General features: G+C 62.3%; 94 protein-coding genes, 1 tRNA gene, 2 rRNA genes and 1 pseudogene (2 of these 98 cut by a window edge). 64 read left to right on the forward strand and 34 right to left on the reverse strand.

Going from position 1 to position 115,343, the window contains the following annotated elements; all coding sequences use genetic code 11:
• The 5 genes from DZG07_RS06370 to DZG07_RS06390 form a co-directional block, all read left to right on the forward strand.
• Positions 1 to 2,735: ribosomal RNA gene (locus DZG07_RS06370) — 23S ribosomal RNA — on the forward strand; it begins 78 nt to the left of the window's first position.
• Positions 2,736 to 2,959: 224 nt separating this feature from the next.
• Positions 2,960 to 3,074, forward strand: a 5S ribosomal RNA gene (rrf, locus tag DZG07_RS06375).
• 253 nt (positions 3,075 to 3,327) lie between these two features.
• Positions 3,328 to 3,404 (forward strand) — tRNA-Met (locus tag DZG07_RS06380).
• Positions 3,405 to 4,300: 896 nt separating this feature from the next.
• A complete protein-coding gene (locus DZG07_RS06385) occupies positions 4,301 to 5,638 on the forward strand; it encodes an efflux RND transporter periplasmic adaptor subunit (RefSeq protein WP_119815242.1) in 1,338 nt (445 codons plus the stop codon).
• Between the two features lie 10 nt (positions 5,639 to 5,648).
• Positions 5,649 to 8,810, forward strand: a complete 3,162-nt coding sequence (locus DZG07_RS06390; RefSeq protein WP_119815245.1) for an efflux RND transporter permease subunit — start codon at positions 5,649 to 5,651, stop codon at positions 8,808 to 8,810.
• Between the two features lie 3 nt (positions 8,811 to 8,813).
• Here DZG07_RS06390 and DZG07_RS06395 read toward each other — a convergent pair whose 3' ends face one another.
• Entirely contained in the window at positions 8,814 to 9,560 is a 747-nt protein-coding gene (locus DZG07_RS06395; RefSeq protein ID WP_119815248.1) for a GntR family transcriptional regulator, read from the reverse strand.
• Between the two features lie 154 nt (positions 9,561 to 9,714).
• Between DZG07_RS06395 and kynU the strand changes: the two genes are divergently transcribed.
• Positions 9,715 to 10,962, forward strand: a complete 1,248-nt coding sequence (gene kynU / locus DZG07_RS06400; RefSeq protein WP_119821454.1) for a kynureninase — start codon at positions 9,715 to 9,717, stop codon at positions 10,960 to 10,962.
• A 2-nt stretch (positions 10,963 to 10,964) separates the two neighbouring features.
• On the opposite strand, the gene DZG07_RS06405 is transcribed toward kynU, so the two are convergent.
• Positions 10,965 to 11,147: a hypothetical protein gene (locus DZG07_RS06405; RefSeq protein ID WP_119815251.1), complete on the reverse strand. Its 183-nt coding sequence runs from the start codon at positions 11,145 to 11,147 to the stop codon at positions 10,965 to 10,967.
• A gap of 158 nt (positions 11,148 to 11,305) precedes the next feature.
• On the opposite strand from DZG07_RS06405, the gene DZG07_RS06410 reads away from it, so the two are divergent.
• The 3 genes from DZG07_RS06410 to DZG07_RS06420 are packed head-to-tail and all read left to right on the forward strand — an operon-like array spanning position 11,306 to position 14,653.
• The gene (locus DZG07_RS06410) at positions 11,306 to 13,795 is read left to right on the forward strand and encodes a heavy metal translocating P-type ATPase (protein ID WP_162931562.1); all 2,490 of its coding nucleotides are present in this window, start codon (positions 11,306 to 11,308) and stop codon (positions 13,793 to 13,795) included.
• A gap of 19 nt (positions 13,796 to 13,814) precedes the next feature.
• The gene (gene cueR / locus DZG07_RS06415) at positions 13,815 to 14,243 is read left to right on the forward strand and encodes a Cu(I)-responsive transcriptional regulator (protein ID WP_119815257.1); all 429 of its coding nucleotides are present in this window, start codon (positions 13,815 to 13,817) and stop codon (positions 14,241 to 14,243) included.
• Positions 14,244 to 14,257: 14 nt separating this feature from the next.
• Positions 14,258 to 14,653, forward strand: a complete 396-nt coding sequence (locus DZG07_RS06420) for a DUF305 domain-containing protein (protein WP_119815260.1) — start codon at positions 14,258 to 14,260, stop codon at positions 14,651 to 14,653.
• Positions 14,654 to 14,827: 174 nt separating this feature from the next.
• Here the strand turns inward: DZG07_RS06420 and DZG07_RS06425 are convergent, their stop codons facing one another.
• The gene (locus DZG07_RS06425) at positions 14,828 to 15,994 is read right to left on the reverse strand and encodes a diphosphate--fructose-6-phosphate 1-phosphotransferase (protein ID WP_119815262.1); all 1,167 of its coding nucleotides are present in this window, start codon (positions 15,992 to 15,994) and stop codon (positions 14,828 to 14,830) included.
• Positions 15,995 to 16,202: 208 nt separating this feature from the next.
• Between DZG07_RS06425 and gabT the strand changes: the two genes are divergently transcribed.
• Positions 16,203 to 17,489, forward strand: a complete 1,287-nt coding sequence (gabT, locus tag DZG07_RS06430; protein WP_091915505.1) for a 4-aminobutyrate--2-oxoglutarate transaminase — start codon at positions 16,203 to 16,205, stop codon at positions 17,487 to 17,489.
• Between the two features lie 74 nt (positions 17,490 to 17,563).
• On the opposite strand, the gene DZG07_RS06435 is transcribed toward gabT, so the two are convergent.
• On the reverse strand, positions 17,564 to 18,307 hold the full coding sequence (locus DZG07_RS06435; RefSeq protein WP_091915503.1) for a L,D-transpeptidase: 744 nt from the start codon (positions 18,305 to 18,307) through the stop codon (positions 17,564 to 17,566).
• 261 nt (positions 18,308 to 18,568) lie between these two features.
• Between DZG07_RS06435 and DZG07_RS24335 the strand changes: the two genes are divergently transcribed.
• Positions 18,569 to 18,694, forward strand: coding sequence for a hypothetical protein (locus DZG07_RS24335; protein WP_280141841.1), 126 nt, complete (start codon positions 18,569 to 18,571; stop codon positions 18,692 to 18,694).
• 100 nt (positions 18,695 to 18,794) lie between these two features.
• On the forward strand, positions 18,795 to 19,418 hold the full coding sequence (locus tag DZG07_RS06440; RefSeq protein ID WP_119815265.1) for a LysE family translocator: 624 nt from the start codon (positions 18,795 to 18,797) through the stop codon (positions 19,416 to 19,418).
• A gap of 66 nt (positions 19,419 to 19,484) precedes the next feature.
• On the opposite strand, the gene DZG07_RS06445 is transcribed toward DZG07_RS06440, so the two are convergent.
• Positions 19,485 to 22,199: an autotransporter outer membrane beta-barrel domain-containing protein gene (locus DZG07_RS06445; protein WP_245429595.1), complete on the reverse strand. Its 2,715-nt coding sequence runs from the start codon at positions 22,197 to 22,199 to the stop codon at positions 19,485 to 19,487.
• A gap of 429 nt (positions 22,200 to 22,628) precedes the next feature.
• On the opposite strand from DZG07_RS06445, the gene DZG07_RS06450 reads away from it, so the two are divergent.
• The 5 genes from DZG07_RS06450 to DZG07_RS06470 all read left to right on the forward strand — a co-directional run bounded on the left by DZG07_RS06450 (position 22,629) and on the right by DZG07_RS06470 (position 27,855).
• Positions 22,629 to 23,960: a tetratricopeptide repeat protein gene (locus DZG07_RS06450; RefSeq protein ID WP_119815268.1), complete on the forward strand. Its 1,332-nt coding sequence runs from the start codon at positions 22,629 to 22,631 to the stop codon at positions 23,958 to 23,960.
• Positions 23,961 to 24,136: 176 nt separating this feature from the next.
• Positions 24,137 to 25,591 (forward strand): xylulokinase, encoded by a 1,455-nt coding sequence (xylB, locus tag DZG07_RS06455; protein ID WP_119815271.1) that lies wholly within the window; start codon positions 24,137 to 24,139, stop codon positions 25,589 to 25,591.
• Positions 25,588 to 26,898 (forward strand): xylose isomerase, encoded by a 1,311-nt coding sequence (gene xylA, locus DZG07_RS06460; RefSeq protein WP_119815274.1) that lies wholly within the window; start codon positions 25,588 to 25,590, stop codon positions 26,896 to 26,898. Before xylB ends, xylA begins: the two co-directional genes overlap by 4 nt.
• A 116-nt stretch (positions 26,899 to 27,014) precedes the next feature.
• Positions 27,015 to 27,494 (forward strand): GNAT family N-acetyltransferase, encoded by a 480-nt coding sequence (locus DZG07_RS06465; protein WP_119815277.1) that lies wholly within the window; start codon positions 27,015 to 27,017, stop codon positions 27,492 to 27,494.
• Positions 27,495 to 27,645: 151 nt separating this feature from the next.
• Positions 27,646 to 27,855, forward strand: coding sequence for a hypothetical protein (locus DZG07_RS06470; protein ID WP_119815280.1), 210 nt, complete (start codon positions 27,646 to 27,648; stop codon positions 27,853 to 27,855).
• An 11-nt stretch (positions 27,856 to 27,866) separates the two neighbouring features.
• Here DZG07_RS06470 and DZG07_RS06475 read toward each other — a convergent pair whose 3' ends face one another.
• Positions 27,867 to 28,847: a GlxA family transcriptional regulator gene (locus DZG07_RS06475; protein WP_119815282.1), complete on the reverse strand. Its 981-nt coding sequence runs from the start codon at positions 28,845 to 28,847 to the stop codon at positions 27,867 to 27,869.
• A gap of 76 nt (positions 28,848 to 28,923) precedes the next feature.
• Here DZG07_RS06475 and DZG07_RS06480 point away from each other — a divergent pair, with 76 nt between their 5' ends.
• From DZG07_RS06480 to DZG07_RS06515, 8 genes and pseudogenes are all read left to right on the forward strand, one after another.
• Complete coding sequence (locus DZG07_RS06480; protein WP_119815285.1) at positions 28,924 to 29,847, forward strand: 3-keto-5-aminohexanoate cleavage protein; 924 nt, start codon at positions 28,924 to 28,926, stop codon at positions 29,845 to 29,847.
• Between the two features lie 31 nt (positions 29,848 to 29,878).
• Positions 29,879 to 30,508: an HD domain-containing protein gene (locus DZG07_RS06485; protein WP_119815288.1), complete on the forward strand. Its 630-nt coding sequence runs from the start codon at positions 29,879 to 29,881 to the stop codon at positions 30,506 to 30,508.
• A complete protein-coding gene (locus DZG07_RS06490) occupies positions 30,505 to 31,602 on the forward strand; it encodes a 3-hydroxyacyl-CoA dehydrogenase NAD-binding domain-containing protein (RefSeq protein ID WP_119815291.1) in 1,098 nt (365 codons plus the stop codon). The genes DZG07_RS06485 and DZG07_RS06490 overlap by 4 nt, the downstream gene beginning before the upstream one ends.
• Before the next feature lie 3 nt (positions 31,603 to 31,605).
• On the forward strand, positions 31,606 to 32,769 hold the full coding sequence (locus DZG07_RS06495) for an acyl-CoA dehydrogenase family protein (protein ID WP_119815294.1): 1,164 nt from the start codon (positions 31,606 to 31,608) through the stop codon (positions 32,767 to 32,769).
• 163 nt (positions 32,770 to 32,932) lie between these two features.
• Positions 32,933 to 35,224: an acetate--CoA ligase family protein gene (locus DZG07_RS06500; RefSeq protein ID WP_119815297.1), complete on the forward strand. Its 2,292-nt coding sequence runs from the start codon at positions 32,933 to 32,935 to the stop codon at positions 35,222 to 35,224.
• Between the two features lie 2 nt (positions 35,225 to 35,226).
• Positions 35,227 to 36,008: pseudogene (locus tag DZG07_RS06505) on the forward strand (carnitinyl-CoA dehydratase).
• Between the two features lie 3 nt (positions 36,009 to 36,011).
• Positions 36,012 to 36,950: an alpha/beta hydrolase gene (locus DZG07_RS06510; RefSeq protein WP_119815300.1), complete on the forward strand. Its 939-nt coding sequence runs from the start codon at positions 36,012 to 36,014 to the stop codon at positions 36,948 to 36,950.
• Positions 36,951 to 38,242: 1,292 nt separating this feature from the next.
• A complete protein-coding gene (locus DZG07_RS06515) occupies positions 38,243 to 39,670 on the forward strand; it encodes a family 16 glycosylhydrolase (protein ID WP_119815303.1) in 1,428 nt (475 codons plus the stop codon).
• A 205-nt stretch (positions 39,671 to 39,875) separates the two neighbouring features.
• On the opposite strand, the gene DZG07_RS06520 is transcribed toward DZG07_RS06515, so the two are convergent.
• From DZG07_RS06520 to DZG07_RS06545, 6 genes are all read right to left on the reverse strand, one after another.
• Positions 39,876 to 41,531 (reverse strand): ABC transporter ATP-binding protein, encoded by a 1,656-nt coding sequence (locus DZG07_RS06520; protein ID WP_119815306.1) that lies wholly within the window; start codon positions 41,529 to 41,531, stop codon positions 39,876 to 39,878.
• A complete protein-coding gene (locus tag DZG07_RS06525; protein ID WP_091915470.1) occupies positions 41,524 to 42,354 on the reverse strand; it encodes an ABC transporter permease in 831 nt (276 codons plus the stop codon). The genes DZG07_RS06520 and DZG07_RS06525 overlap by 8 nt, the downstream gene beginning before the upstream one ends.
• Before the next feature lie 10 nt (positions 42,355 to 42,364).
• On the reverse strand, positions 42,365 to 43,321 hold the full coding sequence (locus tag DZG07_RS06530) for an ABC transporter permease (protein WP_091915468.1): 957 nt from the start codon (positions 43,319 to 43,321) through the stop codon (positions 42,365 to 42,367).
• Positions 43,322 to 43,337: 16 nt separating this feature from the next.
• The gene (locus DZG07_RS06535) at positions 43,338 to 44,921 is read right to left on the reverse strand and encodes an ABC transporter substrate-binding protein (protein ID WP_119821458.1); all 1,584 of its coding nucleotides are present in this window, start codon (positions 44,919 to 44,921) and stop codon (positions 43,338 to 43,340) included.
• A 257-nt stretch (positions 44,922 to 45,178) separates the two neighbouring features.
• Entirely contained in the window at positions 45,179 to 46,768 is a 1,590-nt protein-coding gene (locus DZG07_RS06540; RefSeq protein ID WP_119815309.1) for an ABC transporter substrate-binding protein, read from the reverse strand.
• 151 nt (positions 46,769 to 46,919) lie between these two features.
• Positions 46,920 to 48,926, reverse strand: a complete 2,007-nt coding sequence (locus tag DZG07_RS06545; RefSeq protein ID WP_119815312.1) for a CocE/NonD family hydrolase — start codon at positions 48,924 to 48,926, stop codon at positions 46,920 to 46,922.
• A gap of 184 nt (positions 48,927 to 49,110) precedes the next feature.
• On the opposite strand from DZG07_RS06545, the gene DZG07_RS06550 reads away from it, so the two are divergent.
• Positions 49,111 to 49,359 (forward strand): type II toxin-antitoxin system Phd/YefM family antitoxin, encoded by a 249-nt coding sequence (locus DZG07_RS06550; RefSeq protein ID WP_119821460.1) that lies wholly within the window; start codon positions 49,111 to 49,113, stop codon positions 49,357 to 49,359.
• On the forward strand, positions 49,349 to 49,630 hold the full coding sequence (locus DZG07_RS06555; RefSeq protein WP_119815315.1) for a type II toxin-antitoxin system RelE/ParE family toxin: 282 nt from the start codon (positions 49,349 to 49,351) through the stop codon (positions 49,628 to 49,630). The genes DZG07_RS06550 and DZG07_RS06555 overlap by 11 nt, the downstream gene beginning before the upstream one ends.
• A 10-nt stretch (positions 49,631 to 49,640) precedes the next feature.
• Here the strand turns inward: DZG07_RS06555 and DZG07_RS06560 are convergent, their stop codons facing one another.
• Genes DZG07_RS06560 through puuE form a run of 4 tightly spaced genes read right to left on the reverse strand, consistent with a single transcriptional unit; the run spans position 49,641 to position 53,070 of the window.
• A complete protein-coding gene (locus DZG07_RS06560) occupies positions 49,641 to 50,234 on the reverse strand; it encodes a nucleoside deaminase (RefSeq protein ID WP_119815317.1) in 594 nt (197 codons plus the stop codon).
• Positions 50,231 to 50,734, reverse strand: a complete 504-nt coding sequence (locus DZG07_RS06565) for an ureidoglycolate lyase (protein ID WP_091915457.1) — start codon at positions 50,732 to 50,734, stop codon at positions 50,231 to 50,233. Before DZG07_RS06565 ends, DZG07_RS06560 begins: the two co-directional genes overlap by 4 nt.
• A gap of 17 nt (positions 50,735 to 50,751) precedes the next feature.
• Positions 50,752 to 51,594 (reverse strand): bifunctional allantoicase/(S)-ureidoglycine aminohydrolase, encoded by an 843-nt coding sequence (locus DZG07_RS06570; protein WP_119815320.1) that lies wholly within the window; start codon positions 51,592 to 51,594, stop codon positions 50,752 to 50,754.
• A gap of 57 nt (positions 51,595 to 51,651) precedes the next feature.
• The gene (gene puuE / locus DZG07_RS06575) at positions 51,652 to 53,070 is read right to left on the reverse strand and encodes an allantoinase PuuE (protein WP_119815323.1); all 1,419 of its coding nucleotides are present in this window, start codon (positions 53,068 to 53,070) and stop codon (positions 51,652 to 51,654) included.
• A gap of 182 nt (positions 53,071 to 53,252) precedes the next feature.
• Here puuE and uraH point away from each other — a divergent pair, with 182 nt between their 5' ends.
• The 4 genes from uraH to xdhC all read left to right on the forward strand — a co-directional run bounded on the left by uraH (position 53,253) and on the right by xdhC (position 58,573).
• Complete coding sequence (gene uraH / locus DZG07_RS06580; protein WP_091915451.1) at positions 53,253 to 53,618, forward strand: hydroxyisourate hydrolase; 366 nt, start codon at positions 53,253 to 53,255, stop codon at positions 53,616 to 53,618.
• A 160-nt stretch (positions 53,619 to 53,778) separates the two neighbouring features.
• The gene (gene xdhA, locus DZG07_RS06585; RefSeq protein ID WP_119815326.1) at positions 53,779 to 55,254 is read left to right on the forward strand and encodes a xanthine dehydrogenase small subunit; all 1,476 of its coding nucleotides are present in this window, start codon (positions 53,779 to 53,781) and stop codon (positions 55,252 to 55,254) included.
• A gap of 10 nt (positions 55,255 to 55,264) precedes the next feature.
• Entirely contained in the window at positions 55,265 to 57,625 is a 2,361-nt protein-coding gene (xdhB, locus tag DZG07_RS06590) for a xanthine dehydrogenase molybdopterin binding subunit (protein WP_119815329.1), read from the forward strand.
• Between the two features lie 63 nt (positions 57,626 to 57,688).
• Positions 57,689 to 58,573 carry a xanthine dehydrogenase accessory protein XdhC gene (gene xdhC / locus DZG07_RS06595; RefSeq protein ID WP_119821462.1) on the forward strand — a complete coding sequence of 295 codons (885 nt, stop codon included), beginning with the start codon at positions 57,689 to 57,691 and terminating at the stop codon, positions 58,571 to 58,573.
• A gap of 6 nt (positions 58,574 to 58,579) precedes the next feature.
• On the opposite strand, the gene DZG07_RS06600 is transcribed toward xdhC, so the two are convergent.
• Positions 58,580 to 59,500 carry a LysR family transcriptional regulator gene (locus tag DZG07_RS06600; RefSeq protein WP_091915445.1) on the reverse strand — a complete coding sequence of 307 codons (921 nt, stop codon included), beginning with the start codon at positions 59,498 to 59,500 and terminating at the stop codon, positions 58,580 to 58,582.
• A gap of 134 nt (positions 59,501 to 59,634) precedes the next feature.
• Here DZG07_RS06600 and DZG07_RS06605 point away from each other — a divergent pair, with 134 nt between their 5' ends.
• The 4 genes from DZG07_RS06605 (at position 59,635) to DZG07_RS06620 (ending at position 64,212) form a co-directional block, all read left to right on the forward strand.
• Complete coding sequence (locus DZG07_RS06605) at positions 59,635 to 60,858, forward strand: urate hydroxylase PuuD (RefSeq protein WP_091915443.1); 1,224 nt, start codon at positions 59,635 to 59,637, stop codon at positions 60,856 to 60,858.
• Between the two features lies 1 nt (position 60,859).
• Complete coding sequence (gene guaD, locus DZG07_RS06610; RefSeq protein WP_119815332.1) at positions 60,860 to 62,182, forward strand: guanine deaminase; 1,323 nt, start codon at positions 60,860 to 60,862, stop codon at positions 62,180 to 62,182.
• Between the two features lie 76 nt (positions 62,183 to 62,258).
• The gene (locus tag DZG07_RS06615; protein ID WP_119815335.1) at positions 62,259 to 62,765 is read left to right on the forward strand and encodes a heme-degrading domain-containing protein; all 507 of its coding nucleotides are present in this window, start codon (positions 62,259 to 62,261) and stop codon (positions 62,763 to 62,765) included.
• Positions 62,766 to 62,946: 181 nt separating this feature from the next.
• On the forward strand, positions 62,947 to 64,212 hold the full coding sequence (locus DZG07_RS06620; RefSeq protein WP_119821464.1) for a glycerate kinase: 1,266 nt from the start codon (positions 62,947 to 62,949) through the stop codon (positions 64,210 to 64,212).
• 249 nt (positions 64,213 to 64,461) lie between these two features.
• Here DZG07_RS06620 and DZG07_RS06625 read toward each other — a convergent pair whose 3' ends face one another.
• The 4 genes from DZG07_RS06625 to DZG07_RS06640 form a co-directional block, all read right to left on the reverse strand.
• Positions 64,462 to 65,847 carry a glutamine synthetase family protein gene (locus DZG07_RS06625; RefSeq protein WP_119815338.1) on the reverse strand — a complete coding sequence of 462 codons (1,386 nt, stop codon included), beginning with the start codon at positions 65,845 to 65,847 and terminating at the stop codon, positions 64,462 to 64,464.
• A 31-nt stretch (positions 65,848 to 65,878) separates the two neighbouring features.
• Positions 65,879 to 67,261 carry an aspartate aminotransferase family protein gene (locus DZG07_RS06630; protein WP_162931564.1) on the reverse strand — a complete coding sequence of 461 codons (1,383 nt, stop codon included), beginning with the start codon at positions 67,259 to 67,261 and terminating at the stop codon, positions 65,879 to 65,881.
• Between the two features lie 225 nt (positions 67,262 to 67,486).
• Positions 67,487 to 68,461: a WD40 repeat domain-containing protein gene (locus tag DZG07_RS06635; protein ID WP_119815341.1), complete on the reverse strand. Its 975-nt coding sequence runs from the start codon at positions 68,459 to 68,461 to the stop codon at positions 67,487 to 67,489.
• Positions 68,462 to 68,672: 211 nt separating this feature from the next.
• Positions 68,673 to 69,740 (reverse strand): GTP-binding protein, encoded by a 1,068-nt coding sequence (locus DZG07_RS06640; protein WP_119821468.1) that lies wholly within the window; start codon positions 69,738 to 69,740, stop codon positions 68,673 to 68,675.
• Positions 69,741 to 69,912: 172 nt separating this feature from the next.
• Between DZG07_RS06640 and DZG07_RS06645 the strand changes: the two genes are divergently transcribed.
• Both DZG07_RS06645 and DZG07_RS06650 read left to right on the forward strand, forming a co-directional pair.
• Positions 69,913 to 70,647 carry an intradiol ring-cleavage dioxygenase gene (locus DZG07_RS06645; protein WP_119815343.1) on the forward strand — a complete coding sequence of 245 codons (735 nt, stop codon included), beginning with the start codon at positions 69,913 to 69,915 and terminating at the stop codon, positions 70,645 to 70,647.
• Positions 70,648 to 70,859: 212 nt separating this feature from the next.
• Positions 70,860 to 71,333 carry a MarR family transcriptional regulator gene (locus tag DZG07_RS06650; protein ID WP_091915431.1) on the forward strand — a complete coding sequence of 158 codons (474 nt, stop codon included), beginning with the start codon at positions 70,860 to 70,862 and terminating at the stop codon, positions 71,331 to 71,333.
• Positions 71,334 to 71,362: 29 nt separating this feature from the next.
• Here the strand turns inward: DZG07_RS06650 and DZG07_RS06655 are convergent, their stop codons facing one another.
• Entirely contained in the window at positions 71,363 to 72,262 is a 900-nt protein-coding gene (locus DZG07_RS06655; protein ID WP_119815346.1) for an AraC family transcriptional regulator, read from the reverse strand.
• A 30-nt stretch (positions 72,263 to 72,292) separates the two neighbouring features.
• On the opposite strand from DZG07_RS06655, the gene DZG07_RS06660 reads away from it, so the two are divergent.
• The 4 genes from DZG07_RS06660 to DZG07_RS06675 all read left to right on the forward strand — a co-directional run bounded on the left by DZG07_RS06660 (position 72,293) and on the right by DZG07_RS06675 (position 75,866).
• Positions 72,293 to 72,700: a DUF2000 family protein gene (locus DZG07_RS06660; RefSeq protein ID WP_091915427.1), complete on the forward strand. Its 408-nt coding sequence runs from the start codon at positions 72,293 to 72,295 to the stop codon at positions 72,698 to 72,700.
• 117 nt (positions 72,701 to 72,817) lie between these two features.
• Positions 72,818 to 73,759 carry a DMT family transporter gene (locus tag DZG07_RS06665; protein ID WP_119815349.1) on the forward strand — a complete coding sequence of 314 codons (942 nt, stop codon included), beginning with the start codon at positions 72,818 to 72,820 and terminating at the stop codon, positions 73,757 to 73,759.
• A 65-nt stretch (positions 73,760 to 73,824) separates the two neighbouring features.
• Positions 73,825 to 74,847, forward strand: coding sequence for a LacI family DNA-binding transcriptional regulator (locus DZG07_RS06670; protein ID WP_091915423.1), 1,023 nt, complete (start codon positions 73,825 to 73,827; stop codon positions 74,845 to 74,847).
• Positions 74,848 to 74,876: 29 nt separating this feature from the next.
• Entirely contained in the window at positions 74,877 to 75,866 is a 990-nt protein-coding gene (locus DZG07_RS06675; protein ID WP_119815352.1) for a 2-hydroxyacid dehydrogenase, read from the forward strand.
• A 79-nt stretch (positions 75,867 to 75,945) separates the two neighbouring features.
• Here DZG07_RS06675 and DZG07_RS06680 read toward each other — a convergent pair whose 3' ends face one another.
• Positions 75,946 to 76,719 carry a gamma-glutamyl-gamma-aminobutyrate hydrolase family protein gene (locus DZG07_RS06680; RefSeq protein ID WP_119815355.1) on the reverse strand — a complete coding sequence of 258 codons (774 nt, stop codon included), beginning with the start codon at positions 76,717 to 76,719 and terminating at the stop codon, positions 75,946 to 75,948.
• A 285-nt stretch (positions 76,720 to 77,004) separates the two neighbouring features.
• Here DZG07_RS06680 and DZG07_RS06685 point away from each other — a divergent pair, with 285 nt between their 5' ends.
• Positions 77,005 to 78,111, forward strand: coding sequence for a TRAP transporter substrate-binding protein (locus tag DZG07_RS06685; RefSeq protein WP_091915416.1), 1,107 nt, complete (start codon positions 77,005 to 77,007; stop codon positions 78,109 to 78,111).
• A 126-nt stretch (positions 78,112 to 78,237) separates the two neighbouring features.
• Here DZG07_RS06685 and DZG07_RS06690 read toward each other — a convergent pair whose 3' ends face one another.
• The 3 genes from DZG07_RS06690 to DZG07_RS06700 form a co-directional block, all read right to left on the reverse strand.
• Positions 78,238 to 79,974, reverse strand: a complete 1,737-nt coding sequence (locus tag DZG07_RS06690) for a TRAP transporter large permease subunit (RefSeq protein WP_119815358.1) — start codon at positions 79,972 to 79,974, stop codon at positions 78,238 to 78,240.
• Positions 79,971 to 80,555 carry a TRAP transporter small permease subunit gene (locus DZG07_RS06695; protein ID WP_119815361.1) on the reverse strand — a complete coding sequence of 195 codons (585 nt, stop codon included), beginning with the start codon at positions 80,553 to 80,555 and terminating at the stop codon, positions 79,971 to 79,973. The genes DZG07_RS06690 and DZG07_RS06695 overlap by 4 nt, the downstream gene beginning before the upstream one ends.
• Before the next feature lie 201 nt (positions 80,556 to 80,756).
• Positions 80,757 to 81,668 (reverse strand): branched-chain amino acid ABC transporter permease, encoded by a 912-nt coding sequence (locus DZG07_RS06700; RefSeq protein ID WP_119815363.1) that lies wholly within the window; start codon positions 81,666 to 81,668, stop codon positions 80,757 to 80,759.
• Between the two features lie 93 nt (positions 81,669 to 81,761).
• On the opposite strand from DZG07_RS06700, the gene DZG07_RS06705 reads away from it, so the two are divergent.
• The 13 genes from DZG07_RS06705 to DZG07_RS06765 all read left to right on the forward strand — a co-directional run bounded on the left by DZG07_RS06705 (position 81,762) and on the right by DZG07_RS06765 (position 98,567).
• Entirely contained in the window at positions 81,762 to 82,373 is a 612-nt protein-coding gene (locus tag DZG07_RS06705; protein WP_119815366.1) for a CGNR zinc finger domain-containing protein, read from the forward strand.
• The gene (locus DZG07_RS06710) at positions 82,366 to 82,887 is read left to right on the forward strand and encodes a hypothetical protein (RefSeq protein ID WP_119815369.1); all 522 of its coding nucleotides are present in this window, start codon (positions 82,366 to 82,368) and stop codon (positions 82,885 to 82,887) included. Before DZG07_RS06705 ends, DZG07_RS06710 begins: the two co-directional genes overlap by 8 nt.
• 210 nt (positions 82,888 to 83,097) lie before the next feature.
• Complete coding sequence (locus tag DZG07_RS06715; RefSeq protein ID WP_119815372.1) at positions 83,098 to 86,574, forward strand: indolepyruvate ferredoxin oxidoreductase family protein; 3,477 nt, start codon at positions 83,098 to 83,100, stop codon at positions 86,572 to 86,574.
• A gap of 142 nt (positions 86,575 to 86,716) precedes the next feature.
• Positions 86,717 to 89,029, forward strand: a complete 2,313-nt coding sequence (locus tag DZG07_RS06720; RefSeq protein WP_119815375.1) for an EAL domain-containing protein — start codon at positions 86,717 to 86,719, stop codon at positions 89,027 to 89,029.
• 142 nt (positions 89,030 to 89,171) lie between these two features.
• Entirely contained in the window at positions 89,172 to 89,948 is a 777-nt protein-coding gene (locus DZG07_RS06725) for a hypothetical protein (protein ID WP_119815378.1), read from the forward strand.
• Between the two features lie 87 nt (positions 89,949 to 90,035).
• On the forward strand, positions 90,036 to 90,710 hold the full coding sequence (locus DZG07_RS06730; RefSeq protein WP_091915400.1) for a Crp/Fnr family transcriptional regulator: 675 nt from the start codon (positions 90,036 to 90,038) through the stop codon (positions 90,708 to 90,710).
• Positions 90,711 to 91,082: 372 nt separating this feature from the next.
• Positions 91,083 to 93,068 (forward strand): AMP-binding protein, encoded by a 1,986-nt coding sequence (locus DZG07_RS06735; RefSeq protein WP_119815381.1) that lies wholly within the window; start codon positions 91,083 to 91,085, stop codon positions 93,066 to 93,068.
• Positions 93,065 to 93,889: an ABC transporter ATP-binding protein gene (locus DZG07_RS06740; RefSeq protein ID WP_091915396.1), complete on the forward strand. Its 825-nt coding sequence runs from the start codon at positions 93,065 to 93,067 to the stop codon at positions 93,887 to 93,889. Before DZG07_RS06735 ends, DZG07_RS06740 begins: the two co-directional genes overlap by 4 nt.
• 12 nt (positions 93,890 to 93,901) lie before the next feature.
• Positions 93,902 to 94,051, forward strand: coding sequence for a DUF3096 domain-containing protein (locus DZG07_RS06745; RefSeq protein ID WP_091915394.1), 150 nt, complete (start codon positions 93,902 to 93,904; stop codon positions 94,049 to 94,051).
• Between the two features lie 48 nt (positions 94,052 to 94,099).
• The gene (locus tag DZG07_RS06750) at positions 94,100 to 95,059 is read left to right on the forward strand and encodes a branched-chain amino acid ABC transporter permease (protein ID WP_091915392.1); all 960 of its coding nucleotides are present in this window, start codon (positions 94,100 to 94,102) and stop codon (positions 95,057 to 95,059) included.
• A 3-nt stretch (positions 95,060 to 95,062) separates the two neighbouring features.
• Positions 95,063 to 96,139 carry a branched-chain amino acid ABC transporter permease gene (locus tag DZG07_RS06755; RefSeq protein ID WP_119815384.1) on the forward strand — a complete coding sequence of 359 codons (1,077 nt, stop codon included), beginning with the start codon at positions 95,063 to 95,065 and terminating at the stop codon, positions 96,137 to 96,139.
• A 105-nt stretch (positions 96,140 to 96,244) separates the two neighbouring features.
• The gene (locus DZG07_RS06760) at positions 96,245 to 97,561 is read left to right on the forward strand and encodes an ABC transporter substrate-binding protein (RefSeq protein WP_091915386.1); all 1,317 of its coding nucleotides are present in this window, start codon (positions 96,245 to 96,247) and stop codon (positions 97,559 to 97,561) included.
• Positions 97,562 to 97,733: 172 nt separating this feature from the next.
• On the forward strand, positions 97,734 to 98,567 hold the full coding sequence (locus DZG07_RS06765; protein WP_091915384.1) for an ABC transporter ATP-binding protein: 834 nt from the start codon (positions 97,734 to 97,736) through the stop codon (positions 98,565 to 98,567).
• A 203-nt stretch (positions 98,568 to 98,770) separates the two neighbouring features.
• On the opposite strand, the gene DZG07_RS06775 is transcribed toward DZG07_RS06765, so the two are convergent.
• Entirely contained in the window at positions 98,771 to 99,424 is a 654-nt protein-coding gene (locus DZG07_RS06775) for a hypothetical protein (RefSeq protein ID WP_119815390.1), read from the reverse strand.
• Positions 99,425 to 99,591: 167 nt separating this feature from the next.
• Positions 99,592 to 100,407 (reverse strand): alpha/beta hydrolase, encoded by an 816-nt coding sequence (locus DZG07_RS06780; RefSeq protein WP_119815393.1) that lies wholly within the window; start codon positions 100,405 to 100,407, stop codon positions 99,592 to 99,594.
• Between the two features lie 178 nt (positions 100,408 to 100,585).
• Between DZG07_RS06780 and DZG07_RS06785 the strand changes: the two genes are divergently transcribed.
• The 4 genes from DZG07_RS06785 (at position 100,586) to DZG07_RS06800 (ending at position 104,017) form a co-directional block, all read left to right on the forward strand.
• On the forward strand, positions 100,586 to 100,813 hold the full coding sequence (locus DZG07_RS06785) for an aa3-type cytochrome c oxidase subunit IV (RefSeq protein WP_091915378.1): 228 nt from the start codon (positions 100,586 to 100,588) through the stop codon (positions 100,811 to 100,813).
• A gap of 84 nt (positions 100,814 to 100,897) precedes the next feature.
• Positions 100,898 to 102,187: a Re/Si-specific NAD(P)(+) transhydrogenase subunit alpha gene (locus DZG07_RS06790; RefSeq protein ID WP_119815395.1), complete on the forward strand. Its 1,290-nt coding sequence runs from the start codon at positions 100,898 to 100,900 to the stop codon at positions 102,185 to 102,187.
• Positions 102,187 to 102,615, forward strand: a complete 429-nt coding sequence (locus tag DZG07_RS06795; protein WP_091915374.1) for an NAD(P) transhydrogenase subunit alpha — start codon at positions 102,187 to 102,189, stop codon at positions 102,613 to 102,615. The genes DZG07_RS06790 and DZG07_RS06795 overlap by 1 nt, the downstream gene beginning before the upstream one ends.
• Before the next feature lies 1 nt (position 102,616).
• Positions 102,617 to 104,017 (forward strand): NAD(P)(+) transhydrogenase (Re/Si-specific) subunit beta, encoded by a 1,401-nt coding sequence (locus DZG07_RS06800; RefSeq protein ID WP_119815398.1) that lies wholly within the window; start codon positions 102,617 to 102,619, stop codon positions 104,015 to 104,017.
• 56 nt (positions 104,018 to 104,073) lie between these two features.
• Here the strand turns inward: DZG07_RS06800 and DZG07_RS06805 are convergent, their stop codons facing one another.
• From DZG07_RS06805 to rpsU, 5 genes are all read right to left on the reverse strand, one after another.
• Positions 104,074 to 105,507, reverse strand: a complete 1,434-nt coding sequence (locus DZG07_RS06805) for an MFS transporter (RefSeq protein WP_119815400.1) — start codon at positions 105,505 to 105,507, stop codon at positions 104,074 to 104,076.
• On the reverse strand, positions 105,504 to 106,151 hold the full coding sequence (locus DZG07_RS06810; RefSeq protein WP_245429596.1) for a metalloregulator ArsR/SmtB family transcription factor: 648 nt from the start codon (positions 106,149 to 106,151) through the stop codon (positions 105,504 to 105,506). Before DZG07_RS06810 ends, DZG07_RS06805 begins: the two co-directional genes overlap by 4 nt.
• 173 nt (positions 106,152 to 106,324) lie before the next feature.
• On the reverse strand, positions 106,325 to 106,801 hold the full coding sequence (locus DZG07_RS06815) for a DUF992 domain-containing protein (RefSeq protein ID WP_244537904.1): 477 nt from the start codon (positions 106,799 to 106,801) through the stop codon (positions 106,325 to 106,327).
• Positions 106,802 to 107,032: 231 nt separating this feature from the next.
• Entirely contained in the window at positions 107,033 to 107,878 is an 846-nt protein-coding gene (locus tag DZG07_RS06820; protein WP_091915363.1) for a tetratricopeptide repeat protein, read from the reverse strand.
• A gap of 149 nt (positions 107,879 to 108,027) precedes the next feature.
• Positions 108,028 to 108,285, reverse strand: a complete 258-nt coding sequence (gene rpsU, locus DZG07_RS06825) for a 30S ribosomal protein S21 (protein ID WP_091915561.1) — start codon at positions 108,283 to 108,285, stop codon at positions 108,028 to 108,030.
• 264 nt (positions 108,286 to 108,549) lie between these two features.
• Between rpsU and DZG07_RS06830 the strand changes: the two genes are divergently transcribed.
• Positions 108,550 to 109,737 (forward strand): cellulase family glycosylhydrolase, encoded by a 1,188-nt coding sequence (locus tag DZG07_RS06830; protein WP_197716838.1) that lies wholly within the window; start codon positions 108,550 to 108,552, stop codon positions 109,735 to 109,737.
• Positions 109,738 to 109,785: 48 nt separating this feature from the next.
• On the opposite strand, the gene DZG07_RS06835 is transcribed toward DZG07_RS06830, so the two are convergent.
• The gene (locus tag DZG07_RS06835) at positions 109,786 to 110,544 is read right to left on the reverse strand and encodes an SDR family oxidoreductase (RefSeq protein WP_119815406.1); all 759 of its coding nucleotides are present in this window, start codon (positions 110,542 to 110,544) and stop codon (positions 109,786 to 109,788) included.
• A 255-nt stretch (positions 110,545 to 110,799) separates the two neighbouring features.
• On the opposite strand from DZG07_RS06835, the gene DZG07_RS06840 reads away from it, so the two are divergent.
• The 4 genes in view from DZG07_RS06840 to DZG07_RS06855 are tightly spaced (at most 9 nt apart) and all read left to right on the forward strand, a layout consistent with a single transcriptional unit that may run on beyond the window.
• On the forward strand, positions 110,800 to 112,053 hold the full coding sequence (locus DZG07_RS06840; protein WP_091915357.1) for a sarcosine oxidase subunit beta: 1,254 nt from the start codon (positions 110,800 to 110,802) through the stop codon (positions 112,051 to 112,053).
• Entirely contained in the window at positions 112,053 to 112,478 is a 426-nt protein-coding gene (locus DZG07_RS06845) for a hypothetical protein (protein WP_119815408.1), read from the forward strand. The genes DZG07_RS06840 and DZG07_RS06845 overlap by 1 nt, the downstream gene beginning before the upstream one ends.
• Positions 112,479 to 112,487: 9 nt before the next feature.
• Positions 112,488 to 112,877: a sarcosine oxidase subunit delta gene (locus DZG07_RS06850; protein WP_119815411.1), complete on the forward strand. Its 390-nt coding sequence runs from the start codon at positions 112,488 to 112,490 to the stop codon at positions 112,875 to 112,877.
• Positions 112,877 to 115,343, forward strand: partial view of a sarcosine oxidase subunit alpha gene (locus DZG07_RS06855; RefSeq protein ID WP_119815414.1) — the 5' portion only. The gene runs 527 nt beyond the window's last position; the window shows 2,467 of its 2,994 coding nt (coding positions 1–2,467); the start codon lies at positions 112,877 to 112,879; the stop codon falls past the right edge of the window. Before DZG07_RS06850 ends, DZG07_RS06855 begins: the two co-directional genes overlap by 1 nt.

A 115,343-nucleotide genomic window follows, 5' to 3' on the forward strand; every position in this document is an offset into this window, starting at 1 on the left:
TCGGGGAGGTGCGAATACCCTTTGATCCGACGATTTCCGAATGGGGAAACCCACCTAAGGTACTTGTAAAATCAGAGCTGCTGCCGGACTTCGGTTTGGTGGCGGTTGTGGTTTACAAGTATCGTTATTAGGTAACTTATCCTGAATTCAATAGGGATAAAGTGGCGAACGCGGGGAACTGAAACATCTAAGTACCCGTAGGAAAGGACATCAACCGAGACTCCGCAAGTAGTGGCGAGCGAACGCGGACCAGGCCAGTGATTTTTGTGAGACAAGTGGAACCTTCTGGAAAGTAGGGCAAGAATGGGTGACAGCCCCGTACACGTAACGCGAACAAAAATCCTTGAGTAAGGCGGGACACGTGAAATCCTGTCTGAACATGGGGAGACCACTCTCCAAGCCTAAGTACTCGTGCATGACCGATAGCGAACTAGTACCGTGAGGGAAAGGTGAAAAGCACCCCGACAAGGGGAGTGAAAGAGTACCTGAAACCGATTGCCTACAAACAGATGGAGCCCGCAAGGGTGACATCGTACCTTTTGTATAATGGGTCAGCGACTTAGTGTGACGAGCAAGCTTAAGCCGGTAGGTGTAGGCGCAGCGAAAGCGAGTCTGAACAGGGCGTTCAGTTCGTCGCATTAGACCCGAAACCGAGTGATCTAGCCATGAGCAGGATGAAGGTAAGGTAACACTTACTGGAGGTCCGAACCCATAACTGTTGCAATAGTTCGGGATGACTTGTGGCTAGGGGTGAAAGGCCAATCAAACTCGGAAATAGCTGGTTCTCCGCGAAATCTATTTAGGTAGAGCGTCGACCGAATACCTCGGGGGGTAGAGCACTGGATGGGCTAGGGGTCCTCACCGGATTACCAAACCTAACCAAACTCCGAATACCCGAGAGTACTAGTCGGCAGACACACAGTGGGTGCTAACGTCCATTGTGAAGAGGGAAACAACCCTGACCAACAGCTAAGGTCCCCAAGTCATGGCTAAGTGGGAAAGGATGTGAGGATCCCAAAACAACCAGGATGTTGGCTTAGAAGCAGCCATCATTTAAAGAAAGCGTAACAGCTCACTGGTCTAAATAAGGGTCTTTGCGCCGAAAATGTAACGGGGCTAAAGCCATGCACCGAAGCTTTGGGTTTGATCCGCAAGGGTCAAGCGGTAGCGGAGCGTTCTGTAAGCTGATGAAGCCATACCCGTGAGGGGTGGTGGAGGTATCAGAAGTGCGAATGCTGACATGAGTAACGTAAGGGGAGTGAGAGACTCCCCCGCCGAAAGTCCAAGGGTTCCTGCTTAAAGTTAATCTGAGCAGGGTTAGCCGGCCCCTAAGTCGAGGCAGAAATGCGTAGACGATGGGAACCACGTTAATATTCGTGGGCCTGTGGGTAGTGACGGATCACGTGTGTTGTCAGGTCTTATTGGATTGATCTGGCGGCGAAGTGGTTCCAGGAAATAGCTCCCACTTATAGACCGTACCCGAAACCGACACTGGTGGACTGGTAGAGTATACCAAGGCGCTTGAGAGAACTATGCTGAAGGAACTCGGCAAATTGCACGCGTAACTTCGGAAGAAGCGTGACCCCTTTGCACGCAAGTGTATGGGGGTGGCACAGACCAGGGGGTAGCGACTGTTTATCAAAAACACAGGGCTCTGCGAAGTCGCAAGACGACGTATAGGGTCTGACGCCTGCCCGGTGCTGGAAGGTTAAGAGGAGGGGTGCAAGCTCTGAATCGAAGCCCCAGTAAACGGCGGCCGTAACTATAACGGTCCTAAGGTAGCGAAATTCCTTGTCGGGTAAGTTCCGACCTGCACGAATGGCGTAACGACTTCCCCGCTGTCTCCAGCATAGACTCAGTGAAATTGAATTCCCCGTGAAGATGCGGGGTTCCTGCGGTTAGACGGAAAGACCCCGTGCACCTTTACTATAGCTTTACATTGGCATTCGTAGTGGCATGTGTAGGATAGGTGGTAGGCTTTGAAGCCAGGGCGCCAGCCTTGGTGGAGCCACCCTTGAAATACCACCCTTATCTCTATGGATGTCTAACCGCGGCCCGTTATCCGGGTCCGGGACAATGTATGGTGGGTAGTTTGACTGGGGCGGTCGCCTCCTAAAGAGTAACGGAGGCGCGCGATGGTGGGCTCAGAACGGTCGGAAATCGTTCGCTGAGTGCAATGGCATAAGCCTGCCTGACTGCGAGACTGACAAGTCGAGCAGAGACGAAAGTCGGTCATAGTGATCCGGTGGTCCCGCGTGGAAGGGCCATCGCTCAACGGATAAAAGGTACGCCGGGGATAACAGGCTGATGACCCCCAAGAGTCCATATCGACGGGGTTGTTTGGCACCTCGATGTCGACTCATCGCATCCTGGGGCTGGAGCAGGTCCCAAGGGTATGGCTGTTCGCCATTTAAAGCGGTACGTGAGTTGGGTTCAGAACGTCGTGAGACAGTTCGGTCCCTATCTGCCGTGGGTGTAGGAATATTGAAAGGATCTGTCCCTAGTACGAGAGGACCGGGATGGACGTATCTCTGGTGGACCTGTTGTGGCGCCAGCCGCATAGCAGGGTAGCTATATACGGACGGGATAACCGCTGAAGGCATCTAAGCGGGAAACCCACCTTAAAACGAGTATTCCCTGAGAGCCGTGGAAGACGACCACGTTGATAGGCCGGGTATGGAAGTGCAGCAATGCATGAAGTTTACCGGTACTAATAGCTCGATTGGCTTGATCGTTCTCATTTACCAATGCTCATCTGCGATGAGCATCCAGCTCTCCTGTCCTCATGGCCGTATCGCCTGGTTAACGCCAGGCTGGCCTCCGGACGGGGCGTGGCATAAGCCACGGCGTGCAGTCGCACGCTAGCGGGTGCATCGCTTGGTAAGTCGGCAGCGACTTGCAGCACAAAAGACAACTGGCTACGGCCTACAGCTTCTCGAAAATACATGCACTTTGCCGACCTGGTGGTTATGGCGGAGCGGCTGCACCCGATCCCATTCCGAACTCGGCCGTGAAACGCTCCAGCGCTGATGGTACTTCGTCTCAAGACGCGGGAGAGTAAGTCGCTGCCAGGTCTGCAAAGTGCATGTAAATCATCTTCTCCTAACGATAATGGCCCGCCAACGGGTACACCGGGCCGCGCAAGCGGCCCTTTCTGTTGGAAGACCATCGTAATAAGGTAAGCATCAGCTTACAAAAGACCGGCCAAAAGCCGAATAGTTGACGCAAGGGTGGAGCAGCGCCCCGTCCGCCCGCAGAAGCCAAAGGCTTCGAGGACGGACAAACCAAAAAGTCCGGGCTGCCCGGCCGGCTTAGCCGAATAGTTGACGCGGGGTGGAGCAGCCCGGTAGCTCGTCAGGCTCATAACCTGAAGGTCGTAGGTTCAAATCCTACCCCCGCAACCAACTTAATCCCAAAAAATCCGCACCACTAAAGCCGCACCACTACCGATCGCTGGCGGGAAGCTTCGCTTCCCTGGCAATGGTAGCTCCTCGTCCTGCGGACCATAACCTGAAGGTCGTAGGTTCAAATCCTACCCCCGCAACCAACTTAATCCCAAAAAATCCGCACCACTAAAGCCGCACCACTACCGATCGCTGGCGGGAAGCTTCGCTTCCCTGGCAATGGTAGCTCCTCGTCCTGCGGACCATAACCTGAAGGTCGTAGGTTCAAATCCTACCCCCGCAACCAACTTAATCCCAAAAAATCCGCACCACTAAAGCCGCACCACTACCGATCGCTGGCGGGAAGCTTCGCTTCCCTGGCAATGGTAGCTCCTCGTCCTGCGGACCATAACCTGAAGGTCGTAGGTTCAAATCCTACCCCCGCAACCAAATCAAAAACAAAACCCGCAGCACCCGCTGCGGGTTTTGTCGTTCTGCCACCCGCCAACAGCTCCACACCCCAATCCACAGATCCATCCGCCCCCAACGCAACAGCCACACGATGAACGCGCCACCCTGTCGCCAGCCCAGCTGCACAAATAAACGGCATATTAAATCTTGGTAATCCGCGGGTTTCGCCTCGCTTGGACCGGTTTTCTCCCCTACATCTCGACCGTCTGGACGCATGCCGCCTTGTTCGGCATGCAGTCCTTCGTCAAATTGCCGGGTCGTGATGCAACGTTTTGCGCCTCGTCGGGACATAAAGCGATGTTAGAGGTCGAGGCCGGTTATAGGAATGCGGTTTCATGCAGCGCCCGAAACCCGCATTTCGCGTCCTTAAGTCCCGAAGCAAAGCGTCATTGCTTTGGGCGGCTTCCAATCCATAGAATATCGTCAGGTTTCTGAAGGTCGAAGTTATGAAGGCTTCCCACTTCGTTGTCCTTGCCATTGCGGCGCTCGGCATAGCCGGCGTCTTGTTCTTCTTTCCGAGTCTGACCAGCACCGGCCAGCGCTATGTCACGGAGCTTATCTCGGGCAATCCGCCTGTTGATGCCGCGAAAAAGCCGGATGCGGCAACGTCGAATGCCAATACAGCCACGGCGCAATCGGCGGGTTCCTCCGGGAAGGGTAGATCGGGCGGGGGTGGGCCGATCGCCGTGATCGTCGCCACAGCGCAAAAGCAATCCTTTCCGGTCGTCACCCGCAGCTTCGCCACCGTTCAATCGCCGGCTGTGGTTACGGTCGGCGCGCGGATTTCCAGCCAGGTGACGGAAATTCACGTAAAAGACGGGCAGATGGTCAAGGCGGGCGATCTGCTGATCTCGCTGGACGACCGGGCGCTGCGGGCGCAATTGGCGCGGGACAAGGCCATTCTGGCCAAGGACAGTGCGCTTCTGGTCAGCACGACAGCCGATATGAACCGTGCCAAGGATCTCGCCACCAAGCAGGCGGGCACGCAACAGGCCTATGACGACGCGCTTGCCGCGCAGCAATCGGCACAGGCTACGGTGGAAAGCGATCAGGCAACCGTCGAGGCTGATCAGATACAGCTCGATTTCACCAGCATTACCGCCCCGATCGAGGGACGGCTGGGTGCGGTGCAGGTTTCGGTCGGCGATCTGGTCGGCGGCTCCAGCACGTCGTCGAGCACGACTTCCGGCCTCGTCACGATCACGCAGGTCGATCCCATCCAGGTCAGTTTTCATCTCCCCGAGAACAATCTGCAGGTTTTCAAACCACTGCTGGATGCCGGCAAGGCGCCCGAGGTCAGGGTTCTCAAGAGCGGCAGCGCCGATCTGATCGCATCCGGAAGGATGGATTTCATCGATTCAGCGGTCGATACGGCGTCCGGGACGATCACCATGCGCGCGACCGTTGAGAACGGCAGTTTCGTGCTCTGGCCGGGGCAATTTGTCGATGTCGAGATCGATCAGGATGACCTGAACGACGCGACGGTCATTCCGACGGTTGCGCTGCAGCCCGGCCAGAACGGCCAGTTCGTTTATGTCGTCGGGTCGAACAACACCGTTGAGGTTCGCCCTGTCAAAGTGGCGCTGAGTGACGGTGACACCTCCGCGATCGCTTCGGGCCTCGAACCGGGGGACAAGATCGTCACCGAGGGGCAGTTGCGGCTGAAGCCGGGTGCTGCGGTCAAGCCGACTACGGCGACAGCAGACGCCTATGGCAGTTCGGCCGTCCAGCCTGCGGCTTACGAGAAGTCCCAAGCCACCGCGCAGGACGGCGTACAACAGTAGGGCGACGGCGATGACGATCTCCGAATTCTGCATCCGCCGGCCCGTCGCAACGCTCCTGATGTCGCTTTCGCTGGTGCTTGCCGGCCTCTTCGCCTACACCGCGCTGCCGGTTGCGGCACTGCCGCGGGCGGACTTTCCGGTCATCAATGTCTCGGCTTCCCTGCCGGGCGCTTCGCCCGACACGATGGCCACATCGGTCGCGACGCCACTGATCAAGCAGTTTGCCACCATTGCCGGCATCGACAGCATCTCGACGACGAACTCGCTCGGCACGACGTCGATAGCGATTCAGTTCGACCTCGATCGCGACATCGATGCTGCTGCTGCCGACGTGCAGGCAGCCATCACCCGCACGCAGCGCGCCCTGCCGGATGAGATGCCGTCGCCGCCGAGTTACCGGAAGGTCAATCCGGCCGATGCGCCGATCCTGCTTCTCGCCCTGAAAAGCGATGTCGTGCCGCTGACCGACCTCGATGCCTTTGCCCAGCAGGTCATTTCGCCTTCGCTTTCCACGCTCAATGGCGTGGCCCAGGTCTCGATTTTCGGCAGCCAGGAATATGCCGTGCGCATCCAGATCGACGCCAATGCACTGGCCGCACGCGGCATTTCCGTCTCCCAGCTCCAGACAGCAATCGCCGCAGCCAACAGCAACGCACCGCTTGGCACCCTGCAAGGCAGCCAGCAGCAATTGACCATTGTCGCGAACACCCAGCTCGACAACGCGGCCGCCTTCTCCAACCTCATCATAGCAAGCAGCAACGGCAAGGCGGTTCGTCTCGGCGACGTGACACGGGTTATCGACTCGGTGGTGAACACGCAGACGGCGAGCTGGTATGACGGCTCGCGCGCCATCATCCTCGCCGTGCAGCGTCAGCCTGACGCCAATACGGTCGCGGTGGTCGACCGCGTGAAGGAGATGCTGCCGACATTCCAGAGCGAATTGCCGGCGGCTGCCTCGCTGGAAACGCTGAACGATCGCGCTGCCTCCATCCGCGCGTCGGTCAGTGACGTGCAGTTCACGCTGGCGCTCACGATCGCGCTGGTTGTTATGGTGATCTTCGTGTTCGTGCGCCGCGTCTGGGCAACGCTCATCCCCGCTCTGGCAGTTCCGATTTCGCTGATCGCCACCCTCGGCGTGATGTATCTGTTCGGCTTTTCCATCGACAACATTTCGCTCATGGCGCTGACGCTTTCCGTCGGCCTCGTCGTGGACGATGCGATCGTCATGCTTGAGAACATCGTCCGCCACATGGAGGAGAATGGCGACAGCGCGTTCGAGGCAGCACTCAAGGGCTCGCGAGAGATCGGCTTCACCATCATCGCGATATCGATTTCGCTGGTTGCCGTTTTCATACCCGTTCTGCTGATGGGCGGTGTGATCGGCAAGATCTTCAACGAATTTGCCGTGGTGGTGGTCGTTGCGATCCTCGCTTCCACGTTCGTTTCATTGACGCTGACGCCGATGCTTGCGTCGCGCATGCCCACAACATCCCTGTCCGACGGAGGCGACAAGCGCGGTATCGGCGCCTGGCTCGAGCGCGGGTTCGATGTGGTCGTTCGCGGTTACGACCGATTGCTGAAGGTGTGTTTCCGCTTTCATCTGGTCGTCTTCCTGGTCTTTCTCGGCACGATCGGGCTGACGTTCTATGAGCTGAACACAATTCCCAAGGGCTTCTTTCCGACGGAAGATATCGGCCAGCTTCAGGTGACGACGCAGGCGCGTCAGGACATTTCCTTCGACGCGATGAGCGCGCTTCAGGCGAAGGTCGCCGACGTCTTTGCCAAATCGCCCTATGTCACGCATGTCGGCAGTTCCGTCGGCGGTGGTGGGGCCGGCGGCGGCTCGAATGCAATGAATTCGGGCCGGCTCTTCATAGAGCTGAAGCCCAAATCCGAGCGGCCGCCCTTGCAGACCGTTCTTTCGGACCTGCGTCATCAGCTTGGCGAAATCCCCGGCATCAACACGTTCATGAATCCGGTGCAGAATCTTTCGGTCGGCGCGCGCTCTTCGGCCAGTCAATACCAGCTTGTCGTCCAGAGCCTGGACGAAACCCAGATGAACGAGTGGGCGCAGAAGCTGAACGATGCGATGAGCACCGACAGGCGCTTCTTCACCGATGTCAGCTCCGACCTTCAGAACAACGCCTTGCAGGCAAGGCTGGTCATCGACCGCGACAAGGCTGCCTCGCTCGGCATCACGGCGGATGTGTTGCGCTCTACGCTCTATAGCGGTTTCGGTGCCGAGCAGGTTTCGACCATCTATACGTCGAGCGACAGCTACGAGGTCATCCTGGAACTCGACCCGCAGATAAACTGGACGCCGGAACGGCTTTCGCGGCTGCAGGTTTCCACGAGTACAGGGACGCTGGTGCCGCTCGGGGCCTTCTCGACAATCGAAAGAGTTGCCGGTGCGCTGACCGTCAACCAGCTTGGGCAGTTGCCGGCGGTCACCATCTCCTACAATTTGCCGAACGGCGTGGCGCTGGGCGACAGCATCGACGAGATCAATCGGCTCAAGACGCAGATCGACATGCCGCAGTCGGTGACGACCAGTTTCTATGGAACGGCCAAGACATTCGAGGATGCGGCAGCCAACCAGGGGCTGCTCATTCTCGGTGCGATCCTGACGATCTATATCGTGCTCGGCATCCTGTATGAGAGCTTCATTCACCCGATTACCATTCTTTCCGGCCTGCCAGCGGCAGCGGCGGGCGCGCTTCTTGCGATAGGGTGGTTCGGCTTCGACCTGTCGGTCATCGCTGTCATCGGGTTGCTGATGCTGATCGGCATCGTCAAGAAGAACGCGATCATGATGATCGATGTGGCGCTGACGCTTCGGCGCGAAGGGGCCTCGCCGCAGGAGGCAATCCACAAGGCCTGCCTGATGCGGTTCCGGCCGATCATGATGACGACGCTGGCTGCCATGATGAGCACTTTGCCGATTGCGCTTGGTGCGGGCGCGAGCGCCGAATTGCGCCAGCCGCTGGGCGTTGCGGTCGTCGGCGGCCTCGTGGTGTCGCAGACGCTGACGCTTTTCGTTACGCCCGTCCTGTACCTCTACATGGAACAGCTGTCGGGTTGGCTCGGCCGGATCACCGGGCGCGGTGAGAAGAGCGCTGTGATTGAAACGCTGCCCGTCGAGATCGCAGGGTCCAAGCAGGCTGCCGAGTAACGTTCAGCGGTGGCGATGTTTCGTGCTGGCCGGCTCTTCCTCAGACCGCGCGTAAACATCGAGCGTATAGCCGATGTGTTGGGTCATGAGGGCCTCGGCGCGCTCAACGTTGCGGTCGAGTGCGGCTTCCATCAGGTGCGTGTGATGTTCGATCGCGGTGGCGTCGCGCAGTGCGGCCAGCGCCTGTTCATGCCCGCTCTCCTTCCCGGCCGCCGCCCGCAGCATTGGAGCGAGGCTGAGGAAGCGATGGTGGCGGCGCAGCTGATCGGAGATCGTTTCCTGAAAACGCAAAAGCCAGCGTGACGTGGCTGCGCCGAGCAGGGCGTCGTGAAATGCCTGATGCTTTTCATCCCAGTCGTCGAGCGCTGCTTCCGAAGGATTCTCGACGGCAAGCGTGCAGCGGGACAGGCGATAATGGGCGGTGATGACGGACGCCTCCCATTCACCGCCGCCATTCCGGATCGACTCCACGAACAGCGGCACCTCGAGGAGCAGGCGTGCGTGGGTCAGGTCTTCCAGTTCCTCCCGCGATACCTCTGCTACGGCAAAGCCGCGATTGCTGATCGCCGTTACCAGGCGCTCGGCCTCAAGCCGTGACAAGGCCTCGCGCAAAGGCGTCCAGCCGATGCCATAGGTGCCACGCAACGCGCCGAGTTTCAGTGGCGCGCCGGGGCCAAGCCGTGTCGACAAGATGTCCCGCCGCAAAGTGCGGTAGGCCGCTTCGGTCTTGCTGATGTGCTCGCCATCCATGGGCTGATCCGTTGGTTCTGTTTGCTGCTTTATATATGATATGTGTCAATTACAGAAATTATATATAATATTGACAGGTGATGTTGGGCCCGTATGATCTCTTGCGCGGTGGCTGAGCCAGCATCCGCGCGCGAAAAAACGAGGGTTGTCGATCATGAGTGCAGTTCCAGATCTTGCCGCTATCGAAGCGCGTGATGCTGCCGATCCGCTGCGCGATATGCGCGACCGTTTCGTGCTGCCGCAGGGCGTCATCTATCTCGACGGCAACTCGCTGGGTGCTGCGCCAAAGAGCGCTTTCGCCGAACTCGACAAGGCAGCGCGCGAGGAATGGGCCGATGGCCTGATCCGAAGCTGGAACCGCGCCGGCTGGTTCGAACTTGCCGAACAGCTGGGCGACAGCGTCGGCCGGCTGATCGGCGCTGCCGCAGGCGAAACGGTGGTTTGCGACACGACCTCGGTCAACATCTACAAGGCGCTGCATGCCGCGCTCTGGCTGCGGCCGGGCCGCTCGGTGATCGTGGCCGAAGGCGGCAGCTTCCCGACCGACATCTACATGGCTGAAGGCGTTGCCGCGACCCGCCCAAGCGTCACCATCCGCCTCGAAGGCGTCGATGCACCGGCGATCGAGGATCTGATAGACGAGCAGGTCGCCGTGGTTCTGGTCAACCACGTGAACTACAAGAGCGGTGAGTTGCGCGATATGGCAGCGCTGACCCGCAAGGCGCATGAAGCAGGCGCGGTCATCATCTGGGATCTGTGCCACAGCGCCGGCGCGCTGCCGGTCGATCTTGACGGTACCGATGCCGACTTTGCCGTCGGCTGCACCTATAAATATCTCAATGGCGGCCCCGGTGCGCCGGCTTTCATCTATACGGCCAAGCGTCATCATGAGCATATTCGCCAACCGCTCACCGGCTGGTGGGGCCATGCCAAGCCCTTCGCTTTCGAGCAGGGCTATCAGGCCGGCTTTGGCATTCGCCGCTTTCTGTGCGGCACCCAGCCAATCCTGTCTTTGCGAGCGCTGAAGGGCGCGCTCGACGTGTGGGATGATGTCGACATGACGCTTCTGCGCCAGAAAAGCATTGCGCTGACCGACCTGTTCATCGAATTGGTGGAGGCGCGCTGTGGCGAATTTGACGTCACGCTGGTCGGACCGCGAGAGGGTGCACGGCGCGGCAGCCAGGTGTCGTTCGCGCACCAAAATGCCTACGAGATCATGCAGGCGCTGATCGATCGTGGTGTCATAGGCGATTTCCGTGCGCCCAATGTCATGCGCTTTGGCTTCACGCCGCTCTATGTCGGCTATCGCGACGTGTGGGATGCGGTGGCGATCCTGCATGACATCCTGAAGACCGGCAGCTGGAAGGAAGAGCGCTTCGCGGTTCGTGCTGCCGTCACCTGATCTCAGGCATTCGCCGTTTTAGCGCGCCTGTCCCCATAGGCTTCGATACCTTTTTCGAAGCCCTGGATGTGCTTCTCAAGTTCCGTGTTGTTCATGAAGGCGGTCAAGGTCGTGATGTCCTTGCCTCTATAAAGATCATGTACTTGCGCTGATTTCAGGCGAGCCAAAAGCTCGACGCGTTTCATTGCGAATCCTTTCTCTCATTGATTTGGGTGGATTCTCTGAAGGGGTAACTTCGTCTCTTTGTCAACCGTTCCGAAATAAACGGAATAGGCCTTGACCTTCCAGTTGCTGGAAGCCTTACGTTCAGTTCCTACATAAGACCGGCATGGGAATTGAAGTCATGGATCATCAACACGAACACGCAAATTGCTGCGGGGCGCATGGCGGCAACGCTGCCGCCGAGGTTGTTCGTGATCCGGTCTGCGGCATGATCGTCGATCCGGCTGCAGGCAAGCCGACGGCTCAATATGGCGGGCACGTCTATCATTTCTGCAGCGCATCCTGCCGCGAGAAATTCACCAAGACCCCGGATGCCTATCTCGAAGCCGTCGATCCTGTTTGCGGTATGAAGGTCAACCGCGCCAGCGCCAAGCATTTTGCCCGCCATGAAGGGCAGGGGTTTTATTTCTGCTCTGCCGGCTGCAAGACGAAGTTCGAGGCCGAGCCGGCAAAATATCTCGGCGACCGCCCGGCGCCTCAGGCCATGCCGAAGGGCACGCAATACACCTGCCCGATGCATCCGGAGGTCATCCGCGACAAGCCCGGTTCCTGCCCGAAATGCGGCATGGCGCTGGAGCCGATGGGTGTTCCGACAGGCGATGAGGGGCCGAATCCCGAGCTCGTCGATTTCACGCGGCGTTTCTGGGTCAGTGCTGCGCTGTCCATCCCGCTTCTGATCCTGACGATGGGGCCGATGGTCGGCCTGCCGGTGCGCGACTGGTTCGGCGAAAAGCTTGCTGTCTGGATCGAGCTCGCGCTGGCGACGCCGGTGGTGCTTTGGGCGGCGCTGCCGTTCTTTCATCGTGGCTGGGAATCGATCCTCAACCGCAGCCCCAACATGTGGACGCTGATCTCACTCGGTGTCGGTGCGGCCTATCTCTACAGCGTCGTGGCCACGCTGTTTCCCGATGCATTCCCGCATACGTTCCGGGGGCACGGTGGCGCGGTGCCGGTCTATTTCGAGGCTGCTGCCGTCATCGTTGCGCTGGTGTTTCTCGGTCAGGTGCTGGAGCTGAAGGCGCGCGAGCGTACCGGTTCCGCAATCCGGGCGCTGCTCGACCTTGCGCCGAAGACCGCGCGTCTGATAAGCGCCGATGGTTCGGAAGCGGATGTGCCGCTGGAAGAGGTCAAGGCCGGCGACCGGCTCCGTGTCCGGCCGGGTGACAGCGTTCCAGTCGATGGATCGGTGGTCGAGGGCCGTTCTTCGATCGATGAATCGATGATTACCGGCGAGCCCGTGCCGCTCGAAAAGACTGCCGGCGACCGTGTCACCGGCGGCACGATCAACAAGAACGGGTCTCTGGTCATCAAGGCCGAAAAGGTCGGCGCGGATACGGTTCTGTCGCAGATCGTCGAACTGGTCGCCAAGGCGCAGCGGTCGCGTGCGCCGATCCAGGGGCTCGCCGATCGCGTCGCCTATTATTTCGTGCCGGCGGTGGTGCTGGTGGCGATCGCCGCGTTTGTCGTCTGGGCGCTGTTCGGGCCGGAACCGAGCATGATCTTCGCCATCGTCTCGGCGGTGTCGGTGCTGATCATCGCCTGTCCCTGTGCGCTCGGACTTGCCACGCCGATGTCGATCATGACGGCGACGGGCAGGGGCGCGCACGCCGGCGTCCTGATCAAGGATGCCGAGGCGCTGGAACGTTTCGCCGGCGTCGACACGCTGATCGTCGACAAGACCGGGACGCTGACCGAGGGCAGGCCGGTGCTGACCGATGTCGTCACCGTGAACGGCTTTGCCGAGGAGGAGCTGCTGGCGCTGGCCGCGACACTGGAAAAGGGTTCCGAGCATCCGCTGGCTGACGCGATTGTCGAAGGCGCCAAGACGCGCGGCGTGAAGTTGCTTGACGCCAGAGATTTCGAGGCGGTGACGGGCAAGGGCGTCCGGGGCGTCGTTGGTCCAAAGCATGTCGTGCTCGGCAATGCCGCTATACTGAAAGAGATTAAGGTCGATGCGACTTCATTGAGCGCCAAGGCGGATGCACTCCGGGCCGACGGCAAGACGGCGATGTTCGTCGCCGTCGATGACAAGCTTGCCGGCATCGTTGCCGTCGCCGATCCGATCAAGAAGACCACGGTCGAGGCGATCAAGGCGCTGCATGAAAGCGGGCTGAAGATCATCATGGCCACCGGCGACAATGAGCGCACCGCCAGGGCAGTCGCTGCCAAGCTTGGAATCGATGAGGTTCGGGCCGAGGTCCTGCCCGAAGGCAAGAAGGCGCTGGTCGACGAACTGCGCGCCAAGGGTGCCAAGATCGCCATGGCCGGCGATGGCGTCAACGACGCGCCGGCGCTTGCGGCTGCCGATGTTGGTATCGCCATGGGCACGGGTGCTGACGTTGCCGTGGAAAGTGCGGGCATCACGCTGGTGAAGGGCGATCTCAACGGCATCGTGCGGGCCCGCACACTGGCGCAGGCGACGATCCGCAACATCAAGCAAAACCTGTTCTTCGCCTTCATCTACAATCTGCTCGGCGTGCCGGTGGCGGCAGGCGTGCTCTATCCGATCTTCGGCATGCTGCTGTCGCCGATGCTGGCCGCCGCCGCGATGAGCCTGTCGTCGGTGTCGGTCATAGCCAACGCGCTGCGGCTTAGAACGCTGAAGCTCTGAATTTCTGGAGACGAGAACCATGAATATCGGTGACGCATCCGACCGCTCCGGCCTTCCGGCCAAGACGATCCGCTATTACGAGGATATCGGGCTGCTCAAGCCCGGTCGTGCGGAAAACGGCTACCGCGACTATTCACCGAGCGATGTCCATCGGCTGAAATTCCTGCAGCGTTCGCGCAGCCTCGGCTTCTCGGTTGAGGAATGCCGCCAGCTTCTGTCGCTCTATGGCGATACGGCCCGCGAAAGCGCGGACGTGAAAGCGATGGCCGAGGTCAAGCTCGGCGAGGTCGACCGCAAGATCGCGGAACTCGTCGAGCTTCGCGGCGTCCTGCAGCACCTCGTCCACAATTGCCATGGCGATGCGCGGCCGGATTGCCCGATACTCGACGATCTTTCCGGCAAGGCGCCGCGCGATGTGGCGGAACATTCATCCCCTTCCAAGCACTGAAACAGGAGATTCCCATGACCTCACAACGCAAGCTCGTTGCGCTTTCGGCCGCCCTTTTGCTGGGTGCCGGCATAGCCGGGGCCGCACTCGCGCAGACCGACCACAGCACGCACGATATGAGCGGCATGGCCATGTCGAACGGGGCTGAGACGCCGGCAGCCAAGGGCTATATGAAGGCGATGGACACGATGCATCAGGCGATGGGCTCGGTCGAATATACGGGCGATCCCGATATCGATTTCGCGCGCGGCATGATCCCGCATCACCAGGCTGCCATCGACATGGCCAAGGTCCAGCTCGAATACGGCAAGGACCCGGAAATCCGCAAGCTTTCCGAAGACATCATCAAGGCGCAGGAAGGCGAGATCAAGCAGCTCAACGAATGGCTGGCGGCGCATCCGGCGAAGTGAGCGGTCTTTAGAGCCTTTCCGGCTCAGGTGCGCCGCCCCTCATCCCCCTGCCGGGACCTTCTCCCCGTGAACGGGGAGAAGAAGCTGGCCGCAACGCTGACGACCCCCTCTCCCCGTCCTTTACGGGGAGAGGGTAAGGGTGAGGGGCAGTTTCCATCGCGACCTGAAACGATCTTAGACGAATGGCTTGCCGACCTGATACTTCCCCGGCACGAGCCGGTTCAGATAGGCGATGCCCTTGTCGGAAAGCTCGTTGATATCCGGCTTCAGGAAATCGTCGGGCATGTGGCGGGTCTTGCCCGCCACGGCCGAAAGCGGCACCAGCTTCATGACGGTCTTGTTGCCGTCGAACTGCAATGCCACTGAGCCGCCGCCCTGTGCCGCGGCTTCCACGGCGAAAGCGCCAGCGTTGAATGCTTCGTGGGAGTCGGTGTCATTGATCGCGCCGATATAGCCGCGCGGCATGTAGCCGAGCGCATCGACACGCGCCCGCGTTCCGGGCAGGCCGTCGCGCAGCGCATGCTCGAAGGCGAGGCCGAGATCGCCGCCTGACAGTTTCAGATTGCCATGGGCGTCGCGCTCGAGGCGATCTGGCGGCACCAGGCTTTCCACCAGCGATTTGCCGTCCGCTGTGCTCACACCTTCGGAGACGGCAACGATGCAGCGTTTGTAGCGGCCGAGCGTGGCGCGGACATCGTCGATGAAGCGGGGCACTGAAAAGGCCCGCTCCGGCACGTAGATGAGATGCGGGCCGCTGTCCTCGTCGTCGCGCCAGGCAGCGGCAGCGGCAGTCAGGAAGCCGGCGTGACGGCCCATGACGATGCCGACATAGACGCCGGGCAAAGCGCGGAAATCCAGATCGACGCTCAGGAATGCACCGGCGACGAATTCGCCTGCAGAAATGAAGCCCGGCGTGTGGTCGTTTTCGACGAGGTCGTTGTCGATCGTCTTGGGTGCATGAACGAAGGCGATCGAGCCACCCGAAGCGTCGGCCAGTATCTGCTGCGTTCCGGCGGTATCGTTGCCGCCGATATAAATGAAGGCGTCTGCCCCCACCTTCTTCAGGCCGGCAAGCACGAGTTCGCAATAGGCTGCGTCCGGCTTGTCGCGGGTGCTGCCGAGGGCTGCGCCCGGTGTCGTGCCGACGCGGCGGAGCTGTTCTTCCGGCACGTCGGAGAGTTCGACGTAATCGCCGTCACGAATGCCGCGCACGCCATGGCGTGCGCCAAGAATGCGTGCATCCGGGTGACGTTTCTGGATTTCGATGACCGCTCCCACCATCGTCTGGTTGATGACCGCCGTAGGTCCACCGCCTTGAGCGATCACGAATGTTGCAGCCATCTAGGCATTCCTCTCGAACTGTTTGCGGCATGATTGCGCGCTTGCCGGTTTGGCGCAACATGATTGGCGCAAAAGCGGATATTATCCGATCAATTGCGGATACTTCGCTGGAACCATGCAATCTTTGCGCTGGCAGCATAGTGCACCGTTGCCGCCGGCATGCTCCATCGAATAGATGGGGCGGAACGATTTTTGAACGAGGAATATCATGACAAGCAATGCTTCTCTCCAGTCCCGCCGGGTCGCGGCGATCCCGCGCGGCGTGGCGACTGCCTATCCGGTCTTCGCAAAGCGCGCGGAAGGCTCCGAGATCTGGGATGTCGATGACAAGCGCTATGTCGATTTCGGCGGCGGCATCGCCGTGCTCAACACCGGCCATCGCCATCCGAAGGTCATTGCCGCCGTGCGCGAGCAGCTTGATGCCTTCACGCATACGGCCTTCCAGATCGTGCCTTACGAGCCCTACATCGAGCTCTGCGAGAAGCTGAATGCGCTGGCCCCGTTCAAGGGCGAGGCCAAGAGCATCCTGTTTTCGACCGGCGCGGAAGCCGTCGAGAACGCGGTCAAGATCGCGCGCGCCGCAACCGGGCGCACCAATGTGATTGCCTTCACCGGTGCCTTCCATGGCCGCACGCTGATGACCAGCGCGCTCACCGGCAAGGTCGCGCCCTACAAGAAGAAGTTCGGGCCCATGCCCGGCGGCATCTGGCATGTGCCGTTCCCCGTTGCGCAGCTTGGCACGACGGTTGCCGACACATTGAAGGCAATCGAGTATCTGTTCCGCGCAGATGTTGACCCGGTGAACGTCGCCGCCTTCATCATCGAGCCGGTTCAGGGCGAGGGCGGTTTCCATCCGGCTCCGACAGAGCTGCTGGAAGCGCTGCGCAAGCTCTGCGACCAGCATGGCATCCTGTTGATCGCCGACGAGGTTCAGACCGGCTTTGCCCGCACCGGCAAGATGTTCGGCATCGAAAACAGCGGCGTCGAGCCAGACCTGCTGACGATCGCGAAATCGCTCGCCGGCGGCTTCCCGCTTTCGGGCGTCATCGGCCGCGCCGAAATCATGGATGCGGCAGAGCCCGGCGGTCTTGGCGGCACCTATGCCGGCAGCCCGATTGCCTGCGCGGCAGCCCTTGCCGTGCTCGACGTGATTGCTGAGGAAAAGCTGATCGATCGCGCCAATTCTCTCGGTGACCGCATCAAGGGCGAACTGGCCCGTTTTGCCCAGCGCAACGACACGGTGGCGATGTCCGCCATTCGTGGACCGGGTGCGATGGTCGCGTTCGATATCGTGAAGAGCCGCGGAAGCGAGGAGCCCGACGCGGACGCCACGAAGCGCGTGACAACGGCAGCGCTCGCCGAAGGTCTGGTGCTTCTGTCCTGCGGCGTGAACGCCAACACGATCCGCATCCTCATGCCGCTGACGATCTCCGACGAGATCCTTGCCGAGGGTCTGGGCAAGCTGGAAAAGGCGCTGGTCGCAGCCAACGCCTGAGATCGATTTACTTGAAGCAGAAACGCCGGCGATCATCACCGCCGGCGTTTCCGTTTCAGGGGATCAAGAAGTAGTTACACGACCACGATCGGCGTCTTGGTCGGCACGCGATTGTAAAGGTCGATAACGTCCTGATTGATCATGCGCACGCAGCCGGACGATACGGCCGTGCCGATCGACCACCATTCCGGCGAGCCGTGGACGCGGAACAGCGTGTCGTTGCCGTCCTTGAAGATGTAGAGCGCGCGCGCGCCAAGCGGGTTGGTCAGGCCGCCGGGCTGGCCGCCGCGAAATTTCTCCAGCTCCGGGCGCCTTCCGATCATCTCCGAAGGCGGTGTCCAGGTCGGCCATTCCTTCTTGTACTGGATGTTGGCGCGGCCATTCCAGACGAAGCCATCCTTGCCGATGCCGACGCCATAACGGATGGCGTCGCCGCCCGGCTGTACGAGATAAAGGAAGCGCTCCTGCAGATGCACGACGATCGTGCCCGGCTGCTCGCCTGTCGGGTCGACCACGATCTGCCGGCGGAATTTCGGATTGATCTTGGCGAAGGGGATTTCCGGCAGCGTGTTGCCGCTGTCGGTGAAGGAGGCATACATCAGCTCCGGGCGCGTCACCTGCTTGTCGACGCTGATGCGCGGCCGGATGGAGCCGGTGGTGACATTGTCGAGCTGGAGCGCGGACATATCCACGCTGCGTGAGCAGCCGGCGGTTCCAAGGAGCGCTGCCGAGCCAAGCCCGATCAGGGCTGCTCGCCGCGAAATAAGGCCGGGTTCGTCGGAAGGCACGGATTTCGGCAAGGCTGGATTTTGCGACACGGGCACGTTTCCACGGTTGAACACACACGCTCTGGGATTCGCGGAACCCTGCGATCAAAGCCGTTAGCATTTTCATCAATCGTGGTTGATAAATCGTGAATCGCATTTCCGCGTGACTTTGCAAGGACTTGCCGACATGGACATCGAACGGGACCGCCAAAATGCCTCAATGGAGGGTTGCAAGACGCAACAACACCTTCGTTGCGTCACAATCTCGACCGGACCCGTTTCTAGGTTCCCCGCCTGTGCTGCGAGGGAATCATGAGCGTGACATTCAAGACGGATCTGGCGTTGTTTTTTGGGACGATTATCGCGACTGCGATGGTGCTTGGCGCCAATGTAAGCGCGGCTGAAATCATGGCTGCGATTGCGCGGGCGTTCTCATGAAAACCCGGCCCAAAGACGATCTTTTCGCCTCGAAAATTTCCCCCTTTACATCATCGCGGTGGCAGGGATTTATCATCTCCTTTGAGCAAAGGAGAGTTCCATGCCGCTTGAAACCTGGGCAGCCTTCGCGGCCGCGTCAGCAGTTCTTCTGATCATTCCCGGCCCCACCATTCTTCTGGTGGTGTCCTATGCGCTCGGCCAGGGCTGGCGCACCGCGCTCCCGATGGCGGTTGGAGTAGCGCTCGGCGACTTCACCGCCATGACCCTTTCCATGCTCGGCATCGGCGCGCTGCTGGCGGCATCCGCCACGGTCTTCACCATCCTCAAATGGATCGGGGCGGCCTATCTCATATATCTCGGCGTAAAGCTGTTTCGCGCCGGCGGAACGCTCAATGCAGAGCCGCGCACGGATACGGCGTCGGCTGCGAAGATGATGGGACATGCCTGGCTGGTGACGGCGCTGAACCCCAAGAGCATCACCTTCTTCGTGGCGTTCCTGCCGCAGTTCCTCGACCACAACGCCGATTTCCTGACGCAGATGCTGATCTGCGAGACGACCTTCCTGGCGCTCGCCTTCGCCAATGCGTTTGGCTATGCGCTGGTCGCCGCGCGGGCGCGCAATCTCGTCCGCAACCCGAAGGCGATCGGCATCTTCAACAAGACCGGCGGTACGCTGCTGGTCGGCGCCGGCATCGCCACTGTTGCGGTCAGATCCGGCAATTAGGATCTCATAGTCCGAGATAAAAAAGAGGCGGGCAATGCCCGCCTCTTTGCTTTCATCCGTTCAGCGTCACCATTTGACACTGACGCCGATATTGCCCTCGAAGACCCGCGTCTTCTCGCCGCCGAGATTGGTCGTGTAGTCGGCGGTGGCAAACAGGCTGACCGTGTCGGTGAGCTTGGCGACGACACCGCCGCCGAGTTCCAGCGAGGTTCCCTTGCGCTCGGTCGAAATCGCGTCCGAGCCGAAGGAGACGGTGTCGGTGCTCTTGAAGTCGTGCCAGAGATTGGCCTTGAGATAGGGCTGCAACTTCATGTCGCCGAAAGGCATTTCGCCCTGCAAGCGCACGCCGAGACGGCCGGTGGCACCGCTGCCGGGATCGAAGGAGACGGTGGAGAACCGGTCCTGCTGATCGTCGAATGACAGGTGCTGCCAGATGATCTGGGCCTGCGGCTCGATCGTCCAGGTGCCGGTCAGGGCTATCGGGTAGCCGCCCTCGAGGGAGACGGCAACGCCGCTTCCATCGATGTCGACGCCGACATTGCGATCCGAGGTCGCATCGCCGCTGAACCATGTGCCCATCACGATACCATCGAGATACCAGCCGGTCGGGCCGATATGTGTCCAGTAGGCACCGACGCTGGTCCCGTCGAGATTGAGCTTGCCGACGGCCAGATCGTTCCAGCCGAGCGCCTGGCCGCGAATGTCGCCGTCCATGCTCGAGTGAGCGACGAACAGGCCGGCACGGTCGCGATGGCCTGAAGAGCTTTCCCAGCCGAACAGGTCCGCGCCGGCCTGGAAGCCGAGCAGATGGCCGTCGAAGGTCGGGGAGACCGTTCCGGACCATTTCGTCTCGTTGTCCTGTCCGAAGACGCGGCCCCAGACCACCGGCAGGAAGTCCACGCCCTGCAACAGGGCCTGCTCTCCGCGGCGCTCGTGGAACGTGCCGAGATTGGCAAGGCCAAGCTCATAGGCCACCGGAGGCAGGACCGAATAGGTCGGCACCTCGACGCGATAGAGCGGGACCACTTCCGCCTCGACGCGCGTCGCGCCGGGTGTCGGCGGCGGCGTGGTGTTGTTGAGTGGCAGCGGCGGTGGTGTCACCGGCGGTGCCGGAGGCGTCGGTGGCGGGTCGAGTGGAGGAGCCTCGGCTGGTGCCGGTGGGGCCACGGGCGCTGGATCGCTCGGCAGTACCGGCGGCGCCGGATCAACCGGGTCAGGATCCGAAGGTGTTGCCTCAGGCGGCACTGGCGGTGGCGGAGTAACTTGCGGCGGTGGGGCCGGCAATTCCGGTTCCGGCTCTATCGGCTGCGTTGCAGGATCCGGCGTTGTTGGCGTCGGCTCCAGCGGATCGGGGGCTGGTGCCGGCGTTGGCGGCTCCTCTGCTGGCGTCGGAGGATTGACCAGCGTTGAGCGCAGATACCAGTTTTCGCTCGTGCCGTCGGATACACCGCCCTTGAACAGGAGATATTCGAAGGCTCCGGCCGCGACCGGGCCGTTGAGCGAGAACGATCCACCTGCGGTGGTGGCGCCATTCACGGCCTCGACCACCTGAATGCCGTCCTGAGTCGTGGCGGCGCCTGCACCGCCTGCGTTGATGATGCTGATGCTTGTCGTGCCGGAAGCCGTTCCGCCGGAAATCACCAGCTTGTCGGAAGCGGATGAATCATCGTCAAGCACCGTGTCGAGCAGCAGCAATCCACCATTGCCGACATAGTTGCCGCCGACCGTGAATGTGTCGCTGGTGCCGCCGCCATTGTTGGTAAGGTCGATGCGTCCGGCGTTGACGACGCTGGCAAGCTGGCCGGCGGTAAAGGCGCTGACCCCGCTATTGAAGCCACCGCCGTAAAGCGTGCTTGTCGCATCGACACTCAGCGTTCCGGTGCCGGTTCCACTGTCGCCGAGCTTGAGCTGTCCGTCGAAGGTCAGCTGCGTGTCGTTGGTGGCCGCAATGCTTTCCCAGCTCTGGAAGCGGGCGACGCCAGGCGTCAGGACGTGATTGAGGGTCAGGCTGTCGGTGCCGAGGCCGCCGGTGATGGCCGTCGTTGCTCCGAGGTTGGCGTTGGTGAGATCTTTCAGCGTGGCGGTGTCGTTGTCTGCTCCCATATCCACGGTGCCGTAGATGATGCCGCCGCCGTCCCAGGTGAAGGTGTCCGAGCCAAAGCTCATCAGCACGTCGCCGCCGATGCTGCCGCCGGTGACGGTCACGCTGTCATTGCCGCCGCTGACGCTGATATTGCCGCCAATCGTTCCGCCGGAGATGATGACGGTGTCCTGATCGAAGCCGGTGACGAGATTGCGGTCGATCGTGCCGCCCGACATGTTGAAGTAATTCTTGTCGAGCTTCATGTTGACGCGGCCGATGCGGCCGCCGGTCATGATGGCGCGGTCGCCGTCGTCGAAGAAGTCGATGATGCGGCCATTGGACATAAAGAATGTGTCCAGTGCATCGCCCTGGTTGAGCGACTGGATGACGCCGCCGGTCATCTGGAAATCGTCGATGCCGCCGCCTTGCTGCACATTGCCTGTGACGGTGCCGCCGGTGATGATGAAACTGTCAGCGCCGCCGCCCTGGTCGACCGCGCCGGTGATCGTTCCGGAACTCATCTCGATGCGGTCGGTGCCGTCGCCGAAGCTCACATTGCCGTTCAGCGTGCCTGTGCCCGCGTCCGGGAATTGCAGCGTGTTGTTGCCAAGAAGGTCCGTCAGACCCCCGGCAGATATGCCGCTGTCGCATACAAAAGTGTCATTGCCGGCCGTCGGTACGAACGTGCAGGCGGCCATGGCCGGCGCTGCCTGAAGGAATGCTATGCCGATTGATGTAGAGGCCAGAAGCCCGAGGTGGCGCTTTCTGCCCCTCGTGCGAGAAACAGAATCCCATGCCGATATTCCCGGCATCGGGTCGTCCGAGGTGAAGTGCCGCATCACCGTCTCCAAATGCAATAATGTTATAGATCAGAAGAGCTCAATCAGAATCCCCATGCCTCAACCCCGCCGCATTAAAGCCATAATCCAGCAATGAAGGCAACCGTACCGTGTACGGCGAAATTACAGTTTGGTTTACAGGTGTTGCATTTTTGCTGACGCTACGTCACCGCAGGTCGGGTTCCCCGCCCCGGTGTTGCCAGGCTTGAAAACCTGGTGGGGAAGACCGATCCTGTCACGGCCACAGGTGTTTGCGTGGCAAGAGCAATCTCGGCGCCGGAGAACGACATGCAGGAGCGGGACACTCTCGGTCTCACCCTTTCCGGGGCAGATCACGAAAGCTTGAAGCATTATCAACGCGCCTTGCATGAGTTGCAGTGCTTCGTCGGCGATCCCGTCGGGTCGGTGAATGCGGCGATCGAAATTGATCCCGGCTTCGTCATGGCGCATGTGCTGAAGGGCTATCTCTACGGTCTCTCGACGGAGCGCGAGGCCATGGCCGTTGCATGCAAGTGCCATGAAGCTGCATCGCAACTCGGCGCGACGGGCCGCGAGCAAGCGCATGTCACCTCACTCGGCCATCTCGCCAACGGGCGCTGGCACGATGCCGGGCGCGTGCTTGAAGATCTGACGCGGGAGGTGCCGCGCGATGCATTGGCGTTGCAGGCCGGCCACCAGATCGATTTCTTCACCGGTAACGCGCCGATGCTGCGGGACAGGCTTGCCCATGCCATGCCGTTCTGGAGCTCCGGGATGGACGGTTATCACGCCATCCTCGGCATGCAGGCTTTCGGCTTCGAGGAAATGGGCGACTACGCCCGCGCTGAAGCATTGGGCCGCGCGGCGATCGACCTCGAGCCGCGCGATGGCTGGGCGCAGCATGCAGTCGCCCATGTCATGGAAATGCAAAGCCGCCAGCACGACGGCATTTCCTGGATGCGATCCAATACCGATGGGTGGACAAGAGAGAGTTTCTTGCAGGTGCACAATTGGTGGCACCTGGCGCTGTTTCACTATGATCTCGGTGAAACGGACGAAGTGCTGGCTCTCTACGATGGGCCGATCTACGGTGCGCGCTCGGAGCTTGCGCTCAACATGGTCGATGCCTCGGCGATCCTCTGGCGGTTGCATCTGGGCGGCGTCGACGTCGGTTCGCGCTGGGCCGATCTCGCCGCTAGCTGGGCGCCCAAGGCGAAAGCCGGCAATTACGCCTTCAACGACATCCACGCGATGATGGCCTTTGTCGGTGCGGGACTTTCCGAGCCCGCACGGCAACTCCTCGAGACGCAACGGGAAGCAATGCAGGCCAGTGACGACAACGCCGCCTTCACCCGCGATGTGGGCCATCCCGTCGCCTTGGCGCTGAACGCATTCGGCGAGGCGCGTTACGACGAAGCGGTTCAATTGCTCCGGCCGATACCGTCGATCGCGCACACATTCGGCGGAAGCCATGCGCAGCGCGATGTCATCGATCTCACGCTCATCGAGGCGGCATTTCGCGCGGGCGATGCTTCGCTTGCAGGAAAGCTGTCGGCCAGTCGGGCGAATGCGCGACCAGCCAGCCCGTTGTCCCAGCTTTTCGTCAAACGAGCCGAAACGCTGAGAGCAGGGGCTGCTTGAATAGTCATTTTTTACGAGACTCGAAAAAATACTTCCCAGCGCGGCAATTTTTGCTATGAACACGAGTATGGGAGGAATTGCGGCGCGAGGCCCGCTTCGCGGCGCTCTGACACAAGAAGCGAATACGTCTGAAGCGTAGCATCTGCCTGCGTTTGGCTTCAGTCGGGAGGAGAGCGATGTATCTCGGAATTGATCTCGGCACGTCCGGCGTCAAGGCGCTGTTGATGGACCATGCGCAGAAAATCGTGGCCTCCGGGCACGGCGCATTGGATGTCTCTCGCCCTCACCACGGCTGGTCGGAGCAGGACCCTGCCGACTGGATCAGCGCCACCGAAGAAGCGATCGGCGAGCTGAAGGCGAAACATCCCAAGGAGCTTGGCGCGATCAAGGGCATCGGCCTTTCGGGCCAGATGCATGGCGCTACGCTACTGGATGATCGCGATCAGGTGCTGCGGCCCTGCATCCTCTGGAACGACACGCGCAGCTTCGCTGAAGCAGCCGCGCTCGACGCCGATCCGCGTTTTCGCAAGATCACCGGCAACATCGTGTTTCCCGGCTTCACCGCGCCGAAGCTGGCATGGGTCAAGAACAATGAGCCGGAGGTTTTCGCCAAGATCGCGAAGGTGCTTCTGCCCAAGGATTTCCTTCGCCTCTGGCTGACGGGCGAGCACATTTCCGAGATGTCGGATTCGGCAGGTACTTCATGGCTCGATGTCGCCAACAGGTGCTGGTCGCCGGAGCTGCTGGCGGCGACCGACCTCGATGAGCGGCATATGCCGAGCCTCGTCGAGGGCACCGAGCGGGCAGGCACGCTGCGTGCCGAGCTTGCGGGCAAGTGGGGTATTAGCGGCAACGTCGTCGTTGCCGGCGGGGCAGGGGACAATGCGGCTTCCGCCTGCGGCATGGGCATCGTCAAGCCGGGCCATGCGTTTGTGTCGCTTGGGACATCCGGCGTGCTTTTCGCCTCCAATGGCTCCTACCTTCCGAACCCGGAAAGTGCGGTTCATACATTCTGTCATGCCTTGCCTGACACCTGGCATCAGATGGGCGTCATTTTGTCGGCGACGGATTCGCTCAACTGGCTTTCCGAGATCACCGGCAAAAGCGCTGCCGAACTGACGCAGGAACTCGGCGATGAACTGAAAGCACCGACCGGTGTTTCCTTCCTGCCCTACCTCTCCGGTGAACGCACACCGCATAACGATGCCTCGATACGCGGCGTCTTTGCTGGCCTCGGCCATGAATCGGACCGCGCGGCGCTCACGCAGGCCGTGCTTGAAGGCGTTTCGTTTGCCTTCCGCGACAGCCTTGAGGCTCTGAAAACAGCGGGCACCACGCTTTCCCGCGTCACGGCGATCGGCGGCGGCTCGCGTTCGCGCTACTGGCTGAAATCGATCGCCACCGCGCTTGGCGTGCCGGTCGACATTCCGGCCGATGGCGATTTCGGCGCTGCTTTTGGCGCCGCCCGCCTTGGGCTGATCGCTGCGGAAAATGTCGATCCTTTCGCAGTCTGTGCTGCGCCGGAAACGGCCGAGACGATCGAGCCCGACGCCCGGCAAACAGACGCCTATTCAAATGCCTATCAGCGCTATCGAGCGCTCTACCCAGCCATCAGAGGAGTTTCATCGTGACCACCGGTTTTTTCGGCGACGCCAAGCCCGCCAAATATGAAGGCGCCGACAGCACCAACCCGCTGGCCTACCGCTTCTACAACAAGGACGAAGTGGTGCTGGGCAAGCGCATGGAGGACCATCTGCGCTTTGCGGTTGCCTACTGGCATTCCTTTGCCTGGCCCGGCGGCGATCCTTTCGGCGGCCAGACCTTCGAGCGCCCCTGGTTCGGCGAAACGATGGAAAATGCCAAGCTGAAGGCCGATGTCGCCTTCGAGATGTTCTCGTTGCTGGGCGTGCCCTATTACTGCTTCCACGACGCCGATGTGCGCCCGGAAGCCGATACTTTCGCCGAAAGTGCAGCCCGTCTCGATGATATCGTCGACATTTTCGCCCAGAAGCAGAAACAGACGGGCGTCAAGCTGCTGTGGGGCACGGCCAATCTCTTTTCCAACCGCCGCTTCATGGCCGGTGCTGCCACAAATCCCGATCCGGATGTCTTTGCCTATGCTGCTGCGACGGTGAAGAAGTGCCTCGACGTCACCAAGAAGCTCGGTGGCGAAAACTATGTGCTGTGGGGCGGGCGCGAAGGCTACGAGACCCTGCTCAACACCGACATGAAGCGCGAGCGCGAGCAGGCCGGGCGCTTCCTGTCGCTGGTCGTCGACTACAAGAAGAAGATCGGCTTCAAGGGCGCGATACTGATCGAGCCGAAGCCGCAGGAGCCGACCAAGCATCAGTATGATTACGACGTCGCCACGGTCTACGGCTTCCTAAAGGATTTCGGGCTGGAGAAAGAGGTCAAGGTCAATATCGAGCAGGGCCACGCCATCCTCGCCGGCCACTCCTTCGAGCACGAACTGGCGCTGGCCAATGCGCTTGGCATCTTCGGTTCCATCGACATGAATCGCAATGATTATCAGTCCGGCTGGGACACAGACCAGTTCCCCAATAACGTGCCGGAGATGGCGCTGGCCTATTATCACGTGCTGGCCGGTGGCGGCTTCAAGACCGGCGGCACCAATTTCGACGCCAAGCTACGCCGCCAGTCGCTCGACCCGCAGGACCTGCTGATCGGCCATATCGGCGCGATGGATTGCTGCGCGCGCGGGCTGAAGGCTGCTGCGAAAATGATCGAGGACAAGGCGCTGTCCGGCCCGCTCGAAGAGCGCTACGCCGGCTGGAAGTCGGCCGAGGCCAAGGCGATGCTTTCCGGCAAGCGTTCGCTGGAAGAAATCGCCGAGCGCGTCGTCAAGAAGAAGATCGAGCCGCAGCCGAAGTCGGGCCGGCAGGAGTATCTTGAGAACGTCGTCAACCGCTACGTCTAAGCCTGGCAGGGTGCCAGCGCGCTACGCTGCTGGCACCACGCTTGCCCTGATCTGACGAAAGCCACCGCTGTTGCCTGCTGCTAAGAAAGGCGCGGCAAAGCGGAGGCTGAAGGCAGATGAGTGATGGCCGGATAAATGTGCGCCGTGCGCGGGCGGACGATACTGCTGCGTTGAAGGAAATCCTGCGCGATACCTTCGAAAACACCTGGCTGCCGCAGATAACGCCGGCTGCCGCGCAACGCTACGTCGAGACGGATATAGGCGGTCGCTATGTCGACGAACATGGCCACGACTTCGTCGTTGCCGAGATAGACGCAAAGCTTGCCGGACTGGTGCATTGGCAAGACGACTTCATCGAAGCCTTGCATGTCTCCACGCAATATCAGGGCCGCGGCGTCGGCCGCAGCCTCCTCGACCACGCGGAGACGATGATCCGCAGGGCCGGTTTCCCGCAGGCACGGCTGGAGACGGACACGTTCAACGAACAGGCGCAGGCCGTCTACAGAGCGCGCGGATATGAGGAAAAAGGCCGCTATCCCGATGACGAATGGGACAGCGGCTTCACCACCATTCTCTTCGTCAAGCGGCTGGTATGAGCAGGCTTTTCGGTTCGTGATTTCGGCATACGGTCAATGCAACAAAGTGTGACCGAATTTGCCTCATGAAGACCTAGCTCCTGCCTTCAAGAAGCCGTCACCTGCTTCCTATATAGTGGCTTCAGAGTAGCCTTATAGGAGGACAGTCGAGATGAACTCCGAACCTGAAAACCAGATTGAAATACTGCTTTCGCGCCGCGATGGCAGCTCTATCGTGGATAGCCTGTTTGCCTTGCCTGCGCAGGTTTCCGTAGGCGAGCAGACGAATGAATGGGACCGCGCCGTCAACAGCCGGCTTGAGGCGGTTCTGGCAAATCAGTTGCGTTCGCTCATCGGCAAGGACCAGCGCAACGCGGCCTGACAAAACATGGCCTAGCGCCGCCTGATCCTGACCGGCGCTTCCCCAAATGCATGCGAGAAACTTCTGGAAAAGGCTGCCGGCGATGAGAAGCCGGTGCGCGTGGCGATGTCCGCCATGGAAACCTGCGTGTCGGCGACCAGCCGGCGCGCCGCGGCGAGGCGCAACCTGAGATAATAGGCGCCCGGCGTCTCGCCGATCGATTTGCGAAAAATGCTCTCCAGCGTGCGCGGCGTGACGCCGGCACGTCTGGCGATGGCGGCGACCGTCAATGGCTGGTCGATATGCGCTTCCATCAGGCGGATCGCCTGGGCGAGGCGCGGGTCATAGCCGTCGAGCCGGCCGAGCGAGACAAGCGGCTGCGCGTCCGTTGCGGCGCGCGCCTGATCGTAGATGAACACGCTGGCGACATCGAGCGCCACCGCCATGCCGAGGCGCGAGCGGATGAGATGCAGCATCAGGTCGAAAGTTGGCGATGCGCCGCCGCTGGTGAAGACCGGGCCGTCGATGACATAGCGGTCCGGCCGCACGTCAACGCCAGGGAAGGCCTGCGCGAAATCTTCCATGTCTTCCCAGTGCGTGGTTGCGGCGCGGCCTTCCAGCAGACCGGCACGCGCGACAAGCCATGTACCGGCTTCGATGCCGCCGATAGCCTGCGCCGAACGTGCGGTGCGTCGCAGGGCAGCCAGCAGGGCGGGCGTGCCTTGCGTCTTGGTGCCGAAGCCGCCGACGATTGCCAGCACGTCGGTTTTTTCATTGGCGTCGAACCGGCCGCTCACCGCAATGGGCAGGCCGGATGTGGTGATCGGAGCTTCTCCGTCGGTGGAGACGATCTTCCAGTCGAACAGCGTCTCGCCCGATACGCGGTTTGCAGCGCGCAACGGGTCGATGGCCGAGGCCACGCACATGATGGACGAACCGGAGAAAACCAGAAGCGTCACCTTGAGGGCTGAACGGTCCGGTAGAAAGATCGAAGGCTTTTCGCTTTTCATCAATCTTACTTCGTAAGGTGCAAAGCAGTTTCCGGCAAGTCAGGCATTCTGTCGCCTGTTTTGATTGGGAGAGAGTTCGATGCCGCTTGAGATGAACCGTGAGGTTTTCATTACCTGTGCCGTGACAGGGTCAGGCAGTTCGCAGGATCGCAGCCCGCATGTGCCGCGCTCTCCCAAGCAGATCGCGGATTCGGCGATCGATGCGGCAAAGGCGGGCGCTGCGATCGTCCATTGCCATGTACGTGACCCCGAAACCGGCAAGCCGCGCCGCGACGTGCACCTCTACCGCGAAGTCACCGAGCGCATCCGCGATGCCAATGTCGACGTCGTGCTCAATCTCACCGCCGGCATGGGCGGCGACATGGTGTTCGGCTCGACCGAGCAGCCGCTGCCGCTGAAGGAACAGGGCACCGACATGGCCGGCGCCAGCGAGCGCGTCGAACATGTGCGCCAGTGCCTGCCGGAAATCTGCACGCTCGATTGCGGGACGATGAATTTCGCCGAAGCCGACTATGTCATGACCAACACCCCCGGCATGCTGCGCGCCATGGGCAGCATGATGACCGCGCTGGGGGTCAAGCCGGAGATCGAAGCCTTCGACACCGGGCATCTCTGGCTTGCCAAGGAATTGGTCAAGGAAGGCGTTCTGAAGCCGGACGCACTCGTGCAATTGTGCATGGGCGTGCCATGGGGCGCGCCGGACGACCTCAACACCTTCATGGCCATGGTCAACAACGTGCCGTCGACCTGGAACTGGTCAGCCTTTTCCATTGGCCGGAACCAGATGGCCTATGCTGCCGCAGCCGTACTGGCGGGTGGCAATGTCCGCGTCGGGCTCGAGGACAATCTCTGGCTCGACAAGGGCGTGCTCGCAACCAACGCGCAGCTTGTCGAAAGGGCGGTCGGCATCGTCGAGAATATGGGCGCACGGGTCATCGGGCCGGAGGAAGTGCGCAAGAAACTGAACCTGACCAAGCGCGCACCGCTCGCTGCCGCGGCTTGAAGGAAGCGCTGACGAGGGAGGAAAGTCGGCGATGAAAACCGTGAAGTTCACGGCCATGAAGGACGGGGATCGGGAGGACTATGCCTTCCTGACCGAGCATGAGATCGAGTATGCCGCCAAGACCGGCGACAGGCTGCTCGACGCATTGGTCAAGCTCGACGAAGGTCTGTCGGGCTACAAGATCACCCGGCTCGGGCACTCGCTTCAGGCGGCCACGCGTGCTTATCGCGATGGCGCCGATACGGACTGGATCGCCTGCGCCTTGCTTCACGACATCGGCGATATCTACGCGCCCTACAATCACGACGAATATGCTGCGGCGATCGTAAAGCCCTTCGTGCGCGAGCAATGCACCTGGGTCGTGGAAAAGCACGGCGATTTCCAGCGGCTCTATTACGCACATCACCTGGGCGGAAACCGACATGCCCGCGAGAAATTCGCGGACCATCCCTATTTCAACGATTGCGACGAGTTCTGCGAGCGCTGGGACCAGTCGAGCTTCGATCCTGATTATGACACGCTGCCGATCGACTTCTTCCGGCCCTTCGTGGCGGAAGTCTTCGCGCGCAATGCCTACGATCCCGCGGTCATTCGCGCCGGCGAGCGTGTCGCCCTCGTCAATCCCGAAATCGCCAGCCAAAGAGCCGGAGCATCCGCATGAGCATTGTCAGCAAGGCCGCCGCAATCGGTGGCGGGGTTATCGGCGCCGGCTGGGTCGCGCGCCTGCTTCTGAACGGCATCGACGTCTCCATCTACGATCCCGACCCGGAAGCATCGCGCAAGGTCAGCGAAGTGATGAAGGGCGCGCGCCGCGCCTACAGGCAGATGCTGCCCGGCGGCCTGCCCAAGGAAGGCAAGCTGACCTTCGCCAAGACCATCGCCGAAGCCGTCCACGACGTCGATTTCATCCAGGAAAGCGTGCCGGAACGGCTCGACCTCAAGCATCGCGTGCTGGCCGAGATCGACCTGCATGCGCCAGCCAACGCCATCGTTGGCTCTTCCACCTCCGGCATCAAGCCCACCGACATGCAGGTGGCGATGAAAAAGCACCCTGAGCGGCTCGTCGTCGGGCATCCGTTCAACCCGGTTTATCTGCTGCCGCTGGTCGAGATCGTCGGCGGCGAACAGACCTTTCCGGAAGCCATCGAAGTCGCCAAGGAAATCTACGCCTCGATCGGCATGAAGCCGGTGGTGATCCGCAAGGAGATTGAGGCCTTCGTCGGCGACCGCCTGCTCGAAGCCGCATGGCGCGAAGCGCTGTGGCTGATCAAGGACGGCATCTGCACGGTCGAGGAACTCGACGACATCATGCGCTATTCCTTCGGCTTGCGCTGGGCGCAGATGGGCATGTTCCAGGTCTATCGCGTTGCCGGCGGCGAGGCCGGCATGCGCCACTTCATGGCCCAGTTCGGCCCTTGCCTGAAATGGCCGTGGACGAAATTGATGGACGTGCCGGAATTCAACGACGAACTGGTCGACCTCATTGCCACGCAGTCGGACGACCAATCCGACAAATGGTCGATCCGCGAGCTCGAAAAGATCCGCGATGACAATCTCGTCGCCATCATGGAAGCGCTGGGCAAGCAGAACAAAGGCAAGGGCTGGGGCGCCGGTGAACTGCACAACCACTACACGAAGCAGCTGGCCAAGCTTGCGGCCAAGAAGCCCAAGGCTTCCAAGTCTGCGGAAAAGGCCAAGGCAACCAAGCCGGTGAAAGCCAAGGCCGAGAAGCCGAAGAAAAAGAAGAAGGGCTGAGTCATGGATTTCGGCCTTTCCGAAGAGCAGCGCCTGATCGTCGATACGACGAGGGCCTTTGTCGAAAACGAGCTCTATCCGCATGAGGCGGAGGTGGAGCGCACCGGCCATCTGCGCCCCGACCTGATCGAGGAATTGAAGGCCAAGGCGATCGAAGCCGGGCTTTATGCCGCCAACATGCCTGCCGATGTCGGTGGGGCAGGGCTCGATACGGTAACGTGGCTGCTCTACGAAAAGGAGCTTGGCCGCGCCAACTACGCGCTGCACTGGACCTGCGTGGCGCGGCCTTCCAACATCCTTCTCGCCGGCACACCTGAGCAGCGCGAAAAATATCTGTTTCCCTGCATTCGCGGTGAAAAATCCGACTGCCTCGCCATGACCGAGCCGGGCGCAGGCTCCGACCTGCGCGGCATGAAGGCAACCGCCGTGCAGGACGGCGACGACTGGGTGCTCAACGGCACCAAGCATTTTATCTCCCACGCCGACATTGCCGATTTCGCCATCGTCTTCATGGCTTCTGGCGAGGAAGAATCTTCCCGCGGCAAGCGCAAGAAGATCACGGCCTTCTTCGTCGACAAGGGCACCAAGGGTTTCACCGTGCGCGACGGCTATCGCAATGTCTCGCATCGCGGCTACACCAATTCGGTGCTGGAATTCGATGATTGCCGCCTGCCCAAGGAGCAGGTTCTGGGTGAAGTCCATAAAGGCTTCGAGGTTGCAAATTCCTGGCTTGGCGCGACCCGCCTGCAGGTCGGCGCGACCTGCCTCGGCCGGGCCGAACGGGCCTTGCAGCATGCAATCGAATACGCGGCCCAGCGCGAACAGTTCGGCCAGCAGATCGGCAAATTCCAGGGGGTATCGTTCAAGCTCGCCGACATGGCGACGGAGCTGAAGGCGGCGGACCTGATGGTGTTCGAGGCGGGCTGGAAATACGATCAGGGCACCGTAACCGATCAGGATATGGCGATGGCCAAGCTCAAGGCGACGGAAGTTCTCGCTTTCGTCGCCGACGAGGCGATCCAGATCCATGGCGGCATGGGCCTGATGGACGACCTGCCACTGGAGCGCATCTGGCGCGACGCCCGCGTCGAGCGCATCTGGGAGGGGACGTCAGAGATACAGAGGCACATTATTTCGCGCGCGTTGTTGAGGGCTGTGGGGGGATGATGATGCAAGCGCTGATACCCCTCCCCCTTGAGGGGAGGGTGCCGAGCGAAGCGAGGTGGGTGGGGTCGGTTCATGTCGAGCGCTGCCGAAATGACCCCACCCGTCCAACCGCCTTCGGCGGTTGTCCACCCTCCCCTCGAGGGGGAGGGAGGGGAGCCCGCCCATGAACCGCCTCGAACGCCTTCTTCGCCCAAAATCCATCGCTGTCATCGGCGGCGGCGCATTCGCTCCCAATGTCGTCAAGCAGTCGCTCAAGATGGGTTTCGCCGGTGATGTCTGGCCCGTCCATCCGAAGCGGGATGAGGTCGAGGGCGTCAAGGCCTATCGCTCCGTCAGCGACCTGCCGGGTGCGCCGGACGCGGTGTTCATCGGCGTCAACCGCTTCGCCACGATTGACATCGTTCGCGAGCTTGCGCAGCTCGGCGCGGGCGGCGCCATCTGTTTTGCTGCCGGCTTTCTCGAGGCCGGCGCCGACGACGAGGATGGCGAGCGGCTTCAGGCCGAATTGATCGAGGCTGCGGGCACGATGCCGGTCATCGGGCCGAACTGCTATGGCCTGATCAACTATGCCGATGGCGCTCTTTTGTGGCCGGACCAGCATGGCGGCCAGCGCCTGGAGCCGGGCACACGGGGTGCTGCGATCATCACGCAGTCGTCCAACATCGCCTGCAACCTGACCATGCAGCAGCGCGGCCTGCCGGTCGCCTTCCTGATGACGGCGGGCAACCAGGCGCAGACGGGCCTGTCCGAAATGGCGCTCGGCCTGATCGAGGACGAACGCGTCTCCTGCCTCGGCCTTCACATTGAAGGCTTCGACAAGGTCGACGGCTTCGAGCGTCTCGCCGCAAGGGCGCGCGAGCTGAACAAGCCGATCGTCGCCATGAAAGTCGGGCGCTCCGAACAGGCGCGGGCAGCGACCATCTCGCATACGGCCTCACTGGCCGGTTCCGACGCGGCGTCCGACGCCTTCCTGAAACGCCTCGGCATTGCGCGGGTAAACTCCATTCCGTCCTTCCTCGAGACGCTGAAGCTGCTGCACGCATTCGGGTCGCTTGCGGGCGGCACGCTGTCATCGATGAGCTGTTCGGGCGGCGAGGCGTCGGTGATGGCCGACAGCGCCGAAGGCCGCAAGCTGCGCTTCCCGGCATTGAGCGAAGAGCACTGGGCACACGTAAAGTCGACGCTCGGCTCCTTCGTCGCGGTGGCTAACCCGCTCGACTATCACACCTTCATCTGGAACGATGAGCCGGCGATGACGGCGACCTTCACCGCCATGGTGTCGGGTGGTTTCGACCTCAACATGCTGGTGCTGGATTTCCCGCGAAACGACCGCTGTTCGGACGCCGACTGGTGGCCGACTGTGCGGGCCTTCGAGGCCGCGTTGAAGTCTAACAATGCGCGTGGCGCGGTCGTTGCTTCCATGCTCGAGAACCTGACGGAGACGCATGCCGCGGAGCTCTTCCGACGCGGTATCGTGCCTTTGCAGGGCATTGTCGAGGCCATGGATGCGGCGGAGGCGGCTGCGTTTATTGGAGAGGTTTGGCGGCGCTCCTCCCCCCTTGCGGGGGAGGTGTCCGCGCAGCGGACGGAGGGGGTCGGCAGAGGAAGCGCTCGGCGCAAAGGGGCGTCGAGCACTGCCGCAATGACCCCACCCGGCCCTTCGGGCCACCCTCCCCTCAAGGGGGAGGGAAACACCCCCAACGAGGCCGAAGCCAAGGCACTCCTGCGTTCCGCCGGTCTCGCCGTCCCGCAAGGCGTGCGTGCTGCCAGCGTTGCCGAGGCAGAATCCGCGGCCGAAAAACTCGGCTTCCCGGTCGCCCTGAAGGCACTGGGCGTTGCCCACAAGAGCGAGCTCGGCGCAGTCAGGCTCAACCTTAGATCCACCGACGATGTCCGCAGCGCCGCCGAGGCGCTGCTTCCGCTTGGCTCAGGTCTCTATGTCGAGCGCATGGTCGAGGGCGGTGTCGCCGAATTGATCGTCGGCGTTACCCGCGATGAACTCTTCGGCCCGGTCATGACGGTCGGCACCGGTGGTGTTCTGGTCGAGCTTTTGAAGGACAGCGCGACGCTGCTGCTGCCAGCCTCGCGCGCCGAGGTTGAGGCAGCATTGCGCGGGCTGAAGATGTTCCCGCTGCTCGACGGTTATCGCGGCCGGCCCAAGGCCGATGTAGCAGCGGCTATCGATGCGATCCTCGCAATCTCGGATTTCGTGCTCGAACAGGCCGATACGATCGAGGAACTCGACATCAACCCGCTGATCGTCTGCGGCGAGGGCAAGGGCGCTTGGATCGCCGATGCATTGCTCGTTACATCCTCCCCCCTTGCCACGCAGCGGGCGGAGGGGGTTACCTCAGAAGACACGCCGTCGCGCACTGCCGCGGCGACCCCACCCGACCGGCCTTCGTCCGGCCACCCTCCCCTCAAGGGGGAGGGGATCGTCAGCGCAGGAGAGTAATCATGTCCGACGTCGTAAAAACCCGCCGCGAGGGCGGTGTGTTCGAAGTCACGCTCGATCGGCCCAAGGCCAATGCGATCGACCTGGCCACCTCGCGCCTGCTTGGCGAGACTTTTCGTGTGTTCCGCGACGACCCCGAACTGCGCGTCGCCATCGTCAAGACCGCTGGAGAAAAGTTCTTTTCGGCCGGCTGGGACCTCAAGGCTGCCGCCGGCGGTGATGCGGTCGATGGCGACTACGGCGTCGGCGGTTTCGGTGGCCTGCAGGAGCTGCGCGACATGAACAAGCCGGTGATCGCCTGCGTCAACGGCATGGCGGTGGGCGGCGGCTTCGAATTGGCGTTGTCCTGCGACCTCATCTACGCCTCCGACCATTCGTCGTTCGCCCTGCCCGAGATCAAGGCCGGTACGCTGGCCGATGCCGCGACGATCAAGCTGCCCAAGCGCATTCCCTATCATGTCGCCATGGACCTTCTGCTCACCGGCCGCTGGATGGACGTGCAGGAGGCGCATCGCTGGGGCTGGTCAACGAGGTGCTGCCGGCCGACAAGCTCGAGGATCGCGTCTGGGAGGTTGCACGGTTGCTCGCCGGCGGGCCGCCGCTGGTCTTCGCCTCGATCAAGGAGGTGGCGCGCCGGGCCGAAGCGATGGAATTCCAGGACGCCATGAACTGGATCACCAAGCGCAAGTTCCGCACGGTCGATGAGCTTTATGCGTCGGAAGACAATATGGAAGGCTTCAAGGCCTTTGCCGAAAAGCGAGACCCAGTCTGGAAGGGCAAGTAACACGTGACCGACTACGCAAAACTGATTGACGCCGAGACCTGGGCCTTCATCGAACGCACCAATTCCTATTATCCACCCGACACGATCGACTACACGATCGACCAGCAGCGCGGTATCTATGACCGCATGTGCCGCGAGTTCTTTGCCGGCTATCCAGACAGTGTGAAGGCTGAGGACAGGACGGTTGTCGCGCCGTCGCATGAAATTCCGGTCCGCATCTATCGCGCATCGGCCGATCCGAAGGCCGTCGTGGTCTATTATCACGGCGGCGGTTTTATCCTTGGCGGGCTCGACAGCCACGACGATGTCTGCGCCGAGCTTTGCGCGCGCACCGGCTACGAGGTCGTGTCGGTCGACTATCGCCTTGCGCCGGAACATCTGCATCCGGCGGCTTTCGACGATGCTCTTGCCGCGTTCGAATGGGTCACTAAGACCTATACGCAGCCGATCCTGCTTTGCGGCGATTCTGCCGGCGGCAATCTCGCTGCCGCCGTCAGCCACGCCACGCGCGGCCATGAGAGACGGCCGGTCGGGCAGGTGCTGATCTATCCGGGCCTGGGTGGCGACCAGTCGAAGGGTTCCTATGTGACCCATGCCGAAGCGCCGATGCTGACGATGCGCGACATGGCCTTCTACAAGGACATCCGCACCGGCGGCGCCGACGTTTCGGGCGACGTTACCTACACGCCGCTGGCCGATGCCGACTTCTCCAACCTGCCGCCGACGGTGATCGTCACTGCCGAATGCGACCCACTTTCGAGCGACGGTCAGGCTTACACCGCGCGGGTGATAGCGGCAGGCGGCAAGGCCTTCTCGCATGAAGAGCCGGGGCTGGTGCACGGCTATCTGCGCGCACGCCATACGGTCGGTCGCGCCCGCGCCAGCTTCACGCGGATCGTCGATGCTGTGGCGACGCTGGGAAAAGGCGAGTGGGGGTATTGAGGGTGCCTTTCCTTCTCCCACAAGGGAAAAGGGGAGGTGCGTCCTTCGAGGCTCGCTAGCGCTCGCACCTCAGGATGAGGGAGGTTAGCGCAATTCTCCCTGCTCCTGAGACGTTCCTACCCTTCATGAAAAGGACTTCTGCCGGCACACCCTCCCTCATCCTGAGGTGCGAGCGTAGCGAGCCTCGAAGGACGCACCTATTCATCGCCACGCCTGCTTTCGCATCTGGCCATTGTCAAAGAACCGGGAATGCGGGGCGCAAAGGCCTTGCCTTCCTATGTGTAAATTCGTGGCGCAGCCATTGCGCCCCGCCAGCGCTCTTGTCCCGCTCAGTCGCCTCCACATTCGCGTGGCCAGCCGCCGCCAAGGACCCGGGCTTAGGGGTTCATCACCCAGCAGTGCTACCGCAGCACCACCAGCCCGGACGCCGACGCTTCCCCCTGACACCCGGTGCGCACCAGGGATCCCGTTGGAAGCGGATTTGCGAGGTGAAGTATGGAGGAGGCTGGAAAGAGGGGGATAGATTGGGGGTAAAAAAGTTCACGGCATAAGCAAAAACAACCGCTTGAGTGAAAATAGGCTGAAATTCTTTCCACACCTTCAAACCCTTTAGTGATGCAAAAACCTCTCCGTCGTCATCCCGGAAACCGGAGCGAAGCGCAGGTTATCCGGGACCCATTGACCAGCACGGCCGGGTACTGAGTTCGCACAGCGGTCTTAACCGGCACCAAGGCAAGGACCGGGCCGTGCTTGACGATGCTGCGGCCAATAGATCCCGGGTCTCCGCATTCGCTCCACCCGGGATGACGAACGGCATGTTTGCCCTTCGCTAATCGTCAGCACTGGCGCGCGGCAATTGCGTCTCCGGTCTTAAAGAACGTTTGCGATGAGCGGCAACACCCCTCTCTTCGTCATCCCGGGTGGCGCGAATGCGGGGGGGCGCTCTTGCGACGGATCCATGCCGGAATGCAAAAAGAGCTTCGGCGGTGCAGAACGCGCGTCAACATCAGGACCGGGCCGCGCCTGACGATGCTGCGGCCAATGGGTCCCGGATAACCTCCGCTTCGCTCCGGTTTCCGGGATGACGACTTCATCAATGCTGCATCGCCGATTCAAGGCTTGTATGGCCGCTGCCTGCGTATCCAGGATCAATCGTCAATTCAAACTTGAGCGTCGTCTCTAACTTTTCATTAATCCAGTTTAGCACAACGTTAACGATGGCCGGTCGCGCCGTCATGGTTCGGATGCTAGCCTGACTTCGGGAGGATAAATCCAGGAAGCAGGAAGCGACGATGAACACTGTATTGAACGCCAAGGGCGTCCCCCTCCCTTACAGCGGCTCCTCGGTCAACCATTTCTCGGCAACGAATTCCGGCCCGCAGCTTGCCGGCAGTGCGCTCAACGATTCGATGTGGGGCGACAGTTCGGTCAATGTCGTCATGCAGGGCGGAACGGGCGACGATATCTATTATCTCTATTCGGCCCGCAACAGCGCCTTCGAAAAGGCCGGTGAAGGTGTCGACACCATCAACACCTGGATGAGCTACAGGCTTCCCGAGAACATCGAGAATCTGACCGTGACCGGCAATGGCCGCTCGGCGATCGGCAATGATGGCGACAACATCATCAGTGGTGCATCCGGCAGCCAGACCATCGATGGTGGCGCCGGCGACGATGTGCTCATCGGAGGTGGCGGGGCGGACATCTTCGTCATTTCGGAGGGTAATGGCAGCGACCTGATCCTGGATTTCAGCGTGGACGATCAGGTGCGTCTCGACGGTTACGGATTTATCTCGTTCGATGCGATCCAGTCGAACATGACCCAGACGGGCGCCAATGTGACGCTCGATCTCGGCAATGACGAGATCCTCGTCTTCGCCAACACCACTGTCGACCAGTTCGATGCCGGCCAGTTCAAGCTTAGCCTCGACAAGTCCGAGATGAGCCTGTCGTTTTCCGACGACTTCAATTCGCTCAGCCTGTGGAACGGCGAGAGCGGCACGTGGGATTCGAATTTCTGGTGGGGTGCCGAGAATGGCAGCACCCATGAAGGCAATGGCGAGAAGCAGTGGTATATCGACACCGACTATGCACCGACGAAGTCGGTCAATCCGTTCAGCGTCGATAATGGCGTTCTGACCATCACCGCCGCGCCGACGCCGGATGCGATCAAGCCCGAGATCAACAATTACGACTATACGTCGGGCCTGCTGACGACCTACGAGTCGTTTTCACAGACCTACGGCTATTTCGAGATGCGGGCCGATATGCCGGAAAACCAGGGCGCCTGGCCGGCATTCTGGCTGCTGCCGGCGGATGGCTCATGGCCGCCGGAGCTGGACGTGGTGGAAATGCGCGGGCAGGAGCCGGGTGTGGTTCATGTCACCTCGCACACCAACGAAACCGGAAGCCACACCTCGGTATCCTCGGCGGTCAATGTGCCGGATACGTCGGGTTTCCACACTTATGGCGTGCTGTGGACCGAGGAGGAGATCGTCTGGTATTTCGACGATGTCGAGATCGCCCGCACCGACACGCCGAGCGACATGCACGGCCCGATGTACATGCTGGTCAATCTGGCGGTCGGCGGTGTGGCGGGGACGCCTGCGGATGGCTTGGCGACGCCGGCCGAGATGCAGATCGACTATATCAAGGCGTATGAGCTGGATGGCGTGACGCAGGCCGCGGCAAAGGCGGGGAGTGGGGATTTCCTGGTTTAATCGTCAGGCGTTGCGGAGCCTTTGGGTCGCTACCCCCTCTCCGGTTTGCTTCGCAAACCACCTCTCCCCCGGGGGCGAGGAACAGCGGCGGCACGTTTGGCACCTTCCTCGCCCCGCAAAGCGGGGAGAGGTGCCGAGCGCGGCGAGGCGGAGAGGGGTTCTTGAACGTCGAAATAGTTCGACGCTGCAGGTTCAACGCAGGCCCTCAGTTCCCCGCACTCTCCATGCGCCGGCCCTTGATCGCCTTTTCGAGCCAGCCGATTTCCATTTCGGGAACCGAGGATAGCAGCAGCTCGGTATAGGCGTCGAATGGCGGCTTCAGCACTTGGCTTTTCGACCCGTAGCGAACGACTTCGCCGCGATACATGACGGCAATGGAGTCGGCTATCGACTTCACCGTCGCGAGATCGTGGGTGATGAAGAGATAGGCGACTTCCTCTTCCTTCTGCAGTTCGAGAAGCAGCTCGAGGATGCCGTGGGCGACCAGCGGATCGAGCGCCGAGGTCACCTCGTCGCAGATGATCAGCTTCGGCTTGGCGGCGAGCGCGCGGGCGATGCAGACGCGCTGCTTCTGCCCGCCCGAAAGCTCGGCAGGATAGCGGTCGATGAAGCCCTTTCCCATCTCGATCTTGTCGAGCAGTTCGGCCACGCGCGCATCGCGTTGCTTGCCGCGCATGCCGAAATAGAATTCCAGCGGCCGGCCGATGATGGTGCCGACGGTCTGGCGCGGGTTCATCGCCACGTCGGCCATCTGGTAGATCATCTGCAGCTGGCGCAGATCGTCCTTGGTGCGGTCGGCGAGGCGATTGGCCAGCGGTCGACCGGCGAAAGTGACGTTGCCTTCCATGGGCGGCAGAAGGCCGGTGATGGCGCGGGCCAGCGTCGACTTGCCGGAGCCGGATTCGCCGACGACGGCGAGCGTCTGTCCGGGATAGATGTCGACGGAGACGTTCTTCAGCACCTTCACCGCGCCGCCGCCATAGGCGGCGGTGACGTTCTTCACCGACAGGAACGGCGTGGTGCCGGGCTTCTGCTCCTCATGGGTGATCTCGTGCACCGAGACGAGCTGGTTGGTGTACTCCTGGCGCGGCTCCTTGATGATCTGGCGGGTGCCGCCCCATTCGACCAGCCGGCCATGGCGCAATACCATGATCTCGTCCGACACCTGCGCCACCACGGCAAGGTCGTGGGTGATGTAGAGCGCGGCAACGCCGGTGTCGCGGATGGCGTCCTTGATGGCTGCCAGAACGTCGATCTGCGTGGTCACGTCGAGCGCGGTCGTCGGCTCGTCGAAAACGATGAGGTCGGGCTCGGAGCAGAGCGCCATCGCCGTCATGACGCGCTGGAGCTGGCCGCCGGAAACCTGATGCGGGAAGCGCTTGCCGATGTTTTCGGGGTCCGGCAGGCTGAGCTTCTTGAACAGCGCCACGGCGCGTTTTTCGGCCTGGGCGCGAGTGCCCGTGCCATGCAGGAGGGATGCCTCGACCACCTGATCCATCAGCCGGTGGGCCGGGTTGAAGGCGGCAGCGGCCGACTGCGCGACGTAGCAGACCTCGCGGCCGCGCAGCTTGCGGATGCCGCTCTTGCCGCTGGTGAGAATGTCGCGGCCGTTGATGAAGACCTGCCCGCCGGTGATCCTGACGCCGCCGCGGCCATAGCCGAGCGACGATAGTCCGATGGTCGACTTGCCGGCGCCGGATTCGCCGATGAGGCCGAGCACCTTGCCCTTCTTGAGCGTCAGCGAGACGTCGTGGACGAGGGTGATGTTCCTCGGCTCCTCGCCGGGCGGGTAGACCTTGGCCTCGATGCGCAGGTTGCGGATGTCGAGCAGATTGTCGCTCGGTGTCGCCAGATTAGCCATTGCCGCGGCCTCCCTTGAGATCGGTGGTGCGGTTGAGCACCCAGTCGGCGACGAGATTGACGGAGATGGCAAGCGCTGCGATCGCGGCGGCGGGGATGAGCGCTGCCGGAATGCCGAAGACGATGCCGTCCTTGTTTTCCTTGACCATGCCGCCCCAGTCGGCTGCCGGCGGTTGCACGCCGAGGCCGAGGAAGGACAGGGCCGACAACAGCAGCACCGAGTAGATGAAGCGCAGGCCGAGTTCCGATACCAGCGGCGACAGCGCGTTGGGCAGGATCTCGCGGAAGATGATCCAGCGGCGGCCTTCGCCGCGCAGCTTTGCCGCCTCGACGAAATCCATGACGTTGATGTCGACGGCCACCGCGCGCGACAGGCGGTAGACGCGGGTCGAATCCAGGATGCCCATGACCATGATCAGCACGAAGATGTTCGTGGGCAGGACGGAGAGCACGACGAGCGCGAAGATCAGCGTCGGGATCGCCATCAGGAGATCGACGAAGCGCGACATGAGCATGTCGAACCAGCCGCCGACGACAGCGGCGGTGAAGCCGAGGATCGAGCCGAGCGAGAAGGACAGCGCGGTTGCCAGAACCGCGATGAAGATGGTGGTTCTCGCGCCGTAGATCATGCGCGAGAGCAGGTCGCGGCCGAGATTGTCGGTGCCGAGCAGGAAGTTCGCCGAGGACGGCTCCCAGACCTGGCCGACGATCTCGCCGAGGCCATAAGGGGCGATGAGCGGCGCGAAGATGGCGGTGAGGAGGAAGAGCGTCGTGAAGATCAGGCCTATCACGGCGCCGAGGGGGATTCTTGTCAGACTAAGCATAGCCGCGCCCTCACTTCGGATGCCGGAGGCGCGGATTGGCGATGATCGCCGCTATGTCCGCGATGATGTTGAGGCCGATATAGACGGCAGCGAAGATCAGGCCCACCGCCTGCACCACCGGCACGTCGCGCTTGGCGACATGGTCGACGAGATACTGGCCCATGCCGGGATAGACGAAGATGACCTCGACCACGACCACGCCGACGATGAGGAAGGCGAGGTTGAGCATGACGACGTTGATGATGGGCGCAATCGCATTGGGGAATGCGTGCTTGCGGATGACGTTGAAGGCCGAAAGCCCTTTCAGTTCCGCGGTTTCGACATAGGCCGACTGCATGACGTTGAGAATGGCGGCGCGCGTCATGCGCATCATATGCGCCAGCACCACAAGCGTCAGAGCGGTCGCCGGGAGCGCGATCGCCTGCATGCGCTGGCCGAAGGGCATGCCTTCATAAACGGTCGAGATGCCGGGGAACCATTGCAGCTTCACGGCGAAGAAGAAGACCAGCACATAGCCGATGAGGAATTCCGGCAGCGAGGTCGAGGCGAGCGCAAGGCCGGAGATCAGTTTGTCGACGAAGCCGTTGCGGTAGCGCACGGCGAGCAAGCCGAGAATGATCGCCAGCGGCACCGAGATGATGGCTGCCCAGAAAGCCAGGAACAGCGTGTTCCACAGCCTGCCCTTGATGGACGTCGCGATGTCCTGACCGCTCGACAGAGCGGTGCCGAGATCGCCGGTCAGCACGCCGCCGAGCCATTTGAAATAGCGGACATAGGCGGGATCGTTGAGGCCCATGGCCTCGCGCAGATTGGCGAGCGCCTGCGGCGTCGCCGACTGACCAAGAATGGATTGTGCAACGTCGCCGGGCAGGATTTGCGTGCCGGCGAAGATCAGGACCGAAACGGCCAGAAGCAGGAGCACGCCCAGCGCCAAGCGCTGGGCTATCAGTTTCAGGATGGGAGACATCTGGGCAAGGCCGAACTCAGGCCTGAACCCAGCACTTGGACAGCGCGTAGCCGCCCATCATTTCCTGGTTGCCGTCAGGCGACCACCCTCCGACCTTAGCGCTGGTGGCGTCGATGAAGTCGTTGAACATTGGCGTGATGACGCCACCCTCGTCGCGCACCATCTCGCCCATCGACTTGTAGATGGCGGTGCGCTTTTCCTTGTCGAGTTCCGAACGCGCCTGGAAGAGCAGCTTGTCGAAATCCTCGCGCATGAAGCGCGTGTCGTTCCAGTCGGCCTTGGAATAATAGGCGGTGGTGTACATCTGGTCCTGCGTCGGGCGACCGCCCCAGTAGGAAGCCGAGAAGGGCTGCTTGTTCCAGACTTCCGACCAGTAGCCGTCGCCCGGTTCGCGCTTGACCTCGATGGTGATGCCGGCCTTGGCAGCGCTCTGCTGGTAGAGCTGGGCTGCGTCCACGGCGCCCGGGAAGGCGACGTCGGAGGTGCGCAGCAGCACCGAGCCGGAGTGGCCGGACTTCTTGTAGTGGAAGGCCGCCTTTTCCGGGTCGAACTTGCGCTGCTCGATTTCGGCGAACAGCGGATAGGCCTTGTTGATCGGCGTATCGTTGCCGACCGAGCCGTAGCCCATCAGGATCTTCTGCAGCATCTCTTCGCGGTCGAGCGCGAATTTCAGCGCCAGCCTGAGATCGTTGTTGTCGAAGGGCGCGGTGTTGCAGTGGGCGATGAAGACATAGTGGCCACGCCCGGCGACGTTCTGGATGGTGACGCCGGGAACGCGCTTGATGAGTTCGACGATCTTCGGCTCGACGCGGTTGATCATGTCGACCTGGCCGCCCTGAAGGGCGGAGGTGCGGGCGGTGGCGTCATTGATGATGATGATCTCGATCTGGTCGGCAAAGCCGCGATCGTCGCGCCAGTAATTGGCGAATTTCTCGCCGCCCAGACGCACGCCGGCTTCGTTGACGGTGATCTTGTAGGGTCCGGTGCCGATGCCTTCGTCGGGCTTGTCCTTGCCGCCATTGGGCTGGATCATCAGATGGTAGTCGTCGAGCAGGTAGGGCAGGTCGGCGTTGGGTTCCTTGAGCGTGAAGACGACGTTCTGGCCATCGACCTTGACGGTGTCGATACCGCCCATGATGCCGAGCGCGCCGGACTTCGACTTCTCGTCGGAATGGCGCTCCATCGTGGCCAGCACGTCGGCCGGGGTCATTTCCTTGCCGTTGTGGAACTGCACGCCCTTGCGGATCTTGAAGGTCCAGACCTTGGCGTCGTCGGAAGCACCCCATTCCTCAGCCAGCGCCGGCTTGACTTCGCCGTCGGCCGAAAGCTGGACGAGCTGCTCGCTCCACTGGCGGCCGAAGAAGTAAGGCACCTGGCTCGACCATGAAGCGGGGTCGAGGCTGTCGGTGGCGGCACCGCCGACCATGCCGGCCTTGAGGACGCCGCCCTTTTGCGGGCCAGCGGCGAAGGCGGCCGTGCCGAGCAGCGAATTGGCGAAAGTGGCGGTAACACCGAGGGCCGCGGCGCGGCCAAGAAAATCACGCCGGCTCATCTTGCCGACGACTACGCGATGACTCAGGAATTCCAGTTCATTCGACATATAGAGGTTCCTCACTCTGTTAGGTGACCGTTATCGGTCTTGATTTCTTGTTGAAGGAATATTGCTCGCAACATCGCGCCGGGCGCAAGGCAGTTTGCGACATGACGTGGCGTAAATGATGTTTGACGCTGGACCAACGCGCGTCACGTCGAAAATCGGGATCGCGCTCCTGCGTTCTTTGCGCGCCCGGATTGGCGCATTCAGATCAAGGGTGCCGGGACAGCCCGGCACCCCTTCGACAAGCCGCCGGTTCTGTCTCAGGCGACAAGCCAGCATTTCGACAAGGCCAATCCGCCCATCAGCTCGCCGGACGGATATGGCTTGAAGCCGGCGACCTTGTCGGACACGGCGTCGATCCAGTCATTGAACATGGGAATGATGGCGCCGCCATCGTCGCGGACGATCATGGCCATGTCGCGATACATCGCCTTGCGTTTCGCTTCGTCCAGCTCGGCGCGCGCGGCAATCACGAGCTTGTCGAAGTCCGGGCGGAAGAAGCGGGTCTCGTTCCAGTCGGCGGTGGAGAGATAGGCCGTGGAATATTGCTGGTCCTGTGTCGGCCGGCCGACCCAGTAAGATGCGGAGAACGGCTTCTTGTTCCAGACCTCGGCCCAATAGCCGTCGCCCGGTGCGCGCTGAATGTCGAGCACGATACCGGCCTTGGCCGCGCTTTGCTGGAAGAGCTGGGCTGCATCGACCGCACCCGGAAAGGCAACATCCGAGGTGATCAGCGGTACCGGGCCGTCATGACCGGACTTCTTGAAGTGGAACGCAGCTTTGTCCGGGTCGAATACGCGCTGCTCGATGTCGTTGGAAAACAGCGGGTAGGATATGTTGACCGGGATGTCGTTGCCGACGGTGCCGTAACCGCGGACGATCTTGTCGACCAGATCCTGACGGTCGATGGCATATTTCAGGGCCAGGCGCAGGTCGTTGTTGTCGAACGGAGCAGTGTTGCACTGCATGGCGAAAACATAGTGGGCGCCACCGGCGATGTTGTGAATGGTGACGCCGGGAAGCCGCTTGATCAGGTCGACGATCTTCGGTTCGACGCGGTTCATCATGTGGATCTGGCCACCTTGCAACGCCGCCGTGCGCGCCGTGGAATCGTTGATGACGATGATTTCGACCTGATCGGCAAAGCCGCTATTGGCGGCATTCCAGTAGCCTTCATGACGCGCCCCGATCTCGCGCACACCGGGTTCGTGGGAGGCGATCTTGTAGGGGCCGGTTCCAATGCCGGCCTGCGGATTGTCCTTGCCGCCACCCGGCTGGATGATGAGGTGGTAATCCGACATCAGAAACGGCAGATCGGCGTTGGCTTCCTTGAGCGTGACGACGAAGTCTGTGCCGTCCACCTTCAGCGTATCGATGCCGCGCAGGACGCCAAGCGCGCCTGACTTCGTCTCCGGTCCGGCATGGCGCTCGATCGTGGCGAGCACGTCATTGGCGTCGAGTTCCTTGCCGTTGTGGAAGGTCACGCCCTTGCGGATCTTGAACGTCCAGGTCTTGGCGTCGGCGGATGCGCCGACTTCCTCGGCCAGCTGGTAGACCATGCCGCCTTCGGCATCGATGTCGATGAGCTTTTCGCCCCAGGTGCGGGCGAAGGCGCCGGTGACCTGATTGTTGATGGCGGCGGGGTCGAGCCCGTCGGTGGATTCACCGCCCTGTATGCCAGCTTTCAGACTGCCGCCCCTGACGGGCCCTTCGGCGCGGACAGCACCGGCAAGCACCGTATTGGCAAAGGTTGCCGCAACACCGAGTGCTGCGGCCCGGCCGAGAAAATCGCGCCGGCTAAGCTTTCCGGCGGCGACGCGTCGGCTCAGATATTCCAGTTCGCTGGACATAAAGGAAAGTTCCCCCAATTGCTGCTTTGCAGGCTCTGTGGTTGCGTATTGCGACGGGAATAGTGGCTGCAAACCTGCCCTTGGGTAAGGCCGGCCGCGACATCAAATGGCGCAAATGGAGTGTCGCATTTAGACCAGCGAGACGTATTCGTCAAATATGGTCTCGTGGAATTTCTTCCTTGAAATCGCGCTCGAACACCAAAACATTACCTTCATAGGCCTCAATTCGGCCGCTCAGATAGAAATTTTTGGCATCAGAGTGCATTTTTGTGAAAGTCTCGGTGCGCAGCGACCATTCATTTCGCGACAAGGTCGACGTCCAGTGCGTCTTGCCGAAAGCCGAGAGGGGATCGGCCGGGTCGATGGTCCACCATTCGCGCGCGACACCGCCATTGACGAGGCCGTGGTCCTTGTCGCGGATTTCGCCGAAATCGTCGACGATGACCAGCGAGACCTTGCCGGTCGCCGCATCGCGCTCGACCTTGCGGCTGTTGGCGCTTTTGCGCAGTGTTTCCACCTGCCAGGGTGTTGCGCCCTCGGGTTCGGCGAAAGTGACCTCGTCGCCGCTGCCCGAGGGGCGGACAGGGAGGTCGATCGCGCCTTGTTCAAGCGTCAGCGTGACGGGCCGGGGCGATGGCCAGACCAGCGGCCAGTAGGTCGAGGATACCGCGACACGCAGCCGGTGACCCTTGGCGACGCTGTAGGCGATGTCGTCAAGCTTAAGCGTGATCTCCACTGCCTCACCGGGTGGCATGGCTTTGGGGAACTCGTGACTGTCGCGGTGGGTGAGGTTCAGCACGCCGTATGTGATGCGGGTGGACGAGCCATCCGGCTGCACGTCGCAGAGCCGGACCGCGACCATCGCCCGCTCGTGGTCGGCCGCGAGCCTGAGCCGGATGACCGGGGCGCCGACGATATCCATCGTGGCTTCAAGCGGTGGCCCATCGAAGCAGACCGATTTCTCGTCATCCTCGCGCTGGTCGCCGGGCAGTTCCGGCCCGAGCCAGATCGCGCAATATTCGCCGCCGGCCATGCCGCAATCCTGCGGTGTCGCGACTTTGATGCTGCTGAGTATTTCGGCGGTGTCGGTCAGGCTGTTGTCGGCTGCGAGATGCAGGCGTTTCGGTGCGATGGTCTTCGAAGGCCAGTTCTTTTCGGCGATCCAGCGGCCGGGACGCTCCTCATACCAGTCGCGCGGCGGCACGGAGTCCATGACGTAGAGCCGCATCGCCGGGTCGTTGTCGACGCCGGTGTCGATGCCTTTCAGCCAGCGATCCCACCAGCGCAGCGCTTCCTGCAGGAAGCCGATAGCCGGCTTCGGCACGGCGAAATGCGGATATTTGTGGATCCACGGGCCGATCAATCCCTTGGCCGGCGCCTGGACGCCCTCGACGATGCGCGCGACGGCGTTCTTGTAGGCGTCGCCCCAGCCGCCGACGGCCAGTGTCGCCGCCTTGATCTTCGAAAAATCCTCGCAGACAGAGCCGCGTTTCCAATAAGCATCGCGGCGCTGGTGCCTCAGCCAGTCGGCAGGCAGGAAAGGCTCGTTCTCGAGGCGCGCCAGCCACATGTCCCGCCATTTGTCGCCGACCAGCGCGGGGTCGGGCGCGCGGGAAGAATAGGACAGCATGGTCGAGCCCCAGCCGAGATTTTCGTTGAGCAGCAGGCCGCCCTTATAATGGATATCGTCGGCGTAGCGGTCGTCGGTGGAGCACAGCGTGATGATCGCCTTCAGCGCTTCCGGCTGCTTGGCCGCGACCTGCAGCGAATTGAAGCCGCCCCAGGAAATGCCCATCATGCCGACATTGCCGTTGCACCAGGGCTGGCTCGCCGCCCAGGCAATGACATTCACCGCATCCTGCAATTCCTGCTCCGAATATTCGTCGTCCATCAACCCTTCGGAATCGCCATTGCCGCGCATGTCGACGCGGATGCAGGCATAGCCATGGCCGGCGAAATAGGGATGGGTGAGGGCGTCCCGCGCCGTGGTGCCGTCGCGCTTGCGATAGGGCAGGTGCTCGAGGATCACCGGCACCGGCTCCTGGTCGGCATCGTCCGGCATCCACACCCGCGCCGACAACCGGCAGCCATCGGGCATCACAATGCCCATGTCGGGGAATTCGAGAACGGTGCGGGGGAAGTCGGTGATGGTTTTCATGCCTATGCTCCTGATGACTACAGGAGGCATCGGACAGGGGCCAAAAGCAAGTCGGAGAAACGCCGCCCGGATTGCTTTTTGCGGCGAACGGCCCGATTCGACGGGCGCATCGAATTGGACAGGAACAATTGAAAAGGCCTTTTATGAGTGCTATTTAAAGTACCAATAAAAGATGGAGCTTTCCATGCCTCACACCATTCTTGCCGAAGTCACGGCCAGTGTTTCGGAACTGAAAAAGAACCCGATGGGAACCGTTGCTGCCGGCGAAGGCTTTCCGGTCGCGATCCTGAATCACAACGAGCCGGCCTTCTATTGTGTGCCCGCCAAGGCGTTTGAGGCGATGATGGACCGGATCGAGGATTTCGAACTCAATGCGATTGCCGATGCCCGCAAGGGCGAGGAGCGCATCCGGGTCGATCTCGATGAGATATGAGGTCCAGTTCCTCACATCCGCACTCAAGGAATGGAAGAAACTCGACGCCAATACGCGCGAGCAGTTTCGAAAGAAGCTGAAAGAACGCTGCGAGGACCCGCGCCTGCCATCGGCCAAACTTCGCGATGCAAAGGATCGCTACAAGATAAAGCTCCGCAGCTCGGGCTACCGGCTGGTTTATGAAGTCATCGACGGTGAACTGGTGGTGCTGGTGATAGCCGTCGGCAGGCGGGACCGCTCGGCAATCTATGAGGCCGCAAGCAAGCGCTGAAAGCCGCGCCTCAATTCAGCGGAATATCATTCTCGCCCTTGCCGTCCTGATACTCTCCCGAAAGCCGGTCGTATCTGGCCGCGATTTTGGCGACGCGCGCTTCCAGTTGGGCGCGTTCCGCTTCGGGCAGGTCGCGCAGCAGCTTGCGCAGGGAAAAGCTTTTCCAATAGGCGTTCTCGGCATTGTAGCCGCCGGGGTCGAGCGTGAAGACCTCTTTGAGGATTTTCAGGTCGTGCGGGATGGCGAAGCTGTCGCGCGAATCCTCGTGGCTGAAGAGATAGTAGAAATTGTCGAAGCCGGTCCAGGTGATGGCCGACAGGCAGAGCGAGCAAGGCTCGTGGGTTGCGATGAAGATGCAGTCCTTCGTCTCCGGACGGTCGGCCTTGGGCATTTCGTAGAAGCGCTTCAGGCAATGGACCTCGCCATGCCAGAGCGGATTTTCCGTCTCGTTGTTGGTTTCGGCAAGCACCAGCGACAGGTCGGATTTGCGCAGGATCGCCGCGCCGAACAGCTTGTTGCCATGGGCCACGCCTTCCGCCGTCTTCGGCACGATGTCGTCCTCGATGACGTCGAACAGGCGGTTGATCAGCGAGGCTTCGGTCATCGGGCTTCCGGCAGATGGATTTCGTAAGGGTGGGAGAAGTGGAATTCTTCCAGGTTCGAGCCATCGCCGCCACGGTCGACGATCAGAAAATCCTGCTTCTTGCCGATGGGGGTGAGCACGCCGTGCCACAGATTGCGCGGATAGTTCACGCCCTGGCCGGGCTGGGTGAGGAAGGCGTGCGGCGTTTCCGGCCCGTCCTCGCCATCGTGGCAGACGACGACGAGAAAGGGGCGCGGCGACAGCGGGATGAAGGCCTGGCTGCCGAAGGGATGGCGCTCGACCATGGAGAGTTTCAACGGAAATTTGTAAGGCGTGCCGGCGCCGATGCTGACCAGCACGCGCGCGTTCGGTCCCGCCGCATCGACCTTGGCCAGATCGTGATAGCGCTCGGTCTTGCCGTTGTTGATCGGATAGTGGTTGTCGCCGCCCTTGTCGATGACATCGCCGAACTCGGCGAAGTTCTCGCGGGTGAGCAGCTTTGCCGTGACTGTCCGATCCATGGCGGCGTCCTTTCGGTTCAGGGCCGGCGCACAGCAGCGCTGCCGAGCTTCATATGCCGGTTGACGTCCTTGTAGAGCAGGTAGCGGAAGTTTCCCGGGCCACCGGCATAACAGGCCTGCGGGCAGAAGGCGCGCAGCCACATGTAATCGCCGGCCTCGACCTCGACCCAGTCCTGGTTGAGGCGGTAGACGGCTTTGCCTTCGAGCACATAGAGGCCGTGCTCCATCACATGGGTTTCGGCGAAGGGGATCACCGCGCCCGGCTCAAGGGTCACCACGGTCAGGTGCATGTCGTGGCGCAGGTCGGCCGGATCGACGAAGCGGGTCGTTGCCCATTTGCCTTCGGTGCCCGGCATGGGAGATGGCGCGATGTCCTTCTCGTTGGCGAAGAAGGCTTCCGGCACGTCGATGCCGTCGACATAGTCATAGGCCTTGCGGACCCAGTGGAAACGGACGGGTTCAGCACTCTCGTTGCGGGCGGTCCATTTGCTGGCCGGCGGCAAGAAGGCAAAGCCGCCCGGCTGCAGGACGTGTTTCTTGCCGTCGAGCGCAATGGTCAGTTCGCCCTCGACCACGAACAGCGCGCCTTCCGCACCAGCGTCCGGCTCCGGCCTGTCGCTGCCGCCGCCGGGAGCGATTTCCATGATGTATTGCGAGAACGTCTCGGCAAAACCCGACAGCGGACGCGACAGCACCCAGGCGCGGGTGTTGTCCCAGAAAGGCAGCAGGCTGGCGACGATGTCGCTCATCACGCCCTTGGGGATGACGGCATAGGCCTCGGTGAAAACGGCGCGGCCCGTCAAAAGCTGCGTCTGCGGCGGCAGGCCTCCGGTCGGGGCGTAATAGGTGCGGTCGGCCATTCTGGGTCCTTAAAAGTATAGTTGATCGTGCCCTTTTTTCAGTCAGGCTTTCACGATCTAGGCGGGCAAAAGGTCTTTCAGGCGCAGCAGCGCGATGCGCTCCACCTGCTTGCAGGCCGTCTCGAATTCTTCGGCGCGGCTGTTGCCGATGCGGGTTTCGAAAGCGGCAAGAATTTCGTCCTTGGTCTTGCCCTTTACCGCGATGATGAAGGGAAAGCCGAAGGTGGTGACATAGGCGGCGTTGAGCTTGGAGAAGAGCTCGCGCTCGGCATCTGTCAGGGCATCCAGCCCGGCAGAAGCCTGTTCCTGGGTGGATTCCGGCGTCAGGCGTTTTGCGGCTGCCAGCTTGCCGGCGAGGTCGGGATGGGCGGTCAGCACGGTGAGACGTTCCTTTTCGCTTGCCGACCTGAAGGCGCGGCACAGCGCATTGTGCAGGCCGCCGGCGCTGTCATGGGCCGGTCCGAGTTCCAGCCCGTAGGCGCGCTCGGCGATCCATGGCGAATGCTCGAAAATGCCGCCGAATTTCTCGACGAATTCGCCAAGCGCCATCTTCGACGGGCGCATTGCTTGCGGCTGATAGGGGTGATGCTCCTGCCAATGGCGGGCGATGTCGATGCGGCGCGCGAGCCAGACCTTGTCGTGGCTTTTGACGTAGTCGATGAAGCGCTTGAGCGCGGCCGCGCGGCCGGGGCGGCCGACGAGACGGCAGTGCAGGCCGATATTCATCATGCGCGGGCGGCCGGCCTTGCCTTCGGCGTAGAGCGTGTCGAAGGAATCCTTCAGATAGGCGTAGAACTGGTCGCCGGAATTGAAGCCCTGCGGCGTCGCGAAACGCATGTCGTTGGCGTCGAGCGTGTAGGGGATGATGAGGTGAGCATGGTTCTCATGCTCAAGCCAGTAGGGCAGCTCGTCGTCATAGGTGTCGGAGATATAGTCGAGGCCGCCTGCCTCGCAGGCCAGTCGCACCGTGTTGATCGAGGTGCGGCCGGTGTACCAGCCGCGCGGGCGCTCGCCGGTGACTTCGGTGTGAAGCCTTATCGCCTCGACGATGTCGGCGCGCTCGGCTTCCGCCGAATGCTCGCGGTAGTCGATCCATTTCAGCCCGTGCGAGGCGATTTCCCAGCCGGCTTCCTGCATGGCGGTCACCTGGTCGGGCGAGCGGGCAAGCGCGGTGGCGACGCCGTAGACGGTGACCGGAACCTCGGCCTCGGTGAACATGCGGTGCAGCCGCCAGAAGCCGGCGCGCGCGCCATATTCGTAGATCGATTCCATATTCCAGTGGCGCATGCCGACCCACGGGGCGGCGCCGACGATCTCCGACAGGAAGGCTTCGGAAGCGGCATCGCCATGCAGAACGCAGTTTTCGCCGCCTTCCTCGTAGTTGACGACGAACTGCACGGCGACATGCGCGCCTCCCGGCCATTTCGGGTCGGGCGGGTTGGCGCCATAGCCGCGCATGTCTCTTTCGTAACGCATGAAATCCCTCAGGTTTCCGGCGAAAGCCGAACTTGCAGATTGAGAATAATCGAAAGACTGGCCGGGGCATTCCCCTTATTATTTTTGAAAGTCTTTTTGTGGCCTTCGGCTTCTCCGGGACTTATGCATGGCATTTATTTGCCGCACAATCGATCGTTCGTGTTCACAAGCAGGGAGGCAGTATGTCGACGACGGATGGCGGGCGCCTGACGACCCATGTTCTCGATACGGCTTCCGGCAAGCCGGCAGCGGGGTTGTCGATTTCGCTGTATAAGGTCAGCGGCAATTCGCACCGCAAGGTGAAGACGGTGGTGACGAATTCCGACGGGCGCTGCGACGAGCCGCTGCTGGCGGGGCGCGCCTTTCAGGCCGGACAGTATGAACTGGTGTTTTCGGCCGGCGCCTATTTTCGCGCTGCCGGATTGGCGCTGCCAGAGCCGATGTTCCTGGACGAGGTGCCGATCCGTTTCGGCATGTCGGAAGAAAAGCATTATCATGTGCCGCTGCTGATCTCGCCCTATGGTTATTCGACGTATCGGGGGAGTTGATGATGGGTTTTGCAGGTTTGTGCCGCCCCTCACCCTTACCCTCTCCCCGTAAACGGGGAGAGGGGGACGTCGGCGTTGAAGCTTCCTTCTTCTCCCCGTTTACGGGGAGAAGGTGCCGGCAGGCGGATGAGGGGCAGCGCGGCGGTTGGAGAGATTGAAAATGACCAAAACCCGCAACGAAATCCGCTTCCTGCTCAATGGCGAGGATGTGGCGCTGTCGCAGGTCGCGCCCGACGAGACGCTGCTCGACTATCTGCGCCTGCGCCGTTCGCTGCGCGGCAGCAAGGAAGGCTGCGCGGAAGGCGATTGCGGTGCCTGCACGGTGCTGGTCGGCAGGATGACGGACGGCAAGCTGGTCTATGAAAGCGTCAATGCCTGCATCCGCTTCCTCGGCTCGCTCGACGGCTGCCACGTCGTGACCATCGAGCATCTGCGCGGCGAGGCCGGCAAACTTCATCCCGTCCAGCAGGCGATGGTCGATTTTCACGGTTCGCAATGCGGCTTCTGCACGCCGGGCTTCGTCATGTCACTCTACGGGCTGTGGATGAAGGAGCCGGAACCGGCGGATGCTGCGATCGAAAAGGCGCTGCAGGGCAATCTCTGCCGCTGCACCGGCTATGAGGCAATCATGCGTGCGGCGCGCGCCATTTCGAGCTACGGCAAGGTCGCCAAGGACCCGCTGGCGGTCGAGCGCGCGGCGGTGATGAAGAAACTCGCCACGCTGCGCGATGGTTCACGCGTCGAGATCGGCACGGAAAAGCATCGACTGATCGTGCCGGCGGATGTGGACGATTTCGCCTCTATTCTCGAAAGCGAAGAGAAGCCGACGGTCGTCGCCGGTTCGACCGACGTCGGCCTGTGGGTCACCAAGCACATGCGCGATATTTCGCCGGTGATCTTCATCGGCCATCTCGACGGGTTGCGGAAGATTTCGGAAAAGGACGGCGTGGTCAGCATCGGCGCCGGCGTGACCTATACGGAAGCGTTCTCGACGCTTTCCAAGCGCATTCCGGCGCTCGGGCCGCTCATCGACCGCATCGGCGGCGAGCAGGTGCGCAATATGGGCACGATCGGCGGCAACATAGCCAACGGTTCGCCGATCGGCGACACGCCGCCGCCCTTCATCGCGCTCGGTGCATCGCTGACGCTGCGCAAGGGCAAGGCGCGCCGGACGATCCCGCTGGAGGAATTCTTCATCGCCTATGGCAAGCAGGACCGGCAGCCGGGCGAGTTCGTCGAGGCCGTGCATGTGCCTGTGCCGGCGCAAGGCAGTCATTTCGCCGTCTACAAGATCACCAAGCGCCGGGATGAGGACATCACGGCGGCCTTGGGCGCGTTTCTTCTGACGCTTGCCGGGGATGGCACCGTTGCCTCGATCCGCATCGCCTATGGCGGCATGGCGGCGACGCCGAAGCGGGCCAGGGCGGTGGAGGCGGCATTGACCGGCAAGCCATGGACCGAAGCAGCCGTGGAAGCGGCGATGACAAAATATGCCGAGGACTTCACCCCGCTGACCGACATGCGCGCGACGGCGGAATATCGTATGCTGGCGGCGCGCAACCTGCTGATGCGGTTCTTTGCGGAGACCCAAGGCGGAAAAGCGCCGATCCAGGTCTCGCGGCACCGGGCAGCGTGAGGTGACGGTTATGAACAAGCACTCGTCAAACCTGAAAGCCGCCAAGATCGCCGGTGGCGTGCACACCGACCAGCGCCACGATTCCGCGCACAAGCATGTCGCCGGTACCGCCGTCTATATCGACGACATGCCGGAGCCGGCAGGTACGCTGCATGTCGGCATCGGCCTGTCGAGCGTTGCGCATGGCAAGCTGAAGACGGTCGATCTCTCGGCCGTGCGTGCAGCGCCCGGCGTTGTCGATGTGCTTACCTATGCCGACGTGCCCGGTGAGAACGACGTCTCGCCGAGCGGCATGCATGACGATCCGGTGTTTGCGCAGGACAAAGTGCAGTTCCACGGCCAGCCGATCTTTGCCGTCATTGCCGAAACGCGTGAGCAGGCCCGCGCCGCCGCTCGCCTTGGGAAGATCGAATACGAGGAACTGCCGGGGATATTCGACATCTGGAACCTCGATCCCGAAAAAGACAAGCAGGTAACGACGCCGCTGACGCTGACGCGTGGCGATGCCGCTGCTGCCATTGCGAGCGCCCCGCACCGCATCAAGAACCGCATGAAACTCGGCGGGCAGGATCATTTCTATCTCGAGGGCCAGGTGTCGCTGGCGATACCGGGCGAGGACGACGAGGTTATCGTCTATTGCTCGACGCAAGGGCCGAGCGAGACGCAGCATCTCGTTGCCCATGTGCTTGGCGTGCCGAGCCATGCCGTGACGGTGGAAGTGCGGCGCATGGGCGGCGGTTTCGGCGGCAAGGAAACGCAGGCCAACCAATGCGCGGCCATCGCCGCGATCGCCGCCAAGAAGCACGGCAGAGCCGTCAAGATCAGGCTCGACCGCGACGAGGACATGACCGCCACCGGCAAGCGCCACGACTTCGCCATCGACTACGAGGTTGGCTTCGATGATGAGGGCAATATTCTCGGCGTCGACTTCATGTTTGCGCTGAATGCCGGCTTTTCCGCCGATCTCTCGGGGCCGGTGGGCGACCGCGCGCTGTTCCATTGCGACAACGCCTATTTCTATCCGCATGTGCACGCCAAGTCGGCGCCGCTCTACACCAATACGGTTTCCAACACCGCATTTCGCGGCTTCGGCGGCCCGCAGGGCATGGTAGGGGCCGAGCGCGTCATCGACGAGGTCGCCTTTGCCGTCGGCAAGGACCCGCTCGAAATCCGCAAGCTGAACTTTTATGACCCGATGGGCGCTGCGGGCGAGCGCAACGTCACGCCCTATCACCAGAAGGTCGAGGACAACATCATCCACCGCATCGTCGCGGAACTGGAGGAAAGTGCCGACTATGCCGGCCGTCGCCGCACGATTGATGCGTTCAATGCCAACAGCCGCTTTATCAAGCGCGGCATGGCGCTGACGCCGGTCAAGTTCGGCATATCCTTCACCAAGACGGAGTCCAACCAGGCCGGCGCGCTGGTGCATGTCTACAATGACGGCTCCGTGCATATGAACCATGGCGGCACCGAGATGGGGCAGGGGCTGCATCTGAAGGTGGCGCAGGTTGTGGCCGAGGAATTCCAGATCGATCTCGACCGCGTCAAGATTACCGCCACCACCACGGCCAAGGTTCCCAACACCGCGCCGACAGCGGCGTCTTCGGGAGCCGACCTCAACGGCATGGCGGCGCAGGATGCCGCGCGGCAGATCCGCAAGCGGCTCACCGATTTCGCGGCAGAAAAGTACCAGGTGCCCCTCGATCAGGTGGTGTTCCTGCCCAACCGGGTGCGCGTCGGCAATCAGGAGATAAGCTTCAACGAACTGGTCAAGCAGGCCTATCTGAACCGTATCCAGCTTTCGGCTGCCGGCCATTACAAGACGCCGAAAATCCACTGGGACCGAGCCAAGGGCCGGGGCCATGCCTTCTACTACTACGCCTATGGCGCGGCCTGTTCGGAGGTTTCCATCGACACGCTGACCGGCGAATATGTGGTCGAGCGCACGGACATCCTGCACGACACAGGACGCTCGCTGAACCGGGCGATCGACATCGGCCAGGTCGAGGGCGGTTTTATCCAGGGCATGGGCTGGCTCACCACCGAGGAACTGGTCTGGGACGACAGGGGCCGCCTGCGCACGCATGCGCCGTCGACCTACAAGATCCCGCTGGCCTCGGATCGGCCCAAGATTTTCAACGTCGCGCTGACCGACTGGTCGCAGGCCTATGAGCCGACCATCCATCGCTCGAAGGCCGTCGGCGAGCCGCCGCTGCCGCACGGCATGTCGGTGCTGCACGCGCTGTCGGACGCGGTGGCGAGCGTGGCCGACCACAAGATCTGCCCGCGCCTCGACGCGCCCGCCACGCCGGAACGCGTGCTGATGGCGGTCGAGCGGCTGAAAAAGGAAGCTGCCGGCAAAGCCTGAAAGGGCGCGGGGCAGGAAATCTGCCGCAAGAACTGCTATATTCCCGAAATGGGCACGCAAACCATGACCTCGAACGTGCAGGACCTGAAAGACTTCCTCCGCTCCGCGGGGCAGGCGGCTTTTGTCGAGGTTGCGGGCACCAGGGGGTCCACGCCGCGTGAAAAGGGCGCCTACATGCTCGTGTCGCAGCAAGCGATCCACGGCACGATCGGTGGCGGCCAGCTCGAATATATGGCGATCGACAAGGCGCGGCAGCTGTTGCGCCGGCAGGCGGCATCGGACCGCATCGATGTTCACGAGGTCTGCGCCACGCTCGACGTTCCACTCGGGCCCGAGATCGGGCAGTGCTGTGGCGGGCGCGTCGAGGTTCTGATCCGCCCGGTCGATCCCGTCCTTGCCGATGAACTGGTCGATGCCGCCGAGCGCCAGGAAGAGCGCCTGCCACATTTCTACATTTTCGGCGGTGGCCATGTCGGCAAGGCGCTGGCCGCGTCCGCCGCCTTGCTTCCCTTGCACACCATTGTCGTGGAAACGCGAGCCGAAGAGCTGGAAGGCATTTCGGATGCAGTCGAAACGCATTTGACGGCCATGCCCGAGGCGATGGTTCGCGACGCCCCTTCAGGCTCGGCCTTCGCCGTGCTGACCCATGACCATGCGCTGGATTTTCTCATCGCTGCCGAGGCTCTGAAACGAAATGACACCGCCTATGTCGGCATGATCGGCTCGAAGACGAAGAAAGCGACGTTCCGGAGCTGGTTTCTGAAAGTGGGTGGTGGAAGCGAGGCCGAGTTCGAGCGGCTGGTTTCCCCGATCGGCGGCGATGCCGTGAAGGACAAGCGGCCAACGGTGATAGCCGCACTCGCCGCTGCCGAGATCATGACGGCACTGGCGATGCATGCGTCGTCGCAAGCAGTTTCGATGGAAGAGCGCGTCGTAAAAAGCGCCTGACCCCTACTACTTCCCCGCCAGAATATCCTTGATCAGCCGCTGGCAGCGCTCGGCCATGAAATCGAGCAGCAGGCGCACTTTCGGGTCCTGCAGGTTCTTGTGCGGATAGACGGCGGCGAGCTGGATCGGGGTTGGCGGCGTTTCGGGCAGGATCACCTTCAGCCGCCAGTCGCGGATGAAGGGCTCGACCTCGAAACGCGGCTTGTTGACGATGCCGCGCCCGGACAGCGCCCAGCCGGTCAGCACGTCGCCATCATCGGAATCGAAGGGTCCATGGACCTCGAACTTGGCCGGGCCGGAGGGCGTGTTCAGCGTCCAGTAGAACTCGCGCATGCCGGGAAAGCGCAGCATCAGGCAGTCGTGCTTCTTGTCGACCAGTTCCTGCGGCGTCTGCGGCTCGCCGCGCTGTTCGAGATAGGAGGGGGCCGCGACCAGCACGCGCTCGCACTCCATGATGCCGCGCATCCTGAGGCTCGAATCCTCCAGCAGGCCGAGCCGGAAGGCAACGTCGATGCCCTCCTTCATGATATCGACATTGTGGTCCGACAGCCGGAGCCGCACTTCGATATCGGAATATTTGTCGTGGAAATCGGGAATGCCGGACGCGATCAGCCGCCGGCCCATGCCGAGCGGCGCGGTGACCCTGATCGTGCCGCGCGGCTGGCCGGAAAGCGCGCTGACGGCGGCTTCGGCTTCTGTGATCGCCTCCAGCACCTGCTTGGCCCCGGCATAGAACACGGTGCCTTGTTCGGTCGGCATCAACTGCCGCGTCGTGCGGTTGAACAGGCGCACGCCGAGATGTTTTTCCAACTCCTTGATGCGATTGGAGGCAACCGCCGGCGAAATTCGCATGTCGCGCCCGGCCGCCGACAGGTTGCCGAGTTCGACGACGCGGACGAAGACGGCGATGTTGTCGAGATAGGCCATGCGTACCCGCTGTTCCGTTGGCGAACGATATAATCATCCTAGTATTTTACATTTTTTTTTGAAAGTCATCGTGTACCTCGCCCCTTTCCGTTTGGCCGGGACGACGTAAAGTCGCGGTGGTAGAGAGGGCCGACATGAACGATTTCGCGATACTATGGGACTGGTTGAGCTTCGCCGTGCGCTGGCTGCACGTGATAACGGGCATCGCCTGGATCGGCTCGTCCTTCTATTTCGTCGCGCTCGACCTTGGCCTGCGCCAGCGCCCCGGCCTGCCGCAAGGCGCTTTCGGCGAGGAATGGCAGGTGCATGGCGGCGGCTTCTACCATATCCAGAAATATCTGGTGGCGCCTGCCGAGATGCCCGAGCATCTCACCTGGTTCAAATGGGAATCCTACGCCACCTGGATGTCCGGCTTCGCGATGCTGGCAATCGTCTATTATGCCGGCGCAGACCTGTTCCTGATCGACCGCAATGTTCTCGACGTCTCGGTGCCGGTCGGCATCCTGATTTCGCTGGCCTGCCTGGCGGGCGGCTGGATCGTCTATGATCTTCTGTGCCGCTGGCTGATTGGCAAGGCTGATACCGCGCTGATGCTGATCCTTTATGTGATCCTGGTTTTCATGGCCTGGGGGCTGACGCATCTGTTCACCGGGCGCGCTGCCTTCCTGCATCTCGGCGCAATCACCGCCACGATCATGTCGGCCAATGTCTTCATGGTCATCATTCCGAACCAGAAGATCGTGGTTGCCGACCTGATCGCAGGCCGCAAGCCCGACCCGAAATACGGCAAGATCGCCAAGCAGCGCTCGCTTCACAACAACTACCTGACGCTGCCGGTGCTGTTCCTGATGCTGTCGAACCACTACCCGCTGGCGTTCGGCACGCAGTTCAGCTGGGTGATCGCGTCGCTGGTGTTCATCATCGGCGTGCTGATCCGGCACTATTTCAACAGCCTGCACGCCCGCAAGGGCAACCCGACCTGGACGTGGCTGGCAGCCGTCATCCTGTTCATCATCATCATCTGGCTTTCGACTGTGCCGAAGATACTCACCGGCGAGCCGAAGACTGCGGCAGCCGGCGAGGAGGTCTACATCGCCTCGTCGCATTTCCCGGCGGTGCGCGACACGGTGCTTGGCCGCTGCTCCATGTGCCATGCGGCGGAGCCGGTCTATGAGGGCGTCTATCAGGCGCCGAAGGGCGTGATCCTCGAAACGGACGAGGCGATTGCCGCTCATGCCCGCGAAATCTATCTCCAGGCCGGGCGCAGCCACGCAATGCCGCCCGGCAATGTCACCGCGATCACCCCGCAGGAGCGGGCGCTGCTGGTGAGCTGGTTCGAAGAAGCGAAGAAGAAATAACATGACGGAAACACTCCTTCGCGGCCGCACGCTTTCCTTCCTGCGCTGGCCCGACAGCGTCGACGATCACGCCGCCTATCGCTACGAGGAAGACGGCGGCCTGCTGCTGCGCGACGGCACGATCGTTGCCGCCGGTGCCTATGCCGATATCGCTGCGCAGGCGGGCGCTGGCGTCCAGGTCATCGACCACCGGCCGCATCTGCTGCTGCCGGGTTTCATCGACGCGCATGTGCATGTGCCGCAGATGCAGATCATCGCCTCCTACGGCGCTGAACTGCTCGACTGGCTGAATACCTACACCTTCCCCGAGGAATCGCATTTTCGCGATGCGCAGCATGGCCGCCGCATCGCCCGCCTGTTCCTGGACGAGATGGTGCGCCAGGGCACGACGACGGTCGCGGCCTATTGCTCGGTGCACAGGCAGTCGGCGGAAGCCTTCTTTGCCGAAGCGCATGACCGCAACATGCTGACGATTGCCGGCAAGGTAATGATGGACCGCAATGCGCCCGACGGTGTACTCGACACGCCGCAATCGAGCTATGACGACACCAAGGCGCTGATCGCCGAATGGCATGGACGCGGCCGGCAGCATTATGCGGTGACGCCGCGCTTCGCCATCACCTCGACGCCCGAGCAGATGGAGATGGCGGGGGCGTTGATGCGCGAGCATCCCGACCTGCACATGCAGACGCATCTTTCGGAAAACCATGCCGAGATCGCCTTCACGCAGGAGCTCTACCCCTGGTCGAAGGACTATACGGACGTCTACGAGCATTACGGGCTGCTCGGTAAAAAGAGCCTGTTCGGCCATTGCATCCACCTCTCCGAACGCGAGTCCGACGCGATGTCGGAAACCGGCTCGGTGGCGGTGTTCTGCCCCACTTCCAACCTGTTCCTCGGCTCGGGCCTGTTCGACTACCAGCGGTTCCGGCAGCGTGAGAAACCGATCCGCATCGCGGCGGCGACCGATGTCGGCGGCGGCACCAGCTATTCGATGCTGCGCACCATGGACGAGGGCTACAAGGTGATCGCGCAGAACGGCGAGAAGCTCACCCCCTTCGCCTCCTTCTGGCAGATGACGCTCGGCAACGCGCAGGCGCTGTCGCTGGACGACAAGGTCGGCACGCTCGACGCCGGCACGGACGCGGATATCGTCGTGCTGGACTCGCGTGCCACGCCGGGCATGCGGCTGAGGATGGAGCGGGTGGAAACGCTCGCCGAGGAGCTGTTTCTGCTCCAGACCATGGGCGACGACCGCGCCATCCGCGAGGTCTATGTCGCAGGCAGGCCGGCAAAGAGCACGATGGAAATGGCTGCCGCCTGATCCGGGCTTGACCCACGGTCATCATGCCATAAAACCACGGCACCGGTCATCGGCGCGACCGGGTTGCGGAGGGAATATGACCACGGCGGACGATATCCAGACGATCATTCGGCAGGAAACGGAACTGGTGTTTCCTGCCTTCGACGAGGCGATTGCCTTTGCCGTGGGTTCGCGCATACGCGACCGCGCGCTGAAGGACGGTCTTGGCATCATCGTCGATATCAGGACCTGGAACCGCCCGCTGTTTTATGCCGCCATGCCCGGCTCGAACGCATCCAATCCCGACTGGGCGCGCCGCAAGATCAATGTGGTGAAACGCTTCCTGAAAAGCACCTACCGCATGGTGCTGGAACAGGATCGCCCCGACCGCACCTTCAAGCCGGGCGAGGGGCTGGACATAGCCGACTACGTGCTGGCCGGCGGTGGCTTTCCAGTGACCGTGAACGGCGCCGGCGTCATCGGCTGCATCACCGTTTCGGGCCTGCCGGAAAGGCAGGATCATGAGGTGGTGGTAGCCGCGCTGTGCGAGCATCTGGGGCTGGATTATATGGCGCTGGCGTTGCCGGTTGAGGCAAAGGCTTGAAAGGTTCGTGCTGCCCCTCACCCTTACCCTCTCCCCGTAAAAGACGGGGAGAGGGGGGCGTGAACGTTGCGGCCAGCCTTCTTCTCCCCGTCACTATACGGGGAGAAGGTGCCGGCAGGCGGATGAGGGGCAGCACTGCGTTTGCTAACAATACCAGCATGGATGATCGAGCGTGGCTGACCTGAAAAACATCGACCCCAAGACCTTCCTCATCTCCATTTTCAATGCTGCTGTTGCAGCCGCCGATCCCGAACTGACCATCCGCAGCCACCTGCCGGAAAAGCCCAGGGGCCGCACCATCGTGATAGGTGCGGGCAAGGGCGCGGCGCAGATGGCGGCAGCGCTGGAGAAGGCGTGGGACGGGCCGCTCGAGGGCGTCGTTGTCACGCGTTATGGCTACGCTGCGCCCTGCGAGCGCATCCGCGTCCTGGAGGCGTCGCACCCGGTGCCGGATGCGGCGGGACTTGAAGCGTCGAAGGCGCTGCTCGATGCCGTGAGCGGATTGAGCGCCGACGATCTCGTCATCGCGCTGGTCTGCGGCGGAGGGTCGGCGCTGCTGCCGTCGCCGCCCGAAGGCCTGACCCTGGCCGACGAAATCGCAGTCAACGAGGCACTGCTTGCCTCCGGCGCGCCGATCTCGGCGATGAATGCGGTGCGCAAACATGTCTCGACGATCAAGGGCGGGCGGCTCGCCGCTGCCGCGCACCCGGCGCGGGTCGTGTCGCTCGTCGTTTCCGACATTCCGGGTGACAATCCTGCGCTGGTGGCGTCCGGCCCAACCGTGCCGGACGAGGCATCGCGCGCTGATGCGCTGAAGATCGTTTCGACCTACGGCATGAAATTGCCCGACGCGGTGATGGCGCATCTGAACTCACCCAAAGCTGACGCGCCGCGCCCGGATGACAGCCGTTTCGCCAAGCATGAGGTGCGGGTGATCGCATCGGCTGCCGTGTCGCTGGGGGCGGCGGCTGCGGAAGCGAAGAAGCAGGGTGTCGAGGCGGTGATCCTGTCGGATTCGATCGAGGGCGAGGCCCGCGATGTCGGCGCGGTCCATGCGGCCATCGCGCGCGAAGTGGCGACGCGGGATCGGCCGTTCAAAAAACCGGTGCTGATCCTGTCGGGTGGCGAAACCACGGTGACATTGCGCGCCAAAGGAAAAGGCGGCCGCAACAGCGAGTTCCTGCTCGCCTTCGCGCTCGGCATCGACGGTGTGTCGGCTATTCATGCGCTGGCGGCGGATACGGATGGCATTGACGGCTCCGAGGACAATGCCGGTGCCTTTGCCGACGGCACGAGCGTCGCGCGCATGCGTGCAGCCGGCGTCGATGCCAAGGCGATGCTTGCCGCCAACAATGCCTGGACGGCGTTCAATTCGATTGACGATCTGTTCGTGCCGGGGCCGACGGGTACGAATGTGAATGATCTCAGGGCGATATTGGTGGAGTGATTGCCCACCCCTTGCGGAGGCTGTTGTGTTTGAAGCACCCCCACCCCTAGCCGCTCCCCACAAGGGGGAGGGGAACGATCTCGTCGCTCCTGCAACCAAGAACGTTGAAGATTGGGGAGGGTGTACATGCAGCGAGATTCCCCTCCCCCTTGTGGGGAGGGGTTAGGGGTGGGGGTAATGCCGGTTGCACCAACCTCCCTCATCCTGAGGTGCGAGCGAAGCGAGCCTCGAAGGACGCACCCCTCTCCCTCACACCTCGTGCAGATAAAGGTGATAATCCAGCTCGCTCACCGTGCGGGCGACGCGGAACAGTTCGGCTTCCTTGATCGCAACGAAGGTGCGGTGCAGATCCTCGCCCAATGCCTGCTTGAGGAAGGAAGAACCCTTCGCGGCCTCGATGGCCGAGCGCCAGTCGGCGGGCATGGAGCTGCCTGAGGCGGCTTGCTCGTAGCCGTTGCCGGTGGTTTCCGGGCCGGGGTCGAGCTTTTCGTCGAGGCCTTTCGCAATGCCGGCAAGCACGGTGGCTGCGACCAGATAAGGGTTGGCATCGACGCCTGAGGGGCGATGCTCGATGCGGCGGTTCCTGGCGTCGCCGGCCGGCACGCGCAGTGCGACCGAGCGGTTGTTGACGCCCCAGGTTGGCGCGACCGGCGCGTAGGACTGCGAGACGAAGCGCCGCCAGGAATTGGCGTGCGGGGCAAAGACCAGCATGGATTCGGCCATGGTTTCAGCCAGCCCGCCCAGCGCATGCAGCAGCGCCGGCGACCATGCGCCTTCTTTGGCTTCAGTGAAGACGTTTTTGCCGGCATCGTCCTGCAGCGAGACATGAAGATGCATGCCGGAGCCGGCATATTTCTCGATCGGCTTGGCCATGAAGCATGCGGTGACGCCGTGGCGGCGCGCCTGCATCCGCACCAGGCGCTTCAGCATCAGCAGGTCGTCTGCTGCCTGCAGGATGTCCTTGCGGTAGTGCAGCGTCAGCTCGTATTGGCCGGGCGCATATTCGGAAATGACGGTCTCGGCCGGAATGCCTTGCGCCTTGGCGGCGGCGTAGATGTCGGAAAACAGCGGCTCCATGCCATGGAGATGATCGACCGAATAGACCTCGGTCTTGCCGCTTTTGCGCCCGTCGAGCACTGCGCCCGCCGGCTGGACGCGGCCTTCGGCATCGCGTTCGTTTGCCAGCAGAAAAAACTCGAGCTCGAATGCGCCGGCCGGATGCAGGCCCTTGACTGCCAGCGCCTCGACCTGCCGCACCAGCGCCAGGCGCGGGTCGGAGGTCATCGGCGCGCCGTCGAGATGGAACATCGACATCAGCAACTGGCCGCGCGGCGGGTTGGTTGCGTGCAGCGGCTTCAGCGTGCCGGGGATCGGCCATGCGCGCAGGTCGCCGTCGCCGGAATCCCAGATCAGCCCGGTTTCGTGCACGTCCTCGCCGGTGATGTCGAGGCCGAGGATGGAGATCGGCAGGTGCCTTCCGCTCTCATAGATGCCCAGCAGCTCATGCCGGCGGATGATTTTTCCGCGGCCGATGCCGTTGGCGTCGGTCAGCACGATGTCGAAGGCCTCGATCTCGGGATGCGCTTCGAGAAACGCCTTGGCCTCGTCGGCGGTCGAACCGGTGGGTGAAGTCATTAGGGATACTCTGTTGTGAAAGGCGCTTGTCTCACGCCGCGAGTTGCGCGGCAATGTCGCGGAAGGCCGAGACCAGGCGGTCGACCTGCGCCTTGGTGGTGGCCGGCGAAATCAGCATCATGTTGTGGAACGGCGCGATGAGAATGCCGCGATTGACCAGCGCGACGTGAATTGCGGCTTCGAGCTCGGAAGCGTGGGCGGCGTCCGCCTCGCTGCCGTTCTTCAGCGGTCCCGGCGCGCAGATGAACTCGACACGCGCGCCGACGCGACGGACATGCCAGGGCAGCTTGTTCTTGGCAATCGCTGCCTCCAGCCCGGCGGCGAGCCTGCCGGCAAGCTTTTCCATATGGGCGTAGTTTTCCTCGGTCATCACCTCTTCGAGGGCGGCGCGCATGGCGGCGAACTGAAGCGGGTTGGCAGAGAGGGTCGTGCCCATGCCGGAATAGCCGGGCTGCTTGGAGCGGTTATAGGCTTCGTAGCGTGCCGCAACCTCGGCGCTCATGCCCCACACGCTGGCGGGAACGCCGCCTGCGACCGGCTTGCCGAGCACGAAGAGGTCCGGTTCCAACCCGTAGCGCTGGGTATAGCCGCCGGGGCCGGTGGAGATGGTGTGCGTCTCGTCGATCAGCAGCAGCGTGCCGGTGGCGCGGGTGGCCTTGCGCAGGCCGTCGAGGAAGCCGGGCTCTGGCAGAACCATGCAGCAATTTGTCAGCACCGGCTCGGTGATGACGCAGGCAACATCCTGGTCGGCAAGGGCAGCTTCGAGCGCCGGCAGGTCGTTGAACTCGACGATTTTCGTGCCTTGCGTCAGGTCGCGGAATTCGCCGGCAAGACCCGGCTTGTTGGCCGGTCTGCCGTTGTCCAGCCGCACGAAGGTTTCATCGACCGAGCCATGGTAGCAGCCGTTGAAGACGAGGATCTTCGGCCGGTTGGTGACCGCGCGGGCGACGCGCAGCGCGAAACGGTTGGCGTCGGTGGCGGTGGTGGCGATCTGCCAGTGCGGCAGGCCGAAGCGCTCGGAAAGCAGCTTTCCGAGCACGAGCGCGTCTTCCGAAGGCAGCATGTAGGTCAGGCCGCGCCGGCTCTGGCGGCGGATCGCCTTGGCAACCGGTGCCGGCGAATGGCCGAACATCGAGCCGGTGTCGCCGAGGCAGAAATCGGCGAGCTTGTTGCCGTCGACATCGGTGATGGTCGCGCCCTTGGCCTTTTCGACGAGGATCGGGAAAGGGGTGGGCCAGTCGTTCATCCAGTGCATCGGCACGCCGCCGAAAAAGCCCTTCACGCCCTTGCCGACCGCAGCTTCCGATTTCGGCCGCGCCTTGCGGAAGATCTTTGCCTCGGCCGCGCGGATGGAGTCTATCCGCGAGGAAGAAATGCCGCCCTGCGTGGCGGTGGCGCCTGTCGATGATTGCAAGATTACCTGCCTGTTTGCCCCTGAAGGCCGAATTTGTAGCGTCCGGCGTCAGGTCAGGCAATGGCGGGCGGTTGGGGCAGGGGGTGATGGTGCGGGAGGCGCGTGCTCATTCTGAAACGTCGCGCTGCCCCTCACCTGCCTGCCGGCATCCTCTCCCCGTATAGTGACGGGGAGAGGGTAAGGGTGAGGGGCAGCGTTGCGTCTGAAGTTTATTGCGAAGTCAGCTTAGCCCGTAATATCCACCACACCACAATCACCGGTCTCCGACCCGAAGGCGATGCGCTGCTCATCATTGTCCCAGGCCATCGCGGTGATCGCGCCCTTGCCGGGGCGGCGCAGCAGCACTTCCTTGGCGTCGGCGAAGCGGGCGGCGATGATCATGCCGTCATTATAGCCGATGGCGACGATGTCCTCGCTGGGATGGCAGGCGACGCAGGTGACGGCGGCATTGCCGCGCGTGCCGAGTTCCAGCGGCGCCTTGCCCATGGGGCCGTCCTTGCCGGTGAAGGGCCAGACGATTGCTGCCGGCGCGCCGGAGCTTGCCAGCCACTTGCCCTTGGCGCTCCACGACATGCTTTTCACCTTCAGGGGATAGCCGGTCATGCGCATGTGCTTGCCGTCGGCAAGCTTCCAGCCATGCAGGGCGTTTTCCTGCATGGAAGTGACGAGAAAATTGCCGTCCGGCGAAAAGGTGATGCCGGTGTGGGCGCCGGCCCATTCGAGATCCACCGGCTTGCCTTCGGTGGCGGGGAAATGCAGCGTCGCGCCATTGTAGCGGGCAACGCCGAAGCGCATGCCCTTGGGCGCAAAGGCCAAGCCCTCGACCGAGCGCGGATGGGTGAAATCCTTGGTCTTGCCGTCGGCAAAGCGCACCGTGGCGGTCTTGCCGGTGGCAAAGGCGATGGCGCCTTGCGGGCCGCTGGCTACGCTGGTGATCCATTTCCTGCCGGCCTCGGCCAGCGTTTCAACGGCGTCGTTCGCGCCGATCGCGCGCACCTTGCCGTCCTCGCCGCCGGTGACAAGCCGCGAGCGGGCGGCATCGTAGGCGGTCGAAAGAAGCCCGTCGTGAAGCTCGGTCCATTTGTGGCCGTGGTCGAGCCGATGGACGACGCCATCGGCCAGCGCGAAATGCGGCACGCCGCCGAGGAAGACGGCGGCGATGCAGTGACCTTCGAGATCGAGCGGGGCGACTGTGGGCATGGGAGACTATTCCATTGAAAGATTTGTGCTGCCCCTCACCCTTACCACAGCGGGGCGAGTCGCGAGCCTCGCCCGTCCTTCGGACCCCCGTAAGAACGGGGAGAGGGTGCGTCAGCGTTGGAACTTCATCCTTCTCCCCTCACTATACGGGGAGAAGGTGCCGGCAGGCGGATGAGGGGCAGCAAAAAGCGCAGCAGACTGACCGGTGGAATCAAGCCGCCTGGCAGGCGTCGAAGCTGCGTTTCAGGCGTTCGGCGTCCAGCTCGCGGCCGATGAAGACGAGGCGGCTTTCGTGTTTTTCGTCTTCCTTCCAGGCGCGCTGGTGGTCGCCCTCGACGATCATGTGGACGCCCTGGATGACGTAGCGGTCCGGGTCGTCCTTGATGGCGATGATGCCCTTCAGGCGCAGGATGTTCGGGCCTTCCATCTGGGTGATCTTCTCGATCCAGGGGAAGAACTTCTTCTGGTCCATCTCGCCGCCGCGCAATGAGACCGACTGCACCGTCACGTCATGGATCGAGGAGGCCTCGCCGTGGTGATGATGGTGGTGATCATGGTCATGATCGTGGTGGTGATGATCGTGGTCGCAATCCGGGCCGCATTCATGATCATGGTCGTGATCATGCGCTTCGAGGAAATGCGGATCGCTTTCCAGCGCGCGCTTCAGGTCGAAAGCGCCGCGGTCGAGCACGGTGTCCAGCGGCACGCCGGCGCGGGTGGTGCGATGGATGGCGGCGGCGGGGTTGATCGCGCGGATGGTGGCTTCCACGTCGCGCAGCTCTTCCGGGGTGACGAGATCGGTCTTGTTGAGCACGATCACGTCGGCAAAGGCGATCTGGTCTTCGGCCTCGCGTGAATCCTTCAGGCGCAGCGGCAGGTGCTTGGCGTCGACCAGCGCCACGACGGCGTCGAGCTTGGTCTTGGAGCGGACGTCGTCGTCCATGAAGAAGGTCTGCGCCACCGGAACAGGGTCGGCCAGGCCGGTGGTTTCCACGACGATGGCATCGAAACGGCCGGGACGGCGCATCAGGCCCTCGACGACGCGGATCAGGTCGCCGCGCACCGTGCAGCAGACGCAGCCATTGTTCATTTCGTAGATTTCCTCATCGGATTCCACGATCAGGTCGTTGTCGATGCCGATTTCGCCGAATTCATTGACGATGACGGCGTAGCGCTTGCCGTGGTTTTCGGAAAGAATGCGGTTAAGCAGCGTCGTCTTGCCGGAGCCGAGATAGCCGGTCAGGACGGTCACCGGGATCTGCGTCTGTGCTTCGCTCATGATGGTCCTCGGATAGATTGTTGCCTCCATATAGGATGCTGAAAGCGGATTTGCACGTGCCAATCCACGCAGTTCCACCGGCCAGCCGGGATTACCGAAATGTCATTGGGATGTGCGCGCGCAAGCGCCTAGATAGAAGGCCCGGGGCTTCAGCATTGCAAAGGAAGTTTCAATGACGGGCAGGCAATTCGCGACCAGGATGAACCGCCGCCAGGCACTCGGGCTGATCGCCGTGACGGCAACCGGCGGCGTCTTCGTGACGCCGTCCGCGCGTGCGGCGGTGGGGTCGCCATTCGCCAACGCGTCGCTGCTGATGCCCGGAGCCGGCGTCTGTACGATCACGCCGGAAGTAACCGAGGGACCATTCTATTTCGATCCCGAACTCGAGCGGCAGGACATCACGGAAGGCCGGCAGGGCGTGCCGCTGATGGTGCGCCTGCAGGCGGTCGACAGCCAGTGCCGGCCACTGGTGAAGGCGCGGGTCGATATCTGGCATTGCGATGCCAAGGGCCTCTATTCCGGCTATCCCCGGCAGGGCGATGGTCGCGACATCGACACGAGCGGCGAGAAATTCCTGCGCGGCATCCAGCACACGGACGAGCAGGGCATAGCCTCGTTCCAGACGATCTATCCCGGCTGGTATCGTGGCCGCACCACGCATATCCATTTCAAGGTCTTTACCGACGCCAACTCGGCGATGACCGGGCAGCTGTTTTTCCCCGACGATCTCAGCGAGCACCTTTTCACGACCGCTGCGCCATACACGGACCGGCCCGAAAAGCGCGATATGTTCAACGCGCAGGATGGTATCGCGCGTCAGGCCGGGCCGATGTCGCAAGCTGCCCTGCGCGAGACAAAGGCTGCTTATGAGGCGCTGCTGGTCGTCGCCGTGAAGGCCGATGCCTGAACCGTCGGCAAAAAATCTGTGTTTGCGAGAAAGCATTTTTAGTTTGTCATCTAAATGAAATATGCGTCTGGCATTAGCGCTGCGGGCATAATCGTCGATTGCCGGCAAAGCTTCGCCTCGAATGCCGGCAATATATCTGTTTGCCGATTGCCATTGTGACGACCGGGACTATTCTGCGCTGAAGGCGACGGCGCGGCCAGGAAAGGTGAAAAATGGCCAAGGCAGATAAGAGCGCGACCATGAGCCGGCTGCATTCGGCGGCGAGACTGGCGCGGACAGCACTTGCGTCGCGGCTTCTCGCGCACGGCTTCTATGCCGGCCAGGACCAGATCATGCTGTCGCTGGACCATGAAGACGGGCAGACGCCCGGCCAGTTGGCGACGCGGCTCGGCGTGCGCCCGCCGACCATCACCAAGACGATAAACCGGCTTCAGGCGCAGGGCTTTCTGGAAAAGCGCGCCTCGGAAGCCGACGCGCGCCAGGCGCATATCTTCCTGACCGAGACGGGCCGCGACACCATTCGCGCCATCGAGAAATCGGTACGCAAGACCGAGAAGCAGGCGTTTCGCGGTCTCGAAAAGAAGGACCAGAAGGCACTTGCCAAGCTGCTTTCGCGGATCGAAGCCAATCTCTCCGATGCCGCCACGATCGAGGCCGACGACGAGATCGAACTGGTGGAAGATTAAAGCGCGTCCGCGACGGGCGTTAGCCGGCGTCAAGCCGACTCACGACGCTGAAACATTCCCTCGTTGATAGCGGGGCGGGTCAGCGTGGACCAACGGCCCGGCGTCAGGCCGTAAGCCTTCTTGAACTGCCGGTTGAAATGGCTCTGGTCGCTGAAGCCGGCGGCCACTGCGATCTCCGCAAGCGATTCACCCGTTTCGATCATGCGGCGTGCGCGCTGAAGCCGGCGCATCAACAGGAAACGATGCGGGCTTGTCGAAAACACCGCCCGGAAATGCCGCGACAGCGCATAGCGATCGAGACCGGTCACGGCTTCCAGCTCCTCCGAGCACACTAGACGCGTGGCATTTGCCTCCAGAAAATCCCGGGCGAGGCTGGCTGCCCGCAGCGCCGGCTTGCCGACCGGTTGCGCCGGCCGGCCCGCATGCCGCGACAGGCTGCGCGCCAGCTGCGTTACGAAATCGTCGATAAACAGTTCGTCCAGCGCCTGATCGAGCGGGCTGAGCGCCGAAAGCAGCGTCGCGCCAAGGGCGCGATCGTCAAGCACCGGGTCGGCAACGAAAGGCAGCGACGCGCCATCATGGCCCAGGCATTCGAGAAGCAGCGACGGCTCCAGATAAAGCATGCGGTAACGCAGGCCGTCCTCGGTGCCGGCGCCGCCGTCGTGCAGTTCGTCCGGGTGCAGCACGATGATCTGCCCCGGTGCACTGTGGCGCGTCCGGCCGCGATAGCGAAAAGTCTGGATGCCGTGCAACGTCACGCCGATCGCATAGGTGTCATGACGATGCATGTCGAAGGCATTGCCCGAGAATCTAGCTTCGATGCGCTCGATGCCGGCCAGCGCGGGTGCCGAGATGATCCGGTTGTGATCCCCGTTTGCGCACAAACGTCCAAGACCCTGGGCAGGCGCGGTGCTTAAATCGTCGGGCATAATCTCATCCGCATAAAATCAAGGCGTTCCATGTTCGATACAAAATTTGCAATCGTGCTGCGAGACGATCTCGCCACCTGGCAGGAACTCAATGTCACGGCCTTCCTCGCCAGCGGCATCGTCGCCCAGTTTCCGGCCATCATAGGCGATGCCTACCGCGATGCCGCCGGCAATCTCTACAATCCGATGTCGATCCAGCCCGTCATCGTCCTCTCCGCAGATGGCGCAACGATGGCGAAGATCCATCAGCGCTCGCTGGAGCGCGGCGTGAAGACCTCGCTCTATGTCGAGGAGATGTTCTCTACCGGTCACGATGTGGCCAACCGGGAGGTGTTCGGCAAGTTCGGGCCGGACGATGCGAAGGTGGTGGGGATCGCGCTTCGTGCCGAAAAGAAGCTGGTCGACAAGATCGTCAAGGGCGCGCGCATGCACGCCTGATCCGGTCAATCCTGCCACATCGGCCGACAATTGCGCCTTGCCGTGTTTTTCAACTTGCACCGGCTTGCCTGGTGGCCGACAAGCGGGGGATAACGATCACCGAATCGACTGCTTCCCGTGAGTTCACCTCCCGCCACCTCCGAACAGGCCACACCGGCATCCGCGATCCTGTTCGTATTCTGCGCCGGCCTCCTGTTTTCGTGCCTCGACACCAGTGCGAAATATCTCGTGCTGTCGGGCATGGACCCGGCCTTCGTTTCGTGGGTGCGTTTTGCGACTCATCTGGTGCTGGTGTTTCTGCTGTTTCGAGGCTGGCACAATCCGGCGATGTTCCGGGTCAGGAACCTGCCGTTGCAGGTGTTGCGCGGCATCTTCCTGTTCGGCTCGACCATCTTCAATTTCGCCGCCCTGCGCTCGCTGCAGCTTGCCGAAACCATGTCGATCGCTTTCTTCGCGCCGATGTTGATCACCGCACTTGCCGGCCCGCTGCTCGGCGAGTGGGCAGGCTGGCGGCGCTGGATGGCGATCCTTGCGGGACTGGTCGGGGTGATCGTCATCACGCGGCCCGGCTTCGTCGCGTTCCAGACCGGCCATCTCTATGCGCTCGGCTCGGTGCTGAGCTACTGCTTCTACGTCATCATGACGCGGTCGATGTCGGCGAAGGAGAGTCCGGAGAGCCTGATCTTCTATTCGGCGTTGACGCCCGTATTGCTGATGGCCCCTGCCGTCCCCTATGCAGCGTCGATGCCGCCGGATCTGTTCCACTGGGCGATCCTGCTTGCGCTCGGCTTCTTCGGCGGCTTCGGCCACTGGCTGCTGATAAAAGCCTACAAGCAGGCGACGACGACGGCGCTTGCCCCTTATCCCTACCTCCAGATGGTCTGGATGATCAGCGCCGGCTATCTGGTTTTCGACCAGTTCCCGGATAAATGGACGCTGGTTGGCGCCGGCATCATCGTCGCCAGCGGCCTCTATATCGTCCACCGCGAGCACCGGCTGCGCCTCAAGAACCGCACCGTTCCCAATGCCGAAGACGAGGATCTGGCAAAAAAGCTTTGATTTGCCGGTGTTCGATGGCATAAGCCGATTTAAACAGTTTAAATCGTCGCTCGGGGGAGGACGTTCTGGCACAGAAGATCAAGCTTTCGACCATCGCGGATGCGCTCGGCGTTTCCACGGCAACCGTTTCGCTGGCCTTGCGCGACAGCGCGCTCGTGGCCGACACGACGCGGGACCGCATCAAGGAACACGCCCGCGCCATCGGTTATATCTACAACCGTCGCGCAGCCAGCCTGCGCACGTCGCGGTCGGGCATCGTCGGGGTCGTCGTTCATGACATCATGAACCCCTTCTTTGCCGAAATCCTGCGCTCCATCGAGAGCGAACTCGACCGCAGCCGGCAGACCTTCATCCTGTCCAACCATTACGACGATCTCGAAAAGCAACGCACTTTCATCGATACGCTGCTGCAGCTGGGTGCAGACGGCGTGATCATGTCGCCGGCGATCGGCACGCCGCCCGAAGACATCATCATGGCCGAGGAGAACGGCTTGCCGGCGGTGCTGATCGCGCGAACGGTGGAAGGGGCCGAGGTGCCGGTTTTCCGCGGTGACGATTCCTACGGCACCGGTCTTGCCACCAATCACCTGATCTCGCTCGGGCACAAGCGCATCGCCATGATCGGCGGCACCGACCAGACCTCGACAGGCCGTGATCGCTATCAAGGCTACCTGAATGCGATGGAAGCTGCCGGGCTGGAGGTCCGGCCAAGCTGGCGTATTCCCGGCCCGCGCACCAAGCAGGCGGGCTTCGAGGCCGCGGGCCAGTTCCTGGCGTTGAAAGACAAGCCTACTGCGGCATGCTGCTGGAACGACCTCGTCGCCATCGGCCTGATGAACGGCATAGCGCGCGCCGGCCTCGTGCCCGGGATCGATATCTCCGTCACCGGCTATGACGATCTGGAGGAGGCGGCAATCGCCACGCCGGCGCTGACCACCGTGTGGAACGGCCAGCGCGAAGTGGGACGGCGGGCGGCCAGCGCGCTGCTCGACAAGCTCAACGGCCAATCGGTTCGGCCATCGCAGGAACTCATCAGGCCGGAGCTTCATGTCCGGCAGTCGACAGGCAAGCCGGTAGAGCGCGGCTGAAACATCCATAATCATCGAAAGAAGCAGGCATGACCGATCTCAGCGCCATCACGATCCTTGTTCCCGGCAAACTGCACCCGCGATCGGTCTCGCGCATCGGCGAGGCGTTCCGGCTGGTGCGCCTCGACAAGATCGATCCGGCGCTGATAACGGACGAACTCAAGCAGACGGTGCGCGGCGTCGCCGCCTCGCCCTCGCTCGGCGACAATTCGGTGAGCGCTGCCTTCATGCAGGCTTTGCCGAAGCTGGAGATCGTCGCCAATTTCGGTGTCGGCTATGACGGCGTCGATGCTGCGCACGCCGGCAAGCACGGCGTCATGGTCACCAACACGCCGGATGTGCTGACCGAGGAGGTTGCGGACACGGCAATCGGCCTGCTCATCAACACCGTTCGCGAACTGCCGCGCGCCGAAGCATGGCTGCGCGGCGGGCGTTGGGTGAAGGACGGCAACTATCCGCTGAGCCGGCTCACCCTGCGCGGCCGCAAGGCCGGCATTTTCGGCATGGGCCGCATCGGGCTCGCCATTGCCAAGCGTCTGGAAGCATTCGGCATGACCGTCGCCTATCACAATCGCAGGCGCGTGGATGGCCTGGCTTATGAATATCACGAGACGCTGGTGGGGCTTGCAGGCGCGGTCGATACGCTGATTTCGGTCGCGCCGGGAACGGCGTCGACGCAGAAGGCGGTGAACGCGGCGGTGCTGAAGGCGCTCGGGCCTGACGGTGTTTTCGTCAATATCGGCCGTGGCTCGACTGTGGACGAGGAGGCGCTTGCCGCCGCCCTCGGCAACGGTACCATCGCGGCGGCTGGGCTCGACGTATTCGCCGACGAGCCAAATGTGCCACAGGCGCTGCTGGACCTGTCCAATGCGACGCTGCTGCCGCATGTCGGCTCAGCCTCGGTCCATACGCGCGACGGGATGGCCGACCTCGTGGTCGACAATCTCATTGCGTGGTTCGGAAAGGGCGGGGCGCTGACGCCGGTGCCCGAGACGGCGAATGTGAAGGTGAAGGGCTGAGACGTATTTGGGGCTGGCCTTGAGAGTTCGGCGCTGCCCCGAGATTTCGCCCCAGAGCGCTCAATCTTTGACGGTTGCTCTATTCCGCCGCGCTTCTTGCGCTCTGCTTTGCCACGGCATGCTGGCGTACAGCGTCGCCGAAGGCCTTGAAGATGCGGGCCGAGACGCTGTCTGACTGCACCCAGTATTCCGGATGCCACTGCACGCCGACAGCGAAGGCGCGCGCGTCTTTTGCCGACACGGCCTCCACAGTTCCGTCTTCCGCCACCGCCTCGAGCTGAAGCCGCGAGCCGAGCCGGTCGACTCCTTGACGGTGGACCGAATTGACCATGATGTCGCCAGGCCCGAAGATGCCGGCAAGGCAGCTTCCCGGCTTGATCGTGACGTTCTGGCGGATGGCGAAGCGCTCGTCCTGGATATCGCTCACCGGCGCGCGGTGATCGAGCGAGCCTTCGCGTTCCTGGAGCTCGGTCGCCAGCGTGCCGCCAAGGGCTACGTTCATTTCCTGGATGCCGCGGCAGATCGCCAGCAGCGGCACGCCGTATTCGATCGCCTTGCGGATCAGCGGCAGCGTGGTGGCGTCGCGATCGGGATCGTAGGGGCCGTTGGCCTCGCTGGCGTCGCCGCCGTAAAGCGAAGGGTGCACGTTCGACTTCGAACCGGTGATCATGACGCCGTCGACGGAAGCCAGAAGCTGGTCGAGATCGAGCCGGTCGCCGAAATTGGGCACGAGCACAGGGAATACGCCGGCCCCGGAAATCGCGGCTTCGAGATATTGCTTCGGCGCGGCATGCCACGTGTAGTTGTCGAACTGGCGTACATCGGTCGATATGGCGACGAGCGGCTGGTGCATTTTGTCTGTTGCTTCCGATTCAGGACGAGACGGTATTCTGCCTTTAAAATAGGCGATATTCCGGCCGGTTTCCAATGCTGTTTCGCGAGAAGAAAATACCTTCTTAGACTATAGTTTTAGGCGCGCGGCGCCAACTCAGAATTCTTACACCATGCGCGTGCCGTTTGTCCCGTCGGTGCTGGACTTGGACCAAGTGCTGTGTATTGTTCGGGCGGTGCTCACGCCGGAAAAGCTGATATTTCAAAGGTATCCGGCCTCTGTCTTGGTCCAATAGGGAGGAACTTCATGGATCGCCGTTCATTCATCAGCAAGGCCGGGCTGGCCAGTGCCGGGGCCGTCGCCGCGACGACGCTGGCCGCTCCCGCGATTGCCCAGTCCAATCCCAAGGTCACCTGGCGCCTTGCTTCTTCGTTCCCGAAATCGCTCGACACGATCTATGGCGGCGCCGAAGTGCTGTCGAAATACCTGTCCGAAGCGACCGACGGCAACTTCACCATCCAGCCCTTCGCTGCGGGTGAACTGGTGCCGGGCCTGCAGGCTGCGGATGCAACCTCTGCCGGTACGGTCGAAGCCTGTCATACGGTGGCATATTATTACTGGGGCAAGGACCCCACATGGGCGCTGGGTGCGGCCGTGCCGTTCTCGCTCAATGCGCGCGGCATGAACGCCTGGCACTATCATGGCGGCGGCATCGACCTGTTCAACGAATTCCTCGGCACGCAGGGCCTGTTCGGCCTGCCGGGCGGCAACACCGGCGTGCAGATGGGTGGCTGGTTCCGCAAGGAAATCAACTCGGTCGACGACCTCAAGGGCCTGAAGTTCCGCGTCGGCGGCTTTGCCGGCAAGGTGCTTGAAAAGCTCGGCGTGGTGCCGCAGCAGCTCGCCGGCGGCGATATCTACCCAGCGCTGGAAAAGGGCACGATCGACGCTGCCGAATGGGTCGGGCCTTACGACGACGAGAAGCTCGGCTTCCAGAAAGTCGCGCCCTATTACTACTATCCCGGCTGGTGGGAAGGCGGCCCGACGGTCCACTTCCTCTACAACAAGGCCAAGTATGAAGAGCTTACGCCGGCCTACAAGTCGCTGTTGCACACCGCTTCGCAGGCTGCGGACGCGAACATGCTGCAGAAATACGACTTCGTGAACCCGCCGGCCGTCAAGCGGCTGGTCGCCGGCGGCGCGCAGCTTCGCCCGTTCAGCCCGGAAATCCTCGAAGCCTGCTTCAATGCGTCCAACGAGGTCTATGCCGAGATGGAAGCCAGCAACCCGGCCTTCAAGAAGATCTGGGATTCGATCAAGGACTTCCGCAAGGAGCACTATCTCTGGGCGCAGATCGCCGAATACAACTACGATACGTTCATGATGATCCAGCAGCGTAACGGCAAGCTCTGATCGCAGGAACCTGCTCTCAATGAAAAACCCCGGAACGATCGTTCCGGGGTTTTTTGTTGCAGGGTTTTTGAAAGGAAGGAGCTGGCAGGAAAGGAGCCCGGCGCACTGCCCGGGCTCCTTTGCCGATCAGTTGAAGCTCGGCGGCTTCGACAGGTCGTTTGCCGGCGGAGTCGGGTTTGCCGGTGCGGTGCCTCCGCCCGCAGGCGGCGGTGAGCCGAGCGGCGGCAGGCCGAGCCCGCCTCCGCCGAGACCGGGCATATCCGGCATCTTTATCTGGATGGAGTTGGGATCGACCACGGGTCCCTTGTAATGCATGACCATCTGCGGGAAGGCGATAACCAGCCCGACCATGACGACCTGGATGCAGACGAACGGCACCGCGCCCCAGTAGATCTGGCCGGTGGTGACGGGCTGCATCCGCTTGCCGGTGACCTTGTCGAGATAGGGCACCTTGGCCGCCACCGACCGCAGGTAGAACAGCGCGAAGCCGAATGGCGGGTGCATGAAGCTGGTTTGCATGTTGACGCCCAAAAGAACGCCGAACCAGATCAGGTCGATGCCGAGCTTGTCGGCAGCGGGCGCCAGCAACGGCACGATGATGAAGGCCAGCTCGAAGAAATCGAGGAAGAAGGCCAGGAAGAACACCAGCACGTTGACGACGATCAGGAAGCCGAGTTCGCCGCCGGGCAGCGAGGTCAGCAGGTGCTCGACCCAGAGATGGCCGTTGACGCCGTAGAAGGTGAGCGAGAAGACGCGGGCGCCGATCAGGATGAACAGCACGAAGGACGACAGCCGCGTCGTTGCCGCCAGTGCCTGCTTGACGACTTCCATCGACAGACGGCCCTTGGCCGCCGCCATGATCAGCGCGCCGACGGCACCCATGGCGCCGCCTTCGGTCGGCGTGGCGATGCCGAGGAAGATCGTGCCCAGCACCAGGAAGATCAGCGCCAGCGGCGGGATCAGCACGATGATGACCTGCTGCGCCAGCCTCGACATGATGTTGAGGCCCATCGCCCGGTCGACGATGGCGAAGATGTAGATGAGAATGATGCCGACCACCGCGCCCCAGATGTCTGCATCCACGCCGAAAGTCGGGGTGAGAAGCACATGGGCGACGTAAGCGACCGCGAAGGCTGCTGCCAGCGCCACGAAAAGCGAGGTAACGCCATGGCCGAGCGTGCGCGCCTCGAGCGGCAGGGCCGGCATGGATTTCGGCCGGACGATCGACATGACCAGGATGTAGAGGATGTAAAGTCCGGTCAGCACCAGGCCGGGGATCAGCGCGCCCTTGTACATATCGCCGACCGAACGGCCGAGCTGGTCGGCCAGAACGATCAGCACCAGCGACGGCGGGATGATCTGCGCCAGCGTTCCCGAGGCGGCGATGACGCCCGACGCGACGCGGCGGTCATAGCCATAGCGCAGCATGATCGGCAGCGAGATCAGGCCCATGGCGATGACAGATGCCGCCACCACGCCGGTGGTCGCAGCCAACAGCGCGCCTACGAAGATCACCGCATAGGCGAGGCCGCCACGGATCGGGCCGAAAAGCTGGCCGATCGTGTCGAGCAGATCCTCGGCCATGCCGGAGCGCTCAAGCACGATGCCCATGAAGGTGAAAAAGGGGATGGCCAGCAATGTGTCGTTCGACATCACCCCCCATAATCGTTCGGGCATGGCATAGAGCAAAGGCCATGACAGGTTGATCGAGCCGCTGGAGAAAGGCGCGAGTTCCACGCCTATGAAGAAGAAGAGCAGGCCGTTGGCGGCGAGCGAGAAGGCGACGGGATACCCCAGCAGCAGGAAGATGATGAGGCAGAAGAACATGATCGGCGCCATGTTCTCGGCGATGAAGTGGATCACTTTTGCACCTCTTTCGCCAATGCTTCGCCTTCGGCAACAGCTGCCTCGTGAGCCGATATGAACGGTGTTGGATCATCCATGTCGCCGCGCATGATTGCGATCTTCTTGATGATCTCGGAAATGCCCTGGAAGCCGAGCAGCAGGAAGCCGATCAACAGCATCGCCTTGGCGGGCCAGATGATCAGGCCGCCGGCGCTGGACGACATTTCGCCGTTGCGGACGGACAGGCTGACATAGGGTATGAAGTAGAAAATCATCAGCAGGACGAAGGGCATCAGGAAGAAGACGTGCCCGAACAGGTCGATCCAGTGCTGCTTGCGGCGTGAGAACATGCCGTAGATGATGTCGATGCGGATATGCTCGTTCTGCTTCAGCGTGTAGGCGGCGGCGAGCAGGAATGCCGCGCCGAAAAGATACCATTGCAATTCCAGCCAGGCATTCGACGACATGTTGAATGTCTTGCGAATGACGGCGTTGCCCGCGCTGACCAGCACCGCGAGCAGAATGAGCCATGAGACCCATCTGCCGACGACTTCGTTCATGCGGTCGATGGCTCTGGATAGAGCAAGCAGCCCTGCCATGCGATCTCCTCCCTCAATAAGCTTCCGGCCATCGCTCGTTTCCCGAGCTTGATGGCGCATCCGGCTTTCATCGGTAGGCTGACAGGCGGGGCGGCGTCAACAAGGGATGGTACACGACTCGGTACGGATTATGCCAAGCGTTGCGGAAATCCCGCGCTGAGCGCAGCCGGATGCAACGAAAGTTGTAGAACTTCCGCAGGGTCAGGGCTGGGCGGTTTTCTGCGTTTCCTGGCCGGCCATGCGCAGCACCAGCACTGCGGCCAGTAGCGCGAACATCCACGCATCGCGCCATTCGATCGGGAAATAGCCGGACCACAGCGATTCGGCGATGCCGAAGGCGAACGCACCAAGTGCTGCGCGGGTTGGTGCGTGATAGCCGCCGATGGCGGTGACGAAGAGGATCTTCAGGCCGAAGACCAGACCGCTGCCGAAGCCGATATTGCCGAAGTAAAGCGCGGCGAGAATGCCGGCGAGCGCTGCCGTGACGGCGCCGACCAGCACCGTGGCACGGAATACGCGCGTCGCATCGACGCCGCACAGGGCGGCAGCGGCAGGATCGTCGGAGACGGCACGCCATTCCCGCCCGAAATGCGAGCGGGCAAGGATGAGGCCGGTAACGGCGAGCGTGGCGAGAATTAGCAGGCAGTTGAGCAACTGCATCACGGTGAGCGTGACCTGATAGCCGCCGCCTTGGGTGAAGACGATCGGCGTGGACAACAGCGGCGGCAGCCAGAAGTCATGCGTGTCGGCGGCGATGCGCGAAAGCTCCATCAGCACGATCGAGACGCCGAGTGTGGCGGCAACGATGGTGTTGGGCGACCGGCCGGCCAGGGGTTCGAACACGTTGCGCGACAGAACCATGCCGATCAGCGCCGCATAGGCGAGTGCCGCGACGATCGCCACCGCGATGGTCGCCGGCAAGGTCAGCCACAGCATCTGCCAGCCATAGACGGCGACGAGGATCATGGTCTGGCCCGAGAAGGCGAAGATCGCGCCATGGGCGAGGTTCGTGCGGTGGAGCACGCCGTTGATCAGCGCATAGCCGAAGGCGAGCAGCGCGTAGATCGCGCCGATATGCAGGCCGTTCAGCACTTGCTGGAAGAAGTAGAGCATGCGTCATCCAGTGGCCGCGACCAGGCGGGCCAAACAAAAACTGCGCCTGAAAATCTAACTTGTCAAAGGTGATTTAATAGTTAGATTTGATGGATGACAGTTTCCTGGACCCGACATCGATTTTCCGGCGGCGTTCTGGCGCTCGACGTCACCAACACGGTCGTTCATCGCGGCGATCCGGTGCGCAGTTTCGACCGTTTCGAGGATGCGGCGGAGCTGCCGCGGTTTGCCGCCGCCGCTTCAGGCTTCCGCGCGGCTGAGCTCAGCGCGCGGCCGCTGATCGCGCCCAGACCATCGGCGATCCTGCCGGCCGTGCTCGCCATCCGTGAAACGACCGACCGGCTGTTTCGCGATGCGGCGGTGCAGGGCGAGGTTTCGACTGGACATCTGCCCGGTTTCCTGCGCGCCTGCGCCGACGGGCTGGCCGGTCATGACGAAAAAATCGGCGGGCAGGCAAGGCCTTTCGGCGATGCCGCTGCGCCGCTGGCCTTCGAGGCCGCACTTGCCGTTTCCGCGCTGTCGCTGCTGTCGAACGAAAGCGTCAGGCGGCTGAGGGTCTGCCCGAACTGCAACTGGCTGTTTCTCGACAGGAGCCGCAACGGCAGTCGCATGTGGTGCGACATGGCGGTCTGCGGCAACCGCCAGAAAGCAAAGCGCCACTATCACCGCCGCAAGGGCGGTTCGGAGGAGATTTCCCATGTCTGAGCGACTGCGTCTCGCTTTCGCGCTTCTGCTGTTGCCGGCCGCCCTTGCAGCCTGCCGCGACACTGGCAAGGACGCGCTTTTCGAGCTTTCCGGGCGGCTCGTCGTTTTCAATTATCGCGAGGCGAAGGTGACCTATCTGGTCAATCTCGTGCCTTTGCAGCCGATTGCCGAAGGCGAGACCGCGGTGATGACGCTGGACAATCCCGCCGGTGGCGAGCCTATCGTGGTCACCCAAAAGCTCTTCCCCAACCACCAGAAGGTGACGCTCGAAAGCCCGCCGCTGGAATGCCTCGTCAAGGACAAGCCCTACAAAGTGGCGATCCGCATCGAGGGCGCGGGCGGCGCGCTGCTGCAGGGGATCGAAACAACGATGGTCTCGTCTCAGGACCAGAGCATGCTGCCCGACAAGCCGCTGGTGGTGGGACCGGGCTACCAGCCAAACCCGGAACTGGCTGGCCATCCCGATGGCAGGCTGCCCGGCGGGCGTGGCGTGTCTTGTCCAGCCGCGAGCTGAGCGGCGTCCCGATCACGAAATTTTCATGCGTTCCGAGGGATGCCCGAGCAATCTTTTATCAAGGATTGCCAGACATTTATCGCTGCTGTTGTTGTTTTTGGAGTGTGGCGGTTTTTGTTTGACCTCGCCTCCAAGGGAGGAAACAGTTAGTCATCTGTCCCGACGTTAGCGGCCCCCGAATCGCGGCTGCTTCCGCAGAGGAACTGCCCGATGACGCTTCACGACGTTGCCCTCGACGACAAGTTCGATCTTGGCAAGGAACGTATCTTCCTGTCGGGTGCGCAGGCCGTCATCCGCATGCTTCTGATGCAGCGCGAGCGCGACCGCCGCGCCGGACTGAATACCGCCGGCTTCGTTTCGGGTTATCGCGGCTCGCCGCTGGGTGGCCTCGATCTCCAGCTCTGGAAAGCGAAGGACCAGCTCAAGCAGGCCGATGTGGTCTTCCAGCCCGGTTTGAACGAGGAACTGGCGGCAACCGCCGTGTGGGGCACGCAGCAGGCGGAACTGCTCGGCGAAGGCAGATATGACGGCGTGTTTTCGCTCTGGTACGGCAAGGGGCCGGGCGTCGATCGCTCCGGCGACGTCTTCCGCCACGCCAATCTCGCCGGCTCGTCCAGGCATGGCGGCGTGCTGGCGCTTATGGGCGATGACCACAACGCCGAATCCTCGACCAATGCGCATGCCACCGAGTTCCTCTTCGTCGACACGATGATGCCGATCCTCAATCCGGCCGGCGTGCAGGAGCTCATTGACTATGGGCTCTACGGCTATGCGATGTCGCGTTTCGCCGGCACCTGGGCGGCGATCAAATGCGTCAAGGACAACATCGAATCGACTGCCTCGGTCGATGCGTCGCTGGACCGGCTGAACATCGTCATCCCCGAATTCGACATGCCGCCGGGCGGGCTCAACATCCGCAACGAACTCGACCAGCTCGGACAGGAAGCGCGGCTGCATGAATACAAGCGTGCGGCGGCCTCGGCCTTCATCCTTGCCAACAAGCTGAACCACACCGTCTATTCCGGCGGGCGCAATGCGAAGATCGGCATCATCACCGTCGGCAAGAGCTATCTCGACGTGCGCCAGGCGCTGGATGACATCGGCATTGACGAGAAGCGCGCCAACGAGATCGGGGTACGGTTGTTCAAGGTCGGCTGCCCGTGGCCGCTCGACCTCGAGCATATTGCCGATTTCGTGCGTGGGCTGGAAACGGTCATCGTGGTCGAGGAAAAGCGCTCGCTGATCGAAGTGCAGGTGCGCGAGAACCTTTACAACACCGCCATGCACCCGACCGTGGTCGGCAAGAAGGACGAGCGCGGCGACTGGCTGTTCCCGGCCAAGGGCGCGCTCGACCCCAACGATATCGCCATCGCGCTTGGCGAGCGCATCCTGAAGGCCATCGGCCCTTCGGAAGAGATCGCTGCCAAGGTCAGCCGGCTGAAGCAGTTCCAGGCGATGCTTGCCGACACGCAGGATGTCGGCTCGCGCACGCCGTTCTTCTGCTCGGGCTGCCCGCACAATTCCTCGACCAAGGTGCCGGACGGTTCGATCGCGGCGGCCGGTATCGGCTGCCATTTCATGGCGCTGTGGATGGACCGCTCGACTGTCGGCTTCACCGCCATGGGCGGGGAGGGGGCGCAGTGGGTCGGCCAGGCGCCGTTCTCCAAGCGCGACCACATCTTCCAGAATCTCGGCGACGGCACTTACAATCATTCCGGCACGCTGGCGCTGCGCTTCGCCTTGGCGTCGAGCGCCAACATCACCTACAAGATCCTCTACAACGATGCCGTCGCCATGACCGGCGGCCAGCCGCATGAGGGCAATCTCACCGTCGACATGATCGCCAGGCAGGTGCGCGCCGAGGGCGTCGATCGCATCGCAGTGGTCACCGACGAGCCTGGTAAATATGCCGGCCATGTCGAGTTCCCTGCGGGCGCGACGATCCATCATCGCGACGACCTCGATCTCGTCCAGCGCGAGCTGCGCGACGTCAAGGGCGTCTCCGTTTTGCTCTATGACCAGACCTGCGCTGCCGAGAAGCGCCGCCGCCGCAAGCGCGGCACGTTTCCCGATCCGGACAAGCGCGTCATCATCAACGAACTCGTCTGCGAAGGCTGCGGCGATTGCGGCGTGCAGTCCAACTGCGTCTCGATCCAGCCGGTGGAGACCGAATTCGGCCGCAAGCGCCGGATCGACCAGTCGAGCTGCAACAAGGACTTTTCCTGCGTCAACGGCTTCTGCCCGTCCTTCGTGACGGTGCATGGCGCCAAGATCCGCAAGGCCGAAGGCATCGCCGGCAGGTCAAACCCGCTCGATGGCGTGCCCGAGCCAAAACAGTTCCCGATCGACCAGGGCTGGTCGTCGATCATCGACGGCGTCGGCGGCACCGGCGTCGTTACGGTCGGCGCGATCCTCGGCATGGCGGCCCATCTTGAAGGCAAGGGCTGCGGCATGATCGACATGGCCGGCCTGGCGCAGAAGGGCGGCTCGGTCTTCACCCATGTGCGCATCGCCAAGACGCCGGAGGACATCAACGCCATCCGCGTTTCAGCCGGCAAGGCCGATCTGATCCTCGGCTGCGATCTCGTCGTTTCCGGCGCCAAGAAGGTGCTGGCCGCCGTGCGCGAGGGGCACACGATCTTCGTTGCCAACACGGCTGAAATCATGCCCGGCGAGTTCGCGCGCTCGGCCGATTTTTCTCTCCCTACTGAGCGGCTGAAGAAGGTGATCCGCGAGGCGGCAGGCGATAATCACGCGCATTTCTTCGATGCCACCCGCACGGCGACGGCTCTGTTCGGCAATTCGCTCGGCGCCAACATGTTCATGCTTGGCTTCGGCTTTCAGCATGGCGGCTTGCCGCTGTCGGCGGAGGCGGTGGAGAAGGCGATCGAACTCAACGGCGAGGCGGTCGCGATGAATATCGCGGCCTTCCGCTGGGGCCGCCGCGCAGCACACGAGCCGGAATTCGTGCGCGGATTGGTCAGCCAGCCCGGTGAGGCCGGCGGAAAGCGCGAAATCGCCGAGACGCTCGACGATATCATCGCGCGCCGCGTTGAATTCCTCACCGCTTATCAGAATGCTGCCTATGCGCGCCGCTATCATGACCGTATCGCAGCGCTCAGGGCAGCTGAGGCCAAGGCGTCCCAGGGCTCGACCGTGGTGACGGAAGCGGCGGCGAGAAACCTGTTCAAGCTGATGGCGATCAAGGACGAATACGAGGTCGCCCGGCTCTACACCGACGGCTCATTCCTGCGGCAACTGACCAAGCAGTTCCAGGACTACGACCGGCTCGAATTCCATCTGGCGCCGCCGATCATGGGGCGGCGCACGACCGACGGAAAACCGCGCAAGTCGAGCTTTGGCCCCTGGATGATGAAGGGGTTTCGCATCCTTGCCGGGCTGAAGGGATTGCGCGGCTCGCCGCTGGATGTTTTCGGCTACACCACTGAGCGACGCATGGAGCGCGCGCTACTCGCCCAATACGAGAAGGATCTCGACCTGATCCGGACCTCGCTGGTTGCAGAGAAGATCGAAGCTGCGACTGCACTTGCTTCCGTGCCCGCACTCATCCGTGGCTACGGTCACGTGAAAGCCGCCAGTGCAACGAAGGCCGCGGGTGAGCGGGAAAGACTTGTAGAGCGTTTCACGGGAGCGCGGATAGACACTGTTCTACAGGCAGCAGAATGATTTTTTCTTTCTGGTCCAGCGTCTTTTCGTACCCTGTACTAAAGGCCATTTTCCCTATTGTTTCCAGTGTTCCGATGCTTTCCAATAAGTCTTTCTTAAGGCGAATATGCCATTGCTAAGCTCCCGAAAAACGGGTGCAGGCGTGGCTATAAAAAGAAAAAATGAGATTCCGGTCGACGTCTACATTCCGTTTGTAGAGACGCTGTTCCGTGACGGCCTGACGCTCGGCATCGGTGTCGTCGCGCAAGCTCTGCTTGCCGTCATGGTCTACTTCAAGACAGACGACGAGCTCTATATGGGCATCGCGGTGGCGATCGTGGCGATCGGTTTCCTGCGGCTTGTCAGCATCCAGAAATATCGCAATGCACCCGCGCTCACGGATGCCGTAGAGGCGCACAAGCGCGAGAACGTCTACATATTCTGGGGCGTCCTGCATGCCTCGGCGCTGGGCTTCTTCTGCTTCGCCGGCATCTATCTGGCGCATGACCAGTTCGCCGAAATCGCGGCAGTGGCGGTAACGCTTGCCTCGGCAACCTCGATCGCAGGGCGCAACTATGGTTCGCCGCGCCTGGTCATGTTCCAGATCGTGGCGGCTACCTGGCCGATCTCGCTGGGGTTTCTGCTGCGCGGCGACGTCTATCACATCATCCTGGGCCTTCTGTCGGCGCCGTTCTTCTTTGCCATCAGGAAGTTCGCCGAAATCGTGCGCGAGGTGCTGCTGACCGCGCTTTCGGAAGAGAAGAAGGCCAATCTGATTGCGCAGCGCTTCAACAGGGCGCTGAACACCATGTCGCATGGCCTTGTGATGCTCGGGCCGAACGGCAAGGTGGTGGTCGCCAACGCCGAAGCCGCCCACCTGATGTCGCTTCAGTCGCCGGACGCGCTTCTGGGCCGTTCCATTCATTCACTGCTTCAGCGTGGCGTGGCAGGAGGCATGCTCGCTCCAAAGGACTGCCGCTACATCGAGGCGCAGTTGACGCGGGCGCTGCGTGAAGGCCGGGACCGCAAGGTCCTCGTTTCGTTTTCGAACGGGCAGCACTATGAGTTTTCCGCACGCGAGGGCAATCAGGATCTCGGTGTCATCACCTTCGAAGACGTATCGCAGCGCGTCGAGGCGGAAGAGAAGATCCGCTCGATGGCCCGTTACGACAGCCTGACCGGCCTGCCGAACCGCGCCTATTTCCACGAACTGGTCGGCGAATTCATGGCGGCCGGCGATCGCGAAAGGCTGTGTGGTCTTGCGGTTCTCGATCTCGACGATTTCAAGAGCGTCAACGACACGCTCGGCCATCCCATCGGCGACGGACTGATCTATGCGGTGGCCGAAAAGCTGTCGGCCGTAGCAGCGGAGGGCGTGAAGGTCAGCCGCTTCGGCGGTGACGAATTCATGGTGTTCTTCGACCGGGTCGAGGATGAGAGCCATCTTGCCGGCATGCTGGACGATCTGTTTGCAGGCCTGCAGGGTGATGTCGACGTGGCCGGCCATGTCCTGCGCATCCAGGCAAGCGGCGGCGCGGTTCTGGCGAAGGTAAAGGACAGCGATGTCGACACGATGATCGTCAAGGCCGACCTTGCCATGTACAAGGCGAAGGAGCTCGGCAAGAACGACTGGCGGTTGTTCGAATCTGCGATGGATGCGGCCTTCCGTGACAAGCAGATGATGAAAGCCGATCTGCGCAGCGCCGTGGAAGCCAGGGAGCTGCGCGTCGTTTTCCAGCCCATCGTGTCGATGGATACGATGCGGATCGCAAGCTGCGAGGCGCTGTGCCGCTGGAACCATCCCGATCTCGGTCCCGTCTCGCCGTCAGTCTTCATTCCGCTGGCCGAGGAGATGGGCATCATCTCGGACATCAGCACGTTCGTGCTGAATACGGCTTGCGGCGAGTGCGCCAAATGGCCGAAACAACTCCGCGTGTCGGTGAACCTCTCGGCGAAGGACTTCCGCAACCGTGATGTCGTCGAGAAGGTGTGCGCCGCACTTGCTTCTTCCGGGCTTGCCGCTCAGCGGCTGGAGATCGAGGTCACGGAGACGGCCCTGCTGGACGACAAATCCCAGACCCGTCAGTACATCGAGGAGATCAAGCAACTCGGTGTGCGGATCGCGCTGGACGATTTCGGCACAGGCTATTCGAGCCTCAGCTACCTGCACAAGCTGCCGCTGGACAAGGTCAAGATCGACCGCAGCTTCCTGATGGACGTGACGCAAAGCAAGCGCTCTCTGGAGTTGCTGAAGGGCATCGTCAACCTGTCGCGTCCGCTCGGCCTGGCCGTGACGGTAGAGGGCGTGGAAACCTTCGAGCAGTTGAAGATCCTGGCGCATTCGGTTAAGCCCGACCTCGTGCAGGGCTTCCTGTTCGGCTCTGCGCTGACCGCTTCCGGCATCGAGACGATGTCCAACACGGTCTGGCCGTTTGCCAGCGAAATCAAGGCCGCCAATCGCGGCTCTAAGGCCTGATCGCCGTCATTTTTCAGGTGTTTTCGGCATCCGTGCTGTTAACCTTAACAATCGGTAAACGGCTTCGTTTTCATTTTCATCTTTGATATAGCCCGGCGCTGCCCTACTGTTTTTGAGGTAGGCGGCTACGGGGAAATACAGCATGGATGCGAAGGCGGCTGCGGATGGCCAGCCAAACGACGGGCAGGCAGTGGGTGACAATGTTTCGGCATTTGCCCGCAATGTGTCCGCCCTTTTGGAGAGAACGGAATATCGTCGCTGTGACAAGGGCGAAGACCTCGAAGACATTTATCGCCTTCGTTATGCGTCGTACCGGCTTGCCGATCTGGTGGCCGAGAACCCGGACCACATCGTCCATGACCCCTTCGACGACCTTCCCAACTGCCAGCGTTTCGGCGTCTACATAGACGGCCATCTCGTCAGCACGATCAGGCTTCACCATGTGTCGGCCGAATGCCCCCAGTCGCCGTCGACTTCGGTTTACCCGGACATCCTTCTGCCCCGGATTGCGGCCGGCGACAGTTTCATCGACCCAAGCCGGTTCGCTGCCGACCGCGAGTGGTCGCGCATCTTTCCGCAGATTCCTTATCTGACGCTGCGCCTTGCCGGCATGGCGTGTTTTCACTTCAACGCGCCATACTGCATCTCGATGATCCGCGAAGACCACGCGGCATTCTACAAGCGCATCTATCACTCGCGGCCAATCGGCGACGAGCGGCCCTATGGCGGTGTCATCAATTGCTTCGCATTGCTCTACCAGGCCGATGTGCTGGCGATTCAGGAAGAGTCCTTCAAGCGGTTTCCGTTCTTCCGGTCGACGCCGATGGAGCAGCGCCTGATGTTCGGCACGCCGCCGCAAGGAGAGCTTGGCCCGCTGACCATCCTGCCGACTGCGAAGTATTTCCGCAACGCGGCCTGAGGGGCGGGGCCCCACCTTGCCTTGCCATCGCCGGAACGCCCGTTCATAACTTTGCCGAGGCCGAGCATTCGCCAGCCAAGGGAATCGATGAACAGCAGAAGCGACCTTGTCCGTGCCACTGTCTGGGCGCGCGAACTTGCCGGCGACGAGGTGGAGCGGGCACTGCGCGGGGTTTCCGAGCGGCATTTTTCCAAGGGTAATTATCTGTGCCATCGCGGCGACCGCTGGGATTACTGGACCGGCGCCGTCAACGGCCTGGTGAAGATGAGTTCGATAGCGCGCAGCGGCAAGGCGATCACCTTCGCCGGCATCGGCGCGGGAGGCTGGTTCGGCGAAGGCTCGGTGCTGAAGGACGAGCCGCGCAAATATGATCTGGTGGCGATCCGCGATACGCATCTCCTGATGATGAACCGCGCTACCTTCTTCTGGCTCTATGAAAACAGCGTCGGCTTCAACCGTTTCCTGGTGCGGCTGCTGAACGAGCGCCTGGCCCAGTTCATCGCCTCGACCGAATATGAGCGCCTCCTCGATCCGAAGGCGCGCGTGGCCCGCCATCTGTCGTGGCTGTGCAACCCCGTGCTCTGCCCGGATGTGAAGGGTGTCGTCGAGATCACGCAGGAAGAACTGGCGCTGCTTGCCGGCGTCTCTCGACCGGTCGCAAATCGCAGCTTGCAGGTGCTGGCCGACGAAGGGCTCGTAACCGTGGAGCATAGCCGGGTGATCGTTGCCGACGCCGAAAGGCTCGGCGATTACGGCGCTTGAAAGCGCTGCCTGAAGACTTTCTGGATTGTCGGGAAGAGGGGCGGGCACACAGGCCGCGCATTCAAGAGACAATCTGCCGGCCTGTCTGTCAAGGGGCGCGTTGATCGGGGAGACGATTCGGGAATACGCTGACCACAATGAAAAAGAAGCCGCGCCATCTTCGGGCGGAGGTTTTAGAGCAGCGGGAACATACCCGCGCTCCTGGGAGGAGAAGCGTTTGATCAAGCCTTGGCCGTCAGCCGGGAAGACCATTCAGCCGCAATCGGGCGCATCCGGTTTCTCTGAGTCTAATTGGGGATTTGCCGCAGCACTGCTTGGTGCCATGATGCGCTCCACAACCGCGGGTAACGCGGAACTGGGAGGAGCTTGATCATGGTTGCGACGGTTTCCGCCGCCGACATGGTTCTTGATACATTCCCGAAATACCTTCTGCGCAATGCGGAACGGTTCGGTGCCCGCCCTGCCATGCGCCACAAGGACTACGGCATCTGGCAAAGCTGGAGCTGGGCCGAGCAACTTGCCGAAATCCGCGCCTTCGCGCTCGGCCTCCAGGCGCTTGGCCTGAAACATGGCGAACGGATCGCGGTGATTGGCACCAACCGCCCGCGCCTTTACTGGACATTCGCCGCCGCGCAATCGCTGGGTGCCGTGCCGGTACCGGTTTATGCCGACGCGGTCGCCGAAGAGATGGCCTATGTGCTCGACCATGCCGGGGTGCGCTTCGCCGTCGTGCAGGATCAGGAGCAGGTCGACAAGATCCAGTCCTTTGCCGACAAGATCCCGCAGCTCGCAGAGATCATCTATGACGAGCCGCGCGGCCTGCGCGACTACAGCCCTTCCGGGCTGCACGCCTTCTCCGCCGTTCAGGAGAAAGGCGAGGCGTTGATGAAGGCCGATGCCGGCCTTGCCGGGCGATGGGAACAAACCATCGTTGCTGCGAGCGGCGATGACATCTCGATCATGCTCTACACCTCAGGCACGACGGGGCGCTCCAAGGGCGTGATGATCAAGGCGATAAACGCCGTCAACGCCGCGCGCGACACGGCCGAATTCGACCGGCTTTCGGAGCGGGATAGCGTGCTTGCCTATCTGCCGCTGGCCTGGGTCGGCGATCACTATCTGAACTATGCGCAGGGCTATACGTCCGGTTTCTGCATGTGCTGCCCGGAAAGTGCCGAGACCGTGGCGCAGGATCTGCGCGAGATCGGCCCGACCTTCTATTTCGCGCCGCCGCGCATTTTCGAGAGCCTGCTCACCAGCGTGACGATCCGCATGGAGGATGCCGGCTGGCTCAAGCGCAAGCTGTTCTCGCACTATATCCGCGTGGCCAAGAAATATGGCGAAGCGATCCTGGAAAACCGCCCGGTACCGCTTGCGGGCCGACTGTCCTATGCGCTTGGAAAATTCTTTATCTACGGGCCGCTGCGCAATGTGCTCGGCCTTTCCAACATCCGCGTCGCCTATACGGCGGGCGAGGCGATCGGGCAGGACCTGTTTTCCTTCTTCCGCTCGCTCGGCATCAATCTGAAGCAGCTCTACGGCCAGACCGAAGCCTTCCTCTATGTTACCGTGCAGAAGGATGGCCAGGTGCGCGCCGATACCGTCGGGCCTGCCGCGCCCCATGTCGATCTCCGTATCTCGGACGCCGGCGAGGTGCAGTTCCGCTCGCCCGGCATGTTCTCCGGTTATTTCAAGCAGGACGAGACGACAGCCGAGACGCTGACCGAGGACGGCTACGTCAAGACGGGCGATGCCGGTTTCTTCGACACGGACGGACAGCTCAAGATCATCGACCGCGCCAAGGATGTCGGCAAGCTCACCTCGGGCGCGCTGTTTGCGCCGAAATACATCGAGAACACGCTGAAATTCTTCCCCAACATCAAGGAGGCGGTGGCCTTCGGACATGGGCAGGATTTCACCGCCGCGTTTTTGAACATCGACCTGCAGGCCGTCGGCAACTGGGCCGAGCGCAACAACATTGCCTATGCATCCTATCAGGAGCTTGCCGGCCATCCGCAGGTCTATGAGATAATCGCCAAGCACGTCGACGAGACCAATCTGCGGCTTTCGAAAGAGCCGATGATGGCGGGCGCGCAGATCAGGCGGTTCCTCGTGCTGCACAAGGAACTCGACGCCGACGACGGCGAACTGACCCGCACGCTGAAGGTGCGCCGCGCCTTCGTTTCCGAGCGCTATGCGCCGCTGATCGCCGCGCTCTATGACGGTTCGACGGAGAAATTCATCGAGACGGACATGACCTATGAGGACGGCCGCAAGGGCATCGTGCGCGCCACCGTACGCATCATGGACGCCAGGGTCTATCCGGCTGCGCAACCAGTCAGGGAGGCCGCGGAATGAACTCACGCGCTGAACCGCTGATCATTGTCGCCCCCGACGACGGCATCCCCGCAGGCGATCTCCTGATGGACGTGAAGAACGTCTCGCTGTCCTTCGGTGGCGTGAAGGCGATCACCGATATTTCCTTCAATGTCCGCAAGGGCGAGATCCGCGCCATCATCGGCCCGAACGGCGCCGGCAAGACCTCGATGCTCAATGTCATCAACGGCTTCTACACGCCGCAGAAGGGCACCATCGTCTTTCGCGGCGAGGAGCGGCGGGCGATGAAACCGCATCATGCGGTGCGGCAGGGCATTGCGCGCACCTTCCAGAACGTGGCGCTGTTCAAGGGCATGTCGACGCTGGACAACATCATGGCCGGCCGCTCGGTGATGATGAAGCGCAACCTGTTCTGGCAGATGTTCTGGCATGGACCGGCGCTGCGCGAGGAGATCGAGCATCGCGAAAAGGTCGAGGAGATCATCGACTTCCTCGAAATCCAGCATATCCGCCGCACGCCGGTCGGCAAGCTGCCCTACGGCCTGCAAAAGCGCGTCGAGCTTGGCCGGGCGCTGGCAATGGAGCCGTCGCTGCTTCTGCTCGACGAGCCGATGGCCGGCATGAACCTTGAAGAGAAGGAGGACATGAGCCGCTTCATCATCGATGTGAACCGGCAGCGCGGCACCACGATTGCGCTGATCGAGCACGATATGGGCGTCGTCATGGACCTTTCTGACCGCGTCGTCGTTCTGGATTACGGCAAGAAGATTGCCGACGGCACTCCCGATGCCGTGAAGTCCAACCAGAACGTTATCGACGCCTATCTCGGTGTCGCGCATTGAAAGGAAATCGAAATGACCATCTCGACGCTTGCCATCACCCCGCTGGTTTCGCTGATCGCCGGCGTGCTCATCCTCGTGATGCCGCGCCTGCTCAACTACATCGTCGCGTTTTACCTCATCGTCATCGGCCTTCTCGGCCTGTTCCCGCATCTGGCGGGGTAATTTGCATCAACGGCGCGCCGGCTACCGGGCAAAGGAAAAACTGACACCATGGATTTCCTGAATTCCATTCTCGTCAAACCATTTGCCGACATGGCCGGCGCGCCGGATTTTCTGCTGCAGGTACTTTGGGAAGGGCTCGTCGCCGGCGTGCTCTATGCGCTTATCGCGCTGGGCTTCGTGCTGATCTACAAATCGTCGCGCATCTTCAATTTCGCGCAAGGCATCATGGTGGTGTTTGCCGCACTCACTCTGGTCGGCCTGCATGAAAAGGGCGTGCCGGCGCTGCTTGCCGTGCCGCTGACGCTGCTCGTCATGTTCATACTGGCAGTGGTCATCGAGCGGGTGGTGCTGCGCCCGCTGGTCAACCAGCCCGACATGATCCTGTTCATGGCCACCATCGGCATCACGCTGTTTCTCGTCGGCTTCGGCGAAATCATCTTCGGCGGCGAAAACAAGGTGATGATCACCGAGCAGCTTTACATCCCGACCGGTAGCATCGAGTTCGAGCCCTTCGGCGGCTTCGTTTCCATCGAGCAAAAGGATGTGACGGCGGTGGTCGGCGCGATCCTGCTGGTGGCAGGCCTGATCCTGTTCCTCAACCGCTCGAAAATGGGCCGCGCCATCCGCGCGCTCGGCGACGACCATCAGGCCGCTCTTTCGGTCGGCATCTCGCTTTCCACCATCTGGGTACTGGTCTGGTTCATCGCCGGCGTCATCGCGCTGGTCACCGGCATCGTCTGGGGCGCGCGGGCCGGCGTGTCCTTCGCGCTGGAAGTCATCGCCTTCAAGGCGCTGCCGGTGCTGATGCTGGGCGGGCTGGAATCGGTTCTCGGCGCCATCGTCGGCGGCCTGGCCATCGGCATCCTCGAAAAGCTTTTCGAGATCTACTGGGGCCAGCCGCTGCTCGGCGGCAACACCGAAACCTGGTTCGCCTTCGTCTTCGCACTCATCGTGCTGCTGTTCCGGCCGCAGGGCCTGTTCGGCGAACGTATTATCGAGCGGGTGTGATCCATGCTCTACCGCACCGTTGGCCAGTTCAAAACCTCCTATCATGCAGACCATGCGCTGTTTCCGGTGAAGCAGGATGCGTGGCTGCTGGGCTTTATCCTGCTCATCGCCTTCGTCATTCTGCCGGCAACCGCCAATGAGTTCGTCTTCAACGCGCTGCTGATTCCGGTGTTGGTCTATGCGCTGGCAGCACTCGGCCTCAACATCCTCACCGGCTATGCCGGCCAGTTGTCGCTCGGCACCGGCGCTTTCATGGGGGTGGGGGCCTATGCCTGCTACAAGCTGGTCACGATCTTTCCCGAATTGAACATCGTCGTGGCGATCGCGCTGTCGGGGTTCTTCTCGGCCGCGGTCGGCGTTGCCTTCGGCCTGCCGTCGCTGCGCATCAAGGGTTTTTACCTGGCCATCGCAACACTTGCCGCCCAGTTCTTCCTCGTCTGGCTGTTTGAGAAATGGGCATGGCTTTACAACTACAATTCGTCGGGCGCGATCCAGGTGCCGAATATCGACATGTTCGGCGTGACGGTGGCCGGGCCGAACGCCAGGGCGATCGTGCAATATTACTTCGTGCTGTGCGTGGTCTGCCTGATCACATGGTTTGCCATCAACATCACGCGCGGGCGCATCGGCCGCATCTGGAAGTCGGTGCGCGACATGGATATCGCCGCCGAACTCGTCGGCATCAACCTGATGAAGGCCAAGCTCTCGGCCTTCGCCGTCTCGTCCTACATCGTCGGCGTTGCGGGAGCGCTGTTCGTGTTCCTGTGGCGGGGTGCGGCCGAGCCGGTGCTGTTCGACATTCCTTTGTCTTTCCGGGTGCTGTTCATCGTCATCATCGGCGGCATGGGCTCGATCCTCGGCAATTATCTCGGCGCGGTGCTGATCGTGGCGCTGCCGGTGATCATTTCGTTCGTGCCGGGCGCACTTGGCCTGCCGGTCAGTTCGGCGATGGTCGAGCATCTCAACACCATGATCGTGGGTGCGGCCATCATCGGCTTCCTGATCCTCGAGCCGCATGGCCTGGCAAGGCTGTGGGCGATCATAAGGGAGAAGCTGGTCATCTGGCCCTTCCCGCATTGAGGTCAGGGAAGGGCATACAGAATAGCGGCCGCGGGGGCGGCCGTTGAAACCGGGGGTGGTTTCCCCGATCCGTTAGGGAAAAACGACCACGTGGAGGAAACGGCAATGAAGACACTTATGAGGAAATCCGCCTTGCTTCCGGCGGTCTTCGCTCTTGCGGCGGCGCTTGGTGCGTCTTCCGCTTTGGCCGAGGACGCCCTGAATGTCACCAACCTGTCCTACAGAACGGGTCCGTTCGCGGCCACCGGCACGCCGGTGATGAACGGCCAGCGCGACTACATGATGATGCTCAACGAGCGCGACGGTGGCGTTAACGGCGTCAAGATCGCCTATGACGAGTGCGAGACCGGCTACAACACCGAAAAGGGCGCCGAATGCTACGAGAAGACCAAGGCGTCCAGCATCGTGACGCAGCCTTGGTCGACCGGCATCACGCTCCAGGTGCTGCCGAAGTCCAATGTCGACAAGATCCCGATCCTGGCGCCGGGCTACGGCTTCTCGCCGATGGCTGAGGGCAAGACCTTCAAATGGGCCTTCAATCCGCCGACTTCCTATTGGGACGGTGCTTCGATGATCCTGAAGAACATTTCCGACGGCAAGCTCGATAGCCTCAAGGGCAAGAAGATCGTGCTGCTGCATCTCGATGCGCCCTATGGCAAGGAGCCGATCCCGCTGCTGCAGGCCTATGCCGAAAAATACGGCTTCACGCTGCTGCCCATTCCAGTGGGCTTGAAGGAGATGCAGAACCAGTCGGCGCAGTGGCTGCAAATCCGCCGCGAGCGTCCGGACTTCGTCGTCATGTGGGGCTGGGGCGCGATGAATGCCGGCGCCATGACCGAAGCGGCCAAGACCAAGTTTCCGATGGACAAGTTCGTCGGCATCTGGTGGTCGGGCAGCGATGCCGACCTTCGCACCATCGGCGAGGCGGGCAAGGGCTATCGCTCGCTGTCATGGAGCTTCCCGGAATCCAATTCCAAGGTGATGAAGGACATCAAGCAGCTCGTCGTCGATGCCGGCCATTCGCTGAGCGCGCCGGGCGAGAGCGAAACGGTGTTCTACCAGCGCGGCATCGTCATCTCGATGTTCGTGGTCGAGGCGATCAAGGCCGCACAGGCGCATTTCGACACCAAGATGGTGACGCCCGAGCAGCTGCGCTGGGGTTTTGAGAACCTGAAGCTGGATGAAGCGCATCTGGAAAAGATCGGCATGACCGGGATGGTTCCGCCGTTCGAAACCTCCTGTGCCAACCATTCCGGCCATTCGGGCGGCTGGATGCTGCAGTGGGACGGGGCGAAGTTCGTCAAGTCTTCCGATCTGCTCAAGGCCGATGCCGACATGATCGAGCCGCTGGCCCAGGCCGAAGCGAAGAAATACGCCGAGGCCAATGCGCCGTGGCCGCTGAACGACGAGTGCAAGATGTAGAGATGACAGCTTTCCTCTCCCCGTTCACGGGGAGAGGATGCCGGCAGGCAGGTGAGGGGCTGTGCCGACGTTCGAACATCCTGATCGAAGGAAGCGCCGCCCCTCATCCGGCCCTTCGGGCCACCTTCTCCCCGTAAACGGGGAGAAGGAAGTCTTCATCGCCGGAGCCAGCATGACCAACACCGCACCACAGTCCGAACCAGCCATCCCGATCCTCTCGGTCAACAACATCGAGGTGATCTACGACCACGTCATACTGGTGCTGAAGGGCGTTTCGCTGACCGTGCCGAAGGGCGGCATCACGGCACTTCTCGGTGCCAACGGGGCCGGCAAGACGACGACGCTGAAGGCGATTTCCAACCTGCTCCACGCCGAGCGCGGTGAGGTGACCAAGGGCACGATCGTCTTCGAAGGCGACGAGATCCAGTCGCTGTCGCCCAACCAGCTTGTTCGGCGCGGCTGCATTCAGGTCATGGAGGGGCGGCACTGCTTTGGCCATCTGTCGGTCGAGGATAATCTGATGACCGGCGCCTTCACCCGGCGTGACGGGGCCGCCGCCATCCGCGCCGATCTCGATCTCGTCTACGAGTATTTCCCGCGGCTGAAAGTGCGTCGCACCAGCCAGGCCGGCTACACCTCGGGCGGCGAGCAGCAGATGACGGCAATCGGCCGCGCCCTGATGTCGAAGCCGAAGATGATCCTGCTCGACGAGCCGTCGATGGGGCTCGCGCCGCAACTGGTCGAGGAAATCTTCGAGATCGTGAAGAAGCTCAACGAGGAGCAGGGCGTCTCCTTTCTGCTTGCGGAGCAAAACACCAACATCGCGCTGCGCTATGCCAAATACGGCTACATCCTCGAATCCGGCCGCATCGTGCTCGACGGCGAGGCCCAGGCGCTGCGCGAGAACGAGGACGTCAAGGAGTTCTATCTCGGCGTCGCCGGAGAAGGCCGCAAATCGTTCAAGGACGTGAAGCATTATAAGCGCCGCAAGCGCTGGTTAGCCTAAGTCGCGGATTTTGAAGGTTGGCGCTGATGTTGAAGCTGCCCCTCACCCTTACCCTCTACCCGTGAAAAACGGGGAGAGGGAGGCGTCGGCGTTGGAGCTTCCCCTTCTCCCCGTCACTATACGGGGAGAAGGTGCCGGCAGGCGGATGAGGGGCGGCGCGACCTCAAAAATGAGAGGACGCGAGGCCCCATCACCTCCTCCACCTACCAATTATGCGCATAACTCGCGCCGAAGCTGCCGGTCTTGTGCCGTGCCGCAAGGTTGTCGATGTTGGCGCGAAGGTTGATGCCCGTCAGCACCTTCTGCTCAACGCCGACGCTTGCCTGCCATTCCTGGTCGCGGGTCGAGCGCGAGCCGCGTGCAAAGATTGATGTTCCGGTCGAGTTCGAGAGGATGCGGACGGAACTGGTGGTTCGCATGTCGATGCGCCGGTCGCCGCCATGGTCGTAGTTGAGCGTGTAGAAATCGTCGAGCTGTGCGGCGAATTCCGGCGTCAAGGTCAGCGAGCGCGACCGGCTCACGGAAACCGAGCGGCTGCCGGTCAGGCCGTTCAGCCGGACGCTGACATCAGCAGTGTTTGTTGCAGCCTTTCCGCGCGGCGCGGGCAGTTTCACCGAGCCCCAGAAATTCACCGGTCTGTTCGGCCTGTTCATCCTCTCCAGATTGGAGCCGGCGAAGCTGACCTCGGTGCCGGCGCTGGCTTCCCAGTCGGTCGGCAGGTGGCTGCCCATGCGCATGGCATAGGAATCGCTGGAGTTCTTCACCGGCGTCCAGATGAGCGGCCTGTCGTTTGCATTCGCCGTGCTCGCAGAGAGGATGCCGGCGAGGAAGAGGGTCAGGGATCGTAGAGCAGTCATAGTCCATTCCAAATGGCGTGCGCGCCCGCGAAGGGAATCTGATGCGCAAGTTTTTCGGGAATGGCGGTTCCTAACAGTGTGGATTGGCCAGCCAAAGGCACAATTTCCCACGCTGCCGATTTCCTTTTCGGCTGTTGCAGGATGCACACGGTTTATTTCAAAGCATGTCAGTTCGTGAACAAGCGCAAGGCAGCCGCCACGATGACCTCCGGCGCATCCTCCTGCATCAGGTGGCCGGATCGTGGAACGGGCGTGAATGCGCAGTTCGGAAGCATGGTGGCGAGTTCACGCCCGCACTCCAGTGGAATCCACTGGTCTTCCTCGCCCCACAGCAGGGCCACCTTGCAGCGAATCTCGCCATAGCGGTCCTGCACCGCGTCGGTGAAGCGCTGGTCCATCTGCGCGATCTGGCGGTAGAAGGCGGGCTTGCCGGTCTCACCGGTCCATGGCGCGACGTATGGCTCGAGCTCCGCATCGGAAAGCGTTCGCGAAACCGCGCCGGAGATATAGGCTTTCAGGATGGCGAGCTGGATATAGTCCGGGACGCCGGCGAAAGCTGCCTCGTTGAGCCTCACATGCTGGACGAAGGGCGAGCCCCAGGGGCGGATGGCGACGGGATCGATCAGCAGCAGCCGCCGATAATCGCAGCCGTTGAGCAGATGCGCCCGCAACACTGTTGCACCGCCGAAATCATGGGCGATGACGTCCGGACGGTCCAGTTGCCAGAAGTCCAGCATTGCCGCCAGCGTGTCGTTCTGGATGCCGAGCGAGACATCCTGGCCTTCGAATTTCCCCGACGAGCCGTAGCCGGGGAGATCGTAGAAATAGACCGTGTGGCTGCGCGAAAGCTCCGGCGCAACGCGATGCCAGACATGGGAGGAGAAGGGCGTGCCATGGACGAGCACGAGCGGCGGGCCGCTGCCGATCGAGCCCCAGGCGATGCTTGTGCCGTTCCAGTCGAAGCGTTCGGTGGGGATCATCATCGGCCTCCGGTTCCATTCAGCGGGAAGGACGGAGGCTAGCCGTTGGAGGCGCGCCGGTTAAACGCGAAAAACTAAAGACTGTTTCAGCGTTGCTAAATGCTATCGCGACATCGGGAGGCATTGCCCTTGGCGCAGCTTTTCGCTATGTGCGCATGGAATGTTTCCGGAGGGACTTTAGATGGCAGACCATACGCCGACCGGCCCGCTCGAGATGGGCGCCGAGATGGACTACAGAGAGCACGAGCGCACCTATTCCGGGTTCCTGACGCTCGCCAAATATGGCTCGCTTGCAGTCGCGGCTCTCCTCATCGCCATGGCCTTCGGCTTCTTCACCAGCGCCGGCTTCTTCTCGGCGACGGTGTTGTTCCTGATTGTCTGCGCTGTCGGCGGATTTCTTCTCCGCTAATCCTTCCAGACTTCTCCTTGCGGTGCGGGTCTGGCGCTCCAGCCGGTTCGCGCCGGATGGTGTTCCAGCCGAAAGGGCCCTGCCGTGGCGCAGACGATCTTTGTCCCCAAGGAAGTTGACTTGAATGAGCCGCGCGTTGCGGCGTCTCCCGATACGGTGAAACGGCTTGCCGCGCTCGGTTTCGACGTGGTTGTCGAAACCGGTGCCGGACTTGCCTCGCGCATCATCGATGCGGAATTCACCGCTGCCGGTGCCAAGATCGGCAAGACTGCCGATGCGGCCAAGGCCGATGTGGTGCTGAAGGTGCGCCGGCCGAGTGATGCCGAGCTGAAAGGCTATAAATCCGGCGCTGCGGTGCTGGCCATCATGGACCCCTATGGCAATGACGCTGCGGTGGCAGCCCTTGCCAAGGCAGGCGTCACGGCGTTTTCCATGGAATTCATGCCGCGCATCACCCGCGCCCAGTCGATGGACGTCTTGTCCTCGCAGGCCAACCTCGCCGGCTATCAGGCCGTCATCGACGGTGCCGCCGAATATGACCGGGCGCTGCCGATGATGATGACGGCGGCAGGCACCGTGCCGGCGGCAAAGATCTTCGTCATGGGTGTCGGCGTTGCCGGTCTCCAGGCGATTGCCACCGCGCGCCGCCTCGGCGGTATCGTGACCGCGACCGACGTGCGCCCTGCCGCCAAGGAGCAGGTCGCTTCGCTCGGCGCAAAGTTCCTCGCCGTCGAGGACGAGGAATTCAAGGCAGCCGAAACCGCCGGCGGCTACGCCAAGGAAATGTCCAAGGAATACCAGGCCAAGCAGGCGGCGCTCACCGCCGAGCACATTGCCAAGCAGGACATCGTCATCACCACCGCGCTCATCCCGGGCCGTCCGGCACCGAAGCTGGTGTCTGCGGCCATGGTCGCCTCGATGAAGGCCGGCTCGGTCATCGTCGACCTGGCGGTCGAGCGCGGCGGCAATGTCGAGGGCGCTGTGCCCGGCAAGGTCGTGACGACGGCGAACGGCGTCAAGATCGTCGGCCATCTCAATGTGCCGGGCCGGGTCGCGGCATCCGCCTCGCTGCTTTATGCCAAGAACCTTTTTGCCTTCCTCGAAACGATGATCGACAAGGGCACCAAGCAGCTTGCGATCAACCGCGAGGACGATCTGGTCAAGGCGACGATGCTGACCGACGGTGGAAAGGTCGTTCATCCCAATTTCGCCAATGCTGCACCGGCTCCAGCCGAGCCGGCAGCGAAGGCAACCAGGACTGCCGAGGCAAAGTCTGAGGCCGCGCCGAAGAAGGCCGCTGCCAAGAAGCCTGCGGCGAAGAAACCGGCAACAGTCAAACCGATCGTGCCCGGCAAAAACAGGGGGGATGCGTGATGGACAAGACCGCTCTTCAACAGGCGCTCGACCAGCTCGACCAGGCCGTGGCCGCTGTGCGGCTCGGCGTGCAGGATCTGGCCAATGCGCCGGCAGCCGCTGACGCCGCCGGTGGTGTTGCTCATGCCGTCTCTGGCGGTGCGATCGATCCCTTCGTCTTCCGCTTTGCCATCTTCGTGCTGGCGATCTTCGTCGGCTACTACGTGGTGTGGTCGGTGACGCCGGCGCTGCACACGCCGCTGATGGCCGTCACCAACGCCATCTCCTCGGTCATCGTCGTCGGCGCGCTTCTGGCCGTCGGCATCTCGGCAGCGGGCCTTGCGACGGGCTTCGGCTTCGTCGCCCTGGTGCTCGCATCGGTCAACATCTTCGGCGGCTTCCTCGTCACCCAGCGCATGCTGGCCATGTACAAGAAGAAGGACAAGTGACGTGAACGCCAACTTCGCTTCCTTCCTCTACCTCGTCTCCGGCATCCTGTTCATCCTGGCGCTGCGCGGCCTGTCGCATCCGACGACCAGCCGCCAGGGCAACACCTACGGCATGATCGGCATGGGCATCGCCATCGTCACGACGCTGGCGCTCGCCACGCCGTCGATCGGCGGGCTCGGCCTGATCGTCGTTGGCCTCGCCATCGGCGGCGGCATCGGTGCGATCACCGCGCGCCGCATCGCCATGACCTCGATGCCGCAGCTTGTCGCCGCCTTCCACTCGCTCGTCGGCATGGCCGCCGTCATGGTCGCTGCTGCGGCCATGTATGCGCCGGAAAGTTTTGGCATCGGCACGGTCGGGGCCATTCACGGCCAGGCGCTGGTCGAAATGAGCCTGGGTGTCGCCATCGGCGCCATCACATTCACCGGCTCGGTCATAGCCTTCCTCAAGCTTGACGGACGCATGTCGGGCAAGCCGATCATGCTGCCCGGCCGCCACTTCATCAATGCCGCCCTCGGCATTGCGCTGGTGGTGCTGATCATCCTTCTCGTGACGACGCAGAGCTACACGCTGTTCTGGCTGATCGTCATTGCCTCGCTGGTGCTCGGCGTGCTGCTGATCGTGCCGATCGGCGGCGCCGACATGCCGGTGGTCGTCTCCATGCTCAACTCCTATTCGGGTTGGGCAGCGGCCGCACTGGGCTTCACCCTCGGCAATCTGGCGCTGATCATCACCGGCGCGCTGGTCGGCTCGTCTGGTGCGATCCTGTCCTACATCATGTGCAAGGGCATGAACCGCTCCTTCATCTCGGTCATTCTCGGCGGCTTCGGCGGCGAGACGGCGTCAGCGGGTGCCGACGACGGCATCGAGCGCACGGTCAAGCAGGGCTCGGCGGACGATGCCGCCTACCTCATGATGAACGCGCAGAAGGTCATCATCGTGCCGGGCTACGGCATGGCGGTGGCGCAGGCGCAGCACGCGGTGCGCGAAATGGCCGACATGCTGAAGGCTGCCGGCGTCGAAGTGAAATACGCCATCCATCCTGTCGCCGGACGTATGCCCGGCCACATGAACGTGCTGCTGGCGGAAGCCAACGTGCCCTACGACGAGGTCTTCGAACTCGAAGACATCAACTCCGAGTTCGCGCAGGCCGACGTCGCCTACGTCATCGGCGCCAACGACGTCACCAACCCGTCGGCGCGCGACGACAAGTCGTCGCCGATCTACGGCATGCCGATCCTCGACGTCGACAAGGCCCGCACCTGCCTGTTCGTCAAGCGCTCGCTCGGCTCCGGCTACGCCGGCATCGACAACACGCTGTTCTACAAGGACGGCACCATGATGCTGCTCGGCGACGCAAAGAAAATGACCGAGGAAATCGTCAAGGCAATGGATCACTGAATCCTGCCTTGTGCTTCGAAACAAAAAGCCCGGCATTGCGCCGGGCTTTTTTCGTTTCAGGCAGCCACGCTTGGAGTAACTCCGGCCTTGCCTGCTATGCGGAAGGCGGCGATGCAGCCGACGATGCCGAGCGGAACGAAGCCCAGGTACAGCCATACCGCCACGCTGTGGGCGGTCGCACCGCTCAAGCCGTGCGAGAAGCCGCTGGCATTGGCGATGATGCCGCTGATCGCCGCACCGACGGCGTAGCCGATGCGCTGCATGGTCGGTACGGCGGATGACGCGACCGTGCTTTCGGCAGGGTCGGCGGCCGCAACGATGACCCGGGTGACGAAGGGCCAGGCGATGCCGAAGCCACCGCCCTGCAAAAGTGCGCACAACAGCACCAGCGGGATCGAGCCGTTGGGAATTGCGTAGGCGAAGCCTGCGATGCCGGCGGTGATCATGCAGGCGCCGGTGACGATGATCAGCCTTTCGCGGTGTGGTGGCGCATTGGCGACGAGGATCGACAGGACCGACCAGGCGATGGATTCGGCGGCGATGATGTAGCCTGTGGTCAGCAGCGAGATGCCGTGCAGGTTGGTGAGCAGCAGCGGACCGTAGACGGAGAAAGAAATCGTCGCCACCGAGAAGGCGGCAATCATGATCATGCCGTTGCCGACCGGTGAGCGCCAGTCGAAGGGGCGCGACGGAAACAGCCGCGACAGGGGTTTTTTCGCATCCAGCACGAAGAACAGGCCAAGCGCTGCAATGCCGAGGACGAGCAGCAGCGACGAGCGCAGCACCTCGATCTTCACGCCCGCCAGCGCTATCAGGATGACGCTTGCTGCCAGCGCACTGAGCGCCAGGAAGGGGAAAGGTGGCAAGGCGCCTAGTCCCGCCTTGCGCCGCGTCGCTTCCGGGCTGCGCAGCACGGCGAAACAGGCCAGCGCCATGGCGATGCCGCCGAGGAAGAACACGCCGAATGCCCAGCGCCATGACAAAGCCTGCGCAATCAGCGCGCCGAGCAACGGTCCGCTGAAGGCTGCCACGCCCCAGATGGCCGACATGACGCCGAAGAGCTGCGGCCAGATCTTGCGCGGGAAAAGGCGTTCCACCGAAACGAAGGCGAGCGACACCAGCGCACCGCCGCCGAAACCCTCGATCAGGCGCCCGGTGAGGAACCACGGCATGGAGGAAGCGGTGGCGCAGAGCAGCGCGCCCGTGGAATAGAGCAGGGCCGCAACCACCATGTTTGTGCGCAGCGGCACATAGCTGACCAGCCTGCCGGCGGCGGCACCGGCGACGATTGCGCCGACCTCGTAGATGGCGAGCGACCAGCCGACCAGCTGGACGCCGGAAAGATCGCCGACCATGGCCGGCATGATGGTGGCCACCATGGTTTCGTTGGTGGCGTGAAGGAGGATGCCGAGGCAGATGAAGCAGAAGCGGGCGAGATCGCCGCTTGCCCACAGGGCATGCCAGTCGACGCGGTTTGATGCCACGCTCATTTTGTTGTCTCCGATGCTGGGGATATGCGGTAGGCGCAGCGTCGCGCGCCGGCCAGAATATAGTCGGTGCGCTCGACGCTGACGTCGTCGCCGAGCACCTGCCGGAACAGCGCCAGTTCCGAGCGGCAGAAGCCCTGGCAGATGCTTGCGGCAGCGCAGATCGGGCAATGGTTCTCGGCAAGCAGCCATGCGCCGCCGGGCAGGGGGGCTGCATCGGCGAGATAGCCTTCCTGGCTCCTGATGTCGGCAAGCTTGGCAACGCGCTCGGCAAGCCCCTCCAGCCCGGCAAGAGCAGCATCGTAGCGCCGCAGCATCTGCCGCTCGCGGTCGCCGATCAGCCGGTCGAGACCGTCTTCGCCGAAAAGCGTACGCACGGAATCCAGCATCTCGACGGTCAGCACGGCATGGCTGTCGGGAAACAGCTTTTGCGCTTCTGCCGTGAGCAGCCAGTAACGTTCCGGCCGGCCGACCTTGCCGCCGCGATCTTCGAAGGCAACGAGACCGGCATCGAGGAGCGCGGTGAGATGCTTGCGCGCGCCGGGCGTGGTGATGTCGAGATGTTCGGCGATCGCGCCGGTCGTCTGTTCGCCGTGAAACTTGATCCGCCGCAGGATGCGGTCTTCGCTGGGACTTGTTTGCCGCACGGCAAATGCCTCGCTAAATAAAGAAACTATTTGGTTTCTAAATTAAGCGAGATCGATCGGCAATCTGCCACATGGTCTGGATCAGGCGGTTGTTGGGTGTGGCGCAAACAGCAAGAAGCCCGGCCGAGGGATCGGCCGGGCTTCTTCAGTTTCCAACCGCGAGAGGCGGCGAATTACTTCAGCGATGTGTAGAGTTCGAGCTGTGTCACAGCCAGCGCGACATTGACGCCGGTCTGGGTCTGTACGCTGAGCGGCTGCAAGGTGAAGGCACGGCTGTTTCCGCCGAGCAGGACGTTGACGCCACCGCCGGTGACAAGGCTCGCATCGGCCGATGCGCCGAAATATTTGCCGGCGAGCGCGCCGGTGCCGTAGCCGTCCCAGTCGGTGGCGAGCACGGCCCAGCTGATCGACGACTGGTGGGTCATGCCGAGATCGGCGCCGAGCTTGGAGATGACGCCGCTGTAGACGTCAGGGCCATAGGCCTTGTTGTAGGGCTTGAACGTGCAGGCCAGGCCCTTGTTCGAGCCTATGACATAAGAGGTGCCGCCATCGACGACGCAATCGAGAATGCCGAGCTGTACGCTTCCGGCATGTGCGGGAAGGGTCGAGACGGCGGAAAACAGGGCCGCGGCGAGAACAAATTTCTTCATGATTCAACTCCAGCAATTCTCGCTGGGCCAAGCCCCGATCGATTCCCATAGGAATGCAAACAGAACCCCCAGCCTTACAAGCACGATCTAGGTCGCAAACACGGCAAATTTTTGCCGCCTTCAACGCAACATCGTGTCTTTAAAACCGATTGGGCAGCCGTTCGGTTCCATTCCGGTAACGCAATCGCGTTCGGGCGAAGATAGCTGGTGCCTGTGGCGCTGATTCGCCGGTCAGCTTCCGCGGGTGCGGGCCAGGCCTTCGGTCGCCGGCTTGTAGTTGGGGTCGAGCTGTGCGGCACGCGCGTAGGACTTCGCCGCACGCGCCTTGTCGCCGCGCCGCTCGTAGATCAGCGCCTGGTTGGCCCAGCTTTCGGCGATGTTGCCGTCGAGCTTGATCGCCATGTTGAAGTCGGCGAAGGCGTTGTCCTCGTCATTGGTGGCGAGATAGGAAAGGCCGCGGCCGTTATAGGGTTCGGCGGCGTCGGGCGACAGCGAGATCGCGGTCGAGAAATCCTCGATGGCGAAGGCGTGCTGGCCCTGGCTCTGATAGATCAGGCCGCGATTGTGATAGGCGCGCGCATCGGTCGTATCGAGCTGGATCGCCTTCTGGAAATCATTGAAGGCGTCCTGCGTGCGGCCCGCCTTGCGGTAGAGATTGCCGCGGCCGATATAGGCGGCGTCGTAATTGGCGTTGAGCTGGATGGCCTGGTTGTAGTCGGCGAGCGCTTTTCCCTGGTCGCCGAGAAAGCGCTGGATGAGGGCGCGGTTGGCGTAGGCCTGGTAGAAATTCGGCTTAAGCTCGATCGCCTTGTCGAAGTCCTTCAGGGCCTCGCGATACTTGCCGCCGCGGCCATAGGCCGAGCCGCGCACATTGTAGCCTTCGGGATCCTGCGGGTTGCGGGAGATGACCGCCGAGAGCGAGGAGATGTTCTCGCTCGACCCCTGGGCCGTGTCGACGGAGGTGAGTTCGCCTGCCGGGCCGCTCTGGCAGGCGGTGAGCGCCAGACCGGACAGCAGCACCACAGCCATGGCTGAACCCCGCCAGGAGAGATTGCGCCCGCCGATCAATGCTTCCATCTGTGCTCTTCCCTTGTGGTCGGCCGGACTATCCGGTGGAGGTTCCGCGGCAGCATATAGCGCGCAATCGGAACAAAACAAAAAGGTGGCGGTGATTCTTCATCACCCCACCTTCCGTATCCTCGCAAAAGGACGAAATATTGGCCAGATCAACGCGCCGGGCGCGCTGCACCTGCGGCCGGAACCGGACGCGGGGTCATCGGCAGCAGGCCTTCGCGCTGAGCGCGCTTGCGGGCCAGCTTGCGGGCGCGGCGAACGGCTTCAGCCTTTTCGCGGGCGCGCTTTTCCGACGGCTTCTCGTAGTGGCCGCGCATCTTCATTTCACGGAAGATACCTTCGCGCTGCATCTTCTTCTTGAGCGCGCGAAGCGCCTGATCAACATTGTTGTCGCGGACGAGTACCTGCACGGGCAATCCTGTCTTTCGGGTTCGAATCAATATAGCGGGGCGAATAGCCACTGGCTTTCGCAGCGGTCACCACCGCGAATTGCGGCGGCTGATAGCAGAATCAAGCAGCGTTGTCGAGAGCAGAGTGCGCAAAAGGCGCGTAACGCTCTCTCAAATGTGAAAATGCAGGCGCAATCTGCCGCGCAACGCATTTCCGCCTGAATAAACCGGAAGAAACTGCCGGTCAACGAAACCGCGACATCAAATACCGGGGAATGCTCGATCGTGCGATTGCTGAACTGCCTGCTTGTCCTCTCCTGTCTTGCTTCACAGGCACGCGCGGCCGACCTCATTGGCTTTTGGGACAAGCCCCAGCATGGCGGCAACAGCTTCAATCGCTTGCCGCCGGACGAGACCTATTTCAAGGCATTGCACGGCTATGGCGCGAGCTGGGTGCGGCTTTCCTACGACAAATGGAAACCGGAAAAGCGCGACTTCCTGATCGGCGATGCGGATGCCTATGCCGGCCTGATGCAGAAGGATCTGGCGACCCTGAAGGCCGCGCTCGACCGCGCCGACAAGGCCGGGCTGAAAGTTGTGATCGCGCCGCTGTCGCTGCCCGGCATGCGCTGGTCGCAAAACAATGACGGCAAGTTCGACGGGCGCCTGTGGCAGGACAAGGCCTATTGGACGCAGGCCGCCGCCTTCTGGCGCGATCTTGCAGAGGCGCTGAAGGACCATCCGGCGGTTGCCGCCTACAACATCATCAACGAACCGGCGCCGGAGAAGGAAAACGGGCTTGCCGAGCATGCCGATGCGGCCGTGATGCAGGCCTGGTACAAGGATGCCGCCGGCACGCCGCACGACCTGCCGGCCTTTTATGACACCGTGATCAAGACTATCCGCGCGGTCGATCAGAAGACGCCGATCATGGCCGACGCCGGCTGGTATGCGGCGGCGGATGCGTTTTCCTACTGGCCCGGCCCGCTTACCGACGACAAAGTCCTCTACAGCTTCCACATGTACGAGCCCTATGCGGCGACCAGCGCGCCCAATCTCAAGCGCGAAAAGCCCTATGCCTATCCGGGCGAGGTGCCGTTCGGCGAAGGATCGGAAAACTGGGACGCCACGCGGGTCGATGCCTATCTGCAGCTTCCGCTCGACTGGGCGAACAAGCATGGCGTTGCGGAGAGCCGCATCGTCGCCGGCGAGTTCGGTTGCATGCGCCGGCTGGCGGGCTGCAGGCAATATCTCGACGACGTGCTGACCAAGCTCGATGCCAACAGGCTGCATTGGGCCTTCTACAGCTTTCGCGAGGACAGCTGGGACGGCATGGACTACGAGCTGGGTCGTGAGAAGGTGAACTGGAAATACTGGGAGGCGATCGACGCGGGAAAGCCCGACCCGGTCAAGCGCAAACCGACGCCGGAATTCGAGCCGATTTCCAAGCGCTTGAAACAAGCGGTCGATTAGGCGACGCCGGCTCCGTGAAGATCGGCATCGCCTTCGCAATCGTCCGGTTCAGACCCGGTTGATCGAGACGCCGCCATCGGCAAACAGCGCGGTGCCGGTGGTGAAGCTCGAAGCATCCGAGGCGAGGAAAAGGGCCGAACGGGCGATTTCCTCCGGCTTTGCGACGCGCTTCAGCGCATGCAAGCCTTCGACGAAGGCCCATTCCTCCGGCGTCTTGAACGTTGCCGCCGGTGTGTCGGTGCCGCCGGGCAGCAGCGCATTGACCCGCAGGCCGTGTGCGCCGTATTCGGCGGCCAGAACCTGCGTCAGTCCGATCAGCGCTGCCTTGGCTGCGGCGTAGGCCGCCATGCCGGGCATGCCGACCGTGTGGCCAACGAAGCTCGAGGTGAAGATCAGCGAGCCGCCGCCGCGCTCCAGCATGGCCGGGATCTGGTATTTCGCGCCGAGAAAGGCGCCGGTCAGGTTGGTATCCAGCGTCGCATTCCATGCGTCGAGCGACATGTCGGGAAGCGGACCCATCTCACCGGTCGCGCCGGCATTGTTGAAGGCGATGTCGAGGCCGCCGAATTTGCTGCTCGCCAGATCGACCAGCGCTTTTGCGTAGGCCTCGTCACGGATGTCGCCTGCAAGCGCGATTGCTGTGCCGCCGTCCTCGACGATTTCCGCGACCAGCGCGTCGAGCTCGGCCTGGCGTCGGGCGGCGATGATGAGGTTCGCGCCTTCCTCAGCGAAGAGCTTTGCGGCGGCACGGCCGATGCCGGAACTGGTTCCGGTGACGATTGCGACCTTGTTGACGAGTGCGGACATGATTGATTTCCTCTGCATGGAATGGCGAACCGGAGCGGTCCGCATCGATGCGCCGTGGTCGCAAATGGACAGGGTGCAAGCCACCCGATACCTGCGGTGCGGCTGGTGAGGATTTCGAAGACTTCGCCTGCCCGCCGCCAAAGCGGCAATGGCCGTCGCAAACAGTGCAAAGCTGGCAGTCGCTTTTCGCTAGTGATACACCTCGCGCTCTGAATTCAGAGACGACATCTTCCGACATCCACGAGGCCAGAGCCCATGCGGAAATATTCGGTTTTTGCCCTCGCCCGAGAGGCCATGCGCGGCCACAAGGGCTGGGACGAGCAATGGTCCTCGCCCGAGCCGAAGGCAGAGTACGATGTCATCATCGTCGGCGCGGGCGGGCACGGGCTGGCGACGGCCTATTATCTGGCCAAGGAACACGGCATCACCAATGTCGCGGTGCTGGAAAAGGGCTGGCTCGGTGGCGGCAACACCGGCCGCAACACCACCATCATCCGCTCCAACTATCTCTATGACGAATCGGCCGGCATCTATGACCACGCCGTGAAGCTGTGGGACGGGCTTTCCCAGGACCTCAACTACAACGTCATGTATTCGGCGCGCGGCGTCATGATGCTGGCGCATAATGTGCACGACGTGCAGGTGCTCAAGCGCCACATTCACGCCAACCGGCTGAACGGCATCGACAATGAATGGCTGTCGCCGGAACAGGCCAAGGAATTCTGCCCGCCGCTCAACATCTCGAAGGAGGCGCGCTATCCCGTCGTTGGCGCCTCGCTCCAGCGGCGCGGCGGCACGGCGCGGCATGACGCTGTCGCCTGGGGCTATGCGCGCGCCGCTTCTGCGCGCGGCGTCGACATCATCCAGAATTGCGAGGTCACCGGCATCAAGCGCGCGCCGAACGGTGCCGTTACCGGCGTCGAGACCTCGCGCGGCTTCATCGGCGCGAAAAAGGTCGGCGTGGTTGCCGCCGGCCACACATCGGTGCTGATGGACATGGCCGGCGTTAGGATGCCGCTGGAGAGCTATCCGCTGCAGGCGCTGGTGTCGGAGCCGGTCAAGCCGGTGGTGCCCTGCGTGGTCATGTCCAACACGGTGCACGCCTATATCTCGCAGTCGGACAAGGGCGAGCTGGTCATCGGCGCCGGCACCGACCAGTACATCTCCTATTCGCAGACCGGCGGGCTGCACATCCTCAACCACACGCTCGACGCCATCTGCGAGATGTTCCCGATCTTCACCCGCATGAAGATGCTGCGCTCCTGGGGCGGCATCGTCGACGTGACGCCGGACCGCTCGCCGATCCTGGCCAAGACGCCGGTGCAGGGGCTCTACGTCAATTGCGGCTGGGGCACGGGCGGCTTCAAGGCCACGCCCGGTTCGGGCAACGTCTTTGCCCACACCATCGCCCGCGACGAGCCGCATCCGATCAACGCGCCTTTCACCATCGAGCGCTTCCGCACCGGACGGCTTATCGATGAGGCGGCAGCGGCGGCGGTGGCGCACTGATGACGGCTCTGGCAGCCACTCTTGCCGTCGTCGCGCCGCTGGTTCTTGCCGGCGAGAAGGGACTGTTTCATTTTCCCGGCGCCGACGAAGTTCGGTTGCAGAAGCTCAGCCGCGCCGACAATGAACAGGAATGGCCCTTCACGGTCAGTTCCGGCTATCTCGCCTGCGTCTGGAGCGCGGGCAAGAGGATGGCGATGTTCCTTGAAGAGCCGGCAAAGGACGAGGCGGAACCTGCGCGGATGCGCAAGGTGTTCGTCTCGGTCAACCCGTTCGAACTCACACTCGGCAACATGGCCGACCGCGACCTCATCGTGCCGGTCGATTCCGTCGAGACGCTGGTGAAGCGCATGGCGCCCTTCGCGGCACTCGGAGAGCGGCTCTGCGACCAGCCCCAGGGCACGCACGTCCGCCAAGGCGAACTTTAGGAACAAGACATGCTGTTGATCCGCTGCCCCTATTGCGAAGAAGAGCGTCCGGAACTCGAATTCCGCAACGCCGGCGAAGCCCACATCGCACGCGCTGCCGACATCGTGGCGGTGAGCGACGAGGATTTCGAAAAATTCTTCTTCATCCGCTCGAATCCCAAGGGCATCATCTATGAGCGCTGGCGCCACATTCACGGCTGCGGCCGCTTCTTCAACGCGGTGCGCGACACCGTCACCGACAAGTTCGTCATGACCTACAAGGCCGGCGAGCCGAAGCCCGACATCTCCAAGCTGAAGAAGGAGAGCGGACCGGCAGCCTATGCCAACCGCCCGCCGGATCAGCTCAATGTGAAGAAACCGGCGGCAAAGCGCGCGCCGGCCAAAAAGGGAGACGCGTGATGGCCGCCACGCACCGCATTTCCGGCCACGGCCGCCTCACGCCGGCAAAGACCGTGCGTTTCACCTTCGACGGCCAGTCCTATTCGGGCCTCGCCGGCGACACGCTGGCTTCGGCGCTTCTGGCCAACGGCGTCCATCTCGTCGGCCGTTCGTTCAAATATCACCGGCCGCGCGGCTTTCTCTCCGCTGGCGCGGAAGAGCCGAACGCGCTGGTGTCTGTCGAACGCGACGCGGCGCGCAGGACGCCCAATGTTCGCGCCACGGTGCAGGAGCTCTATGACGGGCTCAGCGCCAATTCGCAGAACCGCTGGCCGTCGCTCTCCTTCGATGTCGGCGCGGTCAACGACCTGGCGTCGCCGATGTTTTCGGCCGGCTTCTACTACAAGACCTTCATGTGGCCGAAGGCTGCGTGGAAGAGCCTTTACGAGCCGAAAATCCGCGCCGCTGCCGGTCTTGGCGTTTCGCCCGACCAGCCGGACCCGGACCATTACTCCGCGCGCTTCGAGCATTGCGACGTGCTGGTGCTGGGCGGCGGTGCTGCCGGCCTTGCGGCAGCCCTTGCCGCTGCCGAGACCGGCGCGCGCGTCATCATCTGCGACGAGCAGGCCAAACTCGGCGGCGCCTTGCGCTTCGAGGCCGGTACGAGCGTTGATGGCGCTGATGGCTGGTCGTGGGCGCAGGCCACAGTCGCGAAATTGGCCGCGATGGATAATGTCCGCGTGCTGCCGCGCACGACGGCCTTCGGCTACTACGCGCAGAATTTCGTTGGTCTTGTCGAGCGGGTCAGCGAGCATCTCGCCAGCCCTGGGCACGACCTGCCGCGCGAGCGGCTTTGGCAGGTTCGCGCCAGGCGCGTCATCCTTGCCACCGGCGCCATCGAGCGGCACATGGTGTTTGCCGACAACGACCGGCCCGGTGTCATGCTGGCTTCGGCGGCGCGTACCTATCTCAACCATTATGGCGTCGCCGTCGGCAACAATGTCGGCGTCTACACCGCCAACGACACGGCTTACGCTGCGGCGATCGACCTGAAGAAGGCCGGCGTCAACATCGCGGCCATCGTCGATCTGCGCGACAATCCGGCGGGCGCTCTCGTCGATGAGGCGCGTGCGCTCGGCATCGAGATCAACCATGGCCGCGCCGTCATCAAGACCGGCGGACGCCTGCGTGTCTCCTCGATGACGATCCAGCCGAAGAATGGCGGCGGCGAGCGCAACATCCCCATCGATGCGCTGCTGATGTCGTCGGGCTGGACGCCGTCTGTGCATCTGTTCTCGCAGTCGCGCGGCAAGGTCGCCTTCGACGACGCCACCAAGCGCTTCCTGCCCGGCGCTTACGCGCAGGATTGCGTCTCCGTCGGGGCCTGCAATGGCACGGACGGCATTTCCGCAACCCTCGACGAAGCCTATGCGGCCGGCGAGAAGGCTGCAAAGGATGCCGGCGCGAAGGCCGGCAAGTCGACCAAGCCGAAGGCGGAGACTTCCGAAAGCTGGGCCGGCGGCATGCTCGGTGCAGGGCCGGGGGCCGGCGCGGACACGACCGTGAAAGCCTTCGTCGATTTCCAGAACGACGTCACTGCCAAGGATATCCGCCTTGCCGTGCGCGAAGGCATGCGCTCGATCGAGCACGTCAAGCGCTTCACCACCAACGGCATGGCGACCGACCAGGGCAAGACCTCCAACATGCACGGTCTGGCGATTGCCGCCGAGACGCTGGACAAGGATATTCCCTCGGTCGGCCTCACCACCTTCCGCGCGCCCTATACGCCGGTGACCTTCGGCTCCATCGTCAATCACGGTCGCGGCGTTCTGTTCGACCCGACGCGCAAGACGGCGATGCATGGCTGGGCGGAAGCCCATGGTGCCGTGTTCGAGGATGTCGGCCAGTGGAAGCGCGCCTGGTATTTCCCCAAGCCCGGCGAGGACATGCATGCGGCGGTCAACCGCGAATGCGTGACGGTGCGCAAGGCTGCCGGCCTGTTCGACGCCTCGACGCTGGGCAAGATCGAAGTGGTCGGGCCGGATGCGGCCAAGTTCATGGAACTGCTCTACACCAACCCATGGGAGAAACTGGAGCCCGGCCGCTGCCGCTATGGCATCATGCTGCGCGAGGACGGTTTTATCTATGACGACGGCGTCGTCGGCAGGCTGGCGGCGGATCGCTTCCACGTCACCACGACGACCGGCGGTGCGGCCCGCGTCATGAACCACATGGAGGATTACCTCCAGACCGAGTTCCCGCATCTCAACGTCTGGCTGACCTCGATCTCCGAACAGTGGGCGGTCATCGCCGTCCAGGGACCGAACTCGCGAAAGATCATCGAGCCGCTGGTCGAGGGCATCGACATGTCGGACGAGGCGCTGCCGCATATGTCGGTGCGCGAAGGCAAGATCTGCGGTGTGCCGACGCGGCTGTTCCGCATGTCGTTCACCGGCGATCGCGGCTTCGAGGTCAACGTGCCGGCGG

It is taken from the genome of Mesorhizobium sp. DCY119 (assembly GCF_003590645.1).
In the GTDB taxonomy this organism is placed as follows: Bacteria; Pseudomonadota; Alphaproteobacteria; order Rhizobiales; family Rhizobiaceae; genus Mesorhizobium_M.

Coding starts and splice junctions, on each gene's coding strand:
- DZG07_RS06755 (WP_119815384.1), top strand. CDS start 95,063: ATGCTCTACCGCACCGTTGGCCAGTTCAAAACCTCCTATCATGCAGAC.
- DZG07_RS06450 (WP_119815268.1), top strand. CDS start 22,629: ATGCAGGAGCGGGACACTCTCGGTCTCACCCTTTCCGGGGCAGATCAC.
- DZG07_RS06675 (WP_119815352.1), top strand. CDS start 74,877: ATGACCGATCTCAGCGCCATCACGATCCTTGTTCCCGGCAAACTGCAC.
- DZG07_RS06850 (WP_119815411.1), top strand. CDS start 112,488: ATGCTGTTGATCCGCTGCCCCTATTGCGAAGAAGAGCGTCCGGAACTC.
- DZG07_RS06710 (WP_119815369.1), top strand. CDS start 82,366: ATGTCTGAGCGACTGCGTCTCGCTTTCGCGCTTCTGCTGTTGCCGGCC.
- DZG07_RS06635 (WP_119815341.1), bottom strand. CDS start 68,461: ATGCCCACAGTCGCCCCGCTCGATCTCGAAGGTCACTGCATCGCCGCC.
- DZG07_RS06640 (WP_119821468.1), bottom strand. CDS start 69,740: ATGAGCGAAGCACAGACGCAGATCCCGGTGACCGTCCTGACCGGCTAT.
- DZG07_RS06465 (WP_119815277.1), top strand. CDS start 27,015: ATGAGTGATGGCCGGATAAATGTGCGCCGTGCGCGGGCGGACGATACT.
- DZG07_RS06725 (WP_119815378.1), top strand. CDS start 89,172: ATGGATGCGAAGGCGGCTGCGGATGGCCAGCCAAACGACGGGCAGGCA.
- DZG07_RS06815 (WP_244537904.1), bottom strand. CDS start 106,801: ATGAAGAAATTTGTTCTCGCCGCGGCCCTGTTTTCCGCCGTCTCGACC.
- DZG07_RS06545 (WP_119815312.1), bottom strand. CDS start 48,926: ATGAAAACCATCACCGACTTCCCCCGCACCGTTCTCGAATTCCCCGAC.
- DZG07_RS06820 (WP_091915363.1), bottom strand. CDS start 107,878: ATGGAAGCATTGATCGGCGGGCGCAATCTCTCCTGGCGGGGTTCAGCC.
- uraH (WP_091915451.1), top strand. CDS start 53,253: ATGTCGACGACGGATGGCGGGCGCCTGACGACCCATGTTCTCGATACG.
- DZG07_RS06680 (WP_119815355.1), bottom strand. CDS start 76,719: ATGCACCAGCCGCTCGTCGCCATATCGACCGATGTACGCCAGTTCGAC.
- xdhC (WP_119821462.1), top strand. CDS start 57,689: ATGACCTCGAACGTGCAGGACCTGAAAGACTTCCTCCGCTCCGCGGGG.
- DZG07_RS06730 (WP_091915400.1), top strand. CDS start 90,036: ATGAACAGCAGAAGCGACCTTGTCCGTGCCACTGTCTGGGCGCGCGAA.
- DZG07_RS06600 (WP_091915445.1), bottom strand. CDS start 59,500: ATGGCCTATCTCGACAACATCGCCGTCTTCGTCCGCGTCGTCGAACTC.
- DZG07_RS06565 (WP_091915457.1), bottom strand. CDS start 50,734: ATGGATCGGACAGTCACGGCAAAGCTGCTCACCCGCGAGAACTTCGCC.
- DZG07_RS06695 (WP_119815361.1), bottom strand. CDS start 80,555: ATGGCAGGGCTGCTTGCTCTATCCAGAGCCATCGACCGCATGAACGAA.
- DZG07_RS06495 (WP_119815294.1), top strand. CDS start 31,606: ATGGATTTCGGCCTTTCCGAAGAGCAGCGCCTGATCGTCGATACGACG.
- xylB (WP_119815271.1), top strand. CDS start 24,137: ATGTATCTCGGAATTGATCTCGGCACGTCCGGCGTCAAGGCGCTGTTG.
- DZG07_RS06500 (WP_119815297.1), top strand. CDS start 32,933: ATGAACCGCCTCGAACGCCTTCTTCGCCCAAAATCCATCGCTGTCATC.
- DZG07_RS06700 (WP_119815363.1), bottom strand. CDS start 81,668: ATGCTCTACTTCTTCCAGCAAGTGCTGAACGGCCTGCATATCGGCGCG.
- DZG07_RS06760 (WP_091915386.1), top strand. CDS start 96,245: ATGAAGACACTTATGAGGAAATCCGCCTTGCTTCCGGCGGTCTTCGCT.
- DZG07_RS06750 (WP_091915392.1), top strand. CDS start 94,100: ATGGATTTCCTGAATTCCATTCTCGTCAAACCATTTGCCGACATGGCC.
- DZG07_RS06615 (WP_119815335.1), top strand. CDS start 62,259: ATGACCACGGCGGACGATATCCAGACGATCATTCGGCAGGAAACGGAA.
- guaD (WP_119815332.1), top strand. CDS start 60,860: ATGACGGAAACACTCCTTCGCGGCCGCACGCTTTCCTTCCTGCGCTGG.
- DZG07_RS06660 (WP_091915427.1), top strand. CDS start 72,293: ATGTTCGATACAAAATTTGCAATCGTGCTGCGAGACGATCTCGCCACC.
- DZG07_RS06530 (WP_091915468.1), bottom strand. CDS start 43,321: ATGTCTCCCATCCTGAAACTGATAGCCCAGCGCTTGGCGCTGGGCGTG.
- DZG07_RS06405 (WP_119815251.1), bottom strand. CDS start 11,147: ATGAAACGCGTCGAGCTTTTGGCTCGCCTGAAATCAGCGCAAGTACAT.
- kynU (WP_119821454.1), top strand. CDS start 9,715: ATGAGTGCAGTTCCAGATCTTGCCGCTATCGAAGCGCGTGATGCTGCC.
- DZG07_RS06785 (WP_091915378.1), top strand. CDS start 100,586: ATGGCAGACCATACGCCGACCGGCCCGCTCGAGATGGGCGCCGAGATG.
- DZG07_RS06555 (WP_119815315.1), top strand. CDS start 49,349: ATGAGATATGAGGTCCAGTTCCTCACATCCGCACTCAAGGAATGGAAG.
- DZG07_RS06765 (WP_091915384.1), top strand. CDS start 97,734: ATGACCAACACCGCACCACAGTCCGAACCAGCCATCCCGATCCTCTCG.
- DZG07_RS06655 (WP_119815346.1), bottom strand. CDS start 72,262: ATGCCCGACGATTTAAGCACCGCGCCTGCCCAGGGTCTTGGACGTTTG.
- DZG07_RS06735 (WP_119815381.1), top strand. CDS start 91,083: ATGGTTGCGACGGTTTCCGCCGCCGACATGGTTCTTGATACATTCCCG.
- DZG07_RS06385 (WP_119815242.1), top strand. CDS start 4,301: ATGAAGGCTTCCCACTTCGTTGTCCTTGCCATTGCGGCGCTCGGCATA.
- DZG07_RS06685 (WP_091915416.1), top strand. CDS start 77,005: ATGGATCGCCGTTCATTCATCAGCAAGGCCGGGCTGGCCAGTGCCGGG.
- DZG07_RS06740 (WP_091915396.1), top strand. CDS start 93,065: ATGAACTCACGCGCTGAACCGCTGATCATTGTCGCCCCCGACGACGGC.
- DZG07_RS06625 (WP_119815338.1), bottom strand. CDS start 65,847: ATGACTTCACCCACCGGTTCGACCGCCGACGAGGCCAAGGCGTTTCTC.
- DZG07_RS06795 (WP_091915374.1), top strand. CDS start 102,187: ATGGACAAGACCGCTCTTCAACAGGCGCTCGACCAGCTCGACCAGGCC.
- DZG07_RS06470 (WP_119815280.1), top strand. CDS start 27,646: ATGAACTCCGAACCTGAAAACCAGATTGAAATACTGCTTTCGCGCCGC.
- DZG07_RS06775 (WP_119815390.1), bottom strand. CDS start 99,424: ATGACTGCTCTACGATCCCTGACCCTCTTCCTCGCCGGCATCCTCTCT.
- gabT (WP_091915505.1), top strand. CDS start 16,203: ATGACAAGCAATGCTTCTCTCCAGTCCCGCCGGGTCGCGGCGATCCCG.
- DZG07_RS06535 (WP_119821458.1), bottom strand. CDS start 44,921: ATGTCGAATGAACTGGAATTCCTGAGTCATCGCGTAGTCGTCGGCAAG.
- DZG07_RS06745 (WP_091915394.1), top strand. CDS start 93,902: ATGACCATCTCGACGCTTGCCATCACCCCGCTGGTTTCGCTGATCGCC.
- DZG07_RS06490 (WP_119815291.1), top strand. CDS start 30,505: ATGAGCATTGTCAGCAAGGCCGCCGCAATCGGTGGCGGGGTTATCGGC.
- DZG07_RS06570 (WP_119815320.1), bottom strand. CDS start 51,594: ATGGCCGACCGCACCTATTACGCCCCGACCGGAGGCCTGCCGCCGCAG.
- DZG07_RS06845 (WP_119815408.1), top strand. CDS start 112,053: ATGACGGCTCTGGCAGCCACTCTTGCCGTCGTCGCGCCGCTGGTTCTT.
- cueR (WP_119815257.1), top strand. CDS start 13,815: ATGAATATCGGTGACGCATCCGACCGCTCCGGCCTTCCGGCCAAGACG.
- DZG07_RS06520 (WP_119815306.1), bottom strand. CDS start 41,531: ATGGCTAATCTGGCGACACCGAGCGACAATCTGCTCGACATCCGCAAC.
- DZG07_RS06550 (WP_119821460.1), top strand. CDS start 49,111: ATGCCTCACACCATTCTTGCCGAAGTCACGGCCAGTGTTTCGGAACTG.
- DZG07_RS06515 (WP_119815303.1), top strand. CDS start 38,243: ATGAACACTGTATTGAACGCCAAGGGCGTCCCCCTCCCTTACAGCGGC.
- DZG07_RS06645 (WP_119815343.1), top strand. CDS start 69,913: ATGACGGGCAGGCAATTCGCGACCAGGATGAACCGCCGCCAGGCACTC.
- DZG07_RS06420 (WP_119815260.1), top strand. CDS start 14,258: ATGACCTCACAACGCAAGCTCGTTGCGCTTTCGGCCGCCCTTTTGCTG.
- DZG07_RS06445 (WP_245429595.1), bottom strand. CDS start 22,199: ATGGCCGCCTGCACGTTCGTACCGACGGCCGGCAATGACACTTTTGTA.
- DZG07_RS06650 (WP_091915431.1), top strand. CDS start 70,860: ATGGCCAAGGCAGATAAGAGCGCGACCATGAGCCGGCTGCATTCGGCG.
- DZG07_RS06485 (WP_119815288.1), top strand. CDS start 29,879: ATGAAAACCGTGAAGTTCACGGCCATGAAGGACGGGGATCGGGAGGAC.
- puuE (WP_119815323.1), bottom strand. CDS start 53,070: ATGCGTTACGAAAGAGACATGCGCGGCTATGGCGCCAACCCGCCCGAC.
- DZG07_RS24335 (WP_280141841.1), top strand. CDS start 18,569: ATGAGCGTGACATTCAAGACGGATCTGGCGTTGTTTTTTGGGACGATT.
- DZG07_RS06835 (WP_119815406.1), bottom strand. CDS start 110,544: ATGTCCGCACTCGTCAACAAGGTCGCAATCGTCACCGGAACCAGTTCC.
- DZG07_RS06425 (WP_119815262.1), bottom strand. CDS start 15,994: ATGGCTGCAACATTCGTGATCGCTCAAGGCGGTGGACCTACGGCGGTC.
- DZG07_RS06480 (WP_119815285.1), top strand. CDS start 28,924: ATGCCGCTTGAGATGAACCGTGAGGTTTTCATTACCTGTGCCGTGACA.
- DZG07_RS06560 (WP_119815317.1), bottom strand. CDS start 50,234: ATGACCGAAGCCTCGCTGATCAACCGCCTGTTCGACGTCATCGAGGAC.
- DZG07_RS06805 (WP_119815400.1), bottom strand. CDS start 105,507: ATGAGCGTGGCATCAAACCGCGTCGACTGGCATGCCCTGTGGGCAAGC.
- DZG07_RS06715 (WP_119815372.1), top strand. CDS start 83,098: ATGACGCTTCACGACGTTGCCCTCGACGACAAGTTCGATCTTGGCAAG.
- DZG07_RS06390 (WP_119815245.1), top strand. CDS start 5,649: ATGACGATCTCCGAATTCTGCATCCGCCGGCCCGTCGCAACGCTCCTG.
- DZG07_RS06525 (WP_091915470.1), bottom strand. CDS start 42,354: ATGCTTAGTCTGACAAGAATCCCCCTCGGCGCCGTGATAGGCCTGATC.
- DZG07_RS06395 (WP_119815248.1), bottom strand. CDS start 9,560: ATGGATGGCGAGCACATCAGCAAGACCGAAGCGGCCTACCGCACTTTG.
- xdhB (WP_119815329.1), top strand. CDS start 55,265: ATGAACAAGCACTCGTCAAACCTGAAAGCCGCCAAGATCGCCGGTGGC.
- DZG07_RS06540 (WP_119815309.1), bottom strand. CDS start 46,768: ATGTCCAGCGAACTGGAATATCTGAGCCGACGCGTCGCCGCCGGAAAG.
- DZG07_RS06840 (WP_091915357.1), top strand. CDS start 110,800: ATGCGGAAATATTCGGTTTTTGCCCTCGCCCGAGAGGCCATGCGCGGC.
- DZG07_RS06605 (WP_091915443.1), top strand. CDS start 59,635: ATGAACGATTTCGCGATACTATGGGACTGGTTGAGCTTCGCCGTGCGC.
- DZG07_RS06440 (WP_119815265.1), top strand. CDS start 18,795: ATGCCGCTTGAAACCTGGGCAGCCTTCGCGGCCGCGTCAGCAGTTCTT.
- DZG07_RS06780 (WP_119815393.1), bottom strand. CDS start 100,407: ATGATGATCCCCACCGAACGCTTCGACTGGAACGGCACAAGCATCGCC.
- DZG07_RS06410 (WP_162931562.1), top strand. CDS start 11,306: ATGGATCATCAACACGAACACGCAAATTGCTGCGGGGCGCATGGCGGC.
- xdhA (WP_119815326.1), top strand. CDS start 53,779: ATGACCAAAACCCGCAACGAAATCCGCTTCCTGCTCAATGGCGAGGAT.
- DZG07_RS06705 (WP_119815366.1), top strand. CDS start 81,762: ATGACAGTTTCCTGGACCCGACATCGATTTTCCGGCGGCGTTCTGGCG.